The organism is Anoxybacillus sp. FSL W8-0382 (assembly GCF_038003845.1).
GTDB classification, from domain to species: Bacteria; Bacillota; Bacilli; order Bacillales; family Anoxybacillaceae; genus Anoxybacillus; species Anoxybacillus flavithermus_G.
Genome location: NZ_JBBOPX010000001.1, coordinates 2,360,001 through 2,474,330, shown reverse-complemented (window position 1 = coordinate 2,474,330; position 114,330 = coordinate 2,360,001). Strand labels below are relative to the sequence as shown.

Below are 114,330 nucleotides of genomic sequence, written 5' to 3'. Positions count from 1 at the left end.
GTACAAACGGTTCTTGTCGAAGATCGAGCGTACTTTAAAATTGAACGCCTCGATCGGTTTGTCGAACAGAAGCAACCGTTTGTGATTCGGATGAAAGACAATGTCGAGATCCATCAAAAAAAGAGCCTAAAGCGCCTTTCTTCCTCCTCTTCTTCTATTGTGGCGGATTTTACTTGCCAGTTAGGAACGAAACAATGTCGTTCCAAAAAGCGCCATCGCGTCGTGATCTTTCAGGATGCGAACGGGCATGAAATCCGTGTGGTCACGAACGTCTTAGAGGCATCGGCGGAAAAGATTGCCGAGATGTATCAAGAACGTTGGACAGTGGAAGTGTTTTTCCGATGGATCAAGCAATATCTAAACGTTCCGACCTTATTTGGCAACAACGAGCATGCGGTATACAACCAACTTTTTGCGGCATTTATCGCTTATGTGTTACTGAGATGGCTATATCATCGAACGGAAAAACGGACAACCTCGTCCCTTACCTTTCTTTCGTTTGTCCGTCGTTTTTTCTCTGGGCAACTTCCTCTCGAATGGAAATCCGAGATGGCAGCTGTCTTATTTGAGTATGCCCGAATATATGGGAGGAGTATGCCTAATTTTGGATAATCAACAGCCGTGTTATGTTATTTCAGTGTATTTTTTGCCCCGTTTTTATTTCCGATTATCGTTTATTTTGTCACGAAACATGAACGAGTGAAAGAACATGCGAAAAAATCGTTTTTATCTCATCTCATCCCTATTGCAATTGTGGTTGCTACGGGTGGACTGTTTATGATTTTCGCTATCACAGGAGTAGACGGATGGATCGGTCTTCCGTTTATCGGCATTGTGATCGGTGGCATTGTACATGTTGTCGTTATTGTTTGGAATATTATTAAAGGAGTTCAAGTGTTACAACAATCGGGAGGGATGTACGAATGAAAAAGCTTGTAAGGCTTCGTCATGATCGCATGATTGCAGGTGTGTTAAGCGGATTAGCCGCTCACATGAATATGGACGCTACGGTTGTACGTTTATTGTTTGTCGCGCTATTATTAATTACCGGCATTATGCCGTTTGCGCTTTTATACGCGCTTGCGGTATTTATTATTCCGAGTGAGGAGGACGTCATATGAGATGGCTAGCACATATAGTGATTAACGCTGTTTTATTATTAGCATTAGCTGGATATTTTGACTCCATTTATTTATCAAGCGTTTGGGCAGCGCTCGTTGCAAGTATTCTTTTGTCTTTTTTCAATACGTTCGTTCGCCCGTTACTTATTTTACTGACGCTTCCTGTGACCGTATTGACGTTTGGGCTGTTTTTATTCGTCATTAACGCAATCACACTGGCAATGACGGCATGGGTCATGGGAAGCTCGTTTCAAATCGGTGGCTTTAGCAACGCGTTATTTGCATCGCTTGCGATCTCACTCTTTCACTTAATCATTGAGTCAGTACGAAAAGAAAAGTAAAACGCTCCGCTTCGTGCGTGAGCGTTTTTATTTTGACAGGAAAGTGTTACAATGAGAAAAAAGGAGGGGTTCATGTGCCAAAAGTACGGACAAAAGATTTAATTGATGAGTTTCAATTTGAACTTGTAAGCGGGGCAGAGGGGATTCATCGCCCGATTACAACGAGTGATTTATCCCGTCCGGGCATTGAAATGGCCGGTTATTTTGCATATTATCCTGCTGAGCGCATACAGTTGCTTGGTGTGACTGAACTATCTTTTTTCGAACGATTAACGCCTGTAGAAAAACGGTTGCGTATGGAAAAGTTATGTACAGATATTACACCAGCCATTATCGTTTCACGTGGACTAGATGTACCAAAGGAGCTTATCGAAGCATCGGAAAAAAGAAAAGTGCCTGTCATGCGTTCAACGATGAAAACGACGCGATTGGCTAGCCGCCTGACAAACTATTTAGAAAGTAAACTCGCACCGACGACAGCTGTGCACGGTGTGCTTGTTGATGTGTACGGTGTTGGTGTACTTATTACAGGAAAAAGTGGTGTTGGAAAAAGCGAGACGGCGCTTGAGCTTGTGAAGCGCGGACATCGTCTCGTGGCAGATGATTGTGTCGAAATTCGCCAAGAGGATGAAAATTTGCTTATTGGTAGCGCACCGGAGCTCATTGAACATTTGCTTGAAATTCGTGGGCTCGGCATTATTAACGTCATGACGTTATTTGGGGCAGGGGCGGTGCGTCCACATAAGCGTATTTCGCTTGTCATTGATTTAGAGTTATGGGATCTGAATAAACAATACGATCGTCTCGGGCTTGAAGAAGAAAAGGTAAAAATTATTGATACGGAAGTGACGAAATTGACGGTTCCAGTTCGTCCAGGGCGAAATTTAGCGGTCATTATCGAAGTGGCAGCGATGAATTTCCGCTTAAAGCGCATGGGTGTCAATGCAGCGGAAGAATTTTCTGAGCGGTTGGCGGATGCGATTGGCGATGCGGAGCACGATTATGAATGAGAGGATGAGTGTTGATGTTGTTGCATATTGAACCGCTTGATCGCGTCTTTTTCCAACTCGGACCAATTACAATTTATTGGTACGGTGTCATTATTGCGACAGGCGTCTTGCTTGGTCTTTGGCTCGCGACACGAGAAGGCGAGCGGTTAGGGATACGAAAAGAAACATTTGTTGATCTTGTGTTAATTGCTGTGCCGATTGCGATTGTATGTGCACGGGCGTATTACGTTATTTTTCAATGGGACTATTATTCGCAACATATAAGCGAAATTCCACAAATTTGGCATGGTGGTTTGGCGATTCATGGCGGTTTAATTGGTGCGATCGCAACAGGTGTTGTGTTCGCTAAAAAACGAGGGCTGTCGTTTTGGAAACTAGCCGATATTGCAGCGCCAAGTATCATTTTAGGGCAGGCGATTGGACGTTGGGGGAATTTTATGAATCAAGAAGCGCACGGGGGACCTGTATCACGAGCATTTTTAGAAAGTTTGCATTTGCCGGATTGGATTATTAATCAAATGTACATACAAGGGCAATATTACCATCCGACGTTTTTATACGAATCGTTATGGAATATGCTTGGGTTTCTCGTTTTGCTTGCGCTCCGAAGACGAAATTTACGAAGAGGGGAATTATTTCTCACGTACATCATTTGGTATTCGATCGGGCGCTTTTTTATTGAGGGATTGCGGACAGACAGTTTAATGTTAACAGAAACGATTCGTATGGCTCAGTTCATTTCGCTTTTGCTTATTGTGTTTGCGGTCATGATGATCGTTGTGCGTCGCATGCGCGGTTTAGCGAATGAGCGGTACAACGATTAAATGAAAGGGGAAGGGCAGCGTGCTTCAAAGGGGTTTGTTTGTTGGGTTAAAAACGACATGGACGCTCGGAAAAGTTATTTTTCCGATTACGGTTATTGTGACGCTTTTACAATATTCTCCCGTTTTGCCATGGGTGACAAATGTGTTAACGCCGATGATGCGATGGATCGGTTTACCGGGAGATGCTGCGGTCGTTTTAGTGCTCGGCAACTTTCTAAATTTATATGCCGGTATTGGTGCGATGTTGACGATGGACTTGACGGTGAAAGAAGTGTTTATTTTAGCGGTCATGTTGTCGTTTTCACACAATATGCTTGTTGAATCTGCGGTTGCTGCACAAGTAGGTGTTCGCGTTTGGTGGACGGTTGCGGTTCGTGTCGGGCTAGCGTTTAGTGCTGCTTGGCTTATTCATGTGTTATGGGATGGCGGAGAACAAATGGCGAAGTACGGCTTTATGCCGCAATCTTCGACAACGCCGCATACGTGGGGAGAAATCGTTTGGACAGGGATCGAAAAGGCGATATATGGTATCGGGCAGTTAGCGCTCATTATTATTCCGCTTATGATCGCTATTCAAGTGTTAAAAGAATTAAAGTGGCTTGATACGTTTTCGAAGTGGTTATCGCCATTTACACGAATGCTTGGCATTCGTGAAAACGCCTCGCTTACGATGGCAGCAGGCTTATTGTTCGGTCTTGCTTACGGGGCTGGTGTTATGATTCAAGCGGTGAAAGAAGACGGGGTGTCTAAAAAAGATTTAACGTTGACGTTTTTATTTTTAGTGGCGTGCCATGCGGTAGTAGAAGATACGTTATTGTTCGTGCCGCTTGGAATTCCTGTATGGCCGCTTTTAGTCATTCGGCTAACAACGGCAATTTTGCTTACAGCTACGTTAAGTTTTATTTGGAATCGAATGGAACAACGAAAAAGAAAGGAAGCGACGTATGAATATTAACACGATTTTATTTGACTTAGACGGAACGCTCATTAATACGAACGATTTAATTATTGAATCATTTTTACATACGCTCAATCATTATTATCCAAATCAATATACGCGCGAGGATGTGCTCGCCTTTATTGGCCCGCCGCTACGGGATACGTTTGAAGCCATCGATCCAAATCGGGTCGACGAGATGATTGAAACGTATCGGGCGTTTAACCATGCGCATCATGATGCATTAGTGAAAGAATATGAAACGGTGTATGACACTGTACAAACGCTACATGAAAAAGGTTTTAAACTCGGCATTGTGACAACGAAAATTCGCCATACTGTCAATATGGGATTGAAGTTAACAAAGTTAGATTCGTTTTTCCAATGCATTATTACGCTCGATGACGTCGAACATGCAAAACCGCACCCTGAGCCGATTGAAAAGGCGCTCGCTTGTTTACAGGCAAAACCGGAAGAAACGTTAATGGTCGGCGATAACCATCATGACATTTTAGCGGGGAAACACGCGGGAACAAAAACAGCAGGCGTTGCTTGGACGATTAAAGGGCGCGAACATTTAGCGAAATACGAACCTGATTTTATGCTTGAAAAAATGAGCGATTTGTTAAGCATTTTAGGGGTGACGCCGCATTGAGAAAAACCGAACGCCATGTTGTTGAAGGAACGAACTCCTTATGGCAAGTATATCGAACCGTTTCGTTTTGGAAAGTATTGAAAAATGTCATCGTCATTTTGATCGGGCGCTATACGCCATTTTTCCCGCTGAAAAATTGGCTATATCGTACGTTTTTACGTATGGACATTGGTGAGCATACAGCGCTCGCGTTTATGGTAATGCCAGATATTTTGTTTCCGGAAAAAATTCACATCGGTAACAACACGATTATTGGCTACAATACGACGATTTTAGCGCATGAATATTTAGTAAATGAGTATCGGCTTGGAGATGTCATTATCGGCAATGAAGTAATGATCGGAGCAAATACAACGATTTTGCCGGGGGTGACGATCGGGGATCGTGCTGTTGTTTCCGCAGGCACGCTCGTGCATCGTGATGTACCAGCTGGTGCATTTGTCGGCGGCAATCCGATGCAAATCATTCGTCTTAGCGAACGCTAAGGCGTTTTTTTTTTTGAATAAACAAAGGAATCAAGTCAAAAAAAATCGAATGAGTTTGTAGTTGACGAAACGAAAAACGAGGAGTAAACTACAAATAACAAACTTTACTTTGCTAATATATTATCGAACTAAAGCGAAAGAAGGACGGGACAAAAATGAGAGTATTTATGTTTGAAAAGCCGCTCGGCATGCGGGATACGCTGCCAGATGTATATAAAACAAAACGTGCATTGCGGGAAGCAATGATGGCAGAAATCGAAACGTGGGGATATTCGTTTATTGAAACACCGACGTTAGAATATGACGAAACGGTTGGTGCCGCATCGGCGATTTTAGATCAGCAGCTATTTAAGTTGCTTGATCGGGAAGGACATACGCTCGTGTTGCGCCCAGATATGACCGCGCCCATTGCGCGTTTAGCGGCATCAAAATTATATAAAGAAGGGTGTCCGCTTCGTTTAGCGTATGCAGCAAATGTGTTTCGTGCTCAGCAGCGTGAAGGCGGGAGGCCGGCAGAGTTTGAGCAAGTTGGAGTGGAATATATTGGCGACGGTACGATGTATGCTGATGCAGAAGTGATCAGTTTAATGATTTTTGCTTTAAAGCGAGCAGGATTGCGCGACTTTACGGTGACAATCGGGCATATTGGTTATGTGGATGCGTTGTTTTTTGATATTTTGCGCCACGAACAACGGGTAGAAACGTTGCGTCGCTTTTTATATGAAAAAAATTATGTCGGTTATCGCGAACACGTCAAATCGTTGCCGCTTTCTTCGATTGACCGCGACCGTCTTTTACGTCTTTTAACGTTGCGCGGCGGCGAGGAAGCCGTGGCAGAAGCAAAAGCATTCGCGATGACAGAAGAAGAACATCGCGCCCTCGATGAGCTAAAGCAGTTATGCGAGCATGTGAAACAATATGGCGTTGCCGATATGGTGAAACTCGATATGAGCTTAGTGAGCCATATGAGCTATTACACGGGTGTGCTTTTTGAGGTGTATGCAGAAAACGTCGGGTTTTTACTCGGCAACGGCGGTCGATACGATGAATTGCTCGCTAAATTTCATCGTCCATCGCCTGCGACGGGATTTAGCGTCCGTTTAGATCGTTTAATGGAGGCGGTTGGTGAGCAACAACGTAGAGAAAAGACGACGTGCATTATTTTTAGCCAAGAACGATTTGCGGAGGCGTATGTAAAAGCGGAGGAAATGAGACGAAAAGGGGAAAAAGTCGTATTGCAACAAGTGGCAGGTATTCAGGATATGGATCAATTTACTGCATCATTTGACGATGTAGTGTACGTATTAGGGAAACGCGGAAAGGATGAACGATGATGCTGACGGTTGCGATGCCAAAAGGACGTATTTTTTCAGAAGCGCTTGCTTTGTTAAAACAAGCGGGTTATGAAATTCCTGATGACTTGGAACATTCTCGAAAACTAATGATTGACGTACCGAGTGAACAGTTGCGTTTTATTTTAGCAAAGCCGATGGATGTTGTCACATATGTCGAACATGGCGTTGCGGATGTCGGCATTGCAGGAAAAGATGTGCTCCTTGAAGAAGAGCGCGATGTGTATGAAATGTTAGATTTGCACATTAGCCCGTGTTATTTGGCGGTGGCGGGACTTCCGAATACGCGTGTTCATCCGATCGCACCGAGGGTGGCGACAAAATATCCAAATATCGCCTCGACGTATTTTCGCGAGCAAGGGGAACAAGTGGAAATTATTAAACTAAATGGGTCTGTTGAATTAGCACCGCTTATCGGCTTAGCGGAACGAATTGTCGACATTGTTTCGACAGGGCGAACGTTAAAAGAAAATGGGCTTGTTGAGCTCGAACGAATTGTTGATGTGACATCGCGCTTTATTGTAAATCCGGTTAGTTATCGCATGCAAGATCGAGCGATTGAACAAATGGTTGATCGTTTAACGTACGCGATCGAGAAAGTGGGGGAAAATGATGAAAATTGAACGTGTACAAGGAACCGTATCGCTTCGGCGGACGATCGAAAGTGGAACGGAAGAGCAAAGACAAGCAGTCAAACGGATTATTGATGATGTGCGAAACAACGGAGATGGCGCATTAAAAAAATATACGGAAATGTTTGATGGCATTTCACTTGATACGTTTGCCGTCACCCAAGAAGAAATTGAAGAAGCATATTGGCTAGTTGATGAGAACATGGTTCATATCATTCGCGAAGCGGCGCAAAACATTCGAGAATATCACGAACGTCAACGTGAGACATCATGGTTTATGACGCGTGACGATGGAACGATTCTCGGGCAAAAAGTAACACCGCTTGATGCAGTCGGTTTATATGTGCCGGGCGGAACAGCCGCTTATCCGTCATCGGTGCTGATGAATGTCATTCCTGCACAAGTGGCTGGAGTGAAACGCATCGTCATCGTTTCTCCGCCAAATGAGCGAGGTACGTTGCCAGCGGCTGTCCTTGTTGCAGCATGTGAGCTTGGCGTGCAAGAAATATATAAAGTGGGCGGGGCTCAGGCGATCGCTGCATTAGCATATGGGACGGAGACGATCGAGCCGGTCGATAAAATTTTTGGACCTGGAAACATTTACGTCGCACTTGCCAAAAGGGAAGTGTTCGGTCAAGTGGACATTGATATGATAGCGGGGCCGAGTGAAATTGTCGTTCTAGCCGATGAAACAGCAAAGCCGAATGAAATTGCTGCCGATTTATTATCGCAAGCAGAACATGATGAACGAGCGGTTAGTATATTAGTGATACCGTCTTTACAACTTGCTTTAAAAGTAGAGGAAGAGGTGGAAAAACAGCTTGCTACCCTTCCAAGAAAAGAAATTGCCCAAAAAGCGATCAATGAATATGGCGCCATTTATGTAACGGATACGATGAAACAAGCCATTGATGTCGTGAACGAATTAGCGCCAGAACATTTAGAAATTATGACAGCGGAACCGTTTGAAATGTTAAGCGCCATTCGACATGCCGGTGCGGTTTTTCTAGGATCTTACAGTTCTGAACCAGTGGGGGATTATTTTGCAGGAACGAATCATGTGTTGCCGACAAATGGGACCGCCCGTTTTTCGTCTGGGCTAACAGTTGAAGCATTTATGAAAAAATCAAGCATCATTTTTTATAGCGAGCAAGCTTGGCAACAACATGCGGCAAAAATTGCGGCGTTTGCACGACTAGAAGGGCTTGAAGCACATGCACGAGCAGTAGAGGAACGGTTGAAAAGGGGAGGAAAATAATGCGAACAGCGACCATTCAACGAGCGACAAGTGAAACACAAATTGAGCTTACGTTTGCGGTGGACGGAGAAGGAAAAGCGGAGTTGGAAACGGGTGTGCCGTTTTTAACACATATGCTTGATTTATTCACCAAGCATGGGCATTTTAATTTGTTCGTCCAAGCCAAAGGGGATACACATATTGACGACCATCATACGACAGAAGATATCGGCATTTGTTTAGGACAAGCAATTCGCCAGGCGCTTGGTGATAAAAAAGGAATTAGACGATACGGAAATGCATTCGTTCCGATGGATGATGCGCTTGCGCAAGTCGTCATCGATGTGAGCAATCGCCCGCATCTTGAGTTTCGTGGGGAGTTTCCGAGCCAAAAAGTAGGAACGTTTGATGTCGAGCTCGTACATGAATTTTTATGGAAATTAGCATTAGAAGCGCGAATGAATGTGCATGTCATCGTTCATTATGGGCGCAATACACATCATATGATTGAGGCGGTGTTTAAAGCACTTGCGCGTGCACTTGATGAGGCAACAATGATCGATCCACGCGTCAAATCTGTACCGTCAACGAAGGGAATGTTGTAAATGATCGGCATTATTGATTATGGCATGGGCAATTTATATAGCGTCAGCAAAGCGTTAGAACGGTTAAACGTGCCATATATTGTTGAAAGCGATCAAAACAAGTTGAGTCAAGCAGATGGTTTCATTTTGCCTGGTGTTGGCTCATTTAAAGATGCGATGCACATGTTAACGGAAACGAAGCTGGACTCGTTTATCCACGAACAAGTTGCAGCAGGAAAGCCGCTTCTTGGCATTTGTTTAGGCATGCAGTTGTTGTTTGAAGAAAGCGAAGAAAACGGTTTGACGGTTGGGCTAAAGTTGCTCCCAGGTCGTGTGGTTCGCTTTACGGGCATGACAAAAGAAGGAAAACGATATAAAGTGCCGCATATGGGATGGAACGGGCTTGCTTTCCATCAGTCCTCTCCGCTTTTTGATGGCGTTGAACGAGGGCATGTATATTTTGTTCATTCGTATTATGTACAAACAGATGATCGAACCGTTGTGCTAGCAAGTGCGCAATATGATGTAGAAGTTCCTGCGATCGTTGGACGCGGGAAGATATTCGGGACACAGTTTCATCCGGAGAAGAGTGGGGCACTCGGCATGCGTCTATTGCAAAATTATGCAAGGCTTGTAGAAAGTCCTGCAGTAATATGTCAAGGTGAAAAATCATCGAAATTGGAAATTCGATTGTCCGATGACCCGAAAAAAGGCAATACTTAAGAAGCCCAGTCTTGTCTTATGTCATTAACTGGGTTTTAATGCAAAATCAGTTAGATCGATACCCCTATCGATCTTCCCCCTTTCTTGGCGTGTAGATTTGACCGTTGCGTAGCAGCGCATCGATCACACGCACGAGTTTTCGAGCGGTGAGGACGAGGGCTCGTTTGTGTTGGTGCTTTGGTACTTCCTCATACTTCTTCCGGTAATAGGTGCGAAACGACGCATCATGCCGTTGTACCGAGTTGGCAGCCTCCACTAGGTAGTAACGGAGATAGCGATTGCCGGAACGAATGAGGGAAGTCTCCTCGGCTTGGAACCGACCGGACTGGTGCTTAGACCAAGTCAAACCTGCATACTTTGCTAAGGCGGCTTGGTTGTCAAAGCGCTCGATTTGTCCAATTTCGGCTAAGATGCCAGCGGCGTAGACCGGACCAATGCCGGGAATCGTTTGTAACGTATTTGGGATGCCTTCCAAATGGCGAGTAATCGCTTTATCTAGCTCTTTAATTTGCGCTTGAAGGCTACGGATGGATTGAATCGATAGCCCTAAAAGCAAGTCGATGGAATCCTCGACACATTTGGAAAGCCGATACGACGAACGAGCCGCCTTTTGAATGGACTTGGCGATGCATTCCGGATCGGCAAAGCGATTGCGTCCTTTTTGGCGCAAGAAGTCAGCGAGCTGTTGCACGTCCATCTGACTGATTTCGTCTAAGCTAAACGACTCGAGAAGAAGCTCTAAGATGGCATGTCCGAACACGGAGCTGTCCACCTCTTGGGTAAAGGAACTGCACTTGTAAAACAAGTGTTGGAGGAAGTACTGCTTTTCCCGAGTCAGCTGATGGACGAGATGATAGCGCATGCGCGTGAGCCGTTGAAGGGCGATAAACTGTTCTTGCATGACAGCTGTCACTTTCAAACGGCCAAAGCGAAGCCGATCGGCGATGATCCACGCATCGATGCCGTCCGTTTTATCCAAGTCAGTGTACGCTTCTTTAAATTTGCGAATGAGCTTTGGATTGATGGTAAACACCTTGACATTCCAAGACTTCAGCTCCTCCTGTTGGTGGAAAAACATCGCTGGATGCCAGCTGTAGACCGAAGTGGCTTCCATCCCGATGAGAATTTCGGATGGTTGGAGCTTGTTGGCCCACAGGAGGATTTGATCGCGAAGGAAGGTCGCGCCAAGGAGATGATTGTCCACCTTGAATTGGGCGCACGTGTTTCCTTCTTGATCCATGATACACGTGTATAAGTCCGTTGAGCTCACGTCAATCCCGACGTAGAGTTTCATGAGATCACCTCCAATCGTAGTAGGATCGTGGGGTTGGGACTCTTCGGGATGCCCCCGGACCGCGCCTGTTGACCAGTCACCCTCGCATATGAGAACTCACGTTGGGCCATGGGCTGCCTGGAAGCTGCTCCTTCCAGCATGGGAAACCAACGGGAACAGCCTGCGGGTTAGAAGTCCGAACAGGAGCCGGGGAGACAGACTTTCTAAGTAGTCAAAGCTACAGGAGAGAGAAGAGTGTCCCCGATGATCCTAAGACCATTATCCAAGAACATCGCGAAAAGTCCAACCCCGATGTAGTGCCATCCACGGGGGAGGGGCGCGCCCCTCCCCCGTGGGCAAATCACTTACACATATGCGATTGTCAAGGAGCATATCCAACTGGAAATTCGATTTAAAAATCTTTCTAAACATACTATACGAGGGAGAGAAACTAATGTTTACGATTTATCCAGCCATCGACATGCGCGACGGAAAATGTGTTCGTCTCGCGCAAGGAGACTATAACAAAGAAACGGTATATGGACATTCGCCAGTCGAAATGGCGCGCTCGTTTGTTTCACAAGGGGCGACATGGATTCATATGGTCGATTTAGACGGGGCGAAAGAAGGAAGACGGGTGAATGATGCATTCGTCGTCGAAGTGGCACAAACGCTTGCGGTGAACGTTCAAATTGGCGGTGGTATTCGTACAGAAGAAGACGTGGCATATTACCTCGAACAAGGTGTATCGCGTGTCATTTTAGGAAGTGCTGCGATTTCGAATCCTTCGTTTGTGAAAGCGATGCTTCGCGCGTATGGTGAACGCATTGTCATCGGTATTGATGCAAAAAACGGATTTGTTGCGACAGAAGGATGGACACATACGTCGACGATCGAAGCGGTTGAACTCGGGAGACAGCTTGCGGACGCTGGAGCAGAAACGTTTATTTTTACCGATATTGCGACAGACGGGATGTTATCCGGTCCAAATATTGAGGCGGTTGTTCGCCTAGCTCAGGCGACGAACAAACGTGTTATTGCTTCTGGCGGCATTCGCTCGCTCGATGATTTACACGCCTTAAAGCAATTCGAAAATGAAGGAGTGGCTGGAGCGATTGTTGGTAAAGCGTTATATACAGGGCAGTTTACTGTTGCTGAAGCGTTAAAGGCGGTGGAACAATGATTACAAAACGCATTATTCCTTGTTTAGACGTGAAAGATGGTCGTGTTGTCAAGGGGGTGCAATTTGTTTCGTTGCGCGATGCGGGTGATCCGGTTGAGCTCGCGCGTGTGTATGATGAACAAGGAGCTGACGAGCTTGTTTTTTTAGATATTTCAGCATCACATGAAGGACGAAAAACAATGGTACACGTCGTTCAGCGTGTCGCTGCACAGCTAGCCATTCCGTTTACGGTCGGGGGCGGAATTAGCACATTAGAAGATATGAAAACGATTTTGCGTGCGGGAGCGGACAAAGTGTCGGTTAATACGGCTGCGTTATTACGCCCAGAGTTGATTACAGAAGGAGCGAATTTTTTTGGTTCGCAATGTATCGTCGTGGCGATTGATGCTAAATATGATGAAACGATGCAATCGTGGCGCGTGTATACGCATGGCGGTCGCCGTCCAACGAATTGGGAAGTTGTTGCATGGGCGAAAGAGGCTGTCAAACGTGGAGCAGGAGAAATTTTATTAACGAGTATGGATCGTGACGGTGGAAAAGACGGTTTTGATTTGGCGTTGACGAAACGAGTAAGTGAAGCTGTTTCTGTTCCTGTTATTGCATCAGGAGGGGCTGGGTGCGCCCAACATTTTGTTGATGTGTTTCAAACCGCTCAAGCAGATGCCGCATTAGCCGCCTCGATTTTTCATTATAAAGAAACGTCCGTCCAGCAAGTGAAACAGTACGTGCGTGAACAGGGGGTAAACGTCCGATGAATATTCAATTTAATGAACAAGGACTTGTGCCGGCGATCGTCCAAGATGCACACAGTAAAGAAGTGTTGACGTTAGCGTATATGAACGAGCAATCGTTGCAAAAGACGTTAGAAACGAAAGAAACATGGTTTTATAGCCGCTCGCGGCAACAGTTATGGCATAAAGGAGAAACGTCTGGAAACGTACAAAAAGTTGTTGATGTTCGTTATGACTGTGATGCGGATGCCCTTCTTATACTCGTTGAGCCGAAAGGACCGGCATGCCACACAGGGGAATACTCTTGTTTTCATCATCGGTTAAACGATGAAAAGCCAGTTGCTACGCCGAATCGTTTCGCGATTTTAAATGTGTTAGAGTCGCTTATTGCGGAACGTGAGGCAAAACGTCCTGAAGGGTCGTATACAACATATTTATTTGAAAAGGGAATTGATAAGATCGCAAAAAAAGTTGGGGAGGAAGCGGCAGAAGTCATTATTGCAGCTAAAAACCGCTCAAAAGAAGAACTACGATGGGAAGCGGCAGATTTATTATATCATTTACTCGTTTTGTTGCGTGAACAGCGTGTGTCGCTCGATGATGTGCTTTCCGTATTAGCGGAGCGTCATCGGTAATGCTTTTTTACCTATCCATGTTGTTCTGAAGCGAAAATGTGGTATACTTTCTTTCGGTGAAAGAAATCAACATGGAGGGTTCGATGAAAAAACATTTGCAAAAACGTGTCGGGAAAGTCATTCCGTTTATTCAAGACGGTACGTACTTTTTTAATAAAGGTGTCACATATTATCGTCGTCGCGATTTACGTAAAGCGAAAGCATATTTGCAACGGGCGGCGCAACTTGAGCCAGAACAAAGCACATTTGCGTGCCAATTGGCGATTGTATTGTCAGAATTGGGGGAATATGCGCAATCGAACGAATGGTTATTACGCATCATTGAACGAGACGACGATTTAGCGGAATGTTTTTACTTTTTAGCGAACAACTATGCTCATTTAGGGTTGTTTGGTGAGGCGACGAAATATGCGGAGCAATATATGGAACGCGAACCGGATGGAGAGTTTGCGGAGTATACGCTCGATTTATTAGATATTTTAACGATTGAACAAGATGACGAGTGGCTGAATTATGATGATATGTTAATGAAGCAAGAACAGGCTCGTACGTTGCTCGAAAAAGGCGAGTTTCAAGAAGCGATTGTTTTGTTTGAAGAAATGATTAAAGAGCATCCAGAACATTGGGCGGCTTACAACAACTTAGCGCTCGCTTATTTTTATCAAGGGAATGTCGGGAAAGCGAAACAAACGATCGAATACATTTTAAAGCAAAATCCAGGTAATTTGCATGCTCTTTGCAATGATGCGGTGTTTTCGTATTATTTGCAAGAACAAGAGCGACTATTTTTACTTATTCAGTCGTTGCAACGCGTATATCCGATTTCATTTGAGCATCGCTATAAGCTTGGGGTGACGTTTGCAATTGTCGGACGCTATGATTTAGCGTTTCAATGGTTGCGACAGTTACAACGCCGCGGTTTTGAAGGGGATGCACCGTTTTATTATTGGTACGCATATGCTGCATATCATATGGGATATCGCATGCTAGCGGAGTCGATGTGGAAAAAGTTCATTGCGCTTCACCCAGATAAAAAAGGAAGCGAGCCGTGGCGTTATCGTGAACAGACGATTGAGCACATTCAGTCATTATTTGCAAAACAAGATATTGCTTCTTCATTGTATGCGTTATATTTAATAGGCAAATCGTTTATAGCAAGCGATTGTCCGTTTCCAAAACAATCATGGTCTCATCCGTTTTTGCAGGAATGGAGCGACTACGTGTACGGATATGAACATGAACCATCCGCGCATGTTGTCGATGCGCATCGCATCGTGACGTTGCTTATTCAACATAACGGGTTTGGATACGAGCCTTTATATATTGCTTGGTTTTCTTTTTTTATCGAGGCAATAAAAGAAATCGATTCGTTTTCTAATCACGAAGGATGGGCAGCGGCGTTTGAATATATGTTTCGTAAACGTCGTGGTGAGCGTGTGACACAGCGAATGCTTGCAGAACGTTATGGGGTGTCAGTAGCAACGATCGGAAAGTATGTGAAAGTTATGAAACAGAAGTGGCACGGATGAGCAAGTTAATAGACCCTTTTGTTTTGTTGTATTATGATAGACATATGGAAAAGATAAAATGAAGATTTGTTTATGCGGAAAGGGTGAAGAAGACGTGTCACAAGAAAAAGTGTATGACGTAATTATTATCGGTGCTGGACCCGCAGGAATGACGGCGGCGGTATATACATCGCGTGCGAACTTGTCAACGCTCATGTTAGAGCGTGGCGTTCCCGGTGGGCAAATGGTCAATACAGAAGAGGTGGAAAATTATCCGGGATATGATCATATTCTTGGACCGGAATTGGCGTCAAAAATGTTCGAGCATGCGAAAAAATTTGGTGCTGAATATGCGTACGGTGATGTAAAAGAAGTGATTGACGGCGAAGCGTATAAGACGGTTGTCACAAGCAATCAACAATACAAAGCTCGTGCCGTTATTATTGCGACAGGTGCAGAGTATAAAAAGCTTGGCGTTCCTGGTGAAAAAGAATTGGGGGGACGCGGCGTTTCGTATTGTGCGGTATGTGACGGAGCGTTTTTTAAAGGAAAAGAGCTTGTCGTCGTTGGCGGTGGAGATTCGGCTGTTGAAGAAGGTGTATATTTGACGCGCTTTGCAAGTAAAGTGACGATTGTCCACCGTCGCGATCAGCTGCGCGCACAAAAAATTTTACAGCAGCGCGCATTTGCGAATGAAAAAATTGATTTCATTTGGAATCATACAGTTAAGCAAATTAACGAAAAAGATGGTCGTGTCGGCAGTGTGACGCTCGTTCATACACAAACAGGGGAAGAGCGTGAGTTCCCATGTGATGGCGTGTTTATTTACATCGGTATGGTGCCGCTAACAAAGCCGTTTGCTTCACTTGGCATTACGAACGAAAACGGCTATATTGAAACGAACGAATTAATGGAAACGAAAGTGCCTGGCATTTTCGCAGCAGGGGATGTGCGTGAAAAGTCGCTCCGTCAAATTGTTACCGCAACAGGCGATGGAAGCATTGCGGCACAAAGCGCGCAACATTACGTGGAGGAATTAAAGGAAAAGCTTAACATTCAGTAATGAAAACGTAATGTGGCTTTAATTGAACTGTAACACGCTTGAAACAATAAAAGAGTATGATAAAAGTAAGTAATTGACCCCCTTTTTTATATATACTTGTTGGCACGGGCTTTCGTCCCGTGCTTTCTTTTTTGTTTATGGTCATGAAAACGTTTCAAAAATTATACTTTGTGACCGTTTGTAAGAAATAGTATAATGAAAAAAAACACATTCATTATTGAGGTGAACGGACGTTGCAACGAGTGACGAACTGTGTATTAGTGAAAGACGGGCACGTACTCTTGCTGAAAAAACCTCGGCGTGGTTGGTGGGTAGCGCCGGGTGGAAAAATGGAGCAAGGAGAATCAGTACGGGAAGCTTGTGTGCGCGAATATCGCGAAGAAACAGGTATTTACTTAAAAAACCCCCAATTAAAAGGGGTATTTACGTTTGTCATGAAGCGAGGAGAAGAAGTCGTTTCTGAATGGATGATGTTTACGTTTTTTGCGGAACATTTTGATGGCGAAAACGTAGTACAATGTGAAGAAGGGGAGCTCGCTTGGCATCCAATTGAACAGATTCCGACGTTGCCGATGGCGCCAGGCGATTATCATATTATTGATTATGTCATTAAAGGAACGGGAATGATGTACGGCACGTTTACGTATACAGAGGAATTTGAATTGTTATCGTACCGACTAGATCCGAGTTGAAGAAAGGAGAGAGGGCGATGAGCACAGGTTCAGCACATGTCCATATGGTGATTATTACAGGGATGTCGGGAGCAGGAAAAACGGTAGCGATCCAAAGTTTTGAGGATTTAGGCTATTTTTGTGTCGATAATTTGCCGCCGACGTTGTTACCAAAGTTTCTTGAATTAATTCGAGAGTCAGGAAATAAAATGAATAAAATTGCTCTCGTCATGGATTTGCGGAGTCGTGATTTTTTCGATCGTCTTTTTGCAGCGCTCGATGATTTGGCAGAAACATCGTGGGTCACGCCGCAAATTTTATTTTTAGATGCAAACGATACGACACTTGTTAGCCGTTATAAAGAAACGCGGCGTTCGCATCCGCTTGCTCCAAGCGGATTGCCACTTGAAGGAATTAAGTTAGAGCGCCAGTTGCTCGAGGAATTGAAAGGGCGTGCGCAAATGATTATTGATACATCCAACTTAAAACCGCGCGAACTGCGCGAAAAAATTGTTCAAACATTTGCGACACCAGCTACGACAACGTTTTCTGTCAATGTTGTTTCATTTGGCTTTAAATATGGGTTGCCGATTGATGCGGATCTTGTCTTTGATGTTCGTTTTTTACCGAATCCGCATTATATCGAGCATATGCGTCCGAAAACAGGACTAGATGAGGAAGTATCATCTTACGTTTTGAAATGGACGGAGACGCAAAAATTTATTGAAAAAGTAACGGATTTACTTTCATTTATGCTTCCACATTATAAGCGAGAAGGAAAAAGTCAAGTCGTCATTGCCGTTGGATGTACAGGTGGACAGCATCGTTCTGTAACGTTAGCGGAGTATATCGCACGTTATTTTGCTGACGAATATACAACGCACGTGTCACATCGAGATATTGCCAAAAGAAAGGATACGCACCGATGAAAAAAATTGTTGTCATTGGCGGGGGCACAGGGCTTCCTGTCTTGCTTCGGGGGCTCAAACAATATGATGTCGATTTGACAGCGATCGTCACCGTTGCAGATGATGGCGGAAGCTCGGGGAGATTACGTGATGAACTGGATATACCTCCGCCCGGAGATATTCGTAACGTACTTGCGGCTCTTTCTGATGTAGAGCCACTCATTATCGAATTGTTTCAACATCGATTTGAAAACGGGAACGGGTTATCCGGTCATTCGCTTGGCAATTTAATTTTAGCGGCGATGACGGCCATCACTGGCGATTTCGTGCATGCGGTTCGTGAAATGGGAAAAGTGTTAAATGTGCGTGGAAAAGTGTTGCCAGCCGCAAATGAAAGTGTTGTTTTGCATGCAGAAATGGAAGACGGGACAATTGTATCAGGTGAGTCAAAAATCCCGTATTCCGGAAAAAAAATTAAGCGCGTCTTTCTAACTCCAGAACATATTGAGCCGCTCGAAGAAACGATTACAGAATTACAAACGGCAGATTTAATTGTGATTGGACCCGGGAGCTTATATACGAGCATTTTACCGAATTTACTCGTTCCTAAAATTGGCGAAGAGGTATGTCAATCAAAGGCGAAAAAAGTATATATATGCAACGTCATGACTCAAGCAGGAGAAACGTTAAACTATACGGCGAGCGATCATGTGAAAGCGCTGTACGATCATATGGCTTGTGCGTTTTTAGATGCTATCATTGTCAATAATGCGCCTATTTTGCCAGAAACGAAAGAGCGATATGCGAAAGAACTGGCGACACCGGTCATTTGTGATATGGAAGAATTAGAGAAGCTCGATTTACAAGTCATTTGTGGTGCGATCATTGATGAGCGAGATGGAACGGTGCGTCACGATACGAAAAAAGTAGCGGCGTTGCTCGTTTCGCTTCTAGCACCTCCTTCGCACGACGTATATTTATAGGAGGTGGGATCGTTGTCATTTGCATCAGAAACAAAGAAAGAATTAACGGGTATTGACGTGAAACCTTGTTGTTTAAAAGCAGAGTTGTCTGCTTTAATTCGAATGAACGGTTCCATTTCATTTTCTAACCGCCGTTTGTTGCTAAACATTCAAACAGAAAATGCCGCAATCGCACGGCGCATTTATACGTTATTAAAAAAAGGGTATGATGTAGTAGTTGAGTTGCTTGTACGCAAAAAGATGCGTTTAAAGAAAAACAACGTATATATCGTACGGGTGGTAGAAGGAACGCACGAACTATTATCAGATTTAAAAATTATGGAGGAAGGATTTTCGTTTGTTCACGCCATTTCGCCAAAACTCGTGCAAAAAAAATGTTGTAAACGTTCGTATTTGCGTGGTGCATTTTTAGCGGGTGGATCTGTTAATAACCCAGAAACATCGTCTTATCATTTAGAAATTTTTTCGTTATATCGTGAACATAACGAATCGCTTTGTGAACTGATGAACACGAATTTTCATTTACATGCGCGCACGTTAGAAAGAAAAAAAGGGTTTATTACGTATTTAAAAGAAGCGGAGAAAATTGCAGAGTTTTTAAGCATTATCGGAGCACATCAAGCGCTATTGCGTTTTGAAGATGTGCGCATCGTGCGCGATATGCGTAATTCAGTCAATCGTCTTGTTAACTGTGAAACAGCGAACTTAAATAAAACGATTGGCGCAGCGTTGCGACAGGTGGAAAACATTCGGTATATCGACGAAACGATCGGGCTTGATCAGCTGCCGGAAAAACTTCGTGAAATTGCGAAATTGCGCATTGAATATCAAGATGTGACGCTCAAAGAGCTTGGAGAAATGGTTTCTGGTGGGAAAATTAGTAAATCGGGTATTAATCATCGCCTGCGTAAATTAGATGAAATTGCAGAACGACTTCGTGCAGGTCAGCCGATCGATTTTCATAAATCTTTATGAACTATGGGAGGAATGCAAAATGGTAGAAAAGCAAGTGGAAGTACGGTTGAAAACAGGGTTGCAAGCGCGTCCAGCAGCGTTATTTGTTCAAGAAGCAAACCGTTTTTCAGCCGATATTTACATCGAAAAAGATGGAAAAAAAGTAAATGCAAAAAGCATTATGGGTTTAATGAGTTTAGCAATTCATACAGGGGCAGTTATCACCATTTATGCTGACGGTCCAGATGAGCAGGAAGCGCTAAACAAACTTGTTGAGTATGTACAAAAAGAAGCATAAAAACAAGGCGGTTGCACCGCCTTGTTTTTATTTTTCATCGACGCGTGTTAATACGCGGTCAATTAAACCGTATTCTTTCGCTTTTTCAGCTGTCATAAAGTTGTCGCGATCGGTGTCGCGCTCAATGACTTCGATTGGTTGTCCTGTATTTTCGGATAAGATGCGGTTTAATTTGTCACGCAAGAATAAAATGCGTTTGGCTGCAATTTCGATTTCTGTTGCTTGGCCTTGTACGCCACCGAGCGGTTGATGAATCATGATCTCGCTATTTGGCAATGCAAAACGTTTTCCTTTGGCGCCTGCTGCCAGCAAAAACGCCCCCATAGAAGCTGCCATACCGATACAAATCGTCGATACATCTGGTTTAATAAATTGCATCGTATCGTAAATCGCCATGCCTGCTGTAATCGACCCACCAGGGCTGTTAATGTAGAGAGAAATATCTTTTTCAGGGTCTTCAGCAGCTAAAAATAAAAGCTGAGAAACGATTGAGTTTGCGACATGATCATCGATTGGGCTTCCTAAAATGATGATGCGATCTTTTAATAAGCGAGAGTAAATGTCATATGCACGTTCTCCACGGCTCGTTTGTTCAATAACTGTAGGAATTAAGTTCATACTCTTCCTCCTCCGAATAATTCATTTTTTTATGTACTTTTATCATACAGGAAAGGTCAATAAAGGTCAAATGAAATACCTTTCATTCATATGTATTCGCCTTTGTTCTTCTGCATCCCTTCTTTCATCGTTTCCGCTTTTTTAAATTTTAAACGTCACCGCTATTGCATTTTTTTTGCTTATTCACTATAATGGTAAATGCGTTTATGATCATGCCCTCGTAGTGTAGTGGATAGCACGAGAGATTCCGGTTCTCTTAGCGTGGGTTCGAATCCTGCCGAGGGCGTTAATTAACCCCTGCTTGCTATGCAAGCGGGGTTTTTGTATAAAAAAATAAAGTCCGGTGTGCCGCACCGGACGAATAGATGAATTTTGCGAGGCTTGCTCGCTTGTTCTATAAGAATGATAACATGCCTTCGATGCATATGCATAGTAGAAAAAACATCCAATATGTTTTTATCGTCTCTCCCTTATAGAGATGATAAAATGAGGATGAAGGGAGATGGCATGAATGGAGATGCAATTAACGCAAAGGCAAGAGCTAAAAGTTGCGTTGACAAAAGAGCTTGTTCAAGCGATTGAACTGCTGCAATATTCAACGATCGAACTACAATCGCTTTTACACGAACAAGCGCTTGAAAATCCATTTATTGAGTTGCATGAACGAAAACGAACAGCTACAAAGCGACGCGATCAAACGAATCGGATGAATTATATTGAAAATGTAAGCGCTTTTAATCGTTCGCTTGCTTCACATTTACATGGCCAACTCGTTGGTATGCGTGTATCCGACGAGGAGAGAAGAGCACTTGATTATTTAATTGCGTCACTTGATGAATATGGTTATTTGCATACAACAATTGCCGAGGCGGCTTGCCATCTTCAGTTAGAAGAAACGACTATATCGCGAGCACTTCATATGTTACAGTCACTTGATCCTGCTGGGGTAGGAGCGGAAAATTTGTCGCATTGTTTATATTTACAACTCATCCGTCTTCCACAAAGGGATGAGCTAGCAGAGACGATTGTGACGGAGTATTTCGAATCGTTTGTCCATAAAAAATGGAAAGAAATAAAATCGAAACTAGGTGTAGAGTTAGCGGACTTACAGCGGGTGTGGGAACTTATTCGTACGCTCCATCCACGCCCAGGAAGTTTGTATAACGATGAACAAATGACGTATATTGTTCCTGATGTCATCGTGTCATATAGTAATGGGGTGTGGAATGTGACGATGAATGAAGAAATTATTCCAACTGTTGTATGGAATGAATCGTATGAACGGAAAGTACGATCGGATGATCCACACGTTCAAAAATATATCGAGGAAAAACGTCAACAGTTTCAATGGATCCAACGTTGTTTAATGCAGCGAGCAACAACGATTGAGCAAATTGCCTGTGAGTTAATTCATCGACAACGTGATTATTTTGAAAAAGGTTTGCTCCATATGAAGCCACTTACGATGCGCGAAGTGGCAACAGCATTAAACATTCATGAATCGACCGTCAGTCGCGCGGTGAAAAATAAATATATGCAAACGCCTCATGGTTTAATTGACATGCGCCGCTTTTTTACAAGCGGTGTTGATGAACACGCATCGCAAGAAAAAGTAAAAGGTTTAATTGCGGAATTAATTAAGCAAGAAAATGGGCAAAAACCTCTTTCCGACCAAAACATTGCTGATTTACTCGAGCAACGATACAATATTTGTGTAGCGCGGCGGACGGTCGCGAAATATCGTGAACAGCTTTGTATTCCACCGGCTTCGAAACGAAAGCAATATGCATAAAGGGGACAAAACATGAAAATCGTGTTATATTCGAAAGAAAACTGCTGTCTTTGTGATGAAGCAAAAGACATTCTTCGCGAGTTACAAGTCGAATGGGAAGAAGTCGATATTTATAAAAACGAGCAGTGGCTCGAACGATACCAACTCATGATACCTGTCATCGAAATCGACGGGGAAATCGTTGCATATGGTCGTATTCACAAAGATGTCATAAGAAAACGATTACAACAAATACGAAGCAGTTGAATAACGTTTCACTTCCTGTTACAATAAAGTTGTGGCAGGGGTGAATTTTTTACGTAAAGTGGGACATAATACGTCGTAGCGGGACTTGAAACGTCCTGAAAAAGAAAAAGAGAGTAAAGAAGGAAGAAAAGAGCATGCGACAATGGATTGATGTTCAACGAAAATTGTTGCCTGATCTTCTCGCGATTATGCAAAAGCGATACGAAATTTTGCAGCACATCCGCTTAATGCAACCGATTGGACGCCGAACATTATCCTTAAACTTAGGCATTAGCGAGCGCGTCTTACGGTCGGAAGTGCAGTTTTTAAAAAAGCAAAATTTGCTTGATATTACAACTGCGGGCATGAGTGTTACATCAGAAGGAAACGATGTGCTCATTCAACTTGAAGATATGATGCGAGAAGTACTCGGGTTAAAAGAGCTGGAAAGAAAAATAAAAAAGAAACTTCCTGTCAAAGATGTCATTGTCGTTGCTGGAGACAGTGACCAATCCCCTTGGGTGAAAAGAGAGATGGGAAGAGCTTGTGTCTCACGTATAAAACATTCACTAACAGGGAAAGACGTTGTAGCAGTAACTGGTGGAACAACCCTTGCTGCTGTCGCTGAAATGATGACACCTGATGCAAAATATCGAAATGTGTTATTTGTTCCGGCTCGTGGTGGGCTTGGAGAAGATGTGACGAACCAAGCGAATACGATTTGTGCGCGCATGGCGGAAAAAGCAATGGGACATTATCGTTTGTTACATGTCCCTGACCAACTAAGTGCTGAAACGTATCAATCGATTATTGAAGAACCAGCTATTAAAGAAGTGCTTGAATTAATCAAGTCATCAACGATCGTCATTCATGGTATAGGTGACGCAAAAACGATGGCGGAACGGAGAAAAACACCGCCGGAGGACATGAAAAAAATTGAGCAAAACGAAGCGGTGGCGGAGGCGTTTGGTTATTACTTTAATCAACATGGAGAAGTTGTTCATAAAGTGAACACAGTTGGCATTCAGCTCGAAGATGTGCGCCACGTTCCTTGCGTCATTGCAGTGGCAGGAGGCGCTTCGAAAGCAAAAGCGATTCAAGCGTATATAAAACAGGCACATCAGTGCATCTTAATTACAGATGAAGGTGCAGCAAAACAGTTAGTACGGGATGATTCATCCCTCTAAAATACATTCCTACAATTTCAAAGGAGGAAAAAAACATGGCAGTAAAAATTGGTATTAACGGTTTTGGTCGTATCGGCCGTAACGTATTCCGCGCAGCATTAAAAAATCCTGAAATTGAAGTGGTTGCAGTTAACGACTTAACAGATGCAAAAACGTTAGCACATCTTTTAAAATATGACTCTGTTCATGGCACATTAGATGCAGAAGTGGCTGTCAACGGCAACAACATCGTTGTAGATGGAAAAGAAATTATCGTCAAAGCAGAGCGCGACCCAGCAAACTTAGGATGGGGCGAACTTGGCGTTGATATCGTTGTTGAGTCAACAGGACGCTTCACAAAACGCGAAGACGCAGCGAAACATTTAGAAGCAGGCGCGAAGAAAGTCATCATTTCTGCACCAGCGACAAATGAAGACATTACAATCGTGATGGGCGTAAACGAAGACAAATACGATCCAGCAAACCATCATGTCATTTCAAACGCATCTTGTACAACAAACTGCTTAGCGCCATTTGCGAAAGTATTACATGAGAAATTCGGCATCATTCGCGGTATGATGACGACTGTTCACTCGTATACAAACGACCAACAAATTCTTGATTTACCGCATAAAGACTTACGTCGTGCGCGTGCAGCAGCTGAATCGATCATTCCAACATCAACAGGTGCGGCAAAAGCAGTGGCACTTGTATTGCCTGAATTAAAAGGAAAATTAAATGGTATGGCGATGCGTGTACCAACACCAAACGTATCTGTTGTTGACCTTGTTGCTGAACTTGAAAAAGAAGTGACAGTGGAAGAAGTAAACGCAGCTTTAAAAGCAGCGGCAGAAGGTGAATTAAAAGGCATTCTTGCTTACAGCGAAGAGCCATTAGTTTCTCGTGACTACAACGGCTCAACAGCTTCTTCAACAATCGATGCCCTTTCAACAATGGTTATGGAAGGTCGCATGGTGAAAGTTCTTTCTTGGTACGACAACGAAACAGGATATTCTCACCGCGTTGTTGACCTTGCTGCATACATTGCGTCAAAAGGTTTATAATTTTTTGGATTGTTTGCCCAAAACGGTTTATAATAAATAGTTGGACATACCGAGAAGGGGAGCGGGGTTCATCCCCACTCCCTTTCTATATATCACACGAATAAGGGGGCCTCTCCATGAACAAAAAAACAGTTCGTGACATTGATGTGAAAGGGAAACGTGTATTTTGCCGCGTCGATTTTAACGTGCCAATGCAAAACGGTGTCGTCACTGACGATACACGCATTCGCGCCGCGCTCCCAACGATCCAATATTTAATGGAACAAGGAGCGAAAGTCATTTTAGCGAGCCACCTTGGTCGTCCGAAAGGAAAAGTTGTTGAAGAGATGCGCTTAAATGCCGTGGCAGAACGTTTAAGTGAATTGCTTGGCAAGCGCGTCGTGAAAACAGATGAAGCGTATGGCGATGCAGTGAAAGCTGCGATTGCTGAAATGAATGAAGGCGATGTGTTATTGCTTGAAAACGTACGTTTCTATCCTGGTGAGGAGAAAAACGATCCAGAATTAGCGAAAGCATTCGCAGAACTTGCGGATGTATATGTCAACGATGCGTTTGGTGCAGCTCATCGTGCGCATGCATCGACAGAAGGTATTGCCCATCACTTGCCTGCGGTAGCTGGATTCTTAATGGAAAAAGAAATTGAAGTGTTAGGAAAGGCATTATCTAATCCAGATCGTCCGTTTACGGCAATCATCGGTGGGGCGAAAGTAAAAGATAAAATTGGCGTCATCGAAAACTTATTAGACAAAGTCGATAATTTAATTATCGGTGGCGGATTAGCTTACACATTTGTGAAAGCGCTCGGATATGAAATCGGAAAATCGTTATTAGAAGAAGATAAAATTGAATTAGCAAAATCGTTCATGGAAAAAGCGAAAGAAAAAGGCGTCAACTTCTATATGCCTGTGGATGCAGTTGTAGCTGACGATTTTTCAAACGATGCAAACAAAAAAGTAGTGAACATCGATGAAATTCCAAGCGATTGGGAAGGACTTGACATCGGTCCGAAAACACGCGAATTGTATCGCGACGTCATTTTAAAATCAAAACTTGTTATTTGGAACGGTCCAATGGGCGTATTCGAAATGGATGCGTTTGCTGAAGGAACAAAAGCTGTTGCACAAGCGCTTGCTGATGCGAAAGATACATATACGGTCATCGGTGGCGGCGACTCAGCAGCAGCGGTTGAAAAGTTCAGACTTGCAGACAAAATGGATCACATTTCTACAGGTGGCGGTGCGTCGCTTGAATTTATGGAAGGAAAACAACTTCCAGGTGTCGTCGCATTAAACGATAAGTAAGAAAGGGGTTAAAAGCGATGCGAAAGCCGATTATTGCAGGCAACTGGAAAATGCATAAAACGTTAAAAGAGGCGCTTCAGTTTGTGGAAGAAGTAAAACATGAGGTTCCTTCCAACGAGCAAGTGGATGCCGTTGTATGTGCACCAGCCCTCTTTTTAGCGCATTTAGTTGAGGCGACAAAAGGAACAAATGTAAAAATTGGTGCGCAAAACATGCATTTTGAAGATCAAGGGGCATTTACAGGTGAAATTAGCCCCGTTGCGTTAAAAGATCTCGGTGTGGAGTATGTTATCATCGGGCATTCCGAACGCCGTGAAATGTTTGCGGAAACAGATGAAACAGTCAACAAAAAAGTGCTTGCGGCATTTAAGCACGGACTTGTGCCAATCGTTTGTTGCGGGGAGACATTAGAAGAGCGTGAAAGCAACCGTACAAATGAAGTCGTTCGTGTACAAGTTGAAAAAGCGCTTGAAGGCTTAACAGAAGAACAAGTAAAGCAAGTTGTCATCGCCTATGAGCCAATTTGGGCGATCGGAACAGGAAAATCGTCCACGGCAGACGATGCAAACAACGTATGCGGCTACATTCGCCAAGTCATTGCGAACAAATTCTCACAAGAAGCGGCTGATGCGGTACGCATTCAATACGGTGGTAGCGTAAAGCCGGAAAATATCGGTGCATTTTTAGCGCAAGAACATATTGACGGCGCACTAGTCGGTGGCGCCAGCCTAGAACCACAATCGTTTTTACAACTCGTGGAGGCAGGAAAATGAGCAAACAACCAGTAGCACTAATTATTTTAGATGGGTTTGGACTTCGGGAGGAAACGTTCGGAAATGCGGTGGCGCAGGCGAAAAAGCCGAACTTTGACCGCTATTGGAATGAGTTTCCGCATGCGACGTTAACGGCATGCGGCGAAGCGGTTGGACTTCCAGAGGGGCAAATGGGGAACTCGGAAGTCGGTCACCTAAACATCGGTGCTGGTCGCATTGTGTATCAAAGTTTAACGCGTGTCAATATCGCCATTCGCGAAGGTGAGTTTGAGCGCAACGAAACATTTTTAGCAGCGATGGATCATGTGAAAAAACACGGAACAAATTTGCACATTTTCGGTCTTCTTTCTGACGGTGGTGTGCATAGCCATATTAACCATTTATTCGCTTTACTCAAGCTCGCTGCAAAAGAAGGCGTAAAAAACGTGTATATTCACGGCTTTTTAGATGGACGTGACGTCGGTCCGCAAACGGCGAAAACGTACATTCAACAGCTAAATGAGCAAATCGAACAAATTGGTGTCGGTGAAATCGCGACATTATCGGGTCGTTATTACTCGATGGACCGCGATAAACGTTGGGAGCGTGTCGAAAAAGCGTATCGTGCGATGGTGTATGGAGAAGGTCCAGCATATCGCGATGCGCTTGCGTGCGTCGATGATTCATATGCGAACGGCATTTACGACGAATTCGTATTACCGTCTGTGATCGTACGTGAAGATGGAACGCCAGTCGCAACGATTCAAGATAACGATGCGGTTATTTTCTACAATTTCCGTCCAGATCGTGCGATTCAAATTTCAAACACGTTTACAAACGATGATTTCCGTTCATTCGATCGTGGACCGAAACATCCGAAAAACTTGTTTTTCGTATGCTTAACGCACTTTAGTGAAACAGTAAAAGGGTATGTGGCATTTAAGCCGACGAACCTTGACAATACGCTCGGTGAAGTATTGTCACAAAACGGGTTAAAACAATTGCGCATTGCCGAAACAGAAAAATATCCGCACGTTACATTCTTTATGAGCGGCGGACGTGAAGAAAAGTTCCCTGGCGAAGAGCGCATTTTAATTGATTCGCCAAAAGTAGCCACATACGACTTAAAGCCAGAAATGAGCGCATACGAAGTAACAGAAGCGCTATTAAAAGAAATTGAAGCGGATAAATTCGATGCGATTATTTTAAACTACGCCAATCCGGACATGGTCGGTCACTCTGGAAAATTAGAACCAACGATTAAAGCGGTCGAAGCAGTCGATGAATGTTTAGGAAAAGTCGTCGATGCGATTATTGCAAAAGGCGGTATTGCGATTATTACTGCAGACCACGGAAATGCCGACGAAGTGTTAAATCCAGACGGCAGTCCGAATACGGCGCATACGACAAACCCAGTGCCGGTCATTGTCACGAAAAAAGGCATTACACTTCGTCAAGATGGCATTTTAGGCGACTTAGCGCCAACGATGCTTGATTTGCTCGGATTACAACAACCGAAAGAAATGACAGGAAAAACGTTAATTGTGAAATAAGAAAAGGAGTGATGAACGATGCCAACAATTATTGATATTTATGCTCGTGAAGTATTAGACTCTCGCGGCAATCCGACAGTAGAAGTAGAAGTATATACAGAATCAGGTGCGTTCGGACGTGCCCTTGTACCGAGTGGAGCGTCAACAGGTGAGTATGAAGCGGTTGAATTGCGTGATGGCGACAAAGGTCGCTACCTTGGTAAAGGTGTATTACAAGCAGTGAAAAACGTAAACGAAGTCATCGCGCCAGCATTAATTGGTAGCTACGATGTGACAGAGCAAGTTGCTATCGACCGTGCATTAATTGCGTTAGACGGTACAGAAAATAAAGGAAAATTAGGGGCAAACGCAATTTTAGGCGTTTCAATGGCTGTTGCGCGCGCAGCTGCTGACTACTTAGGCATTCCTCTATATCAATATTTAGGCGGATTTAACGCAAAAACATTGCCAGTGCCAATGATGAACATTTTAAATGGCGGTGCGCATGCAGATAACAACGTTGACATTCAAGAATTTATGATTATGCCAGTTGGCGCACCAAACTTCCGTGAAGCGCTCCGTATGGGTGCGGAAATTTTCCATAGCTTAAAATCAGTGTTAAAAGCGAAAGGCTACAACACCGCTGTTGGTGATGAAGGTGGATTCGCTCCAAACTTAAAATCAAACGAAGAAGCGTTGGAAACAATTATCGAAGCGATTGAAAAAGCAGGCTACAAACCAGGCACAGAAGTGATGCTTGCGATGGACGTGGCATCTTCTGAGCTTTACAACAAAGAAACAGGCAAATACCATTTAGAAGGCGAAGGCGTTGTGAAAACGTCAGAAGAAATGGTTGCTTGGTATGAAGAACTTGTCAACAAATATCCGATCATTTCGATCGAAGACGGCTTAGACGAAAACGACTGGGCTGGTCATAAATTATTAACAGAACGCCTTGGCAAAAAAGTACAACTCGTCGGTGACGATTTATTCGTAACAAATACGAAAAAATTAGCACAAGGTATCGAACAAGGTGTCGGCAACTCGATCTTAATTAAAGTAAACCAAATCGGTACATTAACAGAAACATTTGAAGCGATTGAAATGGCGAAACGCGCAGGTTACACAGCGGTTATTTCTCACCGTTCTGGTGAAACAGAAGATAGCACAATCGCCGACATCGCCGTCGCAACAAACGCAGGTCAAATTAAAACAGGTGCACCTTCACGTACAGACCGCGTTGCAAAATACAACCAATTGCTTCGCATTGAAGATCAATTAGGCGAAACAGCGGTATACGATGGAATAAAAACGTTCTACAACTTGAAGAAGTAAGAAATAAGGATGCCTTCGCATGGGGGCATCCTGTTGTTTTTGTACGTTATGTCGATTTTAGAAGAAGTATGTCGAAGAATACATATAGACAAAGAAAAATGAGTGCCGCTATGATTGAATTGTAAAAAAGGGTTAGGAGAGGAGATTTGAATGATAAATAAAATACTGTAGTTGAGCAATTTTCGTTACAATAATTACCATTTAAAAAGAGACAAACAGGGTACCCCTTATGCCACGTGGAGCTGTTTTTTCACGGTATCAATGGGAATATTTTGTTTCGCTGCACGGTAAATGAACTCCACGAGGCTATGTCCTTTTCTCTTGCGCAGGAGATCGAGCCCATCCGAAAAATCACTGTTCGACTCGAACATGCTGTACATATACGCAAGTTGCACCAAGATCCAATACCGTTTCACCGCCCGACGCCCGCGAACGCGGTATCCATCGAGTTTCAGCTGGTCTTTCGCTTGACGGAAAAAACATTCGATCGACCAACGTGCAGCATAGTAGCGCAAGATCTCTTCATCGCTTAGCTCGCGATCGGTGCTCAAGACGCAATGAAGATGTTTCGGCGTCATCGGCTGATCGGCTTTCCATGCGAGCAGCACCACGGCATCCTTGAGACCGTTCAGAGCACCTTCGTAGCGATACACCCGATAACGCTCTTTTCCCACCGTGACGAGGCGGGTATCCCGTGGCTCCATAGATTTGGCAAATTCCTTTGCTTGAATGGCCGTCCCTTTTGGATAGAGAATCCGATTCGTCTTCAGCATCGCGATGACGTGGAACCCTTTTTTCAAGCAGGCTCCCACGAGGGTTTTCGATGGATACCAAGAGTCCATGAGCACATAAACGGGGCGACTCACATCCAACGAAGAAAGCATCTCGATCGCGAGTTCCCCTTTGCTTTTCCCCGCCGTCTTGTCGTAGAGGCGAAAGGCAAAAGGAAACGCTTGGGTCATCGTATGAACCATGAGCCAAACGAGAGAATGTCCCCAGATCGACTTTTTCTCTGCGTGAGAATAGTGCCAATCACACCCTTGAATGGCGTGTGTTGCCCGTGACGAGGGCTTCGTTTTTTGGCAAATCGTATCATCGATCGAAACAAAAATGGGTTGATTCTCTCGTTTCGAGCTGCGTTCGACACGATGAAGCACCCACTGTTGGAGTTTGCGAAGCAGCGTCTCTTCCTCCCATGGGCTTTTCGTGAAAAAATGGCTCAGTGTCGTGCGATGGTTCGGATGAAAACTCCCATGATGTAGATCGGTCAGCGTTCCCGAAAAGCCCTTTGTAATCATCGCATCCACGATATGAACGAGATGCTTCATGACAGGTTTCGAGAAATAAAGGGCCAACCCCAACATCGTCAAAAACTTGTGGATTCCTTGGTGATGTGCTAATCTATTCATGAGACATGAACCTCCTTGTGAATGGTTTGTTGGCACATCTATTCTAACCAAGGAATCGGGTTCATGTCTTCTTTTTTGTTTGGTTGTAAATTTATGTTAGTAAATTTGCTCATCTACAGTAAAATATTTATTGCAATTTTGGCAGGAGTTTTTGGTCTCTCGTCTGTTTTTATGATAGGTGTCAATTTAGCAAGTGCGACTTCAAATAATACACCCATTGTACAAAAAGAAACATCTACCGCTACGTTTTTGACAATTACACCAACTATTCAAAATGCACAAATTACTCAACAACAAGTGCAGCCTTATGGGATAAAAGGATTCCTAGTTAAACAAGCAATTAAAATTATTAAAGCTGCCATTGATAAAGGCGGAGATGTTTTAAACTATATATTGAAATGGTTTGATGAGGATACAGCAAAATATTTTAATAATAATAAAAGCAAAGTTGTAGAAGCATTAGATGATCTAGAAAGTTGGATTGATGATGCGAATGATTTAGCTCAAAGTACAATTAAAACTAAACTAAATTCCTTATTAATCGAAGCGAGAGTACCTGGTACATATTCGTTACTTATCGCTGATGCTATTGCAAGAACGATTACTTGGTTAATCCTTTAATTTTATATTTTATCAAAACTGATATGAGGAGATAACGATGAGAAAAATTTACGAATACTTATCAATCGAAGAGAAAAAAGAAGCAGTTAAAAGACTAAAACGAGATTTAATAAAATTAGAACAGGAGATATCCGAAAATAAAAGCTCTTTTTCAAGTTTTATATGTGAAGTACTGTACAGTACACGTGATAAATGGAGGTTGGAGATTGAGGAACTAGAACACGAAATAAAATGTCAACTAGACAAATGAGTGTTTCTCATGGTCAACAAGTTAAAAAAGCAGCAACATTCGTCACAGTCCTAGCTTCTGAAAGTAGTGAAGCCTTGGGTCGGAGTTCCAAGGCTTCACTTGTTATATAAGGCACCTCTTAGGAAACATGTAGCTGTTTTTTATAACACAGTTGAAGCTCGATTTGCTTTGTAACGAGCTTCAATGGAATCGGGGACATGTCTCCTGTGTTAATAAAATTTTAGATTTTTTAGGGACTCAAAAAATGGTTTCTGTTCATTTGCATCACCCCTCTCTTTATTCGAATTGTAAAACAAAATCAAGGGGGAAAAAGATGTTTTCGACAAATTTTGCAATCTTGCTGTGGCTTTTTATTTGTCTGTTGTTTCGGAAAATCATCATGACTAAAGTTTTATCCCGTATCTTTTCGTCCGTTGTACAAATGAATCGTGTTGTGTTAAAATGAAACTATTGTGATGTGCGTCGTTGGAGGTGTAAAGTATGCATGCGTTTCTTGTTACGTTACTTGTAATTGTTTGTATTGGAATCATTGCGGTTGTTTTATTGCAATCAGGCCGAAGTGCAGGGCTTTCTGGTGCGATTACCGGCGGTGCTGAACAATTGTTTGGTAAACAGAAAGCACGCGGCATTGATGCGGTGTTACACCGTCTGACTGTTGTGCTTGCGGTGTTGTTTTTCGTATTAACAGTAGCTGTCACTTATTTTGAACTGTAACAGCGGTCCAGCAATGTGGATCGCTTTTTTCGTGGAGAAAGGAGGAATCATTTGTGAAACTTGTTGCACCACAACCGTTTACGTTTGAAGCTGGTGAACGTGCTGTTTTATTATTGCATGGATTTACTGGAAATTCGGCGGATGTTCGTATGCTTGGTCGTTTTTTACAGTCAAAAGGATATACGTGCCACGCTCCAATTTATAAAGGACATGGCGTGCCGCCAGAGGAGCTCGTTCATACCGGCCCGGAAGATTGGTGGCAAGATGTGATAAACGCTTACGAATATTTAAAACAAACCCATGAAAAAATCGCTGTTGTTGGATTATCGCTTGGCGGTGTGTTTTCGTTAAAACTTGGCTATACTGTTCCTGTCGTTGGCATCGTACCAATGTGTGCCCCGATGTATATTAAAAGCGAACAGACGATGTATGAAGGAGTTTTAGCATACGCTCGCGAATATAAAAAGCGAGAAGGAAAAAGCGAGGAGCAAATCGAGCGCGAAATGGCGGAGTTTGCGAAAACGCCGATGAAAACATTGAAAGCACTGCAACAACTTATTGCTGATGTGCGCGATCATTTAGATTTCATTTATGCACCTGTTTTTGTTGTACAAGCGCGTCATGATGACATGATTAACCCAGATAGTGCAAATATTATTTATAACGGCGTCGAGTCTCCCGTAAAACAAATAAAATGGTATGAGGAGTCAGGACACGTCATTACGCTTGATAAAGAAAAAGAACAGCTTCATGAAGACATTTATGCATTTTTAGAATCATTAGATTGGTAATCCTCGAAAGGAGGAAGTAAATGAAGGAAAAATTATTATCGTTTATGCGCGATGAAGCGTATAAACCTCTGACTGTTCAAGAGCTAGAAGAAGCGTTTCATATTACAGACGCAGCCGAATTTAAAGAACTTGTCAAAACACTTGTCGCATTAGAAGAAGAAGGACTAATCGTCCGAACGAGAAGCAATCGGTATGGATTGCCGGAGAAAATGAACTTAATTCGCGGCAAAGTGACCGGCCATGCGAAAGGGTTTGCGTTTGTCATTCCAGAAGATCCGACGCTTGATGACATTTTCATTCCACCGTCGGAATTGAAGAATGCGATGCATGGCGACACCGTTCTTGTGCGTGTCAACGGACAAGCAACGGGGGCGCGTCAAGAAGGGACGATCGTCCGCATTATTGAGCGGGGCATTACAGAAGTCGTCGGTACGTATACAGAAAGCAAAAACTTCGGTTTTGTCATTCCAGACGATAAAAAAATCGTCAACGACATTTTTATTCCGAAACATGCTTCAAACGGTGCGGTTGAAGGGCATAAAGTTGTCGTCCGTTTAACGACGTATCCAGAGGGACGTATTAGTGCAGAAGGGGAAGTTATTAAAATTTTAGGGCATAAAAACGATCCGGGGGTCGATATTTTATCGATTATCCATAAACATGGATTGCCGCTCCAATTCCCAGAAGACGTCATTGCCCATGCGAACAGCATTCCGGATACAATTTCGGAAGAAGATTTACAGGGTCGACGGGACTTACGCAACGAAATGATTGTGACGATTGACGGCGAGGACGCAAAAGATTTAGACGATGCGGTGACCGTAACAAAGTTAGCAAACGGAAATTATAAGTTAGGCGTTCATATTGCCGACGTAAGCCACTATGTGACGGAAGGCTCGCCGATTGACCGCGAAGCATATGAGCGCGGAACGAGCGTTTATTTAGTTGACCGCGTCATTCCGATGATTCCGCATCGCTTGTCAAACGGTATTTGTTCATTAAATCCGAAAGTCGATCGCTTGACGTTGTCGTGCGAGATGGAAATAAACGATCGCGGTGAAGTCGTGAGCCATGAAATTTTTCAAAGCGTTATTCGTACGACTGAACGAATGACGTATACCGATGTGAACCGCATTCTTGTCGATAAAGACGAGGCGCTAAGAGAAAAATACGCTCCGCTTGTGCCGATGTTTGAGTTAATGGCGGAATTGGCGGATATTTTACGCGACAAACGCATGAAGCGCGGTGCAATTGACTTTGATTTTAAAGAAGCGAAAGTGCTTGTCGATGAAAATGGAAAACCGTATGATATCATCTTGCGTGAGCGTTCTGTTGCTGAACGATTAATCGAAGAATTTATGTTAGCGGCAAACGAGACGATTGCAGAACATTTTCATTGGATGAACGTTCCATTTATTTATCGTGTGCATGAAGATCCGAAGCCTGAGAAGCTGCAGCGTTTTTTAGAGTTTATTACGAATTTCGGCTATATTGTCAAAGGAACAGGAAACCAAATTCATCCGCGCGCCTTGCAAGAAGTGTTGGAAGCGGTACGTGGCGAGCCAGAAGAAATGGTCGTATCAACCGTCATGCTCCGGTCGATGAAGCAAGCGCGTTATGATGCTGAAAGTCTAGGTCACTACGGGTTATCAACGGAATTTTATACGCATTTTACATCGCCGATTCGTCGCTACCCAGACTTAATTGTGCATCGCCTTATTCGCACGTATTTAATTAACGGGCAAATCGACGAACAAACGCAGCAAAAATGGGCGGAGAAGCTTCCGGAAATTGCCGAACATACGTCGAATATGGAACGTCGTGCAGTCGAGGCAGAGCGCGAAACAGATGATTTGAAGAAAACAGAGTTTATGGAAGATAAAATTGGCATGGAGTTTGACGGCATTATTAGCTCGGTGACAAACTTTGGATTGTTTGTTGAACTGCCGAATACAATCGAAGGGCTTGTACACGTTAGCTATTTAACGGACGATTATTATCATTACGATGAGCAGCATTATGCGATGATCGGCGAACGAACAGGGAAAGTGTACCGCATCGGTGACGAAATTACGGTGCGCGTCATTAATGTCAATAAAGAGGAGCGCATCGTCGATTTTGAAATTGTCGGTATGAAAGGGCGCAAACGTAAACAAGCGAAAGCTGCTCCAGTCGTCATCGAAGGAAAACAGAAAAAGAAAAAAGAAGAGCAATGGCCAACGAAAAAAACGAAGAAAAAGAAAAAGTTTTATGAAGATATACCAAACATGAAAAAGAAGAAAAAGAAAAAACGATAAGGAAAGCCTCCACTGATGAGGCTTTTCCTTTCTTCTTATTTTTGCTAAAATATTCGTTGTCTGAAGGGAGGGAAACAAATGCCAAAAGGGGAAGGAAAGCTGATCGCTCAAAATAAAAAAGCACATCACGATTATTTCATTGAAGAAACGTACGAAGCAGGACTTGTGTTGCAAGGAACGGAAATTAAGTCGATTCGCGCAGGCAAGGTGAACTTAAAAGATTCATTTGCGAAAGTGGAAAAAGGTGAAGTGTTTTTGCATAATATGCATATTAGTCCGTACGAACAAGGCAACCGTTACAATCATGATCCGTTGCGGACGCGCAAACTACTGCTTCATCGTCGCGAAATTAGCAAGCTCATCGGCTATACAAAAGAACAAGGCTATACGCTCGTGCCGCTCAAGCTATACATTAAAAATGGTTTTGCGAAACTGTTGCTAGGCGTCGGAAAAGGAAAGAAAAAATACGACAAACGGGAAGATATGAAAAAGAAAGAAGCCCAACGCGAAGTCGAACGCGCTTTCCGCGAACGGCAGAAATAAACCCAGTATGTTACAATTGCAAAGCACCTGAAATGTGATATAATAAAAAGTGTCAGCCAGTTATAAAAGCTTAAGCTTCCTTCGTACGTTTCTCTTATACGGGGACGTTACGGATTCGACAGGGGTAGATCGAGCTTAAGCTGCGAGCCGAGGGGATCGTCCTCGTAAAAACGTCACTTAAAGATAACTGGCAAAGAAAACTACGCTTTAGCTGCTTAATTAACGCGGCTAACTCCTACCGCCATCGCCCATGTGGCGGCCTAGGGGTTCATAACAAGTGGGCTACGCCCAAGTCCGCCGTCTGAGGACGAGGGAAGAGAATAATCAGACTAGCTGCTCGGATGCCTGTCGGTAGGCGGAAGAAGCAGCGAAACATAAATATACCGACTACGCTCGTAGACGCTTAAGTGGCGATACCTCTGGACGTGGGTTCGACTCCCACCGTCTCCATACGCTAATGAGAAAACGCTAGAGAGTAAATGCCTCTCTAGCGTTTTATATTTAATAATACCATCCGCCACCATATGGATAAAACGGATATGGACGTGGTGGATAATAATATGGGCGTGGCGGATAAAACGGATAAGGCGTTAATGCGCTGCCGAGCAATCCACCTAGAAAGCCCCCAAAAAACGGTGCACCGAAAAAACCGAAAAACGGTCTGCGACCATACATTTGAGCATTCCCTCCTCGCAAATTCATCATTACATTAACACGATATGCAAGGCGTTTGTCCAATGGTTGGGCTCATCATAAGAAAAACCGACTGCATCAGCAGTCGGCTTTTCTTATTGTATCATATTGTTGTACGGGAATTGGCTCGCATATCCTTGAAATTGTTGATATGATTGTTGTAATTTTTGCTGGTCTGCTTGTTCAAGCGCATACCAACCTTTTTTAAACATTAAGTTGTACAATTCACGTTGACAGTTTTGTGTTTCGGTAAATATATGCAATATTTCGTCATACAAATGTTGATGACTTGCTTCATTTAAAAACGTACAATAACTGTCTGTCATATATTTTTCAGTCGATAACATATCATTAATAAAATCGCGATCGTTCATTTGTGGGGTTTTTGGAATTTGTGTTTCTGGATTTTGCACCTTCATGTTATGTCCTCCTTTATTGCACGTGGGCAGATGGTTGCAATTGATGTAAAAGTTGCTGATAATGACGTTGGTGCATTTGTCCAACGCGATCAATCGCTTGTTTAATTTCTTGATCTTGACATTGAGAAGCGAAAAAATGTGCTTTTTTCATCGCAATCAAATTCCATGAGAGCGCATCCGTTAAATAAAGGGCGTCTTTCGTCGAAATCATTTCAGGCGGTTGAGCCATCATCGCTTGTTGTTGCATGTTCATTTGTTGCTGCATCTGGATCCCTCCTAATAAAATCGCATTCGACTGTATATTGCCCACTTGCTGTATAGTTATACGTATGTAGACAAAAAATACGATTATTCGACAAAAGCATATTCAAGCGATTGAAAACGTGTTACAATACGGGTGGATGCGCTTGCAAAAGGGGGTAAACAACAATGGAGCAGTTGATGCGCGACTTTTTCTTATTTTTGTCAAAAAATAAAACGTTAACAAAATTGGCGAAGCGTTACGGTCTTCGTTTCGGTGCGTCGCGTTTTGTAGCGGGAGAAACAATCGAACAGGCAGTAGAAGTTATTCAACAACTGAATCGTAAAGGACTAGCGGTCACGATCGATTATTTAGGTGAATTTGTTGATAACGAGCAAGAAGCGAATGAAATGGCGAACCATTCGATTGAGGCGATTCGTGCAATTGGTGAAAATAAACTAAATTCACAACTATCATTAAAAATGACGTCGATGGGATTAGACATTTCCGATGAGCTTGTGATGAAAAATATGCGCCGTATTTTAGATGAAGCGAAAGCCCACGGCGTATTCGTTACAATTGATATGGAAGACTATTCTCGTTGTCAAAAAACAATCGATATATTTAAGCAGTTAAAGAAAGAGTATGACAATGTTGGAACGGTATTGCAAGCATATTTGTACCGTACGGAAAAAGACATCGAAGATTTAAATGCGTATCATCCGAATTTACGTCTCGTGAAAGGCGCGTATAAAGAGTCACAGGAAGTCGCTTTTCCAGACAAAAAAGATGTAGATGAAAACTTTAAAAAGATTATTAAGATGCATCTATTAAACGGAAACTATACAGCTGTTGCTACGCACGATGATGAGATAATTGAATACACGAAACAACTCGTGAAGGAATATAACATCCCGAACGATCAATTTGAATTCCAAATGTTATACGGCATTCGTCCAGAGAGACAAGAACAATTAGTACGTGAAGGATACACAATGCGCGTCTACGTTCCATATGGAACCGATTGGTACGGCTATTTTATGCGCCGTTTAGCAGAACGCCCAGCCAACGTGGCATTTGTGTTAAAAGGTATATTCAAAAAATAAAGGTGGGGTGTCCCACCTTTATTCATTTCCCATATTTTCTTTTCCATATTGTTGATTTTGGCTTGTTTTCTTTCCGCCTCCATCACGTTCCACCGTCGGACCAGCATTTCCTTTCACACTTGCAGCGCTTACACCTGCTTTAGACGGGTGTTTTTTCATTTTCATTGCCTCATCACCTCCTTTTGTATCATTTCCTAAATCGTTGACAAAATTCGCTACATTTATTTGTTGCGAAAATTTAAAATATAATTTATATTTAAGATAAAGGAAAAATGAATGACCATTCATTCAATTCGGATAAGGGGGAACGAGCATGCGAATTAAAAAAGCAGCGGTTCTCGGTTCCGGAGTTATGGGATCGGGAATTGCGGCGCATTTAGCGAACGTCGGCATTCCGACATTGTTGTTAGATATTGTACCGAAAGAGTTGACAGCTGAAGAACAAGCAAAAGGATGGACGCTTGAACATAAACAAGTGCGCAATCGCATCGTCAATCAAGCGGTTCAACGTTTATTGAAACAAAAACCAGCGCCACTTATGTCGAAAGACAACTTAGCATTGATCGAAGTCGGTAACTTTGAAGATGACTTTCATCGCTTAGCCGAATGCGATTGGATTATTGAAGTCGTTGTTGAACGACTTGATGTGAAAAAAAGTGTGTTTGAAAAAGTGGATGAAGTCAGAAAGCAAGGAAGTATCGTCAGCTCAAACACGTCCGGCATTTCCATCGAAGCGATGGCCGAAGGACGCTCGGACGATTTTAAAAAGCACTTTTTAGGCACGCACTTTTTCAATCCACCGCGCTATTTAAAACTATTAGAAGTCATTCCGACAAAGCACACTGATCCAGCTGTTGTTACGTTTATGAAACAATTTGGTGAAAATGTGCTTGGCAAAGGCGTCGTTCTTGCGAAAGATACGCCAAATTTTATCGCCAATCGGATCGGTACGTACGGTTTGCTTGTGACGGTACGTGAAATGATGAAAGGCGGCTATAGCGTCGGCGAAGTCGATTCTGTGACAGGCCCATTAATCGGTCGTCCGAAAAGTGCGACGTTCCGCACGCTCGATGTCGTCGGTTTAGACACGTTTATTCATGTAGCTAACAACGTATTCGAAAAAGTAGAAGGCGAAGAAAAAGAAGCGTTTACTGTTCCGTCTTTTATGAAAACGATGGTTGAAAAAGGATGGCTTGGCAGTAAGTCAGGGCAAGGATTTTTCTATAAAAAAGGAAAAGACATTTTTGAATTAAATTATGAAACGCTCGAGTATGAACCGACGAAAAAACTAAAGGCACCGTCGATCGAGATGAGCAAACAAGCAAAAGGAACAGCGAACAAATTGAAAGCGCTTGTATATGCGAACGATCGCGCTGGTCAACTGCTGTGGAATATTTTAAGCCCGACGTTATTATATTCCGCTCAGTTGCTCGGTGAAATCGCAGATGACATCGTAGCGATTGACCGTGCAATGAAATGGGGCTTTGGCTGGGAGCTCGGTCCTTTTGAAACATGGGATGCGATCGGTGTGAAGCAGTCTGTTGAAAAAATGAAAGCGGAAGGTCGTCAAGTACCATCGTGGGTTGAAGATATGCTTGCGAGCGGATATGAGGCGTTTTATAAATACGAGCACGGTCGCGTATCATACTACGATCGTGGACAATATAAGCCGGTTGAAGAAAATGAAAAAGTCATTCACATTCAGCGCTTAAAAGAACAAAAAGGGGTCATTAAGAAAAATAGTGGTGCAAGTTTAATTGACCTTGGTGACGATGTAGCATTACTCGAATTTCATTCACCGAACAACGCCATTGGATTTGACATCGTCCAAATGATTAACTACGCGTTAGAAGAAGTTGACCGCAACTATAAAGGACTTGTCATCGGAAATCAAGGAAAAAACTTCTGTGTCGGCGCGAACCTTGCGATGATTTTAATGGAAGCGCAAGATGATAACTATTTTGAAATTGAAATGGTCGTTCGTCAATTCCAACAAGCGATGATGAATATTAAATATAGCACTAAACCGGTCGTTGTCGCACCATTTGCGATGACGTTAGGCGGTGGAACGGAAATTTGCTTGCCAGCTTCACGCATTCAGGCAGCTGCAGAAACATACATGGGGCTTGTTGAGGTAGGTGTAGGTCTCATTCCAGGCGGTGGTGGAAATAAAGAGCTATACATTAAACATTTAAGCGGCATGCCAAACGGTGTGGAATTTGATTTGCAAAAGGTTGCAAATAAAGTGTTTGAAACGATTGCGATGGCGAAAGTATCGACATCGGCAGCAGAAGCGCGTGAGTTAAATTTCTTAAATGCACAAGATGGTATTTCGATCAATGGTGATCATCTCATTCATGACGCAAAACAAGCTGTATTAGCGCTATATGAGAGCGGATACAAACCGCCGGTGCGTAAAAAAATCCCGGTTGTCGGGGAAACAGGGTATGCGGCGTTGTTGCTTGGCGCTCAAGGCATGTATTATTCAGGCTATATTTCGGAGCATGATTTAAAAATTGCGAAAAAGCTTGCATACGTCATCGCTGGTGGAAGCGTACCGTACGGAACAGAAGTGGACGAACAATATTTGCTTGATTTAGAGCGCGAAGCATTTTTAAGTCTTGTCGGTGAGCCGAAAACGCAAGCGCGCATGCAACATATGCTTGTTAAAGGAAAACCGTTAAGAAACTAAGGGGGGATTGACGTGAAAGAAGCGGTCATCGTTGCCGGGGCGCGCACGCCTGTCGGCAAAGCGAAAAAAGGGACGTTAGCAAACGTCCGCCCGGATGATTTAGGGGCGATTGTTGTTAAAGAAACGTTGAAACGAGCAGGAAACTATGAAGGAAACATTGACGATCTCATTATCGGCTGCGCTATGCCAGAGGCAGAACAAGGGTTGAATATTGCGCGCAACATTGGTGCGCTTGCTGGTTTGCCGTATACAGTGCCAGCGATTACAATTAACCGTTATTGTTCATCAGGATTACAAGCGATCGCTTATGCGGCAGAGCGAATTATGCTTGGGCATGCAGATACCGTCATTGCTGGTGGCGTGGAGTCGATGAGCATGGTTCCAATGATGGGTCATGTCGTACGTCCGAACATGAAGCTCGCAGAAAGTGCGCCAGAGTATTACATGTCGATGGGGCATACAGCTGAGCAAGTCGCGATGAAATATGGGGTGACGCGCGAAGAGCAAGATGCGTTTGCTGTTCGCAGCCATCAAAGAGCAGCAAAAGCGATTGCCGAAGGAAAATTTGTCGATGAAATTGTGCCGGTCGAAGTGACAGTCCGTCATATTGAAAACAATAAATTAGTAGAGAAAAAGATGACGTTTAGTCAAGATGAAGGAGTACGCCCAGATACAAATATGGAAACGCTCGCGAAGTTACGCCCTGCGTTTTCGGTAAACGGAACGGTAACAGCAGGAAACGCTTCCCAAACGAGCGACGGAGCAGCTGCGGTGATGGTGATGGATCACGAAAAAGCGAAAGCGCTCGGTTTACAACCGCTTGGTAAATTCCGCTCGTTTGCTGTTGCAGGTGTTCCACCTGAAGTGATGGGTATCGGTCCGATTGCAGCCATTCCAAAGGCGCTTGAGCTTGCGGGTCTTGAGCTTTCTGATATCGGTTTAATTGAACTAAACGAGGCGTTCGCATCACAATCAATTCAAGTCATTCGCGAACTCGGACTAGATGAAGAAAAAGTAAACGTAAACGGAGGAGCGATCGCCCTCGGTCATCCGCTCGGTTGTACAGGTGCAAAGCTAACGTTGACACTTTTATATGAAATGCGTCGTCGCAACGAACAATTTGGTATTGTCACGATGTGCATTGGCGGCGGTATGGGTGCTGCTGGCGTATTTGAATTATTATAAGAGGGGGAAATAATGATGGAAAAAACATTGAAAGTTGCACAAGGCGGTAGCTTTTTAATTGAAGATGTGTCACCAACGCAAGTGTTTACACCAGAAGATTTTACAGACGAACAGAAAATGATTGCGAAAACGACAGAAGAATTTGTCGTGAATGAAGTGTTACCGCAACTTGAACATTTAGAAAATCATGAGTTTGATCGTTCTGTTGCGCTTTTAAAACAAGCAGGTGAACTCGGATTGCTTGGTGCAGATGTGCCTGAAGAATATGGTGGATTAAGTTTAGATAAAATTAGCTCGGCATTAATTGCTGAAAAAATGGCGCGTGCGGGCGGCTTCTCGATTTCACACGGTGCGCACGTCGGGATCGGCTCGCTTCCAATCGTCTTGTTCGGAACAGAGGAGCAAAAACAAAAATATTTACCGGCACTAGCGACAGGTGAGAAAATTGCTGCTTATGCGTTAACAGAGCCAGGCTCTGGCTCAGATGCGCTCGGTGCGAAAACGACAGCCAAACTAAATGCGGAAGGTACGCATTACGTTTTAAATGGGGAAAAACAATGGATTACAAACGCTGGTTTTGCCGACGTATTCGTCGTCTATGCCAAAGTAGACGGTGAGCATTTCACGGCATTTATCGTTGAGCGCGATTTCCCCGGCGTATCGACAGGAGCAGAAGAAAAGAAAATGGGCATTAAAAGCTCATCGACGCGCACATTAATTTTACAAGATGCGCTCGTTCCGAAAGAAAACGTCCTTGGCGAAATCGGCAAAGGCCACATCATCGCCTTTAACATTTTAAACATCGGCCGTTATAAGCTTGGCGTCGGTGCCGTTGGCGGAGCAAAACGTGCCCTAGAAGTGACGATTCAATACGCCAATCAACGTCAACAATTTAAAACACCAATTTCGAAATTTACATTAACACAAGAAAAATTAGCGACGATGGCGTCGAAATTGTATGCGGCAGAAAGCTCCGTTTACCGTACAGTCGGTTTATTTGAAGCGCGCATGGGACAGTTGACAGATGAACAAGCAAAAGACGGAAAAGAAACGGCAAAAGCGATTGCAGAATACGCGATTGAATGCTCTTTAAACAAAGTGTTTGCGACAGAAATGCTTGACTACGTTGTAGATGAAGGTGTACAAATTCATGGCGGTTACGGCTTTATGCAAGAATACGAAATTGAACGCATGTATCGCGATTCACGTATTAACCGTATTTTTGAAGGAACGAACGAAATTAACCGCCTCCTTGTACCAGGAATGTATTTAAGAAAGGCGATGAAAGGTGAATTGCCGCTTTTACAAAAAGCGCAACAATTACAAGAAGAATTAATGATGTTGATGCCGGAAGAAGTTGGCGATGGCGTGCTTGAACAAGAGAAGTACCTTGTCCGCAATGCGAAAAAAATCGCTTTAATGGTCGCGGGACTGGCGGCGCAAAAATTCGGTCCGAAACTTGAAAAAGAGCAAGAAGTGCTTGTGAATATTGCAGACATCGTTAGCAACGTATATGCGATGGAATCTGCGCTTTTACGCACGGAAAAAGCGATTGCCCAATCTGGCGTTGAGAAAAACAAACAAAAAGTATTGTATACACAAATTTTCTGCCAGGAAGCATTTAACGAAATTGAAGCACATGCAAAAGAAACGATCGTCGCTGTCGAACAAGGTGACATGTTGCGTATGATGCTATCAGCATTGCGTAAATTAACACGTCATACGCCAATCAACATCATTGCGAAAAAACGTGAGGCAGCGCAAGCACTAATTGAAGCTGAACGATATGTTGTGTAATAATGGAAGTACCAGACGCATCGTCTGGTACTTTCTGTTTGTTATATTGTGTATAGATGAGGTCAACAACCCAATGACTAAAATCATGGGCTTGTAAGCCCCATGTTGATCAGACCAAGGCTTGAAACAGAGCCTACGTTATAGATGTCATGACACGTTCGGGTGCTTCTCCATCCCGTTCCTCTGTCGTGCAAGGTTAAACAAGCGTGGTGGGTAGCGCTAGTGTCTTGCACATAACAAGCATCTATAACATGGTCGAGGAGAATATGACCTGCTTTATGCAGAGGAAAGGGGAGAACCCTATGGTTTTTGTGTTAGACACAAACAAACGTCCGCTTGCTCCTTGTCACGAAGCAGTTGCAAGAAAGCTGTTGAAACAAGGGAAGGCGGCGATTTACAGGCGATTTCCATTTACCATCATCTTGAAAAAATCAGTAGACGAATCAGAAATTAAAGCAACATATCGGCTAAAAATCGACTATGGAAGCAGGCATACAGGATTAGCGATTTTGCGAGGACAAGAAGTGGTATGGTTAGGGCAACTTGACCATCGCACAGACATCAAGGAAAGAATAGATAAAAGGCGTGCTTTTCGTCGAGCAAGACGAAATCGAAAAACAAGATACAGAAAACCACGCTTTCTGAACCGCAAGCGAAAGGAGGGATGGTTGCCTCCATCACTAGAGAGTCGTGTGCAAAATATCCAAACATGGGTTAGCCGTCTAAAAAAGTTATGCCCCATTGGACATATATCATACGAAAATGCCAAATTCGACACGCAACTCATGCGAAATCCTGAAATCAGTGGCATTGAGTATCAGCAAGGCACGCTTCAAGGATACGAAGTAAGAGAATACTTGCTTGAAAAGTTTGGACGAAAGTGTTGTTATTGCGGAAAAGAAAACGTTCCACTTGAAGTGGAGCATATTATTCCAAAATCGAGAGGCGGGACAGATCGAATAGATAACCTTTGCCTTGCATGTCGAGATTGCAACCAAAGAAAAGGAAACCAAACAGCAGAAGAGTTCGGCTGTCCACACATTCAAAAACAAGTCAAAGAATCATTAAAAGACACAAGTATCATTAACGCAACAAGATGGAAAGTGTACGAAGTATTAAAGCAGGCAAGATTAGATGTTGAGTGCGGAACAGGTGCACGAACAAAAATGAATCGTATTCGTTTAGGTTTGCCGAAAACACACTATTTTGATGCCTGTTGCGTTGGAGAAAGCACACCAAACCACTTGTACTTCAAAACAAAAGAAGTGTTATTCATCAATGCAAAAGGGCGTGGCAGTCGTTCACGCACAAACCTAGATAGATATGGCTTCCCAAGGGGTTATCTTGCAAGACAAAAGTTCTTCTTTGGCTTCCAAACAGGAGACATGGTTAAGGCTATTGTTCCAAGAGGAAAATACAAAGGCGTGTGGTTTGGTGAAGTGGCATGCAGGAAGACTGGAAATTTCGACATCAAAGGAAAAGACGGTAAACGTATCGCACAAGGAATCAGCTATAAATATATTCAAGTCATTCAGCGATTTGATGGATATACTTACAGAAAGGAGGAAGCGGAACTTGCACAAGGCGCAATTCCTCCCCGTGCCTAAAGGCAGGGGCTTCCTTGCGTGAGTTTCGTGAGAAGATGGTAACATTTTATTGGTATCCAAAGTGCGGCACATGTCGCAAAGCAAAAAAATGGCTAGATGACAACAACATTTCTGTGCAAGCGATACATATTGTTGAGCAGCCTCCGTCAAAAGAGCAGTTGCGGACGTTATATGAAAAAAGTGGGCTTGATTTAAAGAAATTTTTTAATACGAGCGGCATGAAGTATCGTGAACTTGGATTAAAAGACAAATTAAAAACGATGACAGAAGAAGACATGCTGCAATTGTTGTCATCAGACGGGATGTTAATCAAGCGTCCAATCATCACAAATGGCGAGCAAGTTATTGTCGGATTTGACGAACAAAAATATCACGAAATGTTTAAATTATCGTGAAATCATGTTGAAAATCGTGTATGATGAAAAAGAAGATGATATGTTGGAGGGAAAACGATGAGCATTCCAAAAGAGCTACGTTATTCACAAGAACATGAATGGGTGCGTGTCGAAGGAAATACAGTTCGCATTGGGATTACGGACTTTGCCCAGTCAGAACTCGGCGATATCGTATTCGTTGAATTGCCAGAAGTGGGGGCGCAACTGACAGCAAATGAGCCATTTGGTAGCGTGGAGTCAGTGAAAACTGTGTCTGAATTATATGCCCCAATTAGCGGAAAAGTCGTAGCTGTGAACGAAGAGTTAAACGACAACCCAGAGTATGTAAACGAATCACCATATGATAAAGCGTGGATGATCGTCATTGAGCCAAGCGATTTAAGTGAAGTGGACAACCTATTAACGGCAGAACAATACGAACAAATGATTAATCAAGAGTAAAACACACATCACAGGGCACCCTATGACACTGGGGTGTCTTTTTTGTTAAAACAAAAAACAATCGATATTACAAAAGATGTTGTTGGGAAATTTAATGAAAACGGCAACTTTGAGCTGTTTTATGACAACGAATGTGTTGGAGGATTTGTTCAAGAAACGAATAAGTTAAAGTTAAAGCATGGATACCAACAACAAAACAGGCGTATTTTGAAAAGCGTAACAGTTACTGAACATCCAAATATGAAATATGTCGATTGTGACATAGAAGGTGGTTGGTGTTAAGGACAGCGCCATCGCTGTCCTTTTGTATTGAATAAAAGGAGAAAAAGTGTACGATCACGAATATAATATACATAAATGAATGTACAAGGTGATGACGATGGCGATTGTTGAGGTAGAAAAAGTGATTATTGTCGAAGGGCGCTCAGATAAACGAAAAGTCGAAAGCATCATTAGTGAGCCAGTTGAAATTATATGTACAAACGGAACGCTTGGCACCGCCAAACTTGATGAATTAATCGATGCTTTGTACGATAAAGAAGTGTACATTTTAGTCGATTCCGATGAAGCGGGGGAGAAATTACGTCGTCAACTCCGTCGAGAGTTTCCGCATGCTGAGCACTTATATATTGATAAAATGTATCGTGAAGTCGCAGCAGCTCCGAAGCATCATATTGCGGTCGTGTTATTAAGTGCAAATATCGATGTACACGCACAATATTTATAGAAAGTTGTGTCAACAACCCAATGACTAAAGTCATGGGCTTGTAAGCCCCATGTTGACCAGACCAAGGCTTGAAACAGAGCCTACGTTATAGATGTCATGACACGTTCGGGTGCTTCTCCATCCCGTTCCTCTGTCGTGCAAGGTTAAACAAGCGTGGTGGGTAGCGCTAGTGTCTTGCACATAACAAGCATCTATAACATGGTCGAGGAGAATATGACCTGCTTTATGCAGAGGAAAGGGGAGAACCCTATGGTTTTTGTGTTAGACACAAACAAACGTCCGCTTGCTCCTTGTCACGAAGCAGTTGCAAGAAAGCTGTTGAAACAAGGGAAGGCGGCGATTTACAGGCGATTTCCATTTACCATCATCTTGAAAAAATCAGTAGACGAATCAGAAATTAAAGCAACATATCGGCTAAAAATCGACTATGGAAGCAGGCATACAGGATTAGCGATTTTGCGAGGACAAGAAGTGGTATGGTTAGGGCAACTTGACCATCGCACAGACATCAAGGAAAGAATAGATAAAAGGCGTGCTTTTCGTCGAGCAAGACGAAATCGAAAAACAAGATACAGAAAACCACGCTTTCTGAACCGCAAGCGAAAGGAGGGGTGGTTGCCGTCATCACTAGAGAGTCGTGTGCAAAATATCCAAACATGGGTTAACCGCCTAAAGAAATTATGCCCCATTGGGTATATATCATACGAAAATGCCAAATTCGACACGCAACTCATGCGAAATCCTGAAATCAATGGTGTAGAGTATCAACAAGGCACGCTACAAGGATATGAAGTACGGGAGTATTTGCTTGAAAAGTTTGGGCGGAAGTGTTGTTATTGCGGAAAAGAAAATGTTCCACTTGAAGTGGAGCATATCATTCCAAAATCGAGAGGTGGAACAGACCGAGTGGATAACCTATGTCTTGCCTGTCATGACTGTAATCAGCGCAAAGGAAGTAAGACAGCAGAAGAATTCGGGTATCCGCACATTCAAAAGCAAGTCAAAGAATCATTAAAGGATACAAGTGCTATCAACTCGACAAGATGGAAAGTGTATGAAGTGTTAAAGCAGACAGGATTAGATGTCGAGTGTGGAACAGGTGCACGAACAAAAATGAATCGTATTCGTTTAGACTTGCCGAAAACACATTATTTTGACGCTTGTTGTGTAGGCGAAAGCACAACAAATCACTTATATTTCAAAACAAAAGAAGTGTTATTTATCAAGGCAAAAGGGCGTGGTAGTCGCTCTCGTACAAACCTAGATAGATATGGCTTCCCAAGAGGTTATCTTGCAAGACAAAAATTCTTCTTTGGTTTTCAAACAGGGGACATGGTTAAGGCTGTTGTCCCAAGAGGGAAATATCAAGGCGTTTGGTTTGGCGAAGTCGCATGTAGAAAGACTGGAAGTTTCGATATTAAAGGCAAGGACGGAAAGCGTATCGCACAAGGAATAAATTATAGATATGTCCAAGTCATTCAGCGATTTGACGGATATGCTTATGGAAAGGGGGTGGCGGAACTTGCGTAAGGTGCAATTCCTCCCCGTGCCTAAAGGCAGGGGCTTCCTTGCGTAGGTTTCGTGATCGTTGTGAAAGTTGTCTATATGTACACGCCATTATGTGGAACATGTCAAGTGGCAAGTCGTATGGTTGATGTACTTGAGCAGTTATTGCCATCTGTTACATTTGAACGTCAAGATTTAAACTACGTGCCGGACAAAGCGGTTGAGTGGTGCATCGAAAGCGTTCCGTGTTTACTTATTTTTCAACATGATAAACTTGTACAAAAAATATATGCTTTTCATTCTGTTCCATATTTATACGAAACGTTGCGAAAGCTGGCTGAATAAAGCCAGCTTTCGACATATTTCTTGGGAAATTGACGAGGAAACGAGACATTTGTCGAGCGTTTATAGCAGGAACTACTCGCATTTATATGGAAACAATGGATATTGAGAAATATGGAACGGGGGCGGTTAAATGAACATGTTAGCGCCGATTTTGCCGAGTGATTGTTTATATATTCAACTACAATGGGAGAGTCGAGAAGTATTATTATGCATATCGAAAGAAGGGATTCGTCGCGTAGAAGAGGTAGATGGCGAGCGAGTCATTACGATTCGTGGTTCGGCACAGGCAATTATGTCGCTATTGCAAGGGTCTTTAAAACTACAGCAACAACTGCGATTAAACGAATTGTCCGTCACAGCATCGTTTCGTCACATTTTATTGTTAGAGTCGATCTTTTTCCTTGCCAAGCCGTATGATGTTGTTCGTTGACGAGCAATATGTATCGTGTTAAAATTCTAAATATTCACAAATTATTACATGTGGGGGAGAAACGATGAAATTTGAAACGATTGCTGTGCACGGTGGCTTGCAAACGGATCCAGTAACGAAAGCGCGTGCAGTGCCAATTTATCAATCGAATGCGTATTTGTTTGATAACACAGAGCATGCGGCCAATTTGTTTGCGTTAAAGGAAGCTGGGTACATTTATACGCGCATTCATAATCCGACGGTAACGGTGTTTGAAGAGCGTGTCGCTCAACTTGAAGGGGGCATTGGTGCTTTAGCGGTAGCGAGCGGCATGGCTGCTATTACGATGGCAATATTAAACGTCGCTCAAGCGGGAGATGATATTGTTTCTGCTTCGACGTTATATGGAGGAACGTACAATTTGTTTGCGAATACGTTGCCGAAATACGGCATTACAACACATTTTGTCGATCCGTCTGATCCAGAAAATTTCCGTGCGGCAATTACACCAAAAACGAAAGCGATTTTTGCTGAAACAATTGGCAACCCAAGCCTGCATGTGTTAGACATTGAGGCAGTTGCGGAAATTGCGCATGAAGCAGGCATTCCGTTGATTATTGACAACACGTTTGCGACGCCATACCTTTGCCGGCCAATCGAACACGGAGCGGATATTGTTATTCATTCGGCAACGAAATGGTTGCTTGGTAACGGAACGACGTTAGGTGGTATCATTGTCGATGGTGGAAAATTTGATTGGCATTCGCCGAAGTTTCCAGCGTTTACGGCGCCAGATCCAAGTTACCATAATCTCGTATACGCAGACATCGGTGCGGCGGCGTATATCGTCAAAGCACGCGTGCAGTTGTTACGTGACTTAGGACCGGCGATTAGCCCGTTCAACGCCTTCCAGTTTAATTTAGGGCTGGAGACGTTGCATGTCCGCATGAAAGAGCATATTGCCAATACGAGAAAAATCGTCGAGTATTTGGACAACCATCCAGCAGTTAATTGGGTGTTGTACCCTGAACATGACAATCATCCAGCAAAAGAGCTAGCGAAAAAATATATGCCAAAAGGGGCAGGAGCAGTCGTTGTCTTCGGCATTCAAGGTGGCCGTGAAGCAGGGGCTACGTTAATTAACAACGTTAAGCTTTGGTCGCATGTTGCCAACGTTGGCGATGCAAAAAGTTTAATTATTCATCCTGCAAGTACAACGCATCAACAATTAAGTGGAGAGGACTTAAAAGCATCCGGTGTGACAGAAGATATGATTCGTTTATCGGTCGGAATTGAAAATGTCGATGATTTAATCGAAGACTTAGAACAAGCGATTGAAGCGGCGACAGGGGTACGGTCGATGTATTCGCGGGTGTAAATATGAAAGGTGCTAGTTAGATTTTTCGACTAGCACCTTTCATTTTATGAGTTGTAACCGCAGCGCTTCGGCAACCGCTCCTGTTCGTGACGAAACTCCTAATTTTTCGAAAATAGAAGAAAGGTGACGTTCCACTGTTCGTTTGCTTATATTTAGCCGTTGGCTGATTTGTACACTTGTTTGATCATCTGCTAACATTTGTAATATATCTATTTCAATTTTTGTTAAACAATGTGTCATGTGACATGTAGCTTCACTGTCAAGTAAAAGAAGTCTCTCTCCTTCATTGCTGTGGCGAATCGCATGTGGCAAATGAGTAGAAACTTTTTCTTTTGATAATGTCACGGATACCCCTGCTTCATATGCACATAGAGCGAATGGTGGATAGTTGCATAGCATAATGACATTTATCGTAGGATATGTTTTCTTTGCACTTTTTATCCACTCTAATACTTTTATTATGTGCATATGCATATTTATCACAATGACATCTGGCACGTGTATATGTATGAGATCTTCTAGTGAATCAATACAAGAACCAGAACCGACAATATGTACACCTCTTTCTTTTTCTAATAATTTTTCCAAACCAAGCAAATAGATAGGATCGGAATCAACAAGCAATGTACGAACAGCCATGCGATTTCCCCTCTACTATTTTTTACTAAATTGTACTTCATTTAATGAACTTTGTCATTTATTTTGAAGAAAATGGCGGATTTTCGCCGAAAAATTGGCGGAAAATACGGATTCTTTTCTTTTCTATTTTTGGTAAATTGAAAATAGCTGATCAGCTAATTTTGGGAGAAGGAGTTTGATAGATACATGAATGCTAAATGGATAAAAATAACCGCATCTATTGCTATAGTTATTTCATTTTTCTATTTTTCTCCAAGCCTAAAGGTATTTGCTATTTCTCAGTCGAAAGACTATCTTATCCCTGGAGGGAAAGGCACTTTAACTTCAAATGTGTGGCGTTCTACTTCAGCGACTTATTCTGGGAATACTATACAGTGGGATTGGCAAGTTTCAGCGGTATATAGTGGGAATGAAGTAGTAGAAACGATTAAAACCGAGTGGTATAGTTCTGCTTCTTTGAGAAGTTCTGCTTCCATTACGATGGGGGTTTCTGGGGACGGAGCTAGCGCAGGAGCATCCTCATCTTGGCAGACTATTCAGACAAAAGTGAAGTATTGGGAAAATAGTAATGGAGCAAACAACTCTTCTTGGCGATCCAACATTATTATTTCGCCTTATAAAGATTATCGTTCTGACACGATCTCTACCATTAACACGGCTTACGTAAAATTGAAGGGAGATCCGAGAACTTTTTATATTTCGGCAGGAGTTTAATCGTTGTTCTTCGTTAACTGCTAACCAGGATCTGACCAAAAATGTCGTGTTTCTTCAAGAGAGATAAAAGTCCTGCGGTAATATGTCAAGGTGAAAAATCATCGAAATTGGAAATTCGATTGTCCGATGACCCGAAAAAAGGCAATACTTAAGAAGCCCAGTCTTGTCTTATGTCATTAACTGGGTTTTAATGCAAAATCAGTTAGATCGATACCCCTATCGATCTTCCCCCTTTCTTGGCGTGTAGATTTGACCGTTGCGTAGCAGCGCATCGATCACACGCACGAGTTTTCGAGCGGTGAGGACGAGGGCTCGTTTGTGTTGGTGCTTTGGTACTTCCTCATACTTCTTCCGGTAATAGGTGCGAAACGACGCATCATGCCGTTGTACCGAGTTGGCAGCCTCCACTAGGTAGTAACGGAGATAGCGATTGCCGGAACGAATGAGGGAAGTCTCCTCGGCTTGGAACCGACCGGACTGGTGCTTAGACCAAGTCAAACCTGCATACTTTGCTAAGGCGGCTTGGTTGTCAAAGCGCTCGATTTGTCCAATTTCGGCTAAGATGCCAGCGGCGTAGACCGGACCAATGCCGGGAATCGTTTGTAACGTATTTGGGATGCCTTCCAAATGGCGAGTAATCGCTTTATCTAGCTCTTTAATTTGCGCTTGAAGGCTACGGATGGATTGAATCGATAGCCCTAAAAGCAAGTCGATGGAATCCTCGACACATTTGGAAAGCCGATACGACGAACGAGCCGCCTTTTGAATGGACTTGGCGATGCATTCCGGATCGGCAAAGCGATTGCGTCCTTTTTGGCGCAAGAAGTCAGCGAGCTGTTGCACGTCCATCTGACTGATTTCGTCTAAGCTAAACGACTCGAGAAGAAGCTCTAAGATGGCATGTCCGAACACGGAGCTGTCCACCTCTTGGGTAAAGGAACTGCACTTGTAAAACAAGTGTTGGAGGAAGTACTGCTTTTCCCGAGTCAGCTGATGGACGAGATGATAGCGCATGCGCGTGAGCCGTTGAAGGGCGATAAACTGTTCTTGCATGACAGCTGTCACTTTCAAACGGCCAAAGCGAAGCCGATCGGCGATGATCCACGCATCGATGCCGTCCGTTTTATCCAAGTCAGTGTACGCTTCTTTAAATTTGCGAATGAGCTTTGGATTGATGGTAAACACCTTGACATTCCAAGACTTCAGCTCCTCCTGTTGGTGGAAAAACATCGCTGGATGCCAGCTGTAGACCGAAGTGGCTTCCATCCCGATGAGAATTTCGGATGGTTGGAGCTTGTTGGCCCACAGGAGGATTTGATCGCGAAGGAAGGTCGCGCCAAGGAGATGATTGTCCACCTTGAATTGGGCGCACGTGTTTCCTTCTTGATCCATGATACACGTGTATAAGTCCGTTGAGCTCACGTCAATCCCGACGTAGAGTTTCATGAGATCACCTCCAATCGTAGTAGGATCGTGGGGTTGGGACTCTTCGGGATGCCCCCGGACCGCGCCTGTTGACCAGTCACCCTCGCATATGAGAACTCACGTTGGGCCATGGGCTGCCTGGAAGCTGCTCCTTCCAGCATGGGAAACCAACGGGAACAGCCTGCGGGTTAGAAGTCCGAACAGGAGCCGGGGAGACAGACTTTCTAAGTAGTCAAAGCTACAGGAGAGAGAAGAGTGTCCCCGATGATCCTAAGACCATTATCCAAGAACATCGCGAAAAGTCCAACCCCGATGTAGTGCCATCCACGGGGGAGGGGCGCGCCCCTCCCCCGTGGGCAAATCACTTACACATATGCGATTGTCAAGGAGCATATCCAACTGGAAATTCGATTTAAAAATCTTTCTAAACATACTATACGAGGATATAGTTTCATGAAAGTGTTTCGTGCGTATATATGCTGATGAAAAAGGGTGTCCTGTTAATTTTGGGACACCCCCAATATAAATTCTAAATTATTAGGATGAGAGTGATGAAAAGGGTCTTTCTTTTCTTTATTGTTTTTTCTTTACTTTGTGGATGCGATGAAACAAGTATCCAACAAAAAAAATATGTCGCAATCCCCATATGTTCTGAGAGTGAAGAATGTAAAATTTTGTATAATCGATTCACGCAGAAGTTGGTTGCTTATGATTTTGCAACGAATACAATCAAGCAGCAAACGAATCAGCCAAACTATATTGTTTATGCATTTTCGACAAAAAGTCCTTATTATACGGCTGGAGATAGCACAGGAAGAGATTTTAGTCTTTTTACGATTAAAGGAAATGAGATTGAGAAGGTGTATGCTGGAAGAAAAGGGGAGGCTATTTTCCCGCTAGCCGATGATGGAAACTATCATGTTTTTATTAGAATGTATTTGGATAATGATGGGGAAGAAGTAAGCCGATCGATTATTCGCTGGGATGAGAGAGAGAAAAGTTTTATTAAGTATTCGCATGTAAAAGGGCTTGTGTCTTACGGCGTGATTATGCATGGGAAACTTTATTACACGGTTTACGAACCTTACAAGGACTACTACACAATGTATGTTTTAGATTTGTCTAATGAAAATAACCGACCACGGTTAGTTGAAAATGGCTTAAAAGCAGGGGAGCTTTATGTAATTGATGGGGTGTTATATCGTTCGGATGAGGAAAAAATATATGCGGATAATGGTAGAACCTTTAAAAAGAAATTAATAAATTATATTGATAAAGAAAATCGATTGCTTATACAAATGTATCCGAATAGTGATGGAGATTTGTTGCTAGATATTATACAAGTTGAAACAAATAAAAAAATTGTTTCTGTAAAGGATGTTATTGATTTTTCTACAGAGCGTGGGAAAGTCGTTGTTTACAGTCAAGAAGGAAGGAAAGAGATTATTGTCCGATAGAAAAAGGTGATATAAAAATGATTACGTTAAAACATGTAACGAAACGTTTTTATGAAAAGAAAGTGCTTGATAATGTAACATTTCGGTTTGAAAATGGACGAACATATGTAATTAGTGGACAAAGTGGTTGTGGGAAAACAACGTTGTTGAATATTCTTGCAGGATATATAAATGTGGATGAAGGAAAAGTAGAAAAAAAAGAAAGTATAAAAATTGAATATCTTTTTCAAGATGACATGTTATTTTCTAAATTAACTGTAAAAGAGCACATGTATATAAAATATGTTGCTGTTTATAAACATAATCGATATTTTGAACAAAAATCAGTAGAAGCCCTAGCGCTATTCCGTATTGAGAATTTGATTGATCGGAAAATCGCTGTGTTATCTGGTGGTGAAAGGCGTCGTGTACAATTAGCCCTTTTATTTATGAATGACCCAGATGTCGTTTTGTTTGACGAACCTTTATCAAGGTTAGATCAACAAAATCAATACCTTATTGCAGAGATGATTTCAACTATTTTTACAAATAAATTATGTATTATCGTGACCCATGAGTGTGTAGAACTTTTTTCAAATGCTATTCGACTAGCAATGGCAGGAGGAAAATTACGTAATGGATAAAAAAATAAAAAAGCAAGTAGCGGAACTTATATTAAAAAAATCAAATTCATATTTAAAGATATCTATCGTGATGTTTCTGCTATCTCTTTTTCTAGTTTCGACATCGTTTCTTTTTCTATTCAAACAATATATACAAGTAGATGAAGATTTTATAAGCAATGAAAATGTGCGGATGATCGAAATTACAGGAAAAACTGAAGAGAATGATCACGCACGTTTACTAAAGTTTAATGACGAAAATGAAATTAGATCAGTTCTTTCTGAATATAAAGGCATACATATATATAAAATGTATCAATTGAACTTCGGTGTCCAAGATGAAAGAGGAAACACGTATTTTATTTATGCATTAGATGAAGAAGCTGCCCGTTTTTTAGGGGATTGCCCCTTAAATATTGGGTATGCTTGTTCAAAATCAAAGGAGTCAGAAATCAATCTAAAAATTCCTATTGTTCAGATGGAGGAGGGGGGACTGAGTAGTCGCTATATCTCTAATTTCCTTATAAAGAATAAACAGGGGATTATCGAAAAAAATCCTTTCGTTTTATATAGTGAAGATCAAAATATGTTAAGTAGTAGTGCATTATATGTTGGGAATCAAACATTTCAAAAAATAATCGAAACGTCCTTCCGTACAAATTGGATCGAGTTTAAAAGAGAATATGATAACAATAATCCTTTTGGTGTCCAAGCTTTAAAAAGTATGTACGTTTATGTAGATAAAATATCGGATATTGACCGCATCGCCGAAAACCTTGGACAGTACGGATATCACGTTCGCTATGTATTTAAAGCGTTCGATGATTTTACATTGTCAATGCGAAATACAGCTGTTATTGCTTCTTTACTATCGGGAGCGATCGTTCTTGTTGCAGCCTTATACCTTATTTTTTCTTTTCGGGCTTATTTGCAAATACAACAAAAAGATATGGGGATACTAAAACAATATGGATATAGTTCAGAGGAAGTTCACTCAATATATTCATATAATATTTCAACTGTTTTTAAAAAAGTAACTATTTTTATATTTATATACTCTATTTTTATCAGCATATGGCTTATTCCTGTTTACCACTTTCTATATGTTGCATATGTATTGGTCATTTTATTAATCATTATATTGGTAGTTTATCGCATCATTGTGAAAAATATTTTGCAGTCATATTGTTTTAAAAATATTATCGACTTATTAAAGCTAAGTAAGGAGTTTGAGTAAACGGTCAGTTAAGCTTTCTTGTTGTAACTGTAGTTGAGTAATTTTCGGGACAATAATTAACTGTAGATGAGCAAAATCGATAACATAAATTTACATTGAGACAAAAAAGAAGACATGAACCCGATTCCTTGGTTAGAATAGATGTGCCACCAACCATTCACACAAGGAGGTTCATGTTTCATGAATAGACTAGCACATCACCAAGGAATTCTCAAGTTTTTCACGACGTTAGGTTCGACGCTTTATTTTTCAAAACCTGTGATGAAACATCTCGTTCATATCGTGGATGCGATGGTGACGAAAGGTTTTTCGGGAACGTTGACCGATCTACATCATGGGAGTTTTCATCCGAACCATCGCACGACACTCAGCCATTTTTTCACGAAAAGCCCTTGGGATGAAGAAGCGCTGCTTCGCAAACTCCAGCAGTGGATGCTGCATCGTGTCGAACGCAACGCGAAACGAGAGAATCAACCCATTTTTGTTTCGATCGATGATACGATTTGCCAAAAAACGAAGCCTTCGTCACAGGCAACGAACGCCATTCAAGGATGTGATTGGCACTATTCTCACACAGAGAAAAAATCAATTTGGGGGCATTCTCTTGTTTGGCTCATGGTTCATACTGCAACCCAAGCGTTTCCTTTTGCCTTTCGCCTCTACGACAAGGCGGCTGGGAAAAGCAAGGGGGAACTGGCGATCGAGATGCTTTCTTCTTTGGATGTGAGTCGTCCTGTTTATGTGCTCATGGATTCGTGGTATCCATCACAATCGCTCGTGAAAGCTTGTCTGAAAAAAGGATTTCACGTCATCGCCATGCTCAAAACGAACCGGATTCTCTATCCGAACGGCATCGCCATCCAAGCGAAGCAGTTGGCTCGCTCGATCGAACTAGACGACACTCACCTCGTCACGGTGGGAGAAGATCACTATCGCGTCTATCGTTACGAAGGAACGCTCAACGGTCTCGACCATGCGGCGGTGCTACTTGTTTGGAAAGCCGATCAACCGATGACATCGGAACATCTTCACTGCGTCTTGAGCACCGACCAAGAGCTAAGCGACGAAGACATCTTGCGCTACTATGCCCAGCGTTGGTCGATCGAATGCTTTTTTCGACAAGCGAAAGACCAGTTGAAGCTCGATGGATACCGCGTTCGTCATCATCGAGCGGTGAAACGTTACTGGATCTTGGTGCAGCTCGCTTATGTGTACAGCCTATTCGAGTCGAACAGCGATTTTTCCGATGGGCTCGATCTCCTGCGTAAGCGAAAAGGACATAGCCTCGTGGAGTTCATTTACAGCGCAGCAAAACAAAATATTCCTATTGATACCATCAAAAAACAGCTCCATGTGGCATAAGGGATACCCTGTTTGTCTCTTTTTACATGGTAATTATTGTTATAAAAATTACTCACCTGAATCCGTGACAAACCATCTTTACAATGGATGCAAACCGTTGATACGATAAGGGAAAACGACATTGACGATTCTTCATCAAGTAGGTGAATGTGATGAAAGATTTCCCGATTCGGTTTGTATTGACAGATGAAGCGATTACTCCAAGTGCTGGGCTTGCCCTCGTTGGCTACTTACTACACCAAACGAAAATGGATAAACGGGTAAACGCGCTTCGGCTTCCAAGCGTTCGTCGAGACGTGCACATTTCCCATAGCGATGTCATTCGCTCGATGATCGGCTTGCTTGCCACAGGAAAAACGGACTTTGATCATATTGAAGCGTATCGTCAGGACGATATGTTTTCGACATCGATGGGGATTCAGCACGTGCCTTCCTCCCCAACGTTAAGACAGCGACTCGATCAGCTCGCTTGTCTTCCGATGACCGAAACGATTCTTTGGGAGGAGTCCATGCGTCTATTGATTCAACGACATGCCACTTTGTCCCCTTGTTGGACGAAAGGGAAGGCGACATGGCTCCCTCTTGATCTCGATGGCTCCCCATTTGACAACTCCGATACGAAAAAAGAAGGAGTGAGTCGAACGTATAAAGGATTTGACGGTTTTACACCATTGTTTGCGTATGCAGGGAAGGAAGGGTATATCGTTCATGCCGAGTTGCGTCCCGGAAAACAACATGTGCAAGACAACATGCCTTCGTTTTTAACGACCGCCATCCGTCGAGCTCGTCCACTTACTGCGTCTCGTCTGCTTGTTCGCATGGATGCAGGAAACGACGCGGAAGCGAATGTGCACGTATGCCTAAAGGAAGACGTGGACTTTGTCATCAAGCGAAACTTACGCCGAGAATCGAAAGCGCTTTGGTTTCAGATCGCTTCGCAAAAGGGCAAACGCGTCGACGATGGACAAACCGAAGGAGTACAAACGTATGAGCTATGCCTTCCACAGACGGTAGCGATCGATGGAAACACGTATACGTACGTTCAAGTCACCCAAGTGACGGAACGAACGATGGAACGCAATGGACAGCTGATGCTCGTTCCTGATTATGAAGTGGAAAGCTATTGGGTGCGGCTCAAAGGAAACGAGCATGTTCGAATGAGCGATGTGCTCGCGTTGTATCATGATCATGCGACATGCGAACAGTTTCATAGCGAACTCAAGAGCGACTTAGATTTAGAGCGACTTCCATCTGGGAAGATGAAAACGAATGCGCTCGTGTTGGTCATGGGAGCATTCGTGTACAACCTTCTTCGCCTGATTGGACAAGATCTATTAAGCGATCCGAGACATCCATTGCATCATAAAGTGAAACGCCGTCGCATCAAGACGATCATTCAGACGGTGATCACGATGGCGGGACGACTCGTTCGCCGATCACGGCAGCTATGGATGAAACTGACACGAAGGAGTGGCTATAGCGAGCCCCTTCTGAACCTGTACATCAAATGGAGAGAAGGAGGATAACGAACGATTGTTCGTGATTCTGTACTCATCTTATCCCTCTGTCCTTTTTTTGTTTTTCATTTGGTTTACATACCCAAAAAAGATAGTTGTTTCATTTTCGAGAGTGAAGATGACATCTGTTTTAAACATAAAAAGGGAGGGATGGATCACGCATCCATAAATCCAGCAACAAAATCAAAGTTGATGTCATCTTATCACGGATTCAGGTACTCAACTACAGTAATTAAATATAAATTGAAATTTTGTTTTACATCCAGCCGATCACTCGCAATGTTATAGCATAGTCGAATTGTATGGGAGCAAAATAGAAACGAGAAATCGGAAATTCTTTATTGCAACTTATGTATATAGCTACAATTGATAAGTTTAACTTCATTTTTTGGACTGAAGTGGCTGATCTAAAACGTATTAGCGTTTTGGATCAGCCCTTTACGCTTTCGTGTGAGCGGTTGTTGCTCGATCGCCCGACATTAGCAATATAATGATTTCTCATATTAAAGTCAAAAAATTTTTATTGACATCGTCCTTTTTTCGATGATATACTCACATTCGTAGTTCAACATCATTCTTGAATACATTAAAACGTTAACTGAATAAAGCGTTTAAAAGCGCTCTTATCAAGAGAGGTGGAGGGATGTGCCCGATGAAACCCGGCAACCGTCAGCGCTGCTGAAATGGTGCCAATTCACACAAAGCGTTTGCTTTGAGAGATAAGAGACAGAATGGACGATTCGCGCCTTTCTGTTCTCTTGAGCAGAAAGGTTTTTTTCATGGAAGGAAGGTGACAGCAACGTGATCACATTATCGAATGTAACAAAAGTGTATAAAGCAGCAAGTGGGAATGTAACGGCAGTCGATCATGTGAATTTGCATATCGAACAAGGAGAAATTTTTGGTATTATCGGCTATAGCGGCGCAGGGAAAAGCTCGCTCATTCGGTTATTGAACGGATTAGAAAAGCCGACGAGCGGTGAAGTCATTGTTGATGGGAAAGATATGGGGAAAATTAGCGGGAAGCAGTTACGCCAAGCGCGCCAACAAATCGGTATGATTTTTCAACATTTTAATTTACTTTGGTCGCGAACAGTGCGCGAAAATATTGCTTTTCCGTTAGAAATTGCTGGCGTGCCGAAAGAAGAACGGATGAAGCGCGTCGATGAACTCATTCAGCTCGTCGGTTTGCAAGGGAGAGAAAATGCGTATCCGTCACAACTGAGCGGCGGACAAAAGCAACGCGTTGGTATTGCACGCGCATTAGCGAACAATCCGAAAGTGTTGTTGTGCGATGAAGCAACATCGGCGCTTGATCCGCAAACGACCGACTCAATTTTAGACTTGCTTGTTGACATTAATAAACGTCTTGGTTTAACGATCGTATTAATTACACACGAAATGCATGTTATTCGTAAAATTTGTGATCGTGTAGCGGTCATGGAAAACGGAAAAATTGTCGAGATGGGCGAAGTGCTTCACGTGTTCCGCAAGCCAGAGCAGCCGATTACGAAACGATTTGTTCAGCAAGTCACAGAGCCGGAAGAAACGAAAGAGGCGATGTTGCATCTTCTTGAGCGATATCCAAATGGAAAAGTTGTACAGCTTACATTTGTTGGCGAAGAAGCTGAGCAACCACTCATCACGCACATCATTCGACAATTTGATTTGAACGTGAACATTTTGCAAGGGAAAATTTCGCAAACGCATCACGGTTCATACGGGGTGTTGTTCGTTCATTTAGACGGTGCGAATGACGAGATTGAGCGAGCGCTCGATTTCATTCGCCAGCAAGAAGTTGAAGTGGAGGTGTTGGCGAATGTTCAATGAACTATTTCCGAACGTCGTTTGGGATAAAATATGGGCGGCCACGACGGAAACGTTGTATATGACCGCCGTCTCCGTTGTCGCAACGTTTGTGCTCGGTATTTTACTCGGATTGTTGCTGTTTTTAACGTCTAAGGGAAACATATGGGAAAATCGTTTTATTAACGGTGTGATCGCATCGTTCGTCAACATTTTTCGTTCCATCCCGTTTATTATTTTAATTATTTTGCTCATCCCGTTTACAAAGCTTGTTGTCGGTAAGATTCTTGGGGCAAATGCCGCGTTGCCTGCACTAATTATTGGTGCCGCGCCGTTTTATGCACGCATGGTCGAAATTGCGCTTCGTGAAATTGATAAAGGTGTTATTGAAGCGGCAAAAGCGATGGGGGCGACGACAGCAACAATTATTTGGAAAGTGCTTCTCCCTGAAGCGTTGCCAGCACTTGTATCTGGTATTACAGTTACAGCGATCGCGCTCGTTGGTTATACAGCGATGGCAGGAGTTGTCGGTGCTGGAGGGCTTGGAAACTTAGCGTATTTAGAAGGGTTTCAACGTAACAATAACGACGTCACGTTCGTTGCAACAGTGCTCATTTTAATCATCGTCTTTATCATTCAGTTTATTGGTGACCTTGTCACTTCTAAAATAGATAAACGATAAAAGGGGGAAAAAACAAATGAAAAAATGGTTCTCTTTACTTGTTGCTGCAGTTGTTGTATTAGCGCTCGCTGCTTGCGGAAAAAGCGAAAGTGCCGAAGAAAAGACGAATAAGCTTGTCGTTGGTGCATCAAACGTGCCACATGCCGAAATTTTAGAAAAAGCAAAACCGATTTTAAAAGAAAAGGGTATTGAATTAGAAATTGTTACATTCCAAGATTTCGTATTACCAAACAAAGCATTAGCAGATAAAGAGTTAGATGCAAACTATTTCCAACACATTCCTTATTTAGAAGCACAAATGAAAGAACATGGCTATGACTTTGTAAATGCTGGCGGTATTCATATTGAACCAATCGGTGTATACTCTAAAAAATATAAAAGCCTTGAAGAGCTACCAAACGGTGCAAAAATCATTATGAGTAACTCTGTTGCTGATCACGGTCGTATTTTATCGATGCTTGAAGAAAAAGGACTAATTAAATTAAAAGATGGTGTCGATAAGACGAAAGCAACAATTGATGACATTGTTGAAAATCCGAAAAATTTAGTATTTGAAGCAGATATCGAAGCAGGATTGCTTCCGCAAGTGTATAAAAATGATGAAGGAGATGCGGTATTAATTAACGCAAACTATGCGTTAGATGCCGGATTAGATCCAGCAAAAGATCCGATTGCGGTTGAATCGCCAGAAAACAACCCATACGTGAACATTATCGCGGTTCGTAAAGGTGACGAAAAACGTAAAGAAATTCAAACGCTTGTTGAAGTGTTGCAATCAAAGGAAATTCAAGACTTCATTTTACAAAAATATAACGGTGCTGTTATTCCAGCAACGAAATAAGGATGCCCATTCGGGCGTCCTTTTATATTTTCTCGAAAACGACGCATGATAAAAAGGAAGGAGGAGTACATATGTCGATAGAACAAGGTTTACGCAACACATGCCTCATGTTGGACGAGCGTTTAACGCGTTTACTCACGTGCATTAAAAGGATAGGGCTCTCCTATCCTTTTTTACATACGTGATAAATTAAACCAACTTTAGAAACAGAAAAGTATCAAAATGCTTGCAATAAGGTTGCTAATACTTTTCATCTGTTATAAAATTGTAATGAGAATAAAGTGAGAATTACGTTTCATGAACATAAGCGAAACTGGAGGTATTTTTTTATGGCAACATTAACGATTAAAGATCTTCACGTTGCAATTGATGGAAAAGAAATTTTAAAAGGGGTTAACCTTGAAATTAAAGGTGGCGAGTTCCATGCGATCATGGGGCCGAACGGAACAGGGAAATCGACGTTATCCGCTGCCATTATGGGGCATCCAAAATATGAAGTAACAAAAGGAAGCATTACATTAGATGGGCAAGATGTATTAGAAATGGAAGTAGATGAGCGCGCTCGTGCTGGGCTATTTTTAGCGATGCAATATCCGAGCGAAATTAGCGGTGTAACAAATGCGGATTTCCTTCGTTCTGCTATTAACGCACGTCGTGGAGAAGGAAACGAAATTTCATTAATGAAATTCATTCGCCAATTAGACGAAAAAATGGCGTTTTTAGAAATGAATCCAGATATGGCGCATCGTTATTTAAACGAAGGATTTTCAGGTGGAGAGAAAAAGAGAAACGAAATTTTACAATTAATGATGTTACAACCGAAAATTGCTATTTTAGATGAAATTGACTCAGGCCTTGACATTGACGCATTAAAAGTTGTTGCAAAAGGTGTAAACGAAATGCGTAATAGCGACTTTGGCTGTTTAATCATTACGCACTATCAGCGTTTATTAAACTACATTACGCCAGATTACGTGCATGTTATGATGCAAGGACGCATCGTGAAATCTGGTGGTCCAGAATTAGCACAACGTCTTGAAGCTGAAGGATACGACTGGATTAAAAAAGAATTAGGCATTGAAGATGAAGTCGTTGAGCAAGAAGCGTAAGCGTTAGGAGGATTTATGATGATCGAGACGAAACTACCATTCGACCAACAGTATGTGCGCTCTTTTTCTGAAGGGCGTGGAGAACCGGACTGGCTTTTAAACGTTCGCTTACAAGCTCTTGCGCAAGCGGAACAACTTCCTTTACCGAAGCCAGATAAAACAAAAATTGATCGTTGGAACTTTACACAATTTTCTACTCATCTCGTTGAAAGCGCACCGCTTTCGTCGTTAGAAGAGTTGCCAGAAGAAGTGAAAGTGCTTATTGATATCGATGAGGAACAAAAAAATGTATATGTGCAACGCGATCATACATGTGCATACGTATCGCTTGCAGATGAACTAAAAGAAAAAGGTGTTATTTTCACCGACTTAGCGACAGCTGTCCGCGAACATGGTGAGCTTGTGCAAAAATATTTTATGGACGGCGTCAAAGTAAATGAACATCGTCTGACAGCGCTTCATGCAGCGCTTGTGAACGGCGGGGTGTTTGTATACGTACCAAAGCATGTCCAAGTCGATGTGCCATTGCAAGCGGTATATGTACATGAAAAAGCGGAAGCGTTATTTAACCATGTCATTATCGTTGCGGACGTCGGTAGCAAAGTGACGTATGTTGAAAACTATATTTCAACACGTGAACGTTCCGAAGCGATCGTGAACATCATTGCTGAAGTGTTTGCATTAGACGATGCGCAAGTATTTTTTGGCGCTGTGGACAGTTTAGCTAAAGGAACGACGACATATGTGAACCGTCGTGGAATTACAGGCCGCCATGCGCGCATTGAATGGGCGCTCGGTTTAATGAACGACGGAAATACAATTTCAGAAAACATTACGCGCTTGATCGGCGATGGGTCTTTTGGTGATACAAAGACAGTTGTTGTGAGTCGCGGTGAGCAAGTCCAAAACTTTACGACAAGTGTTATTCATTACGGCAAGCATACGGAAGGATACATTTTAAAACATGGCGTAGTCAAAGATGAAGCGACATCCATTTTTAACGGGATTGGTAAAATTGAGCACGGGGCATCAAAATCAAACGCAGAGCAAGAGTCGCGTGTGCTTATGTTAAGCCCGAAAGCGCGCGGCGATGCAAACCCGATTTTGTTAATTGATGAAGATGATGTGACAGCAGGCCATGCGGCATCGGTCGGCCGTGTCGATCCGACGCAACTATATTATTTAATGAGCCGCGGTATTCCGAAAACGGAAGCGGAACGATTAATTATTCATGGCTTTTTAGCACCAGTCGTCAATGAAATTCCGATTGAGCGTGTGAAAAAACAATTAATTGAAGTGATCGAAAGGAAAGTTAAATGATGAACGTAAAAGAACTTCGTCAACTATTCCCGATTTTAGATCAACAAGTAAACGGCAAACCGCTCGTTTATTTAGACAGTGCAGCAACGTCGCAAAAACCGTTGCCGGTCATTGAGGCGATTGACAATTATTATCGACAATATAATTCAAACGTTCATCGTGGCGTGCATACGCTCGGGACGAAGGCAACTGACGCATATGAAGGGGCGCGTGAAAAAGTGCGCCGCTTCATCGGTGCCGCTTCGACGGAAGAAATTATTTTTACGCGCGGGACGACAACGGCCATTAACTTAGTGGCGGCAAGTTACGGTCGCGCAAACGTGCGCGAAGGCGATGAAATCGTTATTACGTATATGGAGCATCATAGCAATATCATCCCATGGCAACAAGTTGCTAAACAAACAGGGGCAACGTTAAAATACATTCCGCTTCAACCAGACGGCACGATCCGGTTAGAAGATGTGGAACAAACAGTCACGCCAAACACGAAAATTGTTGCGATCATGTACGTATCGAACGTCCTAGGTACGATCAATCCTGTAAAAGAAATTGCGCAAATTGCCCATAAGAACGGTGCCGTCGTTGTTGTTGACGGGGCACAAAGCACGCCGCATATGAAAGTAGATGTGCAAGATATTGACTGCGATTTTTATGCGTTTTCGGGACATAAAATGTGCGGGCCGACAGGTATCGGTGTGTTATATGGCAAAAAACATTTGCTTGAGCAAATGGAGCCTGTTGAATTTGGTGGCGAAATGATTGATTTTGTTGGGTTGTACGAGTCAACGTGGAAAGAGCTTCCGTGGAAATTTGAGGGTGGTACACCAATTATCGCAGGAGCGATTGGCTTAGGAGCGGCGATTGATTTTCTTGAGCAAGTCGGGTTAGATCATATCGCTGAGCATGAACATCGTTTAGCGCAATATGCGCTCGAACAGCTTGCGACGATTGACGGATTGACGATTTACGGCCCGAAAGCGCGCGCAGGGCTTGTGACATTTAATATTGACGGTGTGCATCCGCACGATGTTGCGACCGTCTTAGATGCGGAAGGTATTGCTGTTCGTGCTGGTCACCATTGTGCGCAACCACTTATGAAGTGGTTAAACGTGACGGCAACTGCACGTGCAAGCTTTTATTTATACAATACCGAAGAAGAAATTGATGCACTCGTTTCAGCATTAAAGAAAACGAAGGAGTATTTCAGCTATGTCTTTTAATAGCCATTTAGATACGTTGTATCGACAAGTTATTATGGATCATTATAAAAACCCGAGAAATCGTGGTGTGTTAGAAGGGGAGCACGTCGATATAAACATGAACAACCCGACGTGTGGTGATCGCATTCACTTAACATTAAAAGTAGAAGATAGGAAAATTGTCGATGCGAAGTTTGAAGGAGAAGGTTGTTCTATTTCGATGTCCTCTGCATCGATGATGACAGAGGCGATCAAGGGAAAAACAATTGAAGAAGCGCTTAAGCTATCAACGATTTTTTCAGACATGATGCAAGGAAAAGATTATGACGACTCAATTGATTTAGGCGATATTGAAGCACTTCAAGGCGTATCAAAATTCCCTGCCCGCATTAAATGCGCTACATTAGCGTGGAAAGCGATGGAAAAAGGATTGCATGAGCAACAAGGCTAGTCATAAAAAAGGAGGCGAAAGAGATGGCGAAAAAAATGCCAGAAATCGGTGAATATAAGTACGGTTTCGCCGATAAAGACGTATCTGTATTCCGTGCTGAGCGCGGCTTAACGCGCGAAATTGTAGAAGAAATTTCGCGAATGAAAAATGAACCAAAGTGGATGCTCGACTTCCGCTTAAAAGCGTTAGACATTTTTTACAGCATGCCGATGCCACAATGGGGCGGCGATTTATCAAGTTTAGATTTCGATGAAATTACTTATTACGTCAAACCATCGGAAAAATCCGGTCGTTCTTGGGATGAGGTGCCGGAAGAAATTAAAGCAACGTTCGATAAGCTCGGTATTCCAGAAGCAGAACAAAAATATTTAGCTGGGGTATCGGCGCAATACGAGTCGGAAGTTGTATACCATAACATGAAAGAAGATCTAGAGAAATTAGGGGTCATTTTTAAAGATACAGACTCGGCGTTAAAAGAAAATGAAGATTTATTTCGCCAGCATTGGGCAAAAGTTGTTCCGCCGACAGATAATAAATTTGCAGCGCTCAACTCCGCTGTTTGGTCTGGTGGTTCATTCATTTACGTACCAAAAGGTGTAAAAGTTGATACGCCGTTGCAAGCGTATTTCCGAATTAACTCGGAAAATATGGGCCAATTTGAGCGGACGTTAATTATCGTCGACGAAGGGGCACACGTTCATTACGTTGAAGGCTGTACGGCGCCTGTCTATACGACAAACTCGCTTCATAGCGCCGTCGTTGAAATTATCGTGAAAAAGGGCGCGTATTGCCGTTATACAACGATTCAAAACTGGGCAAACAACGTCTTCAACCTCGTGACAAAACGTGCAGTTTGCGAAGAAAATGCGACGATGGAATGGATCGATGGAAATATCGGTTCAAAATTAACGATGAAATACCCAGCTGTCATTTTAAAAGGAGAAGGCGCGCGTGGCTTGACGCTTTCGATTGCGATTGCTGGCAAAGGGCAACATCAAGATGCTGGCGCGAAAATGATTCATTTAGCGCCAAATACGTCATCAACGATCGTCTCAAAATCGATTTCGAAACAAGGTGGAAAAGTCACATATCGCGGTATCGTTCATTTCGGACGGAAAGCGGACGGTTCTCGTTCAAATATTGAGTGTGACACGCTCATTATGGATAATCAATCGACATCTGATACGATTCCATACAACGAAATTTTAAACGACAACATTTCGCTTGAGCATGAAGCAAAAGTGTCGAAAGTATCAGAAGAACAACTATTTTATTTAATGAGCCGCGGCATCTCTGAACAAGAAGCGACAGAAATGATCGTTATGGGCTTTATTGAGCCGTTTACGAGAGAATTGCCGATGGAATACGCCGTTGAAATGAACCGACTCATTAAGTTTGAAATGGAAGGTAGTATTGGGTAATAAACGAGCTGATGATCTGCGTGATGCAGGTCATCGGCTTTTTTTGTATGTTATGGTAAGATAAATGTAGGTGATGAATATGATTTATGTCGGATTAACGGGATGGGGCGACCACGATCGTCTATATCCGTCACGTCTTGCCGCAAAAGATAAGTTAACAGCATATGCGGCCCATTTTCCAACTGTCGAGGTCGATGCGTATTTTTATGCGATTCAGCCGCGTCAAAACGTTGAAAAATGGACGATGGAAACGCCGGAATGTTTTCAATTTATCGTTAAAGCGTATCAAGGGATGACGGGTCATCAACGTGGAGATATTCCGTATGCGAGCAAAGAGGAGATGTTTACAGCATTTTTGCAATCCATTGAGCCGTTTCAGCAAGCAAATAAGCTTGCGATGGTGTTGTTTCAATTTCCACCGTGGTTTGACTGCCAAAAAAAGCATGTCCATTATTTACGTTGGTGTCGGGAACGAATGGGGAATGTTCCTGTGGCACTTGAATTTCGTCATCAATCTTGGTTTTCCCCTCCGTTTTACGAAAAGACGTTGCGTTTTATGGAAGAAGAGCGCTGGATCCATAGCATTTGCGATGAACCGCAAGCGGGGGAAGGATCGGTACCGACTGTTTTGCATCCAACAGATCCAAATAAAACGCTCATTCGTCTACACGGACGCAACGTAGCTGGTTGGAATAAACGAGATGACGAAAATTGGCGTGCCGTTCGTTATTTATATCGATACAACGAGCAAGAGTTACAAGAATGGGTAAAACATATTCGTCTGTTACAAACGAAATGTGAACATATTTACGTGTTGTTTAACAACAATTCGGGCGGTGATGCCGCCCATAATGCAAAACAGCTCTTGCAGATGTTAAGTATTGAGTATACGGACTTAGCGCCACGGCAATTAGATTTGTTTTCGTAATGGGGGATGAAAATGGAATATATACTCCTTTTAGTGGTCGGTTTTTTAGCAGGAACGATCGGCAGTCTTGTCGGTTTAGGGGGAGGGGTCATTATCGTTCCCGCGCTTCTTTTTTTAAGCACCGCACATGTATTGCCAGCGATTTCACCACAAATGGCGGTTGGTACATCGCTTGTCGTCATTATTTTTAATGGATTGTCGTCGACTTTAACATATATGAAGCATAAAATGGTGGACTATAAAAGCGGCTTGTTTTTTTTCATCGGTAGTGGACCGGGGGCAATGCTTGGTGCATGGGTAAATCAACATGTGCATATGCAACATTTTTCGCTTTACTTTGGACTGTTTTTAATTGCTGTTTCATTTTTGCTTATGTTTCAATCGCGTTTTTCACCGCGTGCAACACGAACGTTTCCTATTATGCGCACATATGTCACGAACGAAGGAGAGGAAGTGACATATGGCTATAATCCGTTCATCGCTACGCTCATTGCGTTTATTGTTGGCTTTGTCGGCGGGTTTTTTGGCATTGGTGGCGGTTCGCTCATGGTGCCTGCGATGATGTTATTGTTTTTGTTTCCTCCCCACGTAGCCGTTGCTACATCGATGTTTATCGTTTTTTTATCATCCATTGTTAGTTCACTAACTCATGTGTTTATAGGAAATGTTGCATGGGCGTTTGCGCTTTCGCTTATTCCGGGCGTATGGGTCGGTGCAAAATGTGGCGCATGGCTTAATCGGAGACTAAAAGGAAAAACAGTTGTGACGCTATTGCGGATCGTACTCATTTTACTTGGGGTTCGTTTAATCGTGCAAGGACTTGGCTGGTAAAGGGAAAGGTGTGTTGCAAACATTGAAAGAGACGATACATATTTATCATACAAACGATGTGCATAGCCATTTTGAACATTGGCCAAAAGTAGTGCATTATTTACGAAAAAAAAGAAGCGAGCATAAAAAACAAAATGAACATATGGTTTTGCTCGATATTGGTGACTTTATTGATCGATTTCATCCATTGACAGAAGCGTCGGATGGAAAAGCTAATATCACCCTTTTAAACGATGCAGCATACGATGCGGTCACAATTGGAAATAATGAAGGAATTACACTGAGTCATAAACAGCTCGATACGTTATATGCACATGCTAAATTCCCTGTGATTGTTGCGAACGTTTTTTATGAAAACGGAGAGCGCCCACATTGGATGAAGCCGTATGTTATCATGACGTTCGGGTGTGTTCGCGTGGCGTTCATTGGGGTGACCGTTCCGTTTCAGACGTTTTATGAGCTGCTTGGATGGCGTGTTGCGGATCCATTTGAGACGGTCGCTCAGCTTGTGGAAGAGCTTTCGGAAAAAGTGGATGCGATCGTTTTATTATCTCACTTAGGCGTAAATGATGACGAAAAAATGGCAGAAATGTTCCCACAATTGACAGCGATTTTAGGTGGTCATACCCATCATGTATTTGAGCAAGGAAAATGGGTGAATGAAACGTTGCTCTGTGGAGCGGGGAAATTCGGTCATTATGTTGGGCATGTCACGTTGACGATCGATCAAAAAAGTCGAAAAGTAGATATGAAGGCGCATGTACAACATACGGAAGCGTTAGAATATGAATGCGAAGAAACAAAACAAAAATTAAATGATATGATTGCACAATCTGCTCGTGCGTTGGCTCAGCCGATTGTACAATTGCCAGAGACGCTACATATTGATTGGTTTGCCCCGTCTCCATTGGCAACCATTCTTGCGCAAGCGTTAAATGAATGGTGTGAGGGCGATGTAGCGATGGTGAATGCCGGGGTGCTACTGTCTTCTCTCGAAAAAGGTGTTGTGACGAAAGGAGACATTCACCGCATTTGTCCACATCCGATTAATCCATGCAAAGTATATTTGCGAGGGAGCGAGTTAAAAGAAGTCATTTTACAAGCGGAAACTGAACAAATGAAACAGTTACGTCTGAAAGGATTTGGATTTCGTGGAGAAGTAATGGGACAAATGGTGTATGACCGCATTACTGTTGAAAAAGAACAACTGATAGATGGTCAAGCACATGTGCGCCGCATTTTTATTCATGATCAGCCAATCGATGAGCAAAAAACGTATGCGGTGGCGACAATTGATATGTTTACGTTCGGACATTTATATCCAGAAATATATCGGGCGAAAAAACAATATTATATGCCAGAAATGTTGCGTGATGTGCTTGCGTGGAAGCTAAAAAACATGTATCAATCGTAGGCACCCTTCGTTCCTTTATTCATACATTGAATAAAGGAAAGGAGCGTGAACATATGATTGAGGTAAAACCGTTATGGATTAACGGAGAACCGTTTACAGCGATTTCTGTTCAGTTGCCTAAAACAACGTTATTAGCTGTTGCAAATGATAAAGGATACATTATGTGCGGGGCGTTAGATGTAGCGCTGTTAAACGAAAAATTGCGTGATCGCGGTATTGTCGCAGGAAGGGCGGTAGGGGTGCGAACAATTGACCAACTGTTAGAAGCACCGCTTGAGTCTGTCACTTTTGCGGCTGAACAATTAGGGATCTCACGTGGAATGAAAGGAAAAGACGCTTTGCTTCTCATGAAATAAAATAATAATCCCCTGCTTGATCGCATACATATAGCGTGAGAGGGGGGATTTTTGTTGTATCAACAATTGCGCAAAAGAAGAAAACCGCTACCCGTCCGTTATATTTTTTTAATCACGTTCGTTTTTTTTATTGTTTCGACTGTTGCGAGCCTTTGGTTCATTAATAGAGGGATTGAACCGACGCTTATGGCGATCGCCGAGAAAGAAACGCGCCGCCTAGCGAACTTAGTGATAAACAATGCGATTAGTCAACAAATTGCTGAGGACGATTTCAACGTCGAAAACTTTATTAAAATTGAAAAAGATGGGCAAGGAAAAATTTCGGCTATTGACTTTAATGCAACAGTAGTCAATCGTGTATTAGCAAAAACGACAAACCGCGTACAGCGAAATTTAAAAGCAGCATCGGAAGGAAAACTATCCGCGCTTGAGTTTCCAGACGTGCAAGTTGAAACGGAAATGGAAAAAGGGATTATTTATTATATCCCGCTCGGACAAGCAACAAACAACGTCTTATTAGGGAATTTAGGTCCGCGTATACCGGTTCGCTTTTACGTCATTGGGGACGTTCATTCGGATGTCAACAAAAATATTCGTCCATTTGGAATTAACAATGCTTTAATAGAAATAGCAATTCATATCGAAGTGAACGTGCAAATTATTATTCCATTTGCAACAAAAACAGCAACGATTCAAAACGACATTCCTGTCGCTATCCAAATTATTCAAGGCGAAGTTCCGCAATTTTACAATCAGGGAGGGGAAGGAAATACGTCGATTCAAATTCCTGTTAAATAATGAAAGCAATTAAAATGTACATGATGATCGGTATAGCTATGATTTAGAGGGTATCGCTCATGCAGTAAAGAAAAGCCGTCAGTCATAAAAAAAAGATGGGGCAAAATGCCTCATCTTTTTTTCATTCGTTCTTGTCTTTCCCACTGTTTTAAATAAGGATATGGATCGAACGACCATTCTGTATAGCCATTATCTTTATACATCCCATAATGAAGATGAGGTGGAAACTTACCTGACGTTCCGGGTGGCCCATAACCAGAGCTTCCGACTGAACCGATGAGCATGCCAGGTTCCACAATAGATCCTTCTTCTAAATTGTTGGCGAATCCGTTTAAATGTGCAAAGTAGTGGTACGTATTGTTGATGTCACGAATACCGATGCGCCAACCACCGTATTTGTTCCAACCTTTTAATTCAACGATGCCATAACATGTAGAACGAACCGGCGTGCCATAGTGAGCAAAAATGTCTGTTCCTTCATGAATGCGGCGCCCTCCCCACCCGCGTGCATCTCCCCATGTACTCCGATAGCTATATTCAAAGCGGCGCGGAATTGGGAAGGCATATTGATCGAGTTGTATTGTCCCAAAATGTTTATATAGCTTCACTTTTCCTAAAATGATATCGACGGTTTTGTTTCGCTCATAATAATCCCATAGCGCCATTTTTATATGCGTATGATCCGTGCCATATGATCGTAAAAAGCGAGCGAATGCAAATAATACGTCTTCATCGTTTGTCCGATCAGCGATACCGTCTCCATTTCCATCTATCCCTATGCCACCGAATTGGCTAATGGTAAACGGGTTTTGATCTTCTTGATTTTTGTTGAGTGGACCCGCCCAGCGTTCCGGGGGAATATAAATGCTAATTACTCCTGTTGGTTTCGGTAGATCTCTACGTGCTTGGCGAACACTTCGTTCATATTGATCAACAGCGGCGAAATAGTACCATGGAATGAAAGAAATCGCTTCGGCCTTTTTATAAAGTTCCATTCGCTTGTCATATAAATCATTTGGTGCAGCTGCAAATGCTTGAAACGGCACGAAAAGAAGAAAGATGATGCACCATAATGTTCTCACGCACTCTTGCTCCTTTCTCCGAAGTTCATATCATTAGTTTGGGGTAATCGACTGTTTTCATAAATAAAAAATGTTGGAAAAACAAACTGTTTTGTATTGTAAGGCAATAACTCGTATAATGGGTAATGTACATTAACGAGTGGAGCGTGAAAAACATGTCAACAAAAGAACAGCACCTTCGCAAACCAGAATGGTTAAAAATAAAGTTAAATACGAACGAACATTATACAGGCTTAAAAAAAATGATGCGTGAAAAACAGTTGCATACTGTATGCGAAGAAGCACGTTGCCCAAATATTCATGAATGTTGGGCGGTTCGTCGAACAGCAACGTTTATGATTTTAGGGGACGTATGTACGCGTGCTTGCCGCTTTTGTGCCGTCAAAACAGGATTGCCTACTGAGTTAGACTGGCAAGAACCAGAGCGTGTTGCTGAATCCGTTCGTCTAATGAATTTAAAACATGTCGTTGTGACTGCTGTAGCGCGCGATGATTTAAAAGATGGTGGGGCAGCTGTATTTGCGGAGACAGTTCGCGCCATTCGTCGTAAAAATCCATTGACGACGATCGAAGTATTGCCGTCTGACATGGGTGGCGTGTATGAAAACTTAAAAACGTTAATGGACGCGCGGCCAGATATTTTGAACCATAATATTGAGACGGTTCGTCGCCTTACTCCACGTGTGCGTGCGCGTGCCACGTATGAACGTTCGCTCGAATTTTTACGCCGTGCAAAAGAAATGCAGCCGGACATTCCAACGAAATCTAGTTTAATGGTTGGACTTGGTGAAACAAAAGAAGAAATTTTAGAAGCTATGGACGATTTACGAGCCGTAGGAGTCAACATTTTAACGATTGGACAATATTTACAACCAACGAAAAAACATTTGAAAGTGGAGAAATATTATCATCCGCATGAGTTTATGGAATTAAAAGAGATTGCACTAGCGAAAGGATTTAGCCATTGTGAGTCCGGTCCGCTCGTTCGCTCTTCTTATCATGCGGATGAACAAGTACAATCAGCAAAGGCGGCGGAGTGAATGATGAAGGATGTCCCACTTCATTTGAGCGGGACATCCTTTTTTCTTATTGCATCATGTTCATTTCTTCGCGTTGCACGCCATTTTCGTTTTCCCCGCTACTTACTTTTCTTCCTTGTGGTGATTTAAGCATTTCTTTAATTGTCTGTTGTAAAATTTGATCGATATTTCGGCTATTAGCGTCTAAACGTCCGAAGCGCTCAATATCTTGAAACATGCGCGGATTGTCTGAAACATATACGTGATAATAACGTGGAACGACAGAAATCGCTGTTTTTTTCACTTGATCGGCTGTTTCAAAGCGATTTGTACTATCTGTTTTGTAAACGACGAACACTGTATCGTCTGTGACGAGCGTTCCAACGTCATAAACGTTCGGAAGCTGTGTACATAATTTGCTAATTAAGTCCGCAACGTTTTCACGGTTTAATACTGGAATGGTCGCATATTGTGTCGTGTCCCCTGGAATAGGACTTTTTTGATGACGGACGTAACCGAAATTAGTTAACCGTGAATCCATCCCATTTTTTACGCCATGTTCGTTATATAAATCGTTTCGTGAACGGACGTTAATGGTGGTTCCGCTTTTTTCATACAAAGATGTGGATTCATTCATTTGAGCACAGCCAGATAATAAAACGATAGTGCTAATCCCTGTCCATAACCATGTATTACGCAAAGTAACTCCCCCCTTCTTTTTTATTATTCGCTTTATGGAAAGGATCATAACGGTGATTGCCTGGGAGAAAGACATGTTTTATGATAGAAATGGGAAGAAGAGGTGAGAACTATGATTTGCGTTCATAATACATGTTACGAGCTCGTGGAAAATGTGCGTAACGGGTTCAATGAAGAAGCGTTTCGTGCTCGCTACACAGACATTTTAAATAAATATGACTACATTGTCGGTGATTGGGGATATAACCAACTTCGTTTGCGAGGCTTTTTTGATGACCATAATCAAAAGGCGACATATGATACGAAAATAAGTACGTTATCGGAATATTTGTTTGAATATTGTAATTTTGGATGTGCATATTTTGTGTTGCGGAAAGTGAAAAAATAGGTCAGAACACCTGACCTATTTTTTGTCAACTACCCCCACTTAGCTAACGCTTGAAGTGAGGGCTTGCAACTCCCCAGAAGTGCAAACGGACTTCTTCCTCCTTCCTTGACTTGGGGTTGCATCAGGGGCAGGTTGACGACTACCCAACGACGCAGGTCATGCCTGCATCGTTACCGATTCTCTCGGTGTGTCTGTTGGCAGTACTTGGCTTCCACACACAACAGACGGACCTACGCTCGATGTTTTACGGTTACAACGTTTCCTGTAACCAACTCCATACATCGAGTAGCAGTTATTGGAGTGCCTTTATTGAACGGTTTTCTCCACGCCTTTATTATATCATACACAAAAGAAAGGGGGAACGCGCATTCCTCTCCCACTTACTCCCTTTGGTCGTTGAAGTGGGAGTCTCCTGCGCGAAATAGGATGAATATGGTTGTTGTCCGTTCTCGTCTGGATCGTCATGAACGGGATGTGCCCCTGGATCTTGGCGTGGAATATTTTGATGAAGCGATTTGTACTCGTAATTAAATGCACTATAATATCGCTGTCCTTCTTGCCACGGGGTACTTTTATTTTGTACCGGCTCATGTTCACCACGCGGCGCGCCATATGGACCTTCAGGCAATGTCTCTGGAACGAGAAAATTTTTTCTTGCTTCTACCGTTGAAAAATCATGATATGTTTCATCGGTCATATGAACGCTTCCTTTCGTTTTTTACATAGCGTATCCTTTAACCGACGATTTCATGTAAAAAGTTTCGTAATTCGTTTGCTTCCTCTTCATTGATATTGTATGCATGTTCAATATATCCTGGTTCTTGTAAGTCGTCTGAACCGATAATGGCAAACCGGTTACTTTGTAAATCAAGGACAAGCACTTTCCCATAAAAACGGTCTGTTTGGACGATCGCTAAATCAAACCGTTCATTTTTTCCAACGAAGCTAACAAAACGTGTTTTCGTATCGACTGTGTCATCATATAAAAAGAAACGCTCCATATTCAAACCTCCGTATGTTTTTGTTTGCTTCTTCATCTTAACAAATTTCTGATAGATGTGTAAAAGAAAGCGCTATGATACAATAAAATAAAACACTGAGGGGAAGATGGATGATGTATTTTGTTGATCGTCAAAAAATCGAAAAAACATTGCAATATATGGAGCAAATCGTTCGTTATGTGGAACAACCGTTTCATACACCGATCGAGAAACTCGCGCTTGAGCGCATTGCACATGTCATTATTGAATCTATTATTGATGTAGGAAATGCCATGATTGATGGTTTTATTATGCGCGATCCAGGGAGTTATGAGGACATTATTGATATTTTAGTCGATGAACGTGTCCTTTCAGCTGAAGATGGAGAAGCGCTAAAACAAATCATTCATTTCCGTAAAAAGCTCGTTCAACAATACATCGATGTGCCGCATGACGAATTGTTGGAAGTGTTGCAACGTCATAAGCATGTTCTTCATTCTTTTCCGCATGCTATTCGCACATACTTACATGATGAACTAGGCCCAGTGTCTGCCTTTTTAAACGAAAATGTGTATGAGTAAAATGTTTGTGGGAGAAAAAAAGACAGGTTCCTGATTTGGTATAATAAGGAACCTGTCAGATATGTAAGCAAAATAGATGAAAAACGGGCTCTCCTCCTGGTAAGGTAGTAAGTGTGAAAAAAAAATACAACCAAAGAAAGGAGTGGAGCCCATGCAGGATTATATCACAAACGGCTTGACATTAAAAGAGATCGAACAGTCTTTATTTAGACATATGCAAAAACAATATGGTCATCTCCTTCAACAGGTGTTGGAGGAGATCGACCGCACATTGGCAGAACAGCGGGACAAGAAACGATATGCGCTCAAAGATAAGCGGACGATCCGACTCCAAACGCTATTTGGAGAGGTGGAAGTGAAGCGAAACTACTACTTTGACCGTGAAAAAAAGGTGTATACGTCTTTACTCGATGTCTTTCTTCAGTTCGATGGGGCGCATGGAGTGAGTCCGCTATTAGAGGAGACAGCGATTCATCTCGCCGTGACGGGTTCTTCGTATCGACAGGCTGCGCAGTCGCTTGAAAAGCTGGTGGGGTATGCATGTATGAGTCACGAAACGATTCGCCAGTCCATCATCGAGGCAGAGGTGGAAGGGCACCGTGCGATGGAGAAAAAAGGGCGCGTGTTTTTTATCGAAGCAGACGGGTTGTACGTGAAACGTCAACGAAGCCGCATCAAAGGAAAAGAAGAAAAGATCATCACGATTCACCAAGGATGGGAGAAAAACGGGAAACGCGTATCCTTAGTGAATCGACGGTATATGGTTCATCAAACGAATGAACCGATTTGGGAAGCTGTAGAGAATTTTCTGATGAAGGAATACAGCTATGATCCGTTTGAGGATTGGGTGGTCATCAATGGAGATGGAGCCCCATGGATTACAGCGTGTCGAGAATATTTCGGGGACAGGGGGTACTTTCAGCTTGATCGGTTCCATGTGGCAAGAGAGATTCGTCAATTGTTCCGAGGTCATGCGAGATATCGGGTGATTCGAAAGAAGTTAGCATCATGGGATGAAGAAGGTGTGTTACGAGAACTCACAAGTGCCATCGGTACGTTAGAACATGAGGAGAAGGAAAAGCAACTCGAGGCGCTTGTTCGTCGAATCGAGGAGATACCAGGATGTTTACGTGACTATCGCGTATGGTTGAAGGAAAAAGGGATTGACACGACAAACATGAGGGCGATGGGGAGTGCGGAAGGAACGATGCATGTGTTTGCGAAACGAAGTAAAAACGGTCGAAGTTGGAGGGATGCAGGGATTGAAGCGATGTTGCGAGCGATCGTCGCGATAAAAGATACGTTACTCATTCGGACACGCGATGGAGTGATGTATGGCGTGGAAGAACGAGAAGAAACGAAACGAGAAACGATCGTGAAAAAGGCACTGAAGCGCGTGCAAACGCAAATGACAGAAGTGGTACGAGATAACATCCCATACCTTCGCCAATCTTCAGGGACACCGATTTACGAGGCATTGCAAGCATTGAAAGGTTTTTAAAACGAGAGAAAACGCACATACCTACAGGATGAGAGTAAGTAAAAGCGCTTACATATAACGATTTTATAAAACCATATATAACCAAAAAAATCGGTCGAGAAAAAAATCTCCCACAAAGTCTTGACTCAAACCGAAAATGTTTAAAAATTGTGCGTATAGGGAAAATCGTTTAAAATGGAAGAGGGTGAAACATGATGCGAAAAAAAACCTCTTCTACAAAAGAGCAAATTTTAAAAATGTTAAAAGTGCAGAAACGGTTGACTGTCGGTGAAATGGCGGAACAATTGCAAATTACAGAAATGGCTGTCCGCCGTCATTTAAGTGCATTAGAGCGTGAAGAATTGATTGAATCGACGCTTGTTCGTCAGCCGATGGGAAGGCCGACGAACGTATATGAGTTGAGCGCAAAAGGACATCAGCGTTTCCCGCGTCATTATCAACAAACGATGCTTGATTTTTTAGCTGATTTAGAACAGATGGGCGGGAAACAAATTGTAGCAGATTTGTTTCAAAATCGACAAGAGCGAATGAGAAAACTATACGAACAACAATTTGGTGATAAATCGTTTGATGAAAAAATAAAAGAACTTGTGGCGGTACAAAATGAGCACGGATATATGTCAGAGTTGTTACAGTACGATGACGGTTCATTCGAGTTAGTGGAACATAACTGTCCGATTGCAGAGGTTGCCCAAGCGTATCCGATTGCTTGTGAGTGCGAACGAAAGTTGTTTGAGATGCTTATTCACGAGGCGGACATTGTGCCAAAAACATGTTTAGCTGATGGGGATGATGCGTGTCGTTACCATATTAAGCGAAAAAAATGAACAATCGTTGACAGTTGCTGCTCCCTTTTTGACAAAAATAGTTGTTTTGCGTTAAAGTTTGAACGTGCAAGTTGTCAAAAGGAGTGGCAAAAGTGAAAACGTATAAAGGATATTTAATTGATTTAGATGGTACGATGTATCGCGGGACCGAACGAATTGAAGAGGCGTGTGCGTTTGTGCATCGTCTTCATGAAAAGGGTATTCCGTATTTGTTTGTCACGAATAATTCTTCACGCACGCCAGAACAAGTAGCTGAAAAGCTACGGAATTTTGGCATCCCTGCAACGAAAGAGCAAGTATTTACAACAAGTCAAGCAACGGCCAATTACATTTATGAAAAGAAGCCGAATGCTTCTGTGTATGTGATTGGAGAAGATGGCATTCGTCGAGCGCTTGAAGAAAAAGGGTTTACATTTGCGAATGAAGATGCAGAAGTTGTTGTAATGGGCATTGATCGCAGCATTAATTATGAAAAATTAGCGATCGCTTGCTTAGCTGTTCGCAACGGAGCGATGTTTATTTCGACAAATGGAGACATCGCGATTCCGACAGAGCGTGGACTGTTACCAGGAAACGGTTCACTTACATCTGTTGTCGCTGTATCGACACAGACGAAACCGATTTTTATTGGGAAGCCAGAAAAAATTATTATGGAACAGGCGCTTGACGTGCTCGGTGTGCCAAAAGAAGAAACGTTAATGATCGGGGATAACTATGATACAGATATTATGGCGGGAATGAATGCCGGAATAGATACGCTCCTCGTTCATACAGGCGTGACGACGAAAGAAATGTTACAAACGTATGACCGACAACCGACATATGTCGTCGATTCGTTAAAGGAATGGATGGAACGTATATGAAAGAGGCTAACCCTAAAACGCAAATGCGTCTCGGGGTTAGCCTTGCTTTTTTAGTATTACAGTTTATATTGGCTATCGCTGAAGGAAAAACAATCGTTTATTCAACGTGGGCGGCGCGATGTGCTAAACGACTTGAAGCGGCAGCAGCAATCGCTCCAACGATATCATCTAAAAATGTATGACAGTAACCTGAAGATTTATCATTTAATTGTTTTAAAATACCCGGTTTTTGTTTATCGATGTAACCGTAATTCGTAAAACCAATGGAACCATATACGTTAACGATGGACAGAGCTAAAATTTCATCGACGCCATACAGTCCTTCGTCTTTTGCGATAAACGATTGAAGAGGTTCTTCCAACAATCCTTTTTCCGCTAAAATATCGAGCTGAATGCCGGTAAATAGCGCATTTTGCACTTCGCGTTTTGCGATGACTCGATTGACGTTATGAATACATTCGTCCATTTGTAAGTCAGGATGATATTTAGATTGTAAATAATAAACGAGTTCCGCAATATGTTCGATGGTTACCCCGCGATCTGCAAGCCATTGTCGTGCAATTTGCTCCATTTTTCCTATTTTCTTTTCCTCCATCCAACTTCACCTATTTCATTTTTTGTTTTTTACAATGTATGTGTTTTTTTATGAAACGTGCGTTTATTTCCTCTCTCATATGAAGTTTATACGTATTTTTTAAACATATACATGAAAGAAGGAGGGATGTGCATGGATTATTATTTTCGTGTCGATCATATGGAAACAAAAAATGATCGTCTTCTCGTTCGAAGTGGAAATGACATATATGTTGCGATACCGACGAATGAGAGAGAAAGCGACATACAGCAGTTGTATTATATGGCGATGTATATGCGAGCACAAGGTGATGAAACGATTGCAACGTTGCTTCCGACGAAGACAGGTCGATTTGTTGGGCAGTTGCAAGGGATGCGAGTGAGTGTATGGAAGATGGGAAAGCGAAATGAAACAGACGATTTAGCACAACAGATGGCATTATTTCATCAGCGCGGGCGCACATATCCGTATGATGTTTCCACAAGAAACCGATTCGGTCAATGGAACGAGCTATGGGGGCAACGCATTGATCAATTAGAACAGTTTTGGCAATGGCAAGTGAGATCGTCTGAAAAAAATGAAATGGACGAATTGTTTATTGAGACATTTCCGTATTACTTAGGCTTAGCCGAAAATGCGATTCAGTATGTCGTAGATACCCAATTAGATGAAGTTCCAATGCGTAGCGATATGCGAACCATTTGTCATGAACAATTTGCGCCTGAAGCATGGGAGATGGGGAAAATACCGACGGATTGGGTGTGTGATCATGCAGGTCGCGATATAGCAGAATGGATAAGAAAGCAATGGCTTATGAAACAAGTAGACGGAACGATTACGCATTTTTTACGGACGTATGAACGGGTGCAAACACTTAGTCGCTTTTCTTGGCGGATGATTTATGCTCGCTTACTATTCCCGCTTCATTATTTTCAAGCAATTGAAAACTATTACGGAACAGCAGGAGACATAAGACAAGGCTATGAACAGCAATTGAGACAAGTGTTTGAAGAGAGTGATATGTATGAACAAAAACTTCGCCATTTTCATGACATGACTACTGTTTCCATTCCTCGTCTTGACTGGTTATAAATGTGCTACAATAAAACGGAGGACAATGTGCGAAAGGGGTTAAAAAGATGGGAAGACCGTATGTGTTTATTACAAGAAAATTACCGGACGATATTGTTGCTCCGTTATGTGACAAATATGATGTAAACATGTGGCCACATGAGCATCTTGTTGTTCCACGCGACATATTGCTTCAAGAAGCAAGCAGGGCGGAAGCGTTAATTACAATGCTATCTGATCGCATTGATGAGGAGCTGTTGAAGCAAAGTCCGAAGCTTCGCGTGGTGGCAAATGTGGCGGTCGGCTACGACAATATCGACGTAGAGGCAGCGAAAACATATGGAGTTATCGTTTGTAACACGCCCGATGTGTTAACAGAAACGACAGCGGATTTAACATTTGCTTTACTGCTAGCAACAGCGAGACGATTAATTGAAGCAGCCGAGTTTGTTAAAGGAAGGAAATGGAAAAGTTGGAGCCCGCTGTTACTTGCCGGGACAGATGTTCACCATAAAACGATTGGAATTGTCGGTATGGGGAAAATCGGGCAAGCTGTTGCGCATCGAGCGAAAGGGTTTTATATGCGCGTGTTATACTATAATCGTTCACGAAATATTGAGGCAGAAAAGACGCTTGATGCGACGTATTGTTCGTTTGATGAATTGCTGAGGCGATCTGATTTTGTCGTCTGTTTAACTCCTTTAACGAATGAAACGTATCAATTGTTTAATCGTGCCGCGTTTGCGAAAATGAAATCATCAGCCATTTTTATTAATGCAGGACGCGGGGCGATCGTTGATGAAGAGGCGCTATATGATGCGTTAATTCATCGACGCATTGCCGGAGCAGGGTTAGATGTGTTCGCACAAGAGCCGATTCGTTCTGATCATCCGCTTCTGCAACTACCAAATGTTGTTGCACTCCCCCACATAGGAAGTGCGACGAAAGAAACGAGATATGCAATGATGCATGTATGTTGCCGCAATGTGATGGCCGTCTTAGAAGGAAAAGAACCATATACACCTGTGCGTTAGAGCCAATAGGCTCTTTTTTTATTTTTTTAGAAAATTTTTAAACATAAAACGTTTTCATATGATACGATAGTGAAAATAAGGATTGTAAATGAAGCGGAGATGTCCTATAATGTCTACTATATAAAAACAAATGTTCACTACAGGAAAACAAGAGGTGGGGAAGATGGTAAAAAGCGTGTCAGTCGGATTATTAGGATTAGGAACGGTTGGTAGTGGTGTTGTCAAAATCATTGAAAACCATCAAGATAAATTGATGCATCAAGTCGGTTGCCCTGTAGAAATTAAAAAGGTTGCCGTTCGCGACCGCGATAAAAAGCGAGATGTCGCTTTGCCGGAGGCGGTATTAACAACACATGTAGAAGAAGTGATTAACGACCCGGACATTGATGTTGTCATTGAAGTCATGGGAGGCATTGAAGAAACGCGCCAATATATATTACAAGCATTAAAAAATGGAAAGCATGTCGTTACAGCGAATAAAGATTTAATGGCATTATACGGTACAGAGTTGCTCTCCATTGCGTCTGAGTACGGTTGTGACTTATTTTATGAAGCAAGTGTAGCAGGAGGCATTCCAATTTTACGCAGCCTTGTGGACGGATTAGCTTCTGACCGTATTACGAAAATGATGGGGATTGTCAACGGAACGACAAATTACATTTTAACAAAAATGAGCAAATTTAATCGGCCGTATGAAGAAGTATTAGCGGAGGCGCAAGCGCTTGGTTATGCGGAAGCAGATCCGACGTCAGATGTGGAAGGATTAGATGCAGCACGGAAAATGGCAATTTTAGCTCGGCTTGGCTTTTCGATGAATATTGATTTACAAGATGTGTACGTAAAAGGGATTACTGGGATTACGGAAGAAGATTTAAACTATAGCAAACGACTCGGTTATACAATGAAATTAATCGGTATTGCCCATCGAGACGGCGATAAAGTTGAAGTGAGTGTACAACCGACGTTGTTGCCAGAGACGCATCCACTTGCGTCTGTAAACGATGAATATAATGCAGTTTACGTTTATGGAGAAGCGGTCGGAGAGACGATGTTTTACGGTCCGGGGGCAGGAAGTTTGCCGACAGCAACGTCTGTTGTGTCCGATTTAGTTGCCGTCATGAAAAATATGCGTCTTGGGGTGAATGGAAGAAGTGCAGTTACTCCGCAATACGATAAGCAGTTAAAAGACGATAGCGAAATATACTCGAAATATTTTTTACGCATTCATGTGAAAGATCAAGTGGGAGCGTTTGCGAAAATTACATCGCTCTTTTCAGAACGGGGAGTAAGTTTCGAGAAAATTTTACAACTTCCTTTAAAACAAAAAGATTTAGCTGAAATTGTACTCGTTACACATCAAGCGTCCTTAAAAGATTATCGTGATGTATTGCAGCAATTGCGTGATTTAGAAGTCGTCGAAAAAGTGAAAAGCTCGTATCGCGTAGAAGGGGAAGGTGCATTGTAATGTGGAAAGGGTTGTTACATCATTATCGTGACTATTTGCCAGTGACCGATCAAACGCCGCTGTTATCGTTAAATGAAGGAAATACGCCACTTATTCCGCTTGTTCACTTATCAGAAAAACTCGGTGTGGAATTATACGTTAAAACAGAGGGGGCAAACCCAACAGGATCGTTTAAAGATCGCGGAATGGTGATGGCTGTCGCTAAGGCAAAGGAAGAAGGAAGCGATACGATCATTTGTGCTTCGACAGGTAACACGTCCGCTGCTGCTGCGGCGTATGCTGCGAGGGCGAATATGCGTTGCATCATCGTCATTCCTGATGGGAAAATTGCGCTTGGGAAGTTGGCACAAGCGGTTATGTATGGAGCGGAAATTGTTGCAATTCAAGGAAATTTCGATCATGCATTAAAAATGGTACGCCGTTTGAGTGAGATGGCTCCGGTTACGCTCGTTAATTCAGTAAACCCGTATCGGATCGAAGGACAAAAAACAGCCGCTTTTGAAATTTGCGAACAACTCGGGGAGGCGCCAGATATTCTTGCTATACCAGTTGGAAATGCAGGAAATATTACAGCTTATTGGAAAGGGTTTAAGCAATTTCATGAAAAGCATGGCACAAAATTACCAGAAATGCGCGGATCTGAAGCGGAAGGGGCGGCAGCGATTGTACGTAATAAAGTGATCGAAAATCCTGAAACGATTGCGACAGCGATTCGCATTGGTAATCCAGCTAGTTGGGAATACGCTGTTCAAGCTGCCAACGAATCAGGTGGAAAAATCGATGAGGTAACAGATGAACAAATTTTGGAGGCGTACCGTTTGCTTGCGCGCGAAGAAGGAATTTTTGCAGAGCCTGCTTCGTGTGCATCGATAGCTGGTGTGATGAAGCAAGTGGCAAGTGGTGAAATTAAAAAAGGCAGCCGTATTGTTGCGGTGCTAACTGGAAACGGATTGAAAGATCCGAATGTAGCGATGGAAGCGATGAAAGTTCACCCGATCGTCTTGCCGAATGATGAGGAAGCGGTGTTTGCGCATATTCAAGGAGCTGTTCTTCAATGAATGATGGGGAGATGTTAAAAATTGTCGTTCCAGGAAGCACAGCCAACCTCGGTCCTGGCTTTGACTCGATCGGATTAGCGGTATCGTTACATTTAACATTGGAAGTCGTGCGTGCAGAATCGTGGGGATTTATCCCAAAAACAGATGAAGTAAAAAGCATTCCAACCGATGAAAGTAATCTAATTTATCAAGTAGCAAGTAAATTAGCAGGCGAGTATGGTGTAACGTTGCCGCCTTGTCATGTATTTGTCTCAAGCAATATTCCGTTTACTCGTGGACTTGGTAGCAGTGCTGCGGCGATTGTGGCGGCTATTGAGTTGGCAAATGAAATTGGACGTCTCCGTTTGTCGCAAGAAGAGAAAATGAGGATAGCGAGTGTATACGAAGGGCATCCTGATAATGTTGGCGCCTCTTTGTATGGGGGGTTAGTAATTGGTAGCTATGTAAAAGAACGTACGCATGTTGTGCACGTACCGCACATCCCGATAGATCTCATTGCGGTCATTCCGACGTATGAACTGGAGACGAAAAAATCTCGTACCGTTCTTCCGAGTGAGTTCACACGTGCGCAGGCAGTAGAGGCGAGTGCGGTTGGAAATGTGCTCGTTGCCGCATTGCTTACACAAAACTGGTCACTGGCAGGTGAGATGATGGATGCGGATCTTTTTCACCAGCCATATCGGGAGCGTCTCGTACCTGAATTGAAACGAGTGCGTGTCGTGGCGAAGCGGAGTGGAGCATTCGGTGTCGCATTAAGTGGTGCTGGTCCGACGGTGCTATGTTTTGCGGAACGAGGGCAAGGAGAGAAAGTATATCATGCGTTGAAAGTGGCGTTTCCGTATAGCGATGTTCGGATGTTGTCAGTAGAGGAGACAGGTAGCTCTGTATATAAAATGGCGTTAGAGAAATGAAAAGGGTGCCCAATCATTTTTTGGACACCCTTTTTGCTGTTAGAACACTTGTTCAACTTCAACAACGCCAGGAACTTCTTCAAGCAATGCCCGCTCAATACCAGCTTTTAACGTAATCGTTGAGCTTGGGCAGCTTCCGCAAGCGCCGAGAAGGCGAAGTTTAACAACGCCATCTTCCACATCAACTAATTCGCAATCTCCGCCATCGCGAAGTAAAAATGGACGAAGTTTATCTAATACTTCTTGCACTTGTTGTTTAATATCTTGATCTGTCATTTTCATCGACTCCTTTCACTAATTTTATTATAATCATCATGATGAAAAAAATCTATTCACGTTACTTAACTTTTTTCCGTGGGAGAGAGTCAACTACCCCCACTTAGCTAACGCTTGAAGTGAGGGCTTGCAACTCCCCAGAAGTGCAAACGGACTTCTTCCTCCTTCCTTGACTTGGGGTTGCATCAGGGGCAGGTTGACGACTACCCAACGACGCAGGTCATGCCTGCATCGTTACCGATTCTCTCGGTGTGTCTGTTGGCAGTACTTGGCTTCCACACACAACAGACGGACCTACGCTCGATGTTTTACGGTTACAACGTTTCCTGTAACCAACTCCATACATCGAGTAGCAGTTATTGGAGTGCCTTTATTGAACGGTTTTCTCCACGCCTTTATTATATCATACACAAAAGAAAGGGGGAACGCGCATTCCTCTCCCACTTACTCCCTTTGGTCGTTGAAGTGGGAGTCTCCTGCGCGAAATAGGATGAATATGATTGAAATATGTGTGTACGGAGCAGATACAGTTTGTGCTTCTTGTGTCGGTGCCCCGTCATCAAAAGATACGTATGAATGGATTCAAGCTGCAGTTTCACGAAAATATCCGAATCATGCGTTTCAGTTCGTTTATGTTGATATTTTTTCGCCACCGGAAGATGATGAAAAGCGTCAGTTTGCGCAAAAGATCATCGATGAAGATTTATTTTATCCGGTTGTCGTTATTGATGGTGAGATTGTTGACGAAGGAAATCCGAAATTAAAAAACATTTATGAAGCGATTGAAAAAAGGGCGGAGTAATTCGCCCTTCATCTCAATATCCGTTATGGTACTTATACATCCATAAAACACCTGATTTTAGAAGGCGTGGGACGCGACCGGTTAGTGGACGATCAGCAACGAGACCAAATCCATGCTTTTTGCCTAATGATCCTAAAACGCCTTTTAATTTAATTGGTGGAAATTCGCTTGGTGGTTCTTCACCTTTCCACCGCTTTTGCAACACTTGGGCGATTTGTTCTGCCTGACCTTCAGCAAGTTGAGCGCTTGGGGCATGCGGTAAGCTTGCACAGTCCCCAACGACGTATACATTTTCTATATTCGGTATGTGATGTTGTGGTGTTAACACAACACGTCCTTGATTGTCTTTTTCAACATTCAGTTCGCGAACGACGCGATTCGGTTGAATGCCGGCAGTCCACACAATCGCATCACAGTGGATAGCTTCATCGTGGTTATATAACGTATGTTCTTCGACTTTTGTAATATTGGATTGGCGAATAAGCTCAACACCATGTGAATGAAACCATTGTTCTACGTAATGACTTAGCCGTTCAGGGAACATAGACAAAATACGTGTGCCGCGATCAAACAGTTTCACGTGTAAATCTGGACGACTCTCTACTAGTTCGCTTGCCAATTCCACACCGCTTAATCCAGCTCCAACGACGCCGACAATGCTATGCGGTGGGAGATTGCTTAGCTTTTGGTACGTTTCTCTTGCTTTGTCGATAGTTTGAATGCTATAAGTAAAAATGTCTGCACCGGGGACACCGTGATATTTGTCTTCACAACCTAATCCGATGACTAAGTCATCGTACGGAATACACGTTCCATCTTGAAGGTGAACGACTTCGTGATGAAGATCAATTTTTTGAACCTCACCGAACACATAAGAGAGGTGAGGATGTTCTGGGAACGGGACGCGAATATGCTGGTCACTAATTGTCCCGGCAGCCAAAGCGTAATATTCGGTTTTTAAGCAATGGTATGGAATGCGATCAATTAATGTAATATAAATATGTTCTGGTAAATTTGGAAGGATGCGGAGTAAAATGCGCATATTTCCGTATCCGCCGCCAAGTAGCACGAGGTTTCTCATGGAAGCTTTCCCCTTTTGATAAAATTCGACCATTAAAAGTATAACGAAATTGTGACAAAATAACAACATTTTTTCGAGAAACATGAATGATTAAGGTGTTTTTTTGACAGTAATATTACATCATTTTTTATGAAAGTGTTATAATAATAAGGTTGGGGTGAATATAGTGTTAAGACCGATTGTTGAATTTTGTATAAGCAATTTAGCAAATGGTTCCCAACGTGCCCTAGAGCAATTAGAGAAAGATCCTAACTTAGATATTATTGAATATGGCTGTTTAGGGTATTGTGGGAAATGTGCCAATACGTTGTTTGCGATGGTAAATGGGGATATTGTCACAGCAGAAAATGCGGATCAACTTGTCGAACGAGTTTATGCATATATTGAGGAAAATCCAATGTTTTAGGGGGCTATTGTGCCCCCTTTTTTTCTTCACGAATTTCTTGCCAACGGTCGTAAGCCATGTTGACGATTCCTTTTTCAATTGTTTCTTTTTTTCGTGCAATCACACGTGAAAAGTAAATAACCGCTTGTTTTTCTTTTCCTAGCCTGCGGTACAATTCGCCGATTAAATACAATAAACGGACTTCCGACATATGTGTATGAATAAAAGCATCCGTTTCTGTTGAAAATTCCTCTGTTGCCGCAAATCCACAGTGTGGACAAACATGGACGTAATATAAAAGCGGATTCGCTTCTTCGCTAGCATAATATGAACAAAAGTCCGTATCGTGTTGGACCGGGCGGATGAAACGTGAACGAACTTTTTTCGTTGTATATGTTTGTTTGCAAACAAGACATGTAACGGTACGATCGTATAAGACATCCATTATGTTCCCTACCTCGTATAGTTGATAGTCATATTATACTATACGCTGTTCGTGTTGCCTGTGACTTTTTATGTATTTGTAAAAAAGTTGTCACGGTTATGATGACGATGTATAGTGTTATTAAAGATGTATGCGGAGGGGAAGTAATGAGAAGTTTTTCATTTACGAAAATGCACGGTCTGGGAAATAGTTACATTTACGTAAATATGTTTAAAGAGTGTTTAGCAGAAGAAGAATTATCATATATCGCAAAACGTGTGTCAAATGTGCACACAGGAATCGGTTCGGATGGGCTTATTTTAATTTGTCCATCCGATGTAGCTCCAGTGAAAATGCGTATTTTTAATAGCGATGGATCGGAAGGAAAAAACTGTGGCAACGGGTTGAGGTGTGTAGCGAAATATGCATATGAACACGGAATTGTTCAGGAGGAACAGTTTCTCATTGAAACGTTATCAGGTCTTGTAGAAGCTCGTGTGTTTGTTGAAGATGGGAAGGTCAATAGTGTAGAAGTAAATATGGGAAAACCTCGTTTATCCCGCGCTGAAATACCGATGATAGGAAAAGAGGATGATATTGTCGTTAGTGAACCGATCGAATTTGAAGGGCATACGTATTATATGACAGGTGTATCGATGGGGAATCCTCATGCTGTGTTTTATGTGGATCAAATCGAAGATGCCCCCGTCACTTCTCTTGGACCGATTGTTGAAAAAGATGAGCGTTTTCCAGAAGGAATTAATGTAGAGTTTGTAGAAGTGGTGAACGACCGCGAACTTCATTTTCGTGTGTGGGAGAGAGGTTCCGGTGTGACGCAAGCGTGCGGAACAGGGGCTTGTGCAGCGGTTGTGGCATCCGTATTAAACGGAAAAACGAAGCGAAACGAAGAAACGGTTGTTCATTTAGCTGGTGGAGATTTGTACATTACGTGGAAAGAAAATGGTGATGTGTTGATGCGTGGAGCAGCCGAAACTATTTGTATAGGTGTATACTACTATTAAAAAGGAGTGAGATCGAATGGAACAAATCGTTTTGTTAACAGAAAAAGCCGTAGAACAAGTAAAACAGATGATGAAAGAAAGCGGAGAAGAACACGCTTATTTTCGTGTCGGTGTGTACGGTGGAGGGTGTAGCGGATTATCTTATGCGATGGGATTTGAACACAATAAACGTGAGGACGATCATGAGTTTGAACAAAACGGTTTGCGCATATTAATCGATAAAGAAAGTGCACTTGTATTAAAAGGAACGACGATTGATTATGAACAAGGAGCGATGGGTGGCGGATTTACGATTCATAATCCGAACGCTATTGCTTCATGTGGTTGCGGTTCATCGTTCCGCACAGCAACTCATGCTGGTACGCCGGAGGAATGTTAAATATGAAAGGGCAGAGGAATATCATCTTCGCTCTTGGGTTTGCACTAATTGTAGCGTTATTTTCTATTGCGAATATCCAAAACGTGAAAGTGAACTATATTGTCGGTTATTTTGAAACACCATTAGTGATTGTTATTTTAGGTTCTGTTACAGTTGGTGCATGCATCGTTTTTCTCGTTGGTGGATGGAAGTTTGTAAAGATGCGAAATTATACAAAAAAGTTAGAAAAAGAAATGGAGCAGTTGCGATCCTCTCTACCGAATGAGGAAGTAGCTGCCACGATTGAAAATGTGGTGAATGAAAATGATCATTCGAAGCCCCTCTCTTAAGAGAGGGGCTTCGAATTATTCAAACATCGATGTAGAATGAAGTGGTTGTACTTTTGCGTTTGGATCGATGTATGATTTCGCATTGTTGACCGCTGTTGGTGCTTCACCAAATCCGCAAGCAATTAATTTCACTTTTCCTTCGTATGTGCAAATATCGCCTGCTGCATACACACCTGGAATGTTTGTTTCCATTTTAGAGTTTACTTTAATGCAGTTTTTCTCAATTTCTAACCCCCACTCTTTAATTGGGCCAAGGGAAGAAATGAAGCCATAGTTAACAATGACTGCGTCAACATCAATCGTTTCGCGCGTTTTTGTTTTGACTTCTTCTAGAACAACCTGTTTGATACCGTTTTCATCCCCGATCAATTCGACAGGAACGAACGGTGTTTTTACATCAACAGATGAGTTCATTAAATTTTCGACGCTATGTTCATGGGCACGGAATTTATCACGGCGATGCACAATCGTTACTTTTTTAGCGATTGGCTCAAGCATAAGCGCCCAGTCAACTGCAGAGTCACCACCACCGCATACGAGCACATTTTGACCGGCAAATTTATTCAAATCATCAACGAAGTAATGTAAGTTTTTACCTTCGTATTGTGTCGCGCTTTCGAGCTCTAACCGCCGAGGCTGAAATGCACCGTTTCCAGCAGTAATGATGACCGCTTTTGAATAATGAATTTCCTTATTTGTCGTTAGTTTAAATGTCCCATCTTCCAATTTTTCTAACTTTTCGACAGACTGTTCTAAGCAAACGGTTGGGTTAAATTTGCTCATTTGTTCTTTCAAGTTGTCAATGAGTTGTTGGGCGCGAATTTTCGGGAAGCCCGCTACGTCATATATGTATTTTTCTGGGTAAAGCGCGGAAAGTTGTCCACCGAGTTGCGGAAGACTTTCGATAATTTTGACGCTCGCTTGACGCATGCCGCCGTAAAACGCTGTAAACATGCCGACAGGACCACCACCAATAATGGTAATATCGTATAATTTTTGATCTTCTTTCACGTTCTTTCCTCCTAAAACGCAAATTTTCATGTATTATCATACCATAAAAAATGGATAAACGCTTTTGTTGTTTTGAAAATTTCGACATGAACTCGATAAAAATTATGACTAAAAATTGAACAAATAACTCTTGAAAAAGAGAGAAAAAAAGAATAAGATGTTAACGTAGAAATGACAACTTTGTTACAAAACGTTGTATTTTTTTGGTCTATTTCGTGAATAAATTCACAAACTTTCTAAGCGATAAAAATCGTTCAAAAAGCGCAAGCTAAAAAAATAAGAAAAGGTGGAAGTGATTCGTTTGAAGAAGCCAAATGTTGTTGTATTAGGTGCAGGTTATGGTGGATTGATGACAGTAACGCGTTTACAAAAAATGATTGGCGTCAACGAAGCAAGCATTACGCTTGTCAACAAACATGATTATCATTACGAGTCAACTTGGTTGCATGAGGCGGCAGCAGGAACGTTACATCATGAGCGCGTTCGCTATGCGATTGCTGACGTCATCGACCAAAGTAAAGTAAAATTCATTCAAGATACGGTTGAAAAAATCAACCTCGAAGAAAAACAAGTGTTGCTTCAAAATCATGAACCATTAACGTATGATTATTTAGTTGTTGCGCTTGGATTTGAATCTGAAACGTTTGGCATTAAAGGACTAAAAGAGTATGCTTTTTCAATTGCCAACGTTAACGCAGCTCGTCAAATTCGCGAGCACATTGAGTACCAATTTGCGACATATAGCACAGAAGAAGAAAAACGTGATGAGCGCTTGACTATTGTAGTTGGCGGCGCAGGATTTACAGGAATCGAATTTTTAGGTGAGCTAGTTAACCGTGTTCCTGAACTTTGCCGTGAGTATGATGTTGATCCAAATAGAGTGCGTATCATTTGCGTGGAGGCAGCGCCTACAGTTCTTCCGGGCTTTGACCCAGAACTTGTTGAATATGCGGTAAATGTTCTTGAGAAAAAAGGTGTTGAGTTTAAAATCGGCACAGCGATTAAAGAATGCACACCAGAAGGTATTATCGTTAGCAAAGATGACCAAGTTGAAGAAATTAAAGCGGGAACAGTTGTATGGGCGGCTGGAGTACGTGGAAGCCGCGTTATTGATGAATCTGGCTTTGAAGCGATGCGCGGTCGCGTGAAAGTTGATCCGTTCTTGCGTGCGCCAGGCCATGAAGATGTGTTTGTTGTTGGGGACTGTGCGTTAATCATTAACGAAGAAACGAATCGTCCGTATCCTCCAACAGCGCAAATTGCGATGCAACAAGGAGAAGTTTGTGCGAAAAACTTAGCTGTATTAATTCGTGGGCAGGGTGAACTACAGCCGTTTAAACCAGACTTAAAAGGAACAGTATGTTCGCTTGGTCACGATGATGCCATCGGGGTTGTGTTCGGTAAGAAAATTTGGGGCACAAAGGCAAGTGTGATGAAAAAAGTGATTGACAACCGTGCGCTTTACTTAATCGGTGGCCCAACACTCGTTGCGAAAAAGGGAAAATTTAAATTACTATAAAAACGAGCGAAGCAATTTTTCGCTCGTTTTTTCTTTACAAATCATTTGTTTTTATGTATAATTATCTGAAAATTAAGAAAAAGGAGAGGTAGTTATGAATAAAACAACGTGTCAATATTGTGCAGGGAACGGTTATGTTCATGTAGCGGTCGGTGGCTCGGAAACATGCCATTATTGTGAAGGGACAGGAGTAGAAAAAGATGAAATGGTGATCAAGCAATAATTGACTGATGTTTTCGCTTTCAGTACACTTAAAATGGTGTATTGGAGGTGAAAATGTATGGAGATGAGCATTCCGGTTCTACTCATTTCTGTTTTATTATTTTTCGTTTTATTTTTTGGTATTGGTTTTTTATTAAATATGATTTTGCGGACGACGTGGACGATGGCGATATTAAGTCCATTTGTTTTGTTATTGTGGATTGATAAAATTTCTGTAATGGACTACGTGACAAGTCCATCCGCTTCGCTCGCTCATGTGAAAGAGCGAATCGAATCATTAGCAAGCGCCGATTTAATTATTTTAAGTAGCGGTATTGTTGGTGCTATTGTCTCAGGTGTCGTTATCCAGACGCTGAGAAAAAAAGGATATCGAATGTTTTAAGCCTTCACAATCGTGGAGGTTTTTTTTGTAGCTAATGTATATTTTTTTGAATGTTGGAAAGAAATACAACCGTGGGAGGAGTGAATAAATGGGTATAAAATGGTTAAGAAGAACGACCATGGTTGTATTGTTTCTATGTGCGTTCATGACGACATTTCAATCGATATCGGGCGTTGAAGCGAAAATGCTGTCTGATTGGTTTTCACCTTCACGTTTTTCTTTTTTCTCGTTTAAATCATTATTTTCATCAGATACGTATGAGTACGTAGCTGATCGTTTTCGTAAACACGAAAAACAAGTGACTCAACTCTCGTCACAGCAGACGACAAACGAATCGTTGACGCTAGAAGAAGCGTTTGACTGGTCACGATATCCTTCTGTCACAGTTGTAGCGACAGGATATACAGCGGGAGTGGAGTCAACAGGAAAAACGCCCGATCACCCGAGTTATGGCATTACATATTCGGGTGTACGTGTAAAACGTGATTTGTACTCAACGATCGCAGCAGATTTGAAAGTTTTTCCGATTGGAACGATTTTATTTATCCCAGGATACGGATATGGTGTTGTTGCAGATACAGGATCAGCGATTAAAGGTCATAAAATTGATTTATACTATGAAACAGTAGATGATGTGTATAAACATTGGGGGAAGAAAAAAGTGAATGTATATGTCGTCAAACGCGGAGATGGGACATTATCGGAGCAAGAGATGATCGCACTGAACGAAAACGAATCGATGCAAGTGTTTCGACAACAATATATAAAGAAAAAGGAAGTCGGGCTATAACCGAACTTCCTTTTTCTTTGTTATGCAACGTTTTCGTTATATGTTTGGTGTTCGTTTAGCGCTTTGTAAATGCGTGGTGCGATGACACCAGCAACAACTGATAAAATGATATCTTTTGGAAGTGGAACGAGCATCCAGCTCCAAGCCATTGTGTATGAAAAGCCTTCTGGTGCTTCAGCCCATAACTTATATGCCATGTACATCCAATTCGTTCCTACAACATAGTTAATGATCATACCGACGATTGTTGCGGTGATAAAACGCGCTATCGAACGGTTTGCGCTTTTTTCAACCAATAAGCCAGTAACGTAAGCAGCAAGAATAAAAGAAAGAATAAAGCCAAATGTTGGAGCAACGACTATCGAGAACCCTCCGTTAAAACGGGCGAAAACAGGCGCACCGAACAGTCCAATGAGCATATACACTGTCATTGCCATCGCGCCGCGTTTTGCTCCGAGAATGGCGCCGGCTAATACGCAAAAAAACGTTTGTAGCGTAATAGGAACCCCTCCGATGACAAGAAAAGGTGCCCACGATGTAATGTTTGCTCCAATCGCCATAAGCGCGGCAAACATGGCGATAAATGTTAAATCTTTCGCTTTCATTTGTTAACCTACTTATTTTGATAGTTAACAAAATCGTAGCTGATAAAACAAAAAACGTCAATACATAAGTGACATGTACTTGTACAATATAACGGTATGGAGGGATGACAATGAAGGAAGAAGAACAATTGCTTCGCGCAAATCGATTAGGGGTGAAAGAAGATATCATTCATGTGAGTGAAACAGATGATGGATATGATTTGCGCGACGCAGCCCATATTGGTGAGAAACAAATGGCGGCACCGAATTATCGCCAGTAAAGAAGAAAGGTGAGTTGGCAACAAGGCGACTCGCCTTTTTTTGGAGAAAGCGTTATATGAATCGTATTTGGATTAAAAGAAATGTTTATTTCAGACCCAATACCAATCGATTGGAGTTGTTTTTGTACTTCTTCTTGTTTCGATTGTTGAGCTTTCTCCATCAATTGTTTCGCAAAAACAGGATCGTTCGCAATTTTTGAGGAAATAGCTGTTGCGTCTTTAAAAAGTTTTTGGATCGCTTTTGCCGATTGTGTAAATTGTGTAATATCGACGTTTGGATACATCGTTCTCCCTCCTTGCAAGCAGTATATGATGGAAAGAAAAAAACGCTCAAAGTTCGCCTTTGAGCGTTTTTATAAGTAACGAATGAAAATATATGCGTGTGAAATAAGTAAGGAAATAAGCGTAAGTGGCGCTCCAATTTTCAGAAAATCAAAGTAGCTAAACCCGTGTCCTTCACGTGAGGCAATTCCTGCCACGATCACGTTTGCTGATGCTCCGATTAACGTTCCGTTTCCACCTAAGCAAGCGCCAAGGGATAATGACCACCATAATACATCAATTTGTGCTGAATCAGGAGATAGTCCCATTCCAACAGCCATATCTTGAATGAGCGGGATCATCGTCGCAACAAAAGGGATGTTGTCAATGGTTGCTGATGTGATTCCAGATACCCAAAGAATTAAGTAAGACGCGGCGTGAATATCGCCACCGGTAATTTCTAATGCTTTTTCTGCCAAACTTTTGATTAGTCCGATATCAACGAGACCGCCGACGAGCGTAAATAATCCGGCGAAAAAGAAAATGGTTGTCCATTCGACAGAAGCAAATACTTCTTCCAAATCGTGCTCTTTTACACCGATTAACATTAAAATAACTGCGCCTGTCATCGCGATGACCGCCGCATCGACGTGAATGACAGAATGCAACGTAAATCCTAAAATCGTTAATGCGAGAACAGAAACAGACTTTTTCAATAGTACCGCATCTTTAATGTATTGTTTTTTATCGACTTTCATAAGCCGTTCGATGAGCGCAGCGTTCGCTTGAAGACGTTTGCGATAAAAGACGTACAAAATCGCGATAATGACGAGCATAATAATTAAAACGACAGGGCCTAAATTAAATAAAAAGTCGTTAAACGTTAAATGTTTATTGGCAGAGCCAATCATAATGTTCGGTGGATCTCCGATTAACGTCGCTGTTCCGCCAATGTTAGAAAATAGTACTTCAGAAATTAAAAATGGAATAGGATCTACCTCTAACATGCGTGTAATGGAAAATGTCACCGGGACAACGAGTAATACCGTTGTGACATTGTCGAGAAAGGCGGAAAGGGTAGCTGTCAGTAATGATAAAATGACTAAAATGTTAATCGGACTCCCTTTCGCCATTTTTGCGGCTTTGACTGCTACATATTGAAAAAAACCTGACTTACTCGTAATATTAACAAGAATCATCATGCCGATTAAAAGCGTAATTGTCCCCCATTCGATATGATGGGTATACGCTGCGTTCAAGTCAACAATGCCAAAAATGATCATAAAAGCAGCACCTAATAAAGCGATCACAGCACGATTAACTTTTTCTGAAATGATTATGGCGTATGTAATCAAAAAGATAGCAATAGCCGCATAATATTGAAAGTTGCTTACTTCATGAGTTATTGTCTCATGCACGTCTGTCATTCCTTTCTTTTTGCAGTTTTTCAGTGGCTGAATTGTTTACGAATCCAATTATATTCCTGTATGAGTAAAATGTTTGTGGGAGAAAAAAAGACAGGTTCCTGATTTGGTATAATAAGGAACCTGTCAGATATGTAAGCAAAATAGATGAAAAACGGGCTCTCCTCCTGGTAAGGTAGTAAGTGCGAAAAAAATACAACCAAAGAAAGGAGTGGAGCCCATGCAGGATTATATCACAAACGGCTTGACATTAAAAGAGATCGAACAGTCTTTATTTAGACATATGCAAAAACAATATGGTCATCTCCTTCAACAGGTGTTGGAGGAGATCGACCGCACATTGGCAGAACAGCGGGACAAGAAACGATATGCGCTCAAAGATAAGCGGACGATCCGACTCCAAACGCTATTTGGAGAGGTGGAAGTGAAGCGAAACTACTACTTTGACCGTGAAAAAAAGGTGTATACGTCTTTACTCGATGTCTTTCTCCAGTTCGATGGGGCGCATGGAGTGAGTCCGCTATTAGAGGAGACAGCGATTCATCTCGCCGTGACGGGTTCTTCGTATCGACAGGCTGCGCAGTCGCTTGAAAAGCTGGTGGGGTATGCATGTATGAGTCACGAAACGATTCGCCAGTCCATCATCGAGGCAGAGGTGGAAGGGCACCGTGCGATGGAGAAAAAAGGGCGCGTGTTTTTTATCGAAGCAGACGGGTTGTACGTGAAACGTCAACGAAGCCGCATCAAAGGAAAAGAAGAAAAGATCATCACGATTCACCAAGGATGGGAGAAAAACGGGAAACGCGTATCCTTAGTGAATCGACGGTATATGGTTCATCAAACGAATGAACCGATTTGGGAAGCTGTAGAGAATTTTCTGATGAAGGAATACAGCTATGATCCGTTTGAGGATTGGGTGGTCATCAATGGAGATGGAGCCCCATGGATTACAGCGTGTCGAGAATATTTCGGGGACAGGGGGTACTTTCAGCTTGATCGGTTCCATGTGGCAAGAGAGATTCGTCAATTGTTCCGAGGTCATGCGAGATATCGGGTGATTCGAAAGAAGTTAGCATCATGGGATGAAGAAGGTGTGTTACGAGAACTCACAAGTGCCATCGGTACGTTAGAACATGAGGAGAAGGAAAAGCAACTCGAGGCGCTTGTTCGTCGAATCGAGGAGATGCCAGGATGTTTGCGTGACTATCGCGTATGGTTGAAGGAAAAAGGGATTGACACGACAAACATGAGGGCGATGGGGAGTGCGGAAGGAACGATGCATGTGTTTGCGAAACGAAGTAAAAACGGTCGAAGTTGGAGGGATGCAGGGATTGAAGCGATGTTGCGAGCGATCGTCGCGATAAAAGATACGTTACTCATTCGGACACGCGATGGAGTGATGTATGGCGTGGAAGAACGAGAAGAAACGAAACGAGAAACGATCGTGAAAAAGGCACTGAAGCGCGTGCAAACGCAAATGACAGAAGTGGTACGAGATAACATCCCATACCTTCGCCAATCTTCAGGGACACCGATTTACGAGGCATTGCAAGCATTGAAAGGTTTTTAAAACGAGAGAAAACGCACATACCTACAGGATGAGAGTAAGTAAAAGCGCTTACATATAACGATTTTATAAAACCATATATAACCAAAAAAATCGGTCGAGAAAAAAATCTCCCACAAAGTCTTGACTCAAACTATATTCCTTTTTACAAAGTGAAACAATTGCCTTTATGGTATAATCGATTGATGAGACGATATACGGAAAGGTTGATTGTATGACTAACATCATATTTGGACTGTTTTTGTACTTTCCAGAAGATAAAACCGAATACATTCCTGCTGCCATTTCGTTTATGGCATTTTTCATCGCTGCGGTGTTGACGATGCGGTTGATTATAAAAATTTCAAAGCGTCAAGAAGAAAAAGCAAAGCAATTTGAAGAGCAGCTGAAAAAACAACAAGCGAAAGATTAAATAAATGAAAATAGGGCATAATAAGCCGTAAATATGTAGTTGGAGGGCTTGTTGTGCGTCGAGTAATTGTTTGTTTCTTTTTATTGCTTGTAAGCGGATGCGTGGAAGAGAAAGTGAAAAGCGTCGATGTCAATGTAATTAATGAAGATGGAGACTCGCTTGGAACGATTAAAATGTCTCAACAACCTAAAGGAGTAAAACTGGACATTAACCTCAAAGGGCTGCCACCAGGGGAGCATGCGATGCATATTCACGACAAAGGAACATGCGAACCGCCTGAATTTAAATCAGCAGGGGAACATTTTAATCCAGAAGGAAAGGAGCACGGGCTTCTTCATCCGGAGGGGGCGCATGCGGGTGATTTACCGAATTTAATCGTGAAAGAAGACGGAACAGTTAAAGTACAATTGATGGCTCCGAATGTCAATTTATCAGAAGAGAAAAACGGTTTGTTTACAAAAAACGGAACGTCGATTGTAATCCATGAAGAAAAAGATGATGGCATGTCTCAGCCAGCGGGAAATGCAGGCAAGCGAATCGCATGTGGTGTCATAAAAAAGAAGTAGCAGCAAGCGATCAGCAAGCGATGTCGTCTTGCTTCTTTTTTTGAAAAAATACGTGCATTTTTTTCTAAATTATGTGAAAATTTATAACAGGGGGGATTCATGATGAAGTTAACTGAAAAAGAAATCGAAATCGTTGAACTGTTAGAAAAAAACGCGCGATTGCCGATTGAGACAATGGCGAAAATGCTTTCTCTTCCTGTTTCGGAAGTGGAGCATATGATAAAAAAGTTAGAGGAAGCAAAAGTCATTGTACAATATGCAACCATTGTGGACTGGCGGAAAGTTGATGGGCATGAAGGTGTGACAGCGATGATTGATGTAAAAGTGACACCAAAGCGAGGCGTTGGATTCGACGAGGTAGCAGAACGTATTTATCGTTTCCCGGAGGTCAAATCTGTTTATTTAATGTCGGGAGCATATGATTTATCTGTTGTTATTGAAGGACGTTCCATGTCTGAGATTGCCCATTTTGTTTCTGAAAAATTGTCAACGCTTGACTCTGTTATTTCAACGACAACTCACTTTATTTTGAAGAAATATAAACATGACGGCACTGTATTTGAACAAGGTGATCAAGATCGAAGAATCGTGGTGGCACCGTGATGCAAAAGACGAAAACGTACGTATCTGATACTGTATCGCGTTTACAACCATCTGGTATTCGGAGATTTTTTGATTTAGCAGCGAGCATGGAAGGGGTCATTTCATTAGGGGTTGGTGAGCCGGATTTTATTACCCCTTGGAGTGTGCGTGAAGCTTGCATTCTATCGTTAGAACAAGGATATACGTCATATACAGCAAATGCTGGTTTGTGGGAGTTACGAAAAGCAATTAGCGATTATTTAGCGCGCCGTTTCGAAGTGCTATACGACCCAGCAAATGAAATTATTGTCACGGTTGGAGCAAGTCAAGCGCTTGATGTTTCTCTTAGAGCGATTTTGAATCCGGGTGATGAAGTCATTGTTGTAGAACCAAGTTTCGTCTCATATGCACCGCTCGTTTCGCTAGCTGGCGGCGTGCCGATTCCAATTCAAACGAGCGGAAAACATCACTTTAAGTTACAGCCCGAACAAATTGAACAAGTTGTGACACCGAAAACGAAAGCATTAATTATTTGTTCACCGAACAACCCGACAGGAACGGTATTAAATAGAGGAGAACTGGAACAAATCGCACGCATCGTAGCAAAGCATGATTTGCTTGTTATCTCAGATGAAATTTACGCGGAGTTATGTTACGAGGAACAATATATAAGTTTTCCGGCCATTGCCCATATGCGAGAGCGAACGGTTTTAATTAACGGATTTTCAAAAGGATTTGCGATGACGGGATGGCGATTAGGCTTTGTTGCAGCACCGAAAGATTTGGCGGCGGCGATGTTAAAAATTCATCAATATACGATGATGTGTGCACCAACGATGGCACAATATGCAGCTATTGAAGCGTTGCAAAACGGGGCGGATGACGTCGAACAAATGAGAAAAAGTTACCGGCAACGGCGCAACTTTTTTGTGCAATCATTAAATGAAATCGGTCTTACTTGCCATATGCCGGGAGGAGCATTTTATGCATTCCCTTCCATTCAATCAACAGGCATGACTTCAGAGCAGTTTGCGGAACGTCTATTGTTAGAAGAAAAAGTTGCCGTTGTTCCTGGGCATGTGTTTGGAGCAAGTGGAGAAGGATATATTCGTTGTTCGTATGCTTCATCGCTTGAACAATTACAAGAGGCGATTCGACGCATGAAGCGGTTTCTTGAACGACTATAAAAAAAGCTGACGGCCGTCAGCTTTCTTTGTTGTATTTGAGTTCATATAACATTTGCATGACGCGTAGAAAATCTTCTTCGCTAAATTCTTTTGCTTTTCGTAAAATAAGTTTTGCCCGTTTAAGTCCAATTTCTTTAATTAAGTATTCGATTTCTGGATCGAGGCTGGATGAATTGGATACATCTGCTCGTTCTAACAATTCTGATGCTGGAACATCAAGAGCGGTACAAAGTTTTAAAATTGTTGGTGTATCAGGCACTTGTTCACCTGATTCGTATTTTTGGATCGTTGCTACCCCTACACGAACTTTCATCGCCAATTCTTGTTGTGACATATTTCGCTGCTCTCGGTACATGCGAATATTTTCACCAATTGTGCTCATTTATTCTCCCACCTCTCCAAAATTCGTTTACAACTTTATCATACCATGTTCTCATTTATACTCGTGCACAAAATTAACACTTTTTAAGCGAATTATGTTACAATTTTTCAAAAAACGAGGAGTGTTTCATTTGGAGTGGAAGGAAGGTGCGATCGTTACGGGTATTGTGACGGGAATACAGCCGTACGGCATATTTGTATCGCTTGATGAACGAACACAAGGACTCATCCATATTTCAGAAATCACAGATGGATATGTAAGAAATATTTACGATTATGTGGATGTCGGGCAGTCCGTTCGGGTAAAAATTATTGCGATTGATGAAAAAACGAAGCGAATTAGCTTATCTTTACGAGATGTTGATCATGAAACAATGAATATCGAAACCCCTTTAGGATTTCAACCATTGAAAATGCAACTAGAAAAGTGGATTGCAGAAGCGAAAAAACAATACAACTCACCGAATGATCGGTGAGTTGTTCGTTTATGTCCTTGACATTTTTGGTTCTGTACGTCCGAGCTCTTCCGTTGGTTTAAACAGAAGTACGAGATTAATGAGCCCTGCAATTCCAACAAGAGCATAAACAATGCGAGCAAATGCCGATGCTTGTCCGCCGAAAATGGCTGCCACAAGATCGAAACGAAAAAAGCCAATGAGCCCCCAGTTAAGCGCTCCAATAACAGTAAGCAATAGTGCGATTCGTTGTAACGTACTCATGTTCATCCTCCTTGGTAAAGTAGTGTATTCATTTATAGAATGGATAATTATTTTTGAAATATGCACAACGAAAAAGAAAAAAATGCAAGTTTCTTTACTTATTTGTTTATTTTAGAAATAATGGAGAAAAAGTCCTGCGGTAATATGTCAAGGTGAAAAATCATCGAAATTGGAAATTCGATTGTCCGATGACCCGAAAAAAGGCAATACTTAAGAAGCCCAGTCTTGTCTTATGTCATTAACTGGGTTTTAATGCAAAATCAGTTAGATCGATACCCCTATCGATCTTCCCCCTTTCTTGGCGTGTAGATTTGACCGTTGCGTAGCAGCGCATCGATCACACGCACGAGTTTTCGAGCGGTGAGGACGAGGGCTCGTTTGTGTTGGTGCTTTGGTACTTCCTCATACTTCTTCCGGTAATAGGTGCGAAACGACGCATCATGCCGTTGTACCGAGTTGGCAGCCTCCACTAGGTAGTAACGGAGATAGCGATTGCCGGAACGAATGAGGGAAGTCTCCTCGGCTTGGAACCGACCGGACTGGTGCTTAGACCAAGTCAAACCTGCATACTTTGCTAAGGCGGCTTGGTTGTCAAAGCGCTCGATTTGTCCAATTTCGGCTAAGATGCCAGCGGCGTAGACCGGACCAATGCCGGGAATCGTTTGTAACGTATTTGGGATGCCTTCCAAATGGCGAGTAATCGCTTTATCTAGCTCTTTAATTTGCGCTTGAAGGCTACGGATGGATTGAATCGATAGCCCTAAAAGCAAGTCGATGGAATCCTCGACACATTTGGAAAGCCGATACGACGAACGAGCCGCCTTTTGAATGGACTTGGCGATGCATTCCGGATCGGCAAAGCGATTGCGTCCTTTTTGGCGCAAGAAGTCAGCGAGCTGTTGCACGTCCATCTGACTGATTTCGTCTAAGCTAAACGACTCGAGAAGAAGCTCTAAGATGGCATGTCCGAACACGGAGCTGTCCACCTCTTGGGTAAAGGAACTGCACTTGTAAAACAAGTGTTGGAGGAAGTACTGCTTTTCCCGAGTCAGCTGATGGACGAGATGATAGCGCATGCGCGTGAGCCGTTGAAGGGCGATAAACTGTTCTTGCATGACAGCTGTCACTTTCAAACGGCCAAAGCGAAGCCGATCGGCGATGATCCACGCATCGATGCCGTCCGTTTTATCCAAGTCAGTGTACGCTTCTTTAAATTTGCGAATGAGCTTTGGATTGATGGTAAACACCTTGACATTCCAAGACTTCAGCTCCTCCTGTTGGTGGAAAAACATCGCTGGATGCCAGCTGTAGACCGAAGTGGCTTCCATCCCGATGAGAATTTCGGATGGTTGGAGCTTGTTGGCCCACAGGAGGATTTGATCGCGAAGGAAGGTCGCGCCAAGGAGATGATTGTCCACCTTGAATTGGGCGCACGTGTTTCCTTCTTGATCCATGATACACGTGTATAAGTCCGTTGAGCTCACGTCAATCCCGACGTAGAGTTTCATGAGATCACCTCCAATCGTAGTAGGATCGTGGGGTTGGGACTCTTCGGGATGCCCCCGGACCGCGCCTGTTGACCAGTCACCCTCGCATATGAGAACTCACGTTGGGCCATGGGCTGCCTGGAAGCTGCTCCTTCCAGCATGGGAAACCAACGGGAACAGCCTGCGGGTTAGAAGTCCGAACAGGAGCCGGGGAGACAGACTTTCTAAGTAGTCAAAGCTACAGGAGAGAGAAGAGTGTCCCCGATGATCCTAAGACCATTATCCAAGAACATCGCGAAAAGTCCAACCCCGATGTAGTGCCATCCACGGGGGAGGGGCGCGCCCCTCCCCCGTGGGCAAATCACTTACACATATGCGATTGTCAAGGAGCATATCCAACTGGAAATTCGATTTAAAAATCTTTCTAAACATACTATACGAGGAGGAAATTTAATGGAACAGTTTATTTTTCACAACCCAACAAAATTAATTTTTGGAAGAGGACAAATTGAACAACTAAAGAAAGAGCTTGCTCCGTATGAACGTATTTTAATGGTGTATGGTGGGGGCAGTATTAAGAAAAACGGTGTGTATGATGATGTCGTTTCTGTTTTTCGCTCATTGAATAAATGGTGGACGGAGTTATCAGGTGTCGAGCCGAATCCACGGTTATCTACTGTTCAAAAAGGGATTGACATATGTCGTGCAGAAAAAGTTGATTTTATTTTAGCTGTTGGTGGCGGAAGTGTTATTGATTGTGCAAAGGCAATTGCTGCAGGCATTCTATACGATGGAGATGCATGGGATTTCATTTCACGAAAAACAACCGTTCAGCGGGCGCTTCCACTTGGAACTGTATTAACACTAGCAGCCACAGGATCAGAAATGAATGCAAATTCTGTTATTACAAATTGGGAAACGAAGGAAAAATACGGTTGGAGTAGCCCGGTTGTTTTTCCTAAATTTTCGATTTTGGATCCTGTTTATACAACAACTGTTCCGAAAGATCATACAGTGTATGGTATTGTTGACATCATGTCGCACGTGTTAGAACAATATTTTCATCATGCCCCAAATACGCCACTGCAAGATCGGATGTGTGAGTCGATTTTGAAAACGGTGATCGAAACGGCGCCAAAACTTGTAGACGACCTGCAAAATATCGACTATCGTGAAACGATTTTATATTGTGGAACGATGGCTTTAAACGGAATTTTACGCATGGGGCTGCGTGGTGATTGGGCAACACATAATATTGAGCATGCTGTATCAGCGGTGCATGATATTCCGCACGCAGGGGGGTTAGCTATTTTATTCCCGAACTGGATGAAACATGTGCTTGATGAACATATAGAGCGGTTTAAGCAACTAGCCGTTCGTGTGTTTCATGTTTATCCAGAAGGGAAAGGAGATCGTGAAATCGCGTTAGAAGGAATTGAAAAGCTTCGGGCATTTTGGAATAGCTTAGGCGCTCCAAGTCGATTAGCTGATTATGACATTGGCGAAGAATCATTGCCACTCATAGTGGAAAAAGCGATGGCGTTCGGCCCGTTTGGTAATTTTAAAAAGCTACAACACGATGATGTTATGGCGATTTTAAAAGCTTCGTTATAAAGTGCGAAAAATGTCATAATGAATCCGTTTACATGGTTTTTGCTAACTTGATTCTCTTTGTTTGTTTCGCTAAAGTGAAAGAGGATACAATCATTGAGGAGGAAACGTACATGACGCATATTCAGTTTGACTACTCAAAAGCGTTGTCGTTTTTTGGTGAACATGAACTAACGTATTTGCGCGATGCTGTAAAAGTAGCACATCATGCACTTCATGAAAAAACAGGGCAAGGAAACGACTTTTTAGGATGGATTGATCTTCCTGTCGCATATGACAAAGAAGAGTTTGCTCGCATTCAACAAGCAGCGAAAAAAATTCAACAAGACTCTGATGTGTTATTAGTGATCGGTATTGGTGGTTCTTATCTCGGGGCTCGTGCAGCGATTGAAATGTTGCAACACTCGTTTTACAATGTGCTTCCGACAGAAAAGCGGAAGACACCACAAATTATTTTCGTCGGTAACAACATTAGTTCTACATACATGCGTGATGTGATGGATTTACTCGAAGGAAAAGATTTTTCGATCAATGTCATTTCAAAATCAGGAACGACGACAGAACCTGCGATTGCCTTCCGTATTTTCCGTAAGCTTCTTGAAGAAAAATACGGAAAAGAAGAAGCTCGTAAACGCATTTACGCAACAACAGACCGTGCGCGCGGAGCGTTAAAAACGTTAGCAACGGAAGAAGGATATGAAACGTTTGTTATTCCAGATGATGTTGGAGGACGCTACTCTGTTTTAACAGCTGTCGGTTTATTACCGATTGCAGTAAGCGGAGCGAATATTGAAGCGATGATGAAAGGCGCTGCACAAGCGCGTGAAGATTTCAGTAAATCAGAGTTAGAAGAAAATATCGCTTACCAATACGCTGCGGTGCGAAATGTGCTTTACAATAAAGGGAAAACAATTGAAATGCTCATTAACTACGAGCCAGCATTGCAATATTTTGCAGAATGGTGGAAACAGTTATTTGGCGAAAGTGAAGGAAAAGATCAGAAAGGGATTTTCCCAGCTTCAGCAAACTTTTCAACTGATCTTCACTCTTTAGGACAATATGTGCAAGAAGGTCGTCGCGATTTGTTTGAAACAGTGTTAAAAGTGGAAACGCCGCGTCATGAGTTGACGATTGAGGCGGAAGATAACGATTTAGACGGCTTAAACTATTTAGCAGGAAAAACAGTCGACTTTGTCAACACAAAAGCGTTTGAAGGTACATTGTTGGCGCATACCGACGGGGGCGTGCCAAACTTAGTTGTCACACTACCGCGATTAGATGAATATACATTCGGTTATCTCGTTTACTTCTTTGAAAAAGCGTGCGCCATGAGCGGATATTTACTTGGTGTGAATCCGTTTGACCAACCGGGGGTAGAAGCATACAAAGTAAATATGTTTGCCTTGCTTGGTAAACCAGGATACGAAGAGAAAAAGGCAGAACTTGAGAAGCGATTGAAATAATTAAATTTAAAAGAGCTTTCCCTGCGCGCAGGGAAAGCTCTTTTTTTTGGACATAATAATGAACAGAGGAGGCGTGATCAATATGATTGAAATTCCATCTAGACTAGAAGGAAAAACGTTTTTGTTAAACGTGTTAGAACAACAATTAAAACCGCTTGGTTACGTAATCGGTGGAAATTGGGATTATGATCACGGTTCGTTTGATTATAAAATGGCAGATGATGTCGGCTATCAATTTTTGCGTCTTCCATTTGTTGCTGTAGATGGACAGCTTGATTCGTATGGGGCAACGGTTGAATTGAAACGCCCATACGTCCTATGTCATAAATATCAGCGCGGATTAGACGACAACGTGCATGTTGGAAACGTAAGCGCTTCGTTTAATCAGTTTTCCGAACCAGAAGACTCCGATGCAACTGTACCAGACAAATATGTATCGACGGCAAAGATGCTTGTCAAAGATGTAGAAGATCTGTTATTACACTAATACAATGAGCTCATCTGTTTTTTGAATGGCTGTATGGCCTTGTGGATTGATCGTTACTTGTTGCTCGTTTGCAATGCCGATGAGCAATAGTCCTTCCTTGTTTAACTCGGTAAGCAATGTATGAAACGACATGCCGATCCATTCATCGTGAACAGTTAAACGCTTGATCGGATGTTTTTTCAATTGTTCCATGTCGTTTAATATATTTGGGGCTGAAAGACAATTTGTCATTAAAAAACTGATCCATTTATTCGTTTCAATAACTGCATCGGCTCCCGCTCGTTTTGCATTATCGACTTGCGGTGTTGTTAATACTTCCACAACAGTATATACATCGGGGTGGAGTGCTTTAATTGTCAAAAGAGTGACAATAGATGCTAAGTCCGCTTCTGTTTCATTTTTATGTTGGTTCGCAGTAATGATGACGGCATGAGCGTCGAAAACGTTCGCTTTTTTCCATACATCATCGTGGGTCGGATTTCCTTTAATAAAATGAATGTGCTTCGGCATATCCCAACGTTGCAATGTTTCGTCGATGACAAGGCACGGCACATGGGGAGGTAGAAGTGTGAGCAGTTGGCGAATCCGTTCATTCCAACCAACTAAAATAACATGTTGACCTTTTGTATAAGGAAGCTCCCCAGCTGATAAAGCGTTTTCTTTTGAAATGGCCTTCGCAGATAGTGTAACAAAATAAGCTGAGACGAACGCGGTGCCGAGCGAAATGAGAGCGATGGCGACAACTTTACCAACGACAGTTTTTGGAACGAGGTCTCCATAACCGATAGTTGTAGTTGTGATGAGCGCCCACCATATTCCGTCAAATGTTGTTGAAAATGTTTGTGGCTCCACGATATGAATGACAATCCCAAATAAACAAATGATCGTTGTAATTGTTAGTATGATGCGTGCGAGCGGAGAAAGCCGCCAATATGAAGCGAGAAACTCGTACCATCTCATGTATTTTCCCTCCTTTTTTATCATTGTAGACGAGAAAATCTCGTTTCTTACATATTTTTTCTACAAAAACAAACGATATAAACGAAAGGAGGGAATGAAATTGGATATAAATCGCATCAAGCAAATCGTTTCTTCCCCAGATGATATTCGTGTATGTTATCACGGTCAGTCTGTTTGGATTGATGGGTACGATGAAGCAAACCGAACAGCCACCGTACATATGCGTGGGAGGGAACATGAACGCCATACCGTTCCAGTGGAAGAATTGACGGAAGAGTAAAAGAAAAAACCCTTGCATGGCAGGGGTTTTTTCTATGGAGCATATCGGGATCCCTTCGCACTGCCAGCACGACGCTCTTCCAAGCTTGTCAGTTACACTACCCAAAATCCTTGAAAAACAGCTTCGTGTTTTATTCAAGTAAAAGTGTAGAAAATAGCATTTATTACGTGAATATGACGGATGGGTGTGCATTGCAGTATTCGAAGTGTGATTTACACGACCAATGCCATCGAACGAACGATCAAGGAGATTCGGAAACGTCTCAAGCCGATGAACAGTTTGAGTAGTTTAGAAGCAGCTGAAAAAGTCGTGTATTTGACCATCCAAGATTTTAATGAGAAATGGGCAGGACGAAAGTTACGAGGATTTTCCGAAGCGCATGAAGCCCTTCAACGAATGTTTGAAGAATGTTACAATTAACTTAATGTAAATAAATGAGATAAGGGGATTCTCCCTTCCTACACAAGAGACTGAATATTCAGTCTATTGTGTGGAGGAAACCAGTCTCCCCTCTATTCTAAATCTATTTCAGAGATACCCTATCTATTTTACATTACACAAAATTCTTGACGGTACCTAGGAACAGATTTGTAATAAAAAAATTAACACTATAACGTTTGACTGTATATTTTTTTGCTATATAATTTCATTAAACATACCGAATAATAATAGATGGGGAGTGAGTTCGTTGGGAAGTTGCTTAAAATTGGTGAACTTGCAGAATTAGCTGGTGTTTCCAAACGAACCATTGATTATTATACGCAGTTAGGATTGCTTGAGCCCGTTCGTTCTGAGACCAATTATCGCTATTATCCTGAAGAGAGTATTGAGCATTTACAGTTAATCCATGCATTAAAGAAACAGCATTTAACTCTCGAGGAAATAAGAGAGCGCCTGCAGCTTATGAAAAAACAGCCTGCTCCGATGAATGAAATTATCGATAAAATTGAGCATCTTCAAGAACAAATGCAGCATATTCAAGAAGAAGTGCTGGAATTAAAGCCGTTGCTCAAACAATTAAATGAACAACAGATCAAGATGATGACAAAACCATTGACCCAGCAAGGTTACGCATTGCTACATTCATTAGGGATATTGCTTGGTGGAAATCCTTTTATATATGATTTTCTTTCAAGGAAATAGTGAAGAACAAGAAAAACATATTATACAATTAGCAGGAGGTGGATTCTCTAGCTGTTTGCATGCAGTTAGAGAGCTTAATTGGAGATAGTTAATTTACTGATGGTTGGCATTTTAATTGCCTTGACGGCGTTTTTTGTTGCATCAGAATTTGCCATTGTCAAAGTGCGCCGTACACGGATTGATCAGCTCGTGGCCGAAGGAAATCGAAGCGCCATGGCTGCAAAAAGAGTCATCAGCAATTTAGATGAATATTTATCAGCTTGCCAGCTTGGTATCACCATCACTGCACTAGGGCTTGGTTGGCTTGGGGAACCAACGGTGGAACATTTGCTTCGTCCTGTATTTGAGCAAATGAATTTGAATGAGTCTGTAGCATCTCTTCTTTCTTTTGCGATTGCGTTTGTGGCGATTACCTATTTGCACGTAGTTGTCGGTGAATTAGCGCCTAAAACATTGGCGATTCAAAAAGCGGAAACCATTACGTTGTTATGTTCAAGACCTTTAATCTTTTTCTACAAAATCATGTATCCGTTTATTTGGGTATTGAACGGATCAGCACGTGTCATCATCGGATTATTTGGACTAAGACCGGCATCCGAACACGAAGTCGCCCATTCTGAGGAAGAGTTGCGGCTTATTTTATCTGAAAGTTATAAGAGCGGAGAAATTAATCCGTCGGAGTATAAATACGTAAACAATATTTTTGAGTTTGACAATCGGATTGCCAAAGAAATTATGGTGCCGCGCACAGAAATTGTCGCATTAGATAAAAACGATTCAATCGCGGACATTTTGGAAATTATGAGGAAAGAAAAATATACACGCTATCCTGTTATAGACGGCGATAAAGACCATATTGTTGGGATGGTGAACATAAAGGAAATATTAACGGATTGTATTCGAAATCCACAAGCGATTGAAAAGAAGTTAGATGATTATATTCGTCCAATCATACAAGTAATTGAATCGATCCCTATTCATGACTTGTTCGTAAAAATGCAGCGAGAACGAGTCCATATGGCGATTTTAGTTGACGAATATGGCGGAACAGCTGGACTTGTGACGGTTGAAGATATATTGGAGGAAATCGTCGGTGAAATTCAAGATGAGTTTGATATTGATGAAGTTCCGATGATTCGCAAAGTGAACGAGCATACTACCATTGTTGATGGAAAAGTGTTGATTGAAGAGGTAAACGATTTACTTGGAACGGATATCGATGATACCGATGTCGATACGATTGGCGGTTGGATTTTAACGGAGAAATTTGATATTCAACAAGGTGAGATTCTCTCCTACGGTGATTATGAATTTAAGGTATTAAAAATGGAAGGTCGCCATGTCCAATTGGTTGAAATCACGAAGCGTGTAAAAACTCCTTTACTTACCGTACAAGAAGAAGCGGAAACAAAATAACAGTTAATATTAAAGAGAGGCTGTCTCATAAGGGTCTGACCTCACGCGAGCTTCACAATATATCGTTCATTTATCCAACGTGATGTCCTATATATTGTGTTGCGGGGTCTGACCCTGTGGTTTTTTGGGCAGCCCCTTCGTTTTTCTAAAAAGACAAGTCATTATTTTATAACACCGTTTCGATTTTTAAAACTATTGGGAGACAAAACAAGACTAACAATCATGGGACTAGTAAATAATCAAGATTGTTGCGTGTGTGAATTATACTAATATAAATGATAATCATTTTCGAGTTAAATATTCTCAATATCGACGCTCCGAATAGAAGGAATTTGATGGATAAATTCGTATACATCTGTCGTTGCCTGCTTTTGATCAACGGATACCTTTAGCTCAACAAAGTGGTTTCCGTTGTCTAAATCTTTAATGCGGACAGTTTTGATGCGAATATTTTTTTGTTTAATAGCGTCGATTACTTCTGAAATTTTTGTTGCATCTAATACAATCAGTTTGACAGAAAGTTCTTTTTCTCTCAGTTGTTTTGGTCCGAAGACGGTTGTTACAAGAGGGATGAGCTCAACGCTAGCGATCAGAAAAGCTACGCACAAAATGGCTTCGATATAAAAATTTGCACCAACAGCAATTCCAACGCCGGCTGCTCCCCAAATAAGCGCGGCAGTTGTTAAACCTGAAATGCTGTCGTTTCCGCGTCGGAGGATAACACCTGCACCAAGAAAACCGATGCCAGATACAATTTGTGCAGCGAGGCGAAGCGGATCCATATTTATATGATCGCTTTTTGGAAACGTATATGCTGATTCAATCGAAACGATCGTTAACAAACAACTTACAATCGAAATGACAAGACATGTTTTAAGGCCGACCGGCTTTCGTTTTAATTCTCGTTCTAGGCCAATGATGAGCCCTAGAACAGCAGAGATTCCGAGTTTCATGAGCACATGAGCGTCCATAAGACATTCCCCCTTTTCTTCATAAGTATATTCGAAAGGATGACGAACATGAAGGCGTATATCGCACTAATTATTGGGGCGCTTTCTATTTCTACATCAGCTATTTTTGTTAAATTTACAGATGCCCCGTCGTCTGTCATTGCATTTTATCGTCTCTTTTTTGCGGTCGTTTTCATGACCCCATTGTTTGCTGTAAGACATGTAAAGGAAATGAAGTTAATGAATAAAAAGGACTGGGCTTTCGCGGTGTTGTCTGGTGCGTTACTTGCCTTCCATTTTATTCTTTGGTTTGAATCGCTTCGTTA

Annotated in this window: 129 protein-coding genes, 1 tRNA gene, 1 other RNA gene, 2 pseudogenes and 1 riboswitch (2 of these 134 running past the window's edge); of the genes and pseudogenes, 107 read left to right on the top strand and 26 right to left on the bottom strand. The window is 42.4% G+C overall.

Annotation, left to right across the window (positions count from 1 at the left end; genetic code table 11):
• From NSS60_RS13155 to hisH, 14 genes are all read left to right on the top strand, one after another.
• Nucleotides 1–612, top strand: partial view of an IS4 family transposase gene (locus NSS60_RS13155; protein WP_064214037.1) — the 3' portion only. The gene continues 522 nt to the left of window position 1, outside the view; the window shows 612 of its 1,134 coding nt (coding positions 523–1,134); the start codon falls outside the window, past its left edge; it ends in the stop codon at nt 610–612.
• Between the two features lie 9 nt (nt 613–621).
• A complete protein-coding gene (locus NSS60_RS13150) occupies nt 622–927 on the top strand; it encodes a DUF4870 domain-containing protein (protein ID WP_340720896.1) in 306 nt (101 codons plus the stop codon).
• Nucleotides 924–1,121 carry a PspC domain-containing protein gene (locus tag NSS60_RS13145; RefSeq protein WP_004892568.1) on the top strand — a complete coding sequence of 66 codons (198 nt, stop codon included), beginning with the start codon at nt 924–926 and terminating at the stop codon, nt 1,119–1,121. The genes NSS60_RS13150 and NSS60_RS13145 overlap by 4 nt, the downstream gene beginning before the upstream one ends.
• A complete protein-coding gene (locus NSS60_RS13140; protein WP_004892564.1) occupies nt 1,118–1,462 on the top strand; it encodes a phage holin family protein in 345 nt (114 codons plus the stop codon). The genes NSS60_RS13145 and NSS60_RS13140 overlap by 4 nt, the downstream gene beginning before the upstream one ends.
• Nucleotides 1,463–1,536: 74 nt before the next feature.
• Nucleotides 1,537–2,472, top strand: a complete 936-nt coding sequence (gene hprK / locus NSS60_RS13135) for an HPr(Ser) kinase/phosphatase (RefSeq protein ID WP_004892561.1) — start codon at nt 1,537–1,539, stop codon at nt 2,470–2,472.
• A 14-nt stretch (nt 2,473–2,486) separates the two neighbouring features.
• Nucleotides 2,487–3,296, top strand: coding sequence for a prolipoprotein diacylglyceryl transferase (gene lgt / locus NSS60_RS13130; protein WP_004892559.1), 810 nt, complete (start codon nt 2,487–2,489; stop codon nt 3,294–3,296).
• 19 nt (nt 3,297–3,315) lie between these two features.
• Nucleotides 3,316–4,251, top strand: a complete 936-nt coding sequence (locus NSS60_RS13125) for a nucleoside recognition domain-containing protein (RefSeq protein ID WP_004892556.1) — start codon at nt 3,316–3,318, stop codon at nt 4,249–4,251.
• On the top strand, nt 4,241–4,888 hold the full coding sequence (ppaX, locus tag NSS60_RS13120) for a pyrophosphatase PpaX (protein ID WP_004892553.1): 648 nt from the start codon (nt 4,241–4,243) through the stop codon (nt 4,886–4,888). Before NSS60_RS13125 ends, ppaX begins: the two co-directional genes overlap by 11 nt.
• Nucleotides 4,885–5,373 (top strand): acyltransferase, encoded by a 489-nt coding sequence (locus NSS60_RS13115; RefSeq protein WP_004892552.1) that lies wholly within the window; start codon nt 4,885–4,887, stop codon nt 5,371–5,373. Before ppaX ends, NSS60_RS13115 begins: the two co-directional genes overlap by 4 nt.
• Before the next feature lie 155 nt (nt 5,374–5,528).
• The gene (locus tag NSS60_RS13110) at nt 5,529–6,707 is read left to right on the top strand and encodes an ATP phosphoribosyltransferase regulatory subunit (RefSeq protein WP_064220985.1); all 1,179 of its coding nucleotides are present in this window, start codon (nt 5,529–5,531) and stop codon (nt 6,705–6,707) included.
• Nucleotides 6,707–7,348: an ATP phosphoribosyltransferase gene (gene hisG / locus NSS60_RS13105; protein ID WP_192948544.1), complete on the top strand. Its 642-nt coding sequence runs from the start codon at nt 6,707–6,709 to the stop codon at nt 7,346–7,348. The genes NSS60_RS13110 and hisG overlap by 1 nt, the downstream gene beginning before the upstream one ends.
• Nucleotides 7,338–8,615: a histidinol dehydrogenase gene (gene hisD / locus NSS60_RS13100; RefSeq protein WP_340720895.1), complete on the top strand. Its 1,278-nt coding sequence runs from the start codon at nt 7,338–7,340 to the stop codon at nt 8,613–8,615. The genes hisG and hisD overlap by 11 nt, the downstream gene beginning before the upstream one ends.
• Entirely contained in the window at nt 8,612–9,199 is a 588-nt protein-coding gene (hisB, locus tag NSS60_RS13095; protein WP_035018920.1) for an imidazoleglycerol-phosphate dehydratase HisB, read from the top strand. The genes hisD and hisB overlap by 4 nt, the downstream gene beginning before the upstream one ends.
• A complete protein-coding gene (hisH, locus tag NSS60_RS13090) occupies nt 9,200–9,901 on the top strand; it encodes an imidazole glycerol phosphate synthase subunit HisH (protein ID WP_340720894.1) in 702 nt (233 codons plus the stop codon).
• A 64-nt stretch (nt 9,902–9,965) separates the two neighbouring features.
• Here hisH and NSS60_RS13085 read toward each other — a convergent pair whose 3' ends face one another.
• Entirely contained in the window at nt 9,966–11,195 is a 1,230-nt protein-coding gene (locus NSS60_RS13085; protein ID WP_064214420.1) for an IS110 family transposase, read from the bottom strand.
• Nucleotides 11,196–11,628: 433 nt separating this feature from the next.
• On the opposite strand from NSS60_RS13085, the gene hisA reads away from it, so the two are divergent.
• The 10 genes from hisA (at nt 11,629) to NSS60_RS13035 (ending at nt 20,108) form a co-directional block, all read left to right on the top strand.
• Complete coding sequence (hisA, locus tag NSS60_RS13080; RefSeq protein ID WP_004892535.1) at nt 11,629–12,357, top strand: 1-(5-phosphoribosyl)-5-[(5-phosphoribosylamino)methylideneamino]imidazole-4-carboxamide isomerase; 729 nt, start codon at nt 11,629–11,631, stop codon at nt 12,355–12,357.
• Nucleotides 12,354–13,112, top strand: a complete 759-nt coding sequence (hisF, locus tag NSS60_RS13075) for an imidazole glycerol phosphate synthase subunit HisF (protein ID WP_004892533.1) — start codon at nt 12,354–12,356, stop codon at nt 13,110–13,112. Before hisA ends, hisF begins: the two co-directional genes overlap by 4 nt.
• A complete protein-coding gene (hisIE, locus tag NSS60_RS13070; RefSeq protein WP_004892530.1) occupies nt 13,109–13,723 on the top strand; it encodes a bifunctional phosphoribosyl-AMP cyclohydrolase/phosphoribosyl-ATP diphosphatase HisIE in 615 nt (204 codons plus the stop codon). The genes hisF and hisIE overlap by 4 nt, the downstream gene beginning before the upstream one ends.
• 83 nt (nt 13,724–13,806) lie before the next feature.
• The gene (locus tag NSS60_RS13065) at nt 13,807–15,252 is read left to right on the top strand and encodes a tetratricopeptide repeat protein (protein WP_035018919.1); all 1,446 of its coding nucleotides are present in this window, start codon (nt 13,807–13,809) and stop codon (nt 15,250–15,252) included.
• Nucleotides 15,253–15,346: 94 nt separating this feature from the next.
• Nucleotides 15,347–16,294, top strand: coding sequence for a thioredoxin-disulfide reductase (trxB, locus tag NSS60_RS13060; RefSeq protein WP_004892524.1), 948 nt, complete (start codon nt 15,347–15,349; stop codon nt 16,292–16,294).
• Nucleotides 16,295–16,527: 233 nt separating this feature from the next.
• Entirely contained in the window at nt 16,528–16,986 is a 459-nt protein-coding gene (locus tag NSS60_RS13055; protein ID WP_004892521.1) for an NUDIX hydrolase, read from the top strand.
• 17 nt (nt 16,987–17,003) lie between these two features.
• Nucleotides 17,004–17,894, top strand: a complete 891-nt coding sequence (gene rapZ / locus NSS60_RS13050; RefSeq protein WP_004892518.1) for an RNase adapter RapZ — start codon at nt 17,004–17,006, stop codon at nt 17,892–17,894.
• Entirely contained in the window at nt 17,891–18,856 is a 966-nt protein-coding gene (locus tag NSS60_RS13045) for a gluconeogenesis factor YvcK family protein (RefSeq protein WP_004892516.1), read from the top strand. Before rapZ ends, NSS60_RS13045 begins: the two co-directional genes overlap by 4 nt.
• A 12-nt stretch (nt 18,857–18,868) precedes the next feature.
• The gene (gene whiA / locus NSS60_RS13040; RefSeq protein ID WP_004892513.1) at nt 18,869–19,831 is read left to right on the top strand and encodes a DNA-binding protein WhiA; all 963 of its coding nucleotides are present in this window, start codon (nt 18,869–18,871) and stop codon (nt 19,829–19,831) included.
• Between the two features lie 19 nt (nt 19,832–19,850).
• Nucleotides 19,851–20,108, top strand: coding sequence for an HPr family phosphocarrier protein (locus tag NSS60_RS13035; RefSeq protein ID WP_004892510.1), 258 nt, complete (start codon nt 19,851–19,853; stop codon nt 20,106–20,108).
• A 27-nt stretch (nt 20,109–20,135) separates the two neighbouring features.
• Here NSS60_RS13035 and clpP read toward each other — a convergent pair whose 3' ends face one another.
• Nucleotides 20,136–20,726, bottom strand: coding sequence for an ATP-dependent Clp endopeptidase proteolytic subunit ClpP (gene clpP, locus NSS60_RS13030; RefSeq protein WP_004892507.1), 591 nt, complete (start codon nt 20,724–20,726; stop codon nt 20,136–20,138).
• A gap of 214 nt (nt 20,727–20,940) precedes the next feature.
• Between clpP and NSS60_RS13025 the strand changes: the two genes are divergently transcribed.
• From NSS60_RS13025 to eno, 9 genes are all read left to right on the top strand, one after another.
• A tRNA-Arg gene (locus NSS60_RS13025) sits at nt 20,941–21,012 on the top strand.
• A 225-nt stretch (nt 21,013–21,237) separates the two neighbouring features.
• Nucleotides 21,238–22,518, top strand: a complete 1,281-nt coding sequence (gene rpoN / locus NSS60_RS13020) for an RNA polymerase factor sigma-54 (RefSeq protein ID WP_004892504.1) — start codon at nt 21,238–21,240, stop codon at nt 22,516–22,518.
• Between the two features lie 12 nt (nt 22,519–22,530).
• A complete protein-coding gene (locus NSS60_RS13015) occupies nt 22,531–22,764 on the top strand; it encodes a glutaredoxin family protein (protein ID WP_004892501.1) in 234 nt (77 codons plus the stop codon).
• A 134-nt stretch (nt 22,765–22,898) separates the two neighbouring features.
• Nucleotides 22,899–23,930 (top strand): sugar-binding transcriptional regulator, encoded by a 1,032-nt coding sequence (locus NSS60_RS13010; RefSeq protein WP_004892497.1) that lies wholly within the window; start codon nt 22,899–22,901, stop codon nt 23,928–23,930.
• Nucleotides 23,931–23,965: 35 nt separating this feature from the next.
• Nucleotides 23,966–24,973 (top strand): type I glyceraldehyde-3-phosphate dehydrogenase, encoded by a 1,008-nt coding sequence (gap, locus tag NSS60_RS13005; protein WP_004892494.1) that lies wholly within the window; start codon nt 23,966–23,968, stop codon nt 24,971–24,973.
• A 116-nt stretch (nt 24,974–25,089) separates the two neighbouring features.
• Complete coding sequence (locus NSS60_RS13000) at nt 25,090–26,274, top strand: phosphoglycerate kinase (protein WP_004892491.1); 1,185 nt, start codon at nt 25,090–25,092, stop codon at nt 26,272–26,274.
• A gap of 17 nt (nt 26,275–26,291) precedes the next feature.
• The gene (gene tpiA / locus NSS60_RS12995) at nt 26,292–27,047 is read left to right on the top strand and encodes a triose-phosphate isomerase (protein ID WP_004892489.1); all 756 of its coding nucleotides are present in this window, start codon (nt 26,292–26,294) and stop codon (nt 27,045–27,047) included.
• Entirely contained in the window at nt 27,044–28,579 is a 1,536-nt protein-coding gene (gene gpmI / locus NSS60_RS12990) for a 2,3-bisphosphoglycerate-independent phosphoglycerate mutase (protein ID WP_004892486.1), read from the top strand. Before tpiA ends, gpmI begins: the two co-directional genes overlap by 4 nt.
• 18 nt (nt 28,580–28,597) lie before the next feature.
• Entirely contained in the window at nt 28,598–29,893 is a 1,296-nt protein-coding gene (gene eno, locus NSS60_RS12985) for a phosphopyruvate hydratase (RefSeq protein ID WP_004892483.1), read from the top strand.
• A gap of 227 nt (nt 29,894–30,120) precedes the next feature.
• Here the strand turns inward: eno and NSS60_RS12980 are convergent, their stop codons facing one another.
• Nucleotides 30,121–31,302, bottom strand: coding sequence for an IS701 family transposase (locus NSS60_RS12980; protein ID WP_088223650.1), 1,182 nt, complete (start codon nt 31,300–31,302; stop codon nt 30,121–30,123).
• A gap of 93 nt (nt 31,303–31,395) precedes the next feature.
• Here NSS60_RS12980 and NSS60_RS12975 point away from each other — a divergent pair, with 93 nt between their 5' ends.
• The 7 genes from NSS60_RS12975 to ssrA all read left to right on the top strand — a co-directional run bounded on the left by NSS60_RS12975 (nt 31,396) and on the right by ssrA (nt 36,971).
• Entirely contained in the window at nt 31,396–31,923 is a 528-nt protein-coding gene (locus NSS60_RS12975; RefSeq protein WP_230456218.1) for a hypothetical protein, read from the top strand.
• 37 nt (nt 31,924–31,960) lie between these two features.
• On the top strand, nt 31,961–32,173 hold the full coding sequence (locus NSS60_RS12970; protein ID WP_004892480.1) for a hypothetical protein: 213 nt from the start codon (nt 31,961–31,963) through the stop codon (nt 32,171–32,173).
• A 480-nt stretch (nt 32,174–32,653) separates the two neighbouring features.
• Nucleotides 32,654–32,887, top strand: coding sequence for a preprotein translocase subunit SecG (gene secG / locus NSS60_RS12965; protein ID WP_004892478.1), 234 nt, complete (start codon nt 32,654–32,656; stop codon nt 32,885–32,887).
• 53 nt (nt 32,888–32,940) lie between these two features.
• Nucleotides 32,941–33,678 (top strand): alpha/beta hydrolase, encoded by a 738-nt coding sequence (locus NSS60_RS12960; RefSeq protein WP_004892476.1) that lies wholly within the window; start codon nt 32,941–32,943, stop codon nt 33,676–33,678.
• Between the two features lie 20 nt (nt 33,679–33,698).
• Complete coding sequence (gene rnr / locus NSS60_RS12955) at nt 33,699–35,975, top strand: ribonuclease R (protein WP_064214201.1); 2,277 nt, start codon at nt 33,699–33,701, stop codon at nt 35,973–35,975.
• Nucleotides 35,976–36,053: 78 nt separating this feature from the next.
• On the top strand, nt 36,054–36,518 hold the full coding sequence (smpB, locus tag NSS60_RS12950; RefSeq protein ID WP_004892472.1) for an SsrA-binding protein SmpB: 465 nt from the start codon (nt 36,054–36,056) through the stop codon (nt 36,516–36,518).
• 100 nt (nt 36,519–36,618) lie between these two features.
• Nucleotides 36,619–36,971, top strand: a transfer-messenger RNA (tmRNA) gene (gene ssrA, locus NSS60_RS12945).
• Nucleotides 36,972–37,019: 48 nt separating this feature from the next.
• Here the strand turns inward: ssrA and NSS60_RS12940 are convergent.
• The 3 genes from NSS60_RS12940 to NSS60_RS12930 all read right to left on the bottom strand — a co-directional run bounded on the left by NSS60_RS12940 (nt 37,020) and on the right by NSS60_RS12930 (nt 37,895).
• Nucleotides 37,020–37,193, bottom strand: a complete 174-nt coding sequence (locus NSS60_RS12940; RefSeq protein WP_009362281.1) for a hypothetical protein — start codon at nt 37,191–37,193, stop codon at nt 37,020–37,022.
• A gap of 113 nt (nt 37,194–37,306) precedes the next feature.
• The gene (locus tag NSS60_RS12935; protein WP_004892464.1) at nt 37,307–37,630 is read right to left on the bottom strand and encodes a spore coat protein; all 324 of its coding nucleotides are present in this window, start codon (nt 37,628–37,630) and stop codon (nt 37,307–37,309) included.
• A gap of 13 nt (nt 37,631–37,643) precedes the next feature.
• A complete protein-coding gene (locus tag NSS60_RS12930; protein ID WP_004892462.1) occupies nt 37,644–37,895 on the bottom strand; it encodes a hypothetical protein in 252 nt (83 codons plus the stop codon).
• Nucleotides 37,896–38,059: 164 nt separating this feature from the next.
• Between NSS60_RS12930 and NSS60_RS12925 the strand changes: the two genes are divergently transcribed.
• Nucleotides 38,060–38,977 carry a proline dehydrogenase family protein gene (locus NSS60_RS12925; RefSeq protein WP_004892460.1) on the top strand — a complete coding sequence of 306 codons (918 nt, stop codon included), beginning with the start codon at nt 38,060–38,062 and terminating at the stop codon, nt 38,975–38,977.
• An 18-nt stretch (nt 38,978–38,995) separates the two neighbouring features.
• Here the strand turns inward: NSS60_RS12925 and NSS60_RS12920 are convergent, their stop codons facing one another.
• Nucleotides 38,996–39,142, bottom strand: coding sequence for a YuzL family protein (locus NSS60_RS12920; RefSeq protein ID WP_009362277.1), 147 nt, complete (start codon nt 39,140–39,142; stop codon nt 38,996–38,998).
• 148 nt (nt 39,143–39,290) lie between these two features.
• Between NSS60_RS12920 and NSS60_RS12915 the strand changes: the two genes are divergently transcribed.
• The 12 genes from NSS60_RS12915 to NSS60_RS12860 all read left to right on the top strand — a co-directional run bounded on the left by NSS60_RS12915 (nt 39,291) and on the right by NSS60_RS12860 (nt 51,459).
• The gene (locus NSS60_RS12915; protein ID WP_064214154.1) at nt 39,291–41,669 is read left to right on the top strand and encodes a 3-hydroxyacyl-CoA dehydrogenase/enoyl-CoA hydratase family protein; all 2,379 of its coding nucleotides are present in this window, start codon (nt 39,291–39,293) and stop codon (nt 41,667–41,669) included.
• 12 nt (nt 41,670–41,681) lie between these two features.
• The gene (locus tag NSS60_RS12910) at nt 41,682–42,854 is read left to right on the top strand and encodes an acetyl-CoA C-acetyltransferase (RefSeq protein WP_004892453.1); all 1,173 of its coding nucleotides are present in this window, start codon (nt 41,682–41,684) and stop codon (nt 42,852–42,854) included.
• 15 nt (nt 42,855–42,869) lie between these two features.
• The gene (locus NSS60_RS12905; RefSeq protein ID WP_004892449.1) at nt 42,870–44,651 is read left to right on the top strand and encodes an acyl-CoA dehydrogenase family protein; all 1,782 of its coding nucleotides are present in this window, start codon (nt 42,870–42,872) and stop codon (nt 44,649–44,651) included.
• Nucleotides 44,652–44,953: 302 nt separating this feature from the next.
• A complete protein-coding gene (gene iscB, locus NSS60_RS12900; RefSeq protein WP_340720893.1) occupies nt 44,954–46,258 on the top strand; it encodes an RNA-guided endonuclease IscB in 1,305 nt (434 codons plus the stop codon).
• A 35-nt stretch (nt 46,259–46,293) separates the two neighbouring features.
• Nucleotides 46,294–46,653 carry an arsenate reductase family protein gene (locus NSS60_RS12895; protein WP_004892444.1) on the top strand — a complete coding sequence of 120 codons (360 nt, stop codon included), beginning with the start codon at nt 46,294–46,296 and terminating at the stop codon, nt 46,651–46,653.
• A gap of 57 nt (nt 46,654–46,710) precedes the next feature.
• Nucleotides 46,711–47,094, top strand: coding sequence for a glycine cleavage system protein GcvH (gene gcvH, locus NSS60_RS12890; protein ID WP_004892441.1), 384 nt, complete (start codon nt 46,711–46,713; stop codon nt 47,092–47,094).
• 33 nt (nt 47,095–47,127) lie between these two features.
• Nucleotides 47,128–47,376 carry a YusG family protein gene (locus NSS60_RS12885; protein WP_004892436.1) on the top strand — a complete coding sequence of 83 codons (249 nt, stop codon included), beginning with the start codon at nt 47,128–47,130 and terminating at the stop codon, nt 47,374–47,376.
• A gap of 97 nt (nt 47,377–47,473) precedes the next feature.
• Nucleotides 47,474–47,821 carry a toprim domain-containing protein gene (locus NSS60_RS12880; protein ID WP_004892434.1) on the top strand — a complete coding sequence of 116 codons (348 nt, stop codon included), beginning with the start codon at nt 47,474–47,476 and terminating at the stop codon, nt 47,819–47,821.
• Nucleotides 47,822–48,070: 249 nt separating this feature from the next.
• Nucleotides 48,071–49,351: an RNA-guided endonuclease IscB gene (gene iscB, locus NSS60_RS12875; RefSeq protein WP_088223485.1), complete on the top strand. Its 1,281-nt coding sequence runs from the start codon at nt 48,071–48,073 to the stop codon at nt 49,349–49,351.
• 51 nt (nt 49,352–49,402) lie between these two features.
• Nucleotides 49,403–49,672: a thioredoxin family protein gene (locus tag NSS60_RS12870; protein ID WP_004892431.1), complete on the top strand. Its 270-nt coding sequence runs from the start codon at nt 49,403–49,405 to the stop codon at nt 49,670–49,672.
• Nucleotides 49,673–49,802: 130 nt separating this feature from the next.
• Nucleotides 49,803–50,102 (top strand): hypothetical protein, encoded by a 300-nt coding sequence (locus NSS60_RS12865; protein WP_004892428.1) that lies wholly within the window; start codon nt 49,803–49,805, stop codon nt 50,100–50,102.
• 64 nt (nt 50,103–50,166) lie between these two features.
• Nucleotides 50,167–51,459, top strand: a complete 1,293-nt coding sequence (locus NSS60_RS12860) for an O-acetylhomoserine aminocarboxypropyltransferase/cysteine synthase family protein (protein WP_004892425.1) — start codon at nt 50,167–50,169, stop codon at nt 51,457–51,459.
• 39 nt (nt 51,460–51,498) lie between these two features.
• On the opposite strand, the gene NSS60_RS12855 is transcribed toward NSS60_RS12860, so the two are convergent.
• Nucleotides 51,499–52,098, bottom strand: a complete 600-nt coding sequence (locus NSS60_RS12855) for a response regulator transcription factor (protein WP_340720892.1) — start codon at nt 52,096–52,098, stop codon at nt 51,499–51,501.
• A 186-nt stretch (nt 52,099–52,284) separates the two neighbouring features.
• On the opposite strand from NSS60_RS12855, the gene NSS60_RS12850 reads away from it, so the two are divergent.
• Nucleotides 52,285–52,812, top strand: coding sequence for a hypothetical protein (locus NSS60_RS12850; RefSeq protein WP_220382653.1), 528 nt, complete (start codon nt 52,285–52,287; stop codon nt 52,810–52,812).
• Between the two features lie 216 nt (nt 52,813–53,028).
• Here the strand turns inward: NSS60_RS12850 and NSS60_RS12845 are convergent, their stop codons facing one another.
• Complete coding sequence (locus NSS60_RS12845; protein WP_064214420.1) at nt 53,029–54,258, bottom strand: IS110 family transposase; 1,230 nt, start codon at nt 54,256–54,258, stop codon at nt 53,029–53,031.
• Nucleotides 54,259–54,788: 530 nt separating this feature from the next.
• On the opposite strand from NSS60_RS12845, the gene NSS60_RS12840 reads away from it, so the two are divergent.
• From NSS60_RS12840 to yunB, 18 genes are all read left to right on the top strand, one after another.
• Nucleotides 54,789–55,694, top strand: coding sequence for a hypothetical protein (locus tag NSS60_RS12840; RefSeq protein ID WP_220382654.1), 906 nt, complete (start codon nt 54,789–54,791; stop codon nt 55,692–55,694).
• Nucleotides 55,695–55,711: 17 nt separating this feature from the next.
• The gene (locus tag NSS60_RS12835) at nt 55,712–56,317 is read left to right on the top strand and encodes an ABC transporter ATP-binding protein (protein ID WP_220382655.1); all 606 of its coding nucleotides are present in this window, start codon (nt 55,712–55,714) and stop codon (nt 56,315–56,317) included.
• Nucleotides 56,310–57,533, top strand: a complete 1,224-nt coding sequence (locus NSS60_RS12830) for a hypothetical protein (RefSeq protein ID WP_220382656.1) — start codon at nt 56,310–56,312, stop codon at nt 57,531–57,533. The genes NSS60_RS12835 and NSS60_RS12830 overlap by 8 nt, the downstream gene beginning before the upstream one ends.
• Before the next feature lie 180 nt (nt 57,534–57,713).
• Entirely contained in the window at nt 57,714–58,895 is a 1,182-nt protein-coding gene (locus NSS60_RS12825; protein ID WP_340720890.1) for an IS701 family transposase, read from the top strand.
• A 152-nt stretch (nt 58,896–59,047) separates the two neighbouring features.
• The gene (locus NSS60_RS12820) at nt 59,048–60,421 is read left to right on the top strand and encodes an IS1380 family transposase (RefSeq protein ID WP_340720889.1); all 1,374 of its coding nucleotides are present in this window, start codon (nt 59,048–59,050) and stop codon (nt 60,419–60,421) included.
• Nucleotides 60,422–61,032: 611 nt separating this feature from the next.
• Nucleotides 61,033–61,138, top strand: a riboswitch (SAM riboswitch).
• A gap of 75 nt (nt 61,139–61,213) precedes the next feature.
• On the top strand, nt 61,214–62,242 hold the full coding sequence (locus NSS60_RS12815) for a methionine ABC transporter ATP-binding protein (protein WP_340720888.1): 1,029 nt from the start codon (nt 61,214–61,216) through the stop codon (nt 62,240–62,242).
• On the top strand, nt 62,232–62,900 hold the full coding sequence (locus NSS60_RS12810; RefSeq protein WP_004892414.1) for a methionine ABC transporter permease: 669 nt from the start codon (nt 62,232–62,234) through the stop codon (nt 62,898–62,900). The genes NSS60_RS12815 and NSS60_RS12810 overlap by 11 nt, the downstream gene beginning before the upstream one ends.
• 16 nt (nt 62,901–62,916) lie before the next feature.
• Nucleotides 62,917–63,741 (top strand): MetQ/NlpA family ABC transporter substrate-binding protein, encoded by an 825-nt coding sequence (locus NSS60_RS12805; RefSeq protein ID WP_004892412.1) that lies wholly within the window; start codon nt 62,917–62,919, stop codon nt 63,739–63,741.
• Nucleotides 63,742–64,070: 329 nt separating this feature from the next.
• Nucleotides 64,071–64,850, top strand: a complete 780-nt coding sequence (sufC, locus tag NSS60_RS12800) for a Fe-S cluster assembly ATPase SufC (RefSeq protein WP_004892408.1) — start codon at nt 64,071–64,073, stop codon at nt 64,848–64,850.
• A gap of 15 nt (nt 64,851–64,865) precedes the next feature.
• Nucleotides 64,866–66,170 carry a Fe-S cluster assembly protein SufD gene (gene sufD, locus NSS60_RS12795; protein WP_004892407.1) on the top strand — a complete coding sequence of 435 codons (1,305 nt, stop codon included), beginning with the start codon at nt 64,866–64,868 and terminating at the stop codon, nt 66,168–66,170.
• Nucleotides 66,170–67,390 (top strand): cysteine desulfurase, encoded by a 1,221-nt coding sequence (locus NSS60_RS12790; RefSeq protein WP_004892404.1) that lies wholly within the window; start codon nt 66,170–66,172, stop codon nt 67,388–67,390. The genes sufD and NSS60_RS12790 overlap by 1 nt, the downstream gene beginning before the upstream one ends.
• The gene (sufU, locus tag NSS60_RS12785) at nt 67,380–67,820 is read left to right on the top strand and encodes a Fe-S cluster assembly sulfur transfer protein SufU (protein ID WP_004892402.1); all 441 of its coding nucleotides are present in this window, start codon (nt 67,380–67,382) and stop codon (nt 67,818–67,820) included. The genes NSS60_RS12790 and sufU overlap by 11 nt, the downstream gene beginning before the upstream one ends.
• Before the next feature lie 23 nt (nt 67,821–67,843).
• Nucleotides 67,844–69,241 carry a Fe-S cluster assembly protein SufB gene (gene sufB, locus NSS60_RS12780; protein WP_004892400.1) on the top strand — a complete coding sequence of 466 codons (1,398 nt, stop codon included), beginning with the start codon at nt 67,844–67,846 and terminating at the stop codon, nt 69,239–69,241.
• A 79-nt stretch (nt 69,242–69,320) separates the two neighbouring features.
• Complete coding sequence (locus NSS60_RS12775) at nt 69,321–70,169, top strand: DUF72 domain-containing protein (protein WP_035018916.1); 849 nt, start codon at nt 69,321–69,323, stop codon at nt 70,167–70,169.
• 12 nt (nt 70,170–70,181) lie between these two features.
• Complete coding sequence (locus tag NSS60_RS12770) at nt 70,182–71,000, top strand: sulfite exporter TauE/SafE family protein (protein ID WP_004892397.1); 819 nt, start codon at nt 70,182–70,184, stop codon at nt 70,998–71,000.
• Between the two features lie 22 nt (nt 71,001–71,022).
• Complete coding sequence (locus NSS60_RS12765) at nt 71,023–72,414, top strand: bifunctional metallophosphatase/5'-nucleotidase (protein WP_035019272.1); 1,392 nt, start codon at nt 71,023–71,025, stop codon at nt 72,412–72,414.
• Between the two features lie 53 nt (nt 72,415–72,467).
• Entirely contained in the window at nt 72,468–72,770 is a 303-nt protein-coding gene (locus NSS60_RS12760) for a YunC family protein (RefSeq protein WP_004892392.1), read from the top strand.
• 51 nt (nt 72,771–72,821) lie between these two features.
• Entirely contained in the window at nt 72,822–73,568 is a 747-nt protein-coding gene (gene yunB, locus NSS60_RS12755) for a sporulation protein YunB (protein WP_004892389.1), read from the top strand.
• A 110-nt stretch (nt 73,569–73,678) separates the two neighbouring features.
• On the opposite strand, the gene NSS60_RS12750 is transcribed toward yunB, so the two are convergent.
• Nucleotides 73,679–74,650 carry a M23 family metallopeptidase gene (locus NSS60_RS12750; protein ID WP_004892387.1) on the bottom strand — a complete coding sequence of 324 codons (972 nt, stop codon included), beginning with the start codon at nt 74,648–74,650 and terminating at the stop codon, nt 73,679–73,681.
• Between the two features lie 155 nt (nt 74,651–74,805).
• Between NSS60_RS12750 and lipA the strand changes: the two genes are divergently transcribed.
• On the top strand, nt 74,806–75,690 hold the full coding sequence (gene lipA / locus NSS60_RS12745) for a lipoyl synthase (protein ID WP_064213863.1): 885 nt from the start codon (nt 74,806–74,808) through the stop codon (nt 75,688–75,690).
• Nucleotides 75,691–75,736: 46 nt separating this feature from the next.
• On the opposite strand, the gene NSS60_RS12740 is transcribed toward lipA, so the two are convergent.
• On the bottom strand, nt 75,737–76,369 hold the full coding sequence (locus tag NSS60_RS12740; RefSeq protein WP_004892383.1) for a YhcN/YlaJ family sporulation lipoprotein: 633 nt from the start codon (nt 76,367–76,369) through the stop codon (nt 75,737–75,739).
• A 111-nt stretch (nt 76,370–76,480) separates the two neighbouring features.
• On the opposite strand from NSS60_RS12740, the gene NSS60_RS12735 reads away from it, so the two are divergent.
• Entirely contained in the window at nt 76,481–76,756 is a 276-nt protein-coding gene (locus NSS60_RS12735) for a YutD family protein (RefSeq protein WP_004892381.1), read from the top strand.
• Nucleotides 76,757–77,183: 427 nt separating this feature from the next.
• Here the strand turns inward: NSS60_RS12735 and NSS60_RS12730 are convergent.
• Both NSS60_RS12730 and NSS60_RS12725 read right to left on the bottom strand, forming a co-directional pair.
• A pseudogene (locus NSS60_RS12730) lies at nt 77,184–77,453 on the bottom strand (cytosolic protein); the annotation flags it as partial.
• 37 nt (nt 77,454–77,490) lie between these two features.
• The gene (locus NSS60_RS12725; protein ID WP_035018914.1) at nt 77,491–77,757 is read right to left on the bottom strand and encodes a DUF3055 domain-containing protein; all 267 of its coding nucleotides are present in this window, start codon (nt 77,755–77,757) and stop codon (nt 77,491–77,493) included.
• Nucleotides 77,758–77,870: 113 nt separating this feature from the next.
• Between NSS60_RS12725 and NSS60_RS12720 the strand changes: the two genes are divergently transcribed.
• The 4 genes from NSS60_RS12720 (at nt 77,871) to NSS60_RS12705 (ending at nt 81,508) form a co-directional block, all read left to right on the top strand.
• Nucleotides 77,871–78,317, top strand: coding sequence for a DUF86 domain-containing protein (locus NSS60_RS12720; RefSeq protein WP_340720957.1), 447 nt, complete (start codon nt 77,871–77,873; stop codon nt 78,315–78,317).
• Nucleotides 78,318–78,468: 151 nt separating this feature from the next.
• Nucleotides 78,469–79,818: an ISLre2 family transposase gene (locus NSS60_RS12715; protein WP_075039588.1), complete on the top strand. Its 1,350-nt coding sequence runs from the start codon at nt 78,469–78,471 to the stop codon at nt 79,816–79,818.
• 191 nt (nt 79,819–80,009) lie between these two features.
• Complete coding sequence (locus NSS60_RS12710) at nt 80,010–80,645, top strand: helix-turn-helix transcriptional regulator (RefSeq protein WP_004892366.1); 636 nt, start codon at nt 80,010–80,012, stop codon at nt 80,643–80,645.
• A gap of 92 nt (nt 80,646–80,737) precedes the next feature.
• Complete coding sequence (locus tag NSS60_RS12705; protein WP_004892363.1) at nt 80,738–81,508, top strand: TIGR01457 family HAD-type hydrolase; 771 nt, start codon at nt 80,738–80,740, stop codon at nt 81,506–81,508.
• 97 nt (nt 81,509–81,605) lie between these two features.
• Here NSS60_RS12705 and NSS60_RS12700 read toward each other — a convergent pair whose 3' ends face one another.
• Complete coding sequence (locus NSS60_RS12700) at nt 81,606–82,103, bottom strand: phosphatidylglycerophosphatase A family protein (protein WP_004892362.1); 498 nt, start codon at nt 82,101–82,103, stop codon at nt 81,606–81,608.
• A 132-nt stretch (nt 82,104–82,235) separates the two neighbouring features.
• On the opposite strand from NSS60_RS12700, the gene yutH reads away from it, so the two are divergent.
• From yutH to thrB, 5 genes are all read left to right on the top strand, one after another.
• Nucleotides 82,236–83,174 carry a spore coat putative kinase YutH gene (gene yutH / locus NSS60_RS12695; protein WP_035018912.1) on the top strand — a complete coding sequence of 313 codons (939 nt, stop codon included), beginning with the start codon at nt 82,236–82,238 and terminating at the stop codon, nt 83,172–83,174.
• A 47-nt stretch (nt 83,175–83,221) separates the two neighbouring features.
• A complete protein-coding gene (locus NSS60_RS12690; RefSeq protein ID WP_004892357.1) occupies nt 83,222–84,187 on the top strand; it encodes a 2-hydroxyacid dehydrogenase in 966 nt (321 codons plus the stop codon).
• 163 nt (nt 84,188–84,350) lie between these two features.
• Nucleotides 84,351–85,652 carry a homoserine dehydrogenase gene (locus tag NSS60_RS12685; RefSeq protein ID WP_004892354.1) on the top strand — a complete coding sequence of 434 codons (1,302 nt, stop codon included), beginning with the start codon at nt 84,351–84,353 and terminating at the stop codon, nt 85,650–85,652.
• Nucleotides 85,652–86,710 carry a threonine synthase gene (gene thrC / locus NSS60_RS12680; RefSeq protein ID WP_340720887.1) on the top strand — a complete coding sequence of 353 codons (1,059 nt, stop codon included), beginning with the start codon at nt 85,652–85,654 and terminating at the stop codon, nt 86,708–86,710. The genes NSS60_RS12685 and thrC overlap by 1 nt, the downstream gene beginning before the upstream one ends.
• Entirely contained in the window at nt 86,707–87,621 is a 915-nt protein-coding gene (thrB, locus tag NSS60_RS12675; RefSeq protein ID WP_004892349.1) for a homoserine kinase, read from the top strand. The genes thrC and thrB overlap by 4 nt, the downstream gene beginning before the upstream one ends.
• Nucleotides 87,622–87,660: 39 nt before the next feature.
• Here the strand turns inward: thrB and NSS60_RS12670 are convergent, their stop codons facing one another.
• Nucleotides 87,661–87,897, bottom strand: a complete 237-nt coding sequence (locus NSS60_RS12670) for a NifU family protein (RefSeq protein ID WP_035018909.1) — start codon at nt 87,895–87,897, stop codon at nt 87,661–87,663.
• A gap of 496 nt (nt 87,898–88,393) precedes the next feature.
• On the opposite strand from NSS60_RS12670, the gene NSS60_RS12665 reads away from it, so the two are divergent.
• A complete protein-coding gene (locus NSS60_RS12665; RefSeq protein WP_035018906.1) occupies nt 88,394–88,699 on the top strand; it encodes a YuzD family protein in 306 nt (101 codons plus the stop codon).
• Nucleotides 88,700–88,712: 13 nt separating this feature from the next.
• Here the strand turns inward: NSS60_RS12665 and NSS60_RS12660 are convergent, their stop codons facing one another.
• The gene (locus NSS60_RS12660) at nt 88,713–89,780 is read right to left on the bottom strand and encodes an NAD(P)/FAD-dependent oxidoreductase (RefSeq protein WP_004892340.1); all 1,068 of its coding nucleotides are present in this window, start codon (nt 89,778–89,780) and stop codon (nt 88,713–88,715) included.
• A gap of 166 nt (nt 89,781–89,946) precedes the next feature.
• Between NSS60_RS12660 and NSS60_RS12655 the strand changes: the two genes are divergently transcribed.
• Complete coding sequence (locus tag NSS60_RS12655; protein ID WP_006322168.1) at nt 89,947–90,186, top strand: YuzB family protein; 240 nt, start codon at nt 89,947–89,949, stop codon at nt 90,184–90,186.
• Between the two features lie 4 nt (nt 90,187–90,190).
• On the opposite strand, the gene NSS60_RS12650 is transcribed toward NSS60_RS12655, so the two are convergent.
• Nucleotides 90,191–90,610: a DUF2225 domain-containing protein gene (locus NSS60_RS12650; RefSeq protein ID WP_004892335.1), complete on the bottom strand. Its 420-nt coding sequence runs from the start codon at nt 90,608–90,610 to the stop codon at nt 90,191–90,193.
• 146 nt (nt 90,611–90,756) lie between these two features.
• On the opposite strand from NSS60_RS12650, the gene dapF reads away from it, so the two are divergent.
• Genes dapF through NSS60_RS12635 form a run of 3 tightly spaced genes read left to right on the top strand, consistent with a single transcriptional unit; the run spans nt 90,757 to nt 92,319 of the window.
• On the top strand, nt 90,757–91,611 hold the full coding sequence (dapF, locus tag NSS60_RS12645; RefSeq protein WP_004892332.1) for a diaminopimelate epimerase: 855 nt from the start codon (nt 90,757–90,759) through the stop codon (nt 91,609–91,611).
• A gap of 16 nt (nt 91,612–91,627) precedes the next feature.
• Nucleotides 91,628–91,990: a HesB/IscA family protein gene (locus NSS60_RS12640; protein WP_004892330.1), complete on the top strand. Its 363-nt coding sequence runs from the start codon at nt 91,628–91,630 to the stop codon at nt 91,988–91,990.
• A gap of 2 nt (nt 91,991–91,992) precedes the next feature.
• Nucleotides 91,993–92,319 (top strand): LapA family protein, encoded by a 327-nt coding sequence (locus NSS60_RS12635; protein ID WP_035018902.1) that lies wholly within the window; start codon nt 91,993–91,995, stop codon nt 92,317–92,319.
• A gap of 15 nt (nt 92,320–92,334) precedes the next feature.
• On the opposite strand, the gene NSS60_RS12630 is transcribed toward NSS60_RS12635, so the two are convergent.
• Nucleotides 92,335–93,330, bottom strand: coding sequence for an NAD(P)/FAD-dependent oxidoreductase (locus tag NSS60_RS12630; RefSeq protein WP_004892325.1), 996 nt, complete (start codon nt 93,328–93,330; stop codon nt 92,335–92,337).
• 292 nt (nt 93,331–93,622) lie between these two features.
• On the opposite strand from NSS60_RS12630, the gene NSS60_RS12625 reads away from it, so the two are divergent.
• From NSS60_RS12625 to NSS60_RS12610, 4 genes are all read left to right on the top strand, one after another.
• Nucleotides 93,623–94,849 carry an NAD(P)/FAD-dependent oxidoreductase gene (locus NSS60_RS12625; protein ID WP_004892323.1) on the top strand — a complete coding sequence of 409 codons (1,227 nt, stop codon included), beginning with the start codon at nt 93,623–93,625 and terminating at the stop codon, nt 94,847–94,849.
• 94 nt (nt 94,850–94,943) lie between these two features.
• Entirely contained in the window at nt 94,944–95,072 is a 129-nt protein-coding gene (locus NSS60_RS12620; RefSeq protein ID WP_004892321.1) for a YuiA family protein, read from the top strand.
• 57 nt (nt 95,073–95,129) lie between these two features.
• The gene (locus tag NSS60_RS12615; RefSeq protein WP_004892319.1) at nt 95,130–95,453 is read left to right on the top strand and encodes a YuiB family protein; all 324 of its coding nucleotides are present in this window, start codon (nt 95,130–95,132) and stop codon (nt 95,451–95,453) included.
• Between the two features lie 88 nt (nt 95,454–95,541).
• Complete coding sequence (locus NSS60_RS12610; protein WP_004892317.1) at nt 95,542–96,243, top strand: 3D domain-containing protein; 702 nt, start codon at nt 95,542–95,544, stop codon at nt 96,241–96,243.
• Between the two features lie 20 nt (nt 96,244–96,263).
• Here the strand turns inward: NSS60_RS12610 and NSS60_RS12605 are convergent, their stop codons facing one another.
• On the bottom strand, nt 96,264–96,848 hold the full coding sequence (locus NSS60_RS12605; protein ID WP_004892316.1) for a biotin transporter BioY: 585 nt from the start codon (nt 96,846–96,848) through the stop codon (nt 96,264–96,266).
• A gap of 110 nt (nt 96,849–96,958) precedes the next feature.
• On the opposite strand from NSS60_RS12605, the gene NSS60_RS12600 reads away from it, so the two are divergent.
• On the top strand, nt 96,959–97,108 hold the full coding sequence (locus NSS60_RS12600; RefSeq protein ID WP_164875865.1) for a hypothetical protein: 150 nt from the start codon (nt 96,959–96,961) through the stop codon (nt 97,106–97,108).
• Here the strand turns inward: NSS60_RS12600 and NSS60_RS12595 are convergent.
• Both NSS60_RS12595 and NSS60_RS12590 read right to left on the bottom strand, forming a co-directional pair.
• Entirely contained in the window at nt 97,096–97,392 is a 297-nt protein-coding gene (locus tag NSS60_RS12595) for a hypothetical protein (RefSeq protein ID WP_004892313.1), read from the bottom strand. The two genes, NSS60_RS12600 and NSS60_RS12595, sit on opposite strands and share 13 nt — an antisense overlap.
• A gap of 69 nt (nt 97,393–97,461) precedes the next feature.
• Nucleotides 97,462–98,787, bottom strand: coding sequence for an ArsB/NhaD family transporter (locus tag NSS60_RS12590; protein ID WP_004892309.1), 1,326 nt, complete (start codon nt 98,785–98,787; stop codon nt 97,462–97,464).
• Between the two features lie 226 nt (nt 98,788–99,013).
• Between NSS60_RS12590 and NSS60_RS12585 the strand changes: the two genes are divergently transcribed.
• From NSS60_RS12585 to NSS60_RS12565, 5 genes are all read left to right on the top strand, one after another.
• A complete protein-coding gene (locus NSS60_RS12585; protein WP_088223306.1) occupies nt 99,014–100,363 on the top strand; it encodes an ISLre2 family transposase in 1,350 nt (449 codons plus the stop codon).
• Between the two features lie 211 nt (nt 100,364–100,574).
• Nucleotides 100,575–100,772, top strand: coding sequence for a hypothetical protein (locus NSS60_RS12580; RefSeq protein ID WP_004892308.1), 198 nt, complete (start codon nt 100,575–100,577; stop codon nt 100,770–100,772).
• Between the two features lie 53 nt (nt 100,773–100,825).
• Nucleotides 100,826–101,338: a superoxide dismutase family protein gene (locus NSS60_RS12575; protein ID WP_004892305.1), complete on the top strand. Its 513-nt coding sequence runs from the start codon at nt 100,826–100,828 to the stop codon at nt 101,336–101,338.
• A gap of 102 nt (nt 101,339–101,440) precedes the next feature.
• The gene (locus tag NSS60_RS12570; RefSeq protein WP_004892302.1) at nt 101,441–101,941 is read left to right on the top strand and encodes an Lrp/AsnC family transcriptional regulator; all 501 of its coding nucleotides are present in this window, start codon (nt 101,441–101,443) and stop codon (nt 101,939–101,941) included.
• On the top strand, nt 101,941–103,107 hold the full coding sequence (locus NSS60_RS12565) for an aminotransferase (RefSeq protein WP_004892300.1): 1,167 nt from the start codon (nt 101,941–101,943) through the stop codon (nt 103,105–103,107). Before NSS60_RS12570 ends, NSS60_RS12565 begins: the two co-directional genes overlap by 1 nt.
• A 16-nt stretch (nt 103,108–103,123) precedes the next feature.
• Here the strand turns inward: NSS60_RS12565 and NSS60_RS12560 are convergent, their stop codons facing one another.
• Entirely contained in the window at nt 103,124–103,489 is a 366-nt protein-coding gene (locus NSS60_RS12560) for a helix-turn-helix domain-containing protein (protein ID WP_004892298.1), read from the bottom strand.
• Between the two features lie 130 nt (nt 103,490–103,619).
• On the opposite strand from NSS60_RS12560, the gene NSS60_RS12555 reads away from it, so the two are divergent.
• Nucleotides 103,620–103,964, top strand: a complete 345-nt coding sequence (locus NSS60_RS12555) for a CvfD/Ygs/GSP13 family RNA-binding post-transcriptional regulator (RefSeq protein WP_004892296.1) — start codon at nt 103,620–103,622, stop codon at nt 103,962–103,964.
• A gap of 9 nt (nt 103,965–103,973) precedes the next feature.
• Here NSS60_RS12555 and NSS60_RS12550 read toward each other — a convergent pair whose 3' ends face one another.
• Together NSS60_RS12550 and NSS60_RS12545 are read right to left on the bottom strand one after the other, a co-directional pair.
• Nucleotides 103,974–104,207 carry a DUF378 domain-containing protein gene (locus NSS60_RS12550; protein ID WP_004892293.1) on the bottom strand — a complete coding sequence of 78 codons (234 nt, stop codon included), beginning with the start codon at nt 104,205–104,207 and terminating at the stop codon, nt 103,974–103,976.
• A gap of 278 nt (nt 104,208–104,485) precedes the next feature.
• Nucleotides 104,486–105,715 carry an IS110 family transposase gene (locus NSS60_RS12545; RefSeq protein WP_064214420.1) on the bottom strand — a complete coding sequence of 410 codons (1,230 nt, stop codon included), beginning with the start codon at nt 105,713–105,715 and terminating at the stop codon, nt 104,486–104,488.
• Between the two features lie 432 nt (nt 105,716–106,147).
• Between NSS60_RS12545 and NSS60_RS12540 the strand changes: the two genes are divergently transcribed.
• The 3 genes from NSS60_RS12540 (at nt 106,148) to NSS60_RS12530 (ending at nt 109,255) form a co-directional block, all read left to right on the top strand.
• Complete coding sequence (locus NSS60_RS12540) at nt 106,148–107,308, top strand: iron-containing alcohol dehydrogenase (protein ID WP_004892290.1); 1,161 nt, start codon at nt 106,148–106,150, stop codon at nt 107,306–107,308.
• 110 nt (nt 107,309–107,418) lie between these two features.
• The gene (locus NSS60_RS12535) at nt 107,419–108,768 is read left to right on the top strand and encodes a glucose-6-phosphate isomerase (protein WP_004892287.1); all 1,350 of its coding nucleotides are present in this window, start codon (nt 107,419–107,421) and stop codon (nt 108,766–108,768) included.
• A gap of 82 nt (nt 108,769–108,850) precedes the next feature.
• Entirely contained in the window at nt 108,851–109,255 is a 405-nt protein-coding gene (locus NSS60_RS12530) for a YugN-like family protein (RefSeq protein WP_340720886.1), read from the top strand.
• Here NSS60_RS12530 and NSS60_RS12525 read toward each other — a convergent pair.
• Complete coding sequence (locus NSS60_RS12525) at nt 109,247–110,215, bottom strand: potassium channel family protein (RefSeq protein WP_004892284.1); 969 nt, start codon at nt 110,213–110,215, stop codon at nt 109,247–109,249. The two genes, NSS60_RS12530 and NSS60_RS12525, sit on opposite strands and share 9 nt — an antisense overlap.
• 100 nt (nt 110,216–110,315) lie before the next feature.
• Between NSS60_RS12525 and NSS60_RS12520 the strand changes: the two genes are divergently transcribed.
• The 4 genes and pseudogenes from NSS60_RS12520 (at nt 110,316) to NSS60_RS12505 (ending at nt 113,054) form a co-directional block, all read left to right on the top strand.
• Nucleotides 110,316–110,495 (top strand): H-type small acid-soluble spore protein, encoded by a 180-nt coding sequence (locus NSS60_RS12520; protein WP_035018897.1) that lies wholly within the window; start codon nt 110,316–110,318, stop codon nt 110,493–110,495.
• A 195-nt stretch (nt 110,496–110,690) separates the two neighbouring features.
• Nucleotides 110,691–110,915 (top strand): annotated as a pseudogene (locus NSS60_RS12515) (transposase); the annotation flags it as partial.
• A 276-nt stretch (nt 110,916–111,191) separates the two neighbouring features.
• Complete coding sequence (locus NSS60_RS12510; RefSeq protein ID WP_230456215.1) at nt 111,192–111,638, top strand: MerR family transcriptional regulator; 447 nt, start codon at nt 111,192–111,194, stop codon at nt 111,636–111,638.
• 78 nt (nt 111,639–111,716) lie between these two features.
• On the top strand, nt 111,717–113,054 hold the full coding sequence (locus NSS60_RS12505; RefSeq protein ID WP_004892276.1) for a hemolysin family protein: 1,338 nt from the start codon (nt 111,717–111,719) through the stop codon (nt 113,052–113,054).
• 293 nt (nt 113,055–113,347) lie between these two features.
• Here the strand turns inward: NSS60_RS12505 and NSS60_RS12500 are convergent, their stop codons facing one another.
• Complete coding sequence (locus NSS60_RS12500; RefSeq protein WP_004892274.1) at nt 113,348–114,025, bottom strand: MgtC/SapB family protein; 678 nt, start codon at nt 114,023–114,025, stop codon at nt 113,348–113,350.
• A 39-nt stretch (nt 114,026–114,064) separates the two neighbouring features.
• Here NSS60_RS12500 and NSS60_RS12495 point away from each other — a divergent pair, with 39 nt between their 5' ends.
• Nucleotides 114,065–114,330, top strand: the start of a protein-coding gene (locus NSS60_RS12495) for a DMT family transporter (protein WP_035018893.1). 628 nt of this gene lie beyond the right edge of the window; the window shows 266 of its 894 coding nt (coding positions 1–266); its start codon is at nt 114,065–114,067; its stop codon lies beyond the right edge, outside the window.

Coding starts and splice junctions, on each gene's coding strand:
- NSS60_RS13145 (WP_004892568.1), top strand. CDS start 924: ATGAAAAAGCTTGTAAGGCTTCGTCATGATCGCATGATTGCAGGTGTG.
- NSS60_RS13140 (WP_004892564.1), top strand. CDS start 1,118: ATGAGATGGCTAGCACATATAGTGATTAACGCTGTTTTATTATTAGCA.
- lgt (WP_004892559.1), top strand. CDS start 2,487: ATGTTGTTGCATATTGAACCGCTTGATCGCGTCTTTTTCCAACTCGGA.
- ppaX (WP_004892553.1), top strand. CDS start 4,241: ATGAATATTAACACGATTTTATTTGACTTAGACGGAACGCTCATTAAT.
- NSS60_RS13110 (WP_064220985.1), top strand. CDS start 5,529: ATGAGAGTATTTATGTTTGAAAAGCCGCTCGGCATGCGGGATACGCTG.
- hisG (WP_192948544.1), top strand. CDS start 6,707: ATGCTGACGGTTGCGATGCCAAAAGGACGTATTTTTTCAGAAGCGCTT.
- hisD (WP_340720895.1), top strand. CDS start 7,338: ATGAAAATTGAACGTGTACAAGGAACCGTATCGCTTCGGCGGACGATC.
- hisH (WP_340720894.1), top strand. CDS start 9,200: ATGATCGGCATTATTGATTATGGCATGGGCAATTTATATAGCGTCAGC.
- NSS60_RS13085 (WP_064214420.1), bottom strand. CDS start 11,195: ATGAAACTCTACGTCGGGATTGACGTGAGCTCAACGGACTTATACACG.
- hisA (WP_004892535.1), top strand. CDS start 11,629: ATGTTTACGATTTATCCAGCCATCGACATGCGCGACGGAAAATGTGTT.
- hisF (WP_004892533.1), top strand. CDS start 12,354: ATGATTACAAAACGCATTATTCCTTGTTTAGACGTGAAAGATGGTCGT.
- hisIE (WP_004892530.1), top strand. CDS start 13,109: ATGAATATTCAATTTAATGAACAAGGACTTGTGCCGGCGATCGTCCAA.
- NSS60_RS13065 (WP_035018919.1), top strand. CDS start 13,807: ATGAAAAAACATTTGCAAAAACGTGTCGGGAAAGTCATTCCGTTTATT.
- rapZ (WP_004892518.1), top strand. CDS start 17,004: ATGAGCACAGGTTCAGCACATGTCCATATGGTGATTATTACAGGGATG.
- NSS60_RS13045 (WP_004892516.1), top strand. CDS start 17,891: ATGAAAAAAATTGTTGTCATTGGCGGGGGCACAGGGCTTCCTGTCTTG.
- NSS60_RS13035 (WP_004892510.1), top strand. CDS start 19,851: ATGGTAGAAAAGCAAGTGGAAGTACGGTTGAAAACAGGGTTGCAAGCG.
- clpP (WP_004892507.1), bottom strand. CDS start 20,726: ATGAACTTAATTCCTACAGTTATTGAACAAACGAGCCGTGGAGAACGT.
- rpoN (WP_004892504.1), top strand. CDS start 21,238: ATGGAGATGCAATTAACGCAAAGGCAAGAGCTAAAAGTTGCGTTGACA.
- NSS60_RS13015 (WP_004892501.1), top strand. CDS start 22,531: ATGAAAATCGTGTTATATTCGAAAGAAAACTGCTGTCTTTGTGATGAA.
- NSS60_RS13010 (WP_004892497.1), top strand. CDS start 22,899: ATGCGACAATGGATTGATGTTCAACGAAAATTGTTGCCTGATCTTCTC.
- gap (WP_004892494.1), top strand. CDS start 23,966: ATGGCAGTAAAAATTGGTATTAACGGTTTTGGTCGTATCGGCCGTAAC.
- NSS60_RS13000 (WP_004892491.1), top strand. CDS start 25,090: ATGAACAAAAAAACAGTTCGTGACATTGATGTGAAAGGGAAACGTGTA.
- tpiA (WP_004892489.1), top strand. CDS start 26,292: ATGCGAAAGCCGATTATTGCAGGCAACTGGAAAATGCATAAAACGTTA.
- gpmI (WP_004892486.1), top strand. CDS start 27,044: ATGAGCAAACAACCAGTAGCACTAATTATTTTAGATGGGTTTGGACTT.
- eno (WP_004892483.1), top strand. CDS start 28,598: ATGCCAACAATTATTGATATTTATGCTCGTGAAGTATTAGACTCTCGC.
- NSS60_RS12980 (WP_088223650.1), bottom strand. CDS start 31,302: ATGAATAGATTAGCACATCACCAAGGAATCCACAAGTTTTTGACGATG.
- NSS60_RS12975 (WP_230456218.1), top strand. CDS start 31,396: ATGTTAGTAAATTTGCTCATCTACAGTAAAATATTTATTGCAATTTTG.
- NSS60_RS12970 (WP_004892480.1), top strand. CDS start 31,961: ATGAGAAAAATTTACGAATACTTATCAATCGAAGAGAAAAAAGAAGCA.
- secG (WP_004892478.1), top strand. CDS start 32,654: ATGCATGCGTTTCTTGTTACGTTACTTGTAATTGTTTGTATTGGAATC.
- rnr (WP_064214201.1), top strand. CDS start 33,699: ATGAAGGAAAAATTATTATCGTTTATGCGCGATGAAGCGTATAAACCT.
- smpB (WP_004892472.1), top strand. CDS start 36,054: ATGCCAAAAGGGGAAGGAAAGCTGATCGCTCAAAATAAAAAAGCACAT.
- NSS60_RS12940 (WP_009362281.1), bottom strand. CDS start 37,193: ATGTATGGTCGCAGACCGTTTTTCGGTTTTTTCGGTGCACCGTTTTTT.
- NSS60_RS12935 (WP_004892464.1), bottom strand. CDS start 37,630: ATGAAGGTGCAAAATCCAGAAACACAAATTCCAAAAACCCCACAAATG.
- NSS60_RS12930 (WP_004892462.1), bottom strand. CDS start 37,895: ATGCAGCAACAAATGAACATGCAACAACAAGCGATGATGGCTCAACCG.
- NSS60_RS12925 (WP_004892460.1), top strand. CDS start 38,060: ATGGAGCAGTTGATGCGCGACTTTTTCTTATTTTTGTCAAAAAATAAA.
- NSS60_RS12920 (WP_009362277.1), bottom strand. CDS start 39,142: ATGAAAATGAAAAAACACCCGTCTAAAGCAGGTGTAAGCGCTGCAAGT.
- NSS60_RS12915 (WP_064214154.1), top strand. CDS start 39,291: ATGCGAATTAAAAAAGCAGCGGTTCTCGGTTCCGGAGTTATGGGATCG.
- NSS60_RS12905 (WP_004892449.1), top strand. CDS start 42,870: ATGGAAAAAACATTGAAAGTTGCACAAGGCGGTAGCTTTTTAATTGAA.
- iscB (WP_340720893.1), top strand. CDS start 44,954: ATGGTTTTTGTGTTAGACACAAACAAACGTCCGCTTGCTCCTTGTCAC.
- NSS60_RS12895 (WP_004892444.1), top strand. CDS start 46,294: ATGGTAACATTTTATTGGTATCCAAAGTGCGGCACATGTCGCAAAGCA.
- gcvH (WP_004892441.1), top strand. CDS start 46,711: ATGAGCATTCCAAAAGAGCTACGTTATTCACAAGAACATGAATGGGTG.
- NSS60_RS12880 (WP_004892434.1), top strand. CDS start 47,474: ATGGCGATTGTTGAGGTAGAAAAAGTGATTATTGTCGAAGGGCGCTCA.
- iscB (WP_088223485.1), top strand. CDS start 48,071: ATGGTTTTTGTGTTAGACACAAACAAACGTCCGCTTGCTCCTTGTCAC.
- NSS60_RS12865 (WP_004892428.1), top strand. CDS start 49,803: ATGAACATGTTAGCGCCGATTTTGCCGAGTGATTGTTTATATATTCAA.
- NSS60_RS12860 (WP_004892425.1), top strand. CDS start 50,167: ATGAAATTTGAAACGATTGCTGTGCACGGTGGCTTGCAAACGGATCCA.
- NSS60_RS12855 (WP_340720892.1), bottom strand. CDS start 52,098: ATGGCTGTTCGTACATTGCTTGTTGATTCCGATCCTATCTATTTGCTT.
- NSS60_RS12850 (WP_220382653.1), top strand. CDS start 52,285: ATGAATGCTAAATGGATAAAAATAACCGCATCTATTGCTATAGTTATT.
- NSS60_RS12845 (WP_064214420.1), bottom strand. CDS start 54,258: ATGAAACTCTACGTCGGGATTGACGTGAGCTCAACGGACTTATACACG.
- NSS60_RS12840 (WP_220382654.1), top strand. CDS start 54,789: ATGAAAAGGGTCTTTCTTTTCTTTATTGTTTTTTCTTTACTTTGTGGA.
- NSS60_RS12835 (WP_220382655.1), top strand. CDS start 55,712: ATGATTACGTTAAAACATGTAACGAAACGTTTTTATGAAAAGAAAGTG.
- NSS60_RS12830 (WP_220382656.1), top strand. CDS start 56,310: ATGGATAAAAAAATAAAAAAGCAAGTAGCGGAACTTATATTAAAAAAA.
- NSS60_RS12825 (WP_340720890.1), top strand. CDS start 57,714: ATGAATAGACTAGCACATCACCAAGGAATTCTCAAGTTTTTCACGACG.
- NSS60_RS12820 (WP_340720889.1), top strand. CDS start 59,048: ATGAAAGATTTCCCGATTCGGTTTGTATTGACAGATGAAGCGATTACT.
- NSS60_RS12810 (WP_004892414.1), top strand. CDS start 62,232: ATGTTCAATGAACTATTTCCGAACGTCGTTTGGGATAAAATATGGGCG.
- NSS60_RS12805 (WP_004892412.1), top strand. CDS start 62,917: ATGAAAAAATGGTTCTCTTTACTTGTTGCTGCAGTTGTTGTATTAGCG.
- sufC (WP_004892408.1), top strand. CDS start 64,071: ATGGCAACATTAACGATTAAAGATCTTCACGTTGCAATTGATGGAAAA.
- sufD (WP_004892407.1), top strand. CDS start 64,866: ATGATGATCGAGACGAAACTACCATTCGACCAACAGTATGTGCGCTCT.
- NSS60_RS12790 (WP_004892404.1), top strand. CDS start 66,170: ATGAACGTAAAAGAACTTCGTCAACTATTCCCGATTTTAGATCAACAA.
- sufU (WP_004892402.1), top strand. CDS start 67,380: ATGTCTTTTAATAGCCATTTAGATACGTTGTATCGACAAGTTATTATG.
- sufB (WP_004892400.1), top strand. CDS start 67,844: ATGGCGAAAAAAATGCCAGAAATCGGTGAATATAAGTACGGTTTCGCC.
- NSS60_RS12775 (WP_035018916.1), top strand. CDS start 69,321: ATGATTTATGTCGGATTAACGGGATGGGGCGACCACGATCGTCTATAT.
- NSS60_RS12770 (WP_004892397.1), top strand. CDS start 70,182: ATGGAATATATACTCCTTTTAGTGGTCGGTTTTTTAGCAGGAACGATC.
- NSS60_RS12760 (WP_004892392.1), top strand. CDS start 72,468: ATGATTGAGGTAAAACCGTTATGGATTAACGGAGAACCGTTTACAGCG.
- lipA (WP_064213863.1), top strand. CDS start 74,806: ATGTCAACAAAAGAACAGCACCTTCGCAAACCAGAATGGTTAAAAATA.
- NSS60_RS12735 (WP_004892381.1), top strand. CDS start 76,481: ATGATTTGCGTTCATAATACATGTTACGAGCTCGTGGAAAATGTGCGT.
- NSS60_RS12725 (WP_035018914.1), bottom strand. CDS start 77,757: ATGGAGCGTTTCTTTTTATATGATGACACAGTCGATACGAAAACACGT.
- NSS60_RS12720 (WP_340720957.1), top strand. CDS start 77,871: ATGTATTTTGTTGATCGTCAAAAAATCGAAAAAACATTGCAATATATG.
- NSS60_RS12715 (WP_075039588.1), top strand. CDS start 78,469: ATGCAGGATTATATCACAAACGGCTTGACATTAAAAGAGATCGAACAG.
- NSS60_RS12710 (WP_004892366.1), top strand. CDS start 80,010: ATGATGCGAAAAAAAACCTCTTCTACAAAAGAGCAAATTTTAAAAATG.
- NSS60_RS12700 (WP_004892362.1), bottom strand. CDS start 82,103: ATGGAGGAAAAGAAAATAGGAAAAATGGAGCAAATTGCACGACAATGG.
- yutH (WP_035018912.1), top strand. CDS start 82,236: ATGGATTATTATTTTCGTGTCGATCATATGGAAACAAAAAATGATCGT.
- NSS60_RS12690 (WP_004892357.1), top strand. CDS start 83,222: ATGGGAAGACCGTATGTGTTTATTACAAGAAAATTACCGGACGATATT.
- NSS60_RS12685 (WP_004892354.1), top strand. CDS start 84,351: ATGGTAAAAAGCGTGTCAGTCGGATTATTAGGATTAGGAACGGTTGGT.
- thrC (WP_340720887.1), top strand. CDS start 85,652: ATGTGGAAAGGGTTGTTACATCATTATCGTGACTATTTGCCAGTGACC.
- thrB (WP_004892349.1), top strand. CDS start 86,707: ATGAATGATGGGGAGATGTTAAAAATTGTCGTTCCAGGAAGCACAGCC.
- NSS60_RS12670 (WP_035018909.1), bottom strand. CDS start 87,897: ATGACAGATCAAGATATTAAACAACAAGTGCAAGAAGTATTAGATAAA.
- NSS60_RS12665 (WP_035018906.1), top strand. CDS start 88,394: ATGATTGAAATATGTGTGTACGGAGCAGATACAGTTTGTGCTTCTTGT.
- NSS60_RS12660 (WP_004892340.1), bottom strand. CDS start 89,780: ATGAGAAACCTCGTGCTACTTGGCGGCGGATACGGAAATATGCGCATT.
- NSS60_RS12650 (WP_004892335.1), bottom strand. CDS start 90,610: ATGGATGTCTTATACGATCGTACCGTTACATGTCTTGTTTGCAAACAA.
- dapF (WP_004892332.1), top strand. CDS start 90,757: ATGAGAAGTTTTTCATTTACGAAAATGCACGGTCTGGGAAATAGTTAC.
- NSS60_RS12640 (WP_004892330.1), top strand. CDS start 91,628: ATGGAACAAATCGTTTTGTTAACAGAAAAAGCCGTAGAACAAGTAAAA.
- NSS60_RS12635 (WP_035018902.1), top strand. CDS start 91,993: ATGAAAGGGCAGAGGAATATCATCTTCGCTCTTGGGTTTGCACTAATT.
- NSS60_RS12620 (WP_004892321.1), top strand. CDS start 94,944: ATGAATAAAACAACGTGTCAATATTGTGCAGGGAACGGTTATGTTCAT.
- NSS60_RS12615 (WP_004892319.1), top strand. CDS start 95,130: ATGGAGATGAGCATTCCGGTTCTACTCATTTCTGTTTTATTATTTTTC.
- NSS60_RS12610 (WP_004892317.1), top strand. CDS start 95,542: ATGGGTATAAAATGGTTAAGAAGAACGACCATGGTTGTATTGTTTCTA.
- NSS60_RS12605 (WP_004892316.1), bottom strand. CDS start 96,848: ATGAAAGCGAAAGATTTAACATTTATCGCCATGTTTGCCGCGCTTATG.
- NSS60_RS12600 (WP_164875865.1), top strand. CDS start 96,959: ATGAAGGAAGAAGAACAATTGCTTCGCGCAAATCGATTAGGGGTGAAA.
- NSS60_RS12595 (WP_004892313.1), bottom strand. CDS start 97,392: ATGTATCCAAACGTCGATATTACACAATTTACACAATCGGCAAAAGCG.
- NSS60_RS12585 (WP_088223306.1), top strand. CDS start 99,014: ATGCAGGATTATATCACAAACGGCTTGACATTAAAAGAGATCGAACAG.
- NSS60_RS12580 (WP_004892308.1), top strand. CDS start 100,575: ATGACTAACATCATATTTGGACTGTTTTTGTACTTTCCAGAAGATAAA.
- NSS60_RS12570 (WP_004892302.1), top strand. CDS start 101,441: ATGAAGTTAACTGAAAAAGAAATCGAAATCGTTGAACTGTTAGAAAAA.
- NSS60_RS12565 (WP_004892300.1), top strand. CDS start 101,941: ATGCAAAAGACGAAAACGTACGTATCTGATACTGTATCGCGTTTACAA.
- NSS60_RS12560 (WP_004892298.1), bottom strand. CDS start 103,489: ATGAGCACAATTGGTGAAAATATTCGCATGTACCGAGAGCAGCGAAAT.
- NSS60_RS12550 (WP_004892293.1), bottom strand. CDS start 104,207: ATGAGTACGTTACAACGAATCGCACTATTGCTTACTGTTATTGGAGCG.
- NSS60_RS12545 (WP_064214420.1), bottom strand. CDS start 105,715: ATGAAACTCTACGTCGGGATTGACGTGAGCTCAACGGACTTATACACG.
- NSS60_RS12540 (WP_004892290.1), top strand. CDS start 106,148: ATGGAACAGTTTATTTTTCACAACCCAACAAAATTAATTTTTGGAAGA.
- NSS60_RS12535 (WP_004892287.1), top strand. CDS start 107,419: ATGACGCATATTCAGTTTGACTACTCAAAAGCGTTGTCGTTTTTTGGT.
- NSS60_RS12530 (WP_340720886.1), top strand. CDS start 108,851: ATGATTGAAATTCCATCTAGACTAGAAGGAAAAACGTTTTTGTTAAAC.
- NSS60_RS12525 (WP_004892284.1), bottom strand. CDS start 110,215: ATGAGATGGTACGAGTTTCTCGCTTCATATTGGCGGCTTTCTCCGCTC.
- NSS60_RS12500 (WP_004892274.1), bottom strand. CDS start 114,025: ATGGACGCTCATGTGCTCATGAAACTCGGAATCTCTGCTGTTCTAGGG.